The sequence below is a fragment of the Bacillus sp. AFS053548 genome, assembly GCF_002575105.1.
GTDB lineage: Bacteria > Bacillota > Bacilli > Bacillales > Bacillaceae_G > Gottfriedia.
In genome coordinates this window covers 57,672-173,014 of the sequence record NZ_NUHI01000023.1, presented here as the reverse complement: position 1 = coordinate 173,014, position 115,343 = coordinate 57,672, and the positions used below count along the sequence as shown (strand labels likewise).

The window sequence follows — 115,343 nt, the reverse complement described above, 5'->3', positions numbered from 1 at the left end:
AAGAATCTTCAACTGATAACATTACTTCTGGTGCATACCCATTCTATTCATATGAGTATATGATTACAAAAGGTGATGCAAAATCTCCAGTAAAAGAATATATTGAATTCATTAGTGGCGACGAGTTTGCTGACAAGTTAGTTGAAATGGGTTATATCCCAGCTTCACAAATGTCAGGTTTACAATAATAATTCCATTTAAGCTGACTCAAAAGGTTTATGACTTTTTGAGTCAGCTTTTTTTATTTCTTTTAGAATCCACTATGTGTTTTCAGTATTCCCCATTCGCCATAGATCAGCACCAGAAACTATTTAAAAGTTAAGCTGCCTTTAAGTAGTTTTCTTTTATTTAGCAAGTTTTAATAAGTAATTAGTATTTTATCGTTACAGTAAGTGTCCATAAATCAATTAAACATACTACCTCTTAAAAAGATTTACAATTTCTTTACGATTGATTAAAACTTGCTTAACCTAAAAACTTTAAAGTAGAGATTGTAAGAGATAACAAACAAAAATTAAATACAAAATTAAAAATAAAAACAAACATTTTAGGGGGATTAAAATGAAACGTGGATTAAAATTAACATTTGCAGCAATGGCTATTACAGGTATGTTAGCAGGATGTTCTAATAAAGATGAAAAAACAACTGGAAAGACTTCAGATGATAAAAAAGTAGAATTAACAGGAACAATTGGTGCTGCAGGATCAACAGCATTACAACCACTAGCTGATGAAGCGGCAACTGAATTTATGGCGAAGTTCCCACAAGTTTCAATTACAGTTCAAGGTGGCGGTAGTGGTACTGGTGTAAACCAAGTGTCTACAGGAGCAATTCAAATTGGTAACTCGGATGTACCTGCTGCTGAAAAATTAGAAGATAAAGCTTTAGCAAGTTCATTAGTAGAAGCTAAAGTTGCTGGTGTTGGTTACTCAATGGTAACAAATAAAGACGTTGGTGTAGATTCACTTACACTTCAACAAATTGAAGATATTTTCGCTGGTAAAGTGGCGAACTGGAAAGAAGTTGGCGGTAAAGATGAGAAAATCAATGTAATTAATCGTCCAGCATCATCTGGAACTCGTGCAGCATTTGAAAAGAAAATTATGAAAGACGTTAAGATTAATGATGGTGTAGGAACTGTTCAAGACTCAAACGGTGCAGTTGAGCAAGCTGTAAACTCTACTCCAGGAGCAATCTCGTACCTTGCTAACTCATATTTAATCGGCGATAAAAAAGATGCATTAAAAACAGTGAAAATTGATGGGAAAGAATCTACTACTGACAATATCGTTGCAGGTGATTACCCATTCTATTCATACGAGTACATGATTACAAAAGGCGATGCGAAATCTCCTGTAAAAGAATATATTGAATTCATTAGTGGTGACGAGTTTGCTAACAAGTTAGTTGAGATGGGTTATATCCCGGCTTCAAAAATGACAGGTTTAGAATAATATAAAAAATGGGAGTTGGTTTTATACCAACTCTCAAACTAATTTATTAATGGATGATAGGGGTTTATCATGAATTTCAAAAAAAGAAACTTTTTTCTAATTGAATACCTTGGAAGAACTCTTGTAACTATATGTGGTTTCTTAATGATTGGTATTACAATAGCAATAATAGGATTTATTGTTAGTAAAGGAATCCAATCATTTACAGTAAATGATATATCGTTAAGTGAAATTTTGTTTTCAAAACATTGGAGTCCAAATAATGCTTCAAACCCAACATATGGTGCTTTAATCTTTATTGTTGGATCAATTCTAGTATCTGTTGGTGCTGTAATAATAGCTGCACCAATTGCGATTGCATTAGCAATTTTCATGAATTTTATTTCACCGAAGTTTGGTGAAAAAGTATTAATTCCAGTATTGGAAATTCTAGTCGGTATTCCTTCAGTAGTTTATGGATTTCTAGGCGTAACAATATTAGTTCCTCTTATTAGAAATACAGTAGGTGGCGTAGGTTTTAGCTTAATTGCAGGGATTATTGTGCTAAGTATCATGATTTTACCTACAATTGCAAGTATAGCATCTGATGCTGTACGAGCTGTTCCTAGAACCTATTTAGAAGCATCATACGGACTAGGTTCAACTAGATGGCAAGCAATTAAGTTGGCAATTGTACCAGCTGCAAAAACAAACATTTTAACAGCAATCGTTTTAGGTCTTGCTCGTGCTTTTGGTGAAGCATTAGCAGTACAAATGGTAATCGGAAATACAGTTAAGTTCCCTAATGGTATTTTCGATCCAACGGCAACATTAACAGGAATTTTAACAATGGATATGGCAAATACATTAAACGGTACAGCTTGGAATAACACTTTATGGACTCTAGCAATGATCTTACTTCTAATATCCTTCCTCTTTATACTAGTCATTCGATTAATTGGAAGAAAAGGAGGATATGAATCATGATTGCAAGAAAAATGGATAAGATTTGGACGGGAATACTTTGTTTAATAGCTGGTTTAGTTGTAATATTATTATTATTTTTATTGAGTGAAATTATTTTTAAAGGTTGGGGATTCTGGGACTTTGATTTCTTGTTTGGAAAACCTAGTAATATTCAAGCAGGTGGTGGGATCGGACCACAACTTTTTAATTCATTTTATATCTTAGTGTTAACATTAATTATTTCAGTTCCGATTGGAGTAGGAGCTGGGATTTATATGGCAGAATATGCAAAACCAGGACGTTTTTTAAATTTCTTAAGACTATGTATTGAAACGTTAGCTTCATTACCTTCAATCGTAGTAGGTTTATTCGGTTTATTAGTATTTGTAACGATGACTGGATGGGGTTACACTTTAATTGGTGGTGCACTTGCGATTTCAATTTTAAATCTTCCAGGTTTAACAAGGGTAAGTGAAACAGCGTTATTAAATGTTCCTAAAACTAGTAAAGAGGGTAGTCTTGGATTAGGAGCTACAAAGTGGCAAACAATTACTAAAATTAGTATCCCAACAGCAATTCCACAATTAATTACGGGAATTATTTTAGCAGCTGGAAGAATTTTTGGTGAAGCAGCGGCATTAATCTATACTGCTGGACTTACAACGCCTATTTTAAATAATGCTGCTCCATTAAATACCCCGATGAATCCGTTTAATATTTTTAGACCAGCAGAAACATTAACAGTTCATATCTGGAAATTAAATTCAGAAGGTATAGTTCCAGATGCGCAAAGTATCGCTACAAAATCTGCGGCAGTTTTAATTGTAATGATCCTATTATTTAATTTATTTGCTAGATTGTTTGCTAAGTTTTTAAATAGACGCTTCACAGGGGCAAAAAGATAATAAAATATTTATTTATTAAAAATCTCTATGGAAGATTCCGTAGAGATTTTTTGTATTAGTTGGCCCTGTCCTTCATACATGTTTGGAGTGCTAATTTGAGTAAAAAAATTGCTGATACAGGAGGGAAAATCCTTTTTTTCGATAATGTTTTGTAACGATTAAAAGTTAAGCGTTTTTTATTTTATCAACCTCACTAAGTAATGTTTCTAAATGTTTTAAAATTGTCTTAGCTATTTGATGTTCTTTATTTTGTTCTAACTGTTCTTTAGCATCTTTAGATAATTCAGTATAATCGTGATGAGAATTTTGGTTATGGTTATCATTGGTTTCTGAGAAGTTGAAAGCATTGCTGAGCTTAAGACTTATTTCATTGTGTATACTTTTCAAACTTTCAATCATTTCATTCATTCTTGGCACTCTCCATTTTGTTTAGTAATTTTATTGATAGTTGGCATTTACAAGTGACCACTAAAAAATATTTTGAAACAAATATCGTTTGATTTATTTGGATTTTCAGGGCTAACGAAATTGAAAAATGAATGCTTCAATAAAAAGATTTTACGGATCTATTTAGCTACTGAACCAATAAGCTTATGATTTGTTTTTTGAAAATTATTATCCTAAAAAAACTGTTGACAAGTTTGCTTCACGTCCGTATAGTATTAGTTATTATAAAAAATATTCAGAAATATTTATCAAAACGCAAAGATCAGGAGTAGTAAAAGTTAATTATTAGGTTAAGAGAGCTGCGGGTTGGTGCAACGCAGTCCAATGATACTTTGAACTTGTCTGGGAGTGGTAAAGCGAAAGATTAGATTTAATCTTTTCTCTTGTTTTAACGATTGACCTTCGTTACAAGGTTTTTAAAGTAGGGTTCGAAAAGAGCCAATAAGAGTGGTACCGCGGTAAGCTAAGGCATGTCGTCTCTTTCTTCATTTGATTATGAAGAATGAGATGATATGCCTTTTTTGATTTTTGGGGAGGTTAGGATATGAAAACGGAAAAACGGAATTTACAAAGGACAATGACGTCGAGACATATTACAATGATGGCATTAGGAGGTGCCATTGGGGCAGGTTTATTTAAGGGAAGTAGTTCAGCAATTGATATGGCAGGTCCATCCATAATAATTGCTTACTTGCTAGGAGGTATCATCTTATTATTCATCTTGCAAGGTTTAGCTGAAATGGCGGTTCGCAATAGCGATGCAAGAACATTCAGGGATCTTGTCCAATCTCTTTTAGGAAAGTATCCTGCTTATTTCCTTGATTGGATCTATTGGAAAATGTGGGTATTGAACATCACGGCCGAATCAATCGTTGCTGCCATTTTCATTCAATATTGGTTGCCTGACTATCCAATCTGGTTACTGGCATTAGTTGTTTCGGTGTTAGTTACAACAATTAACTTGCTATCAGTAAAGGTTTTTGCTGAAACGGAATACTGGCTTGCTTTAATTAAAATTACTGTCATCATTGTGTTCATCATAGCTGGATTAGTGTTGTTACTAGTGAACTTTGGTGATCATAAAGCAGTTGGTTTCTCTAACTTGACAGACCATGGCGGTTTCTTTCCGAATGGATCAACAGGTTTAATCTCAGCTATGCTGGTGGTAATTTATTCATATGGTGGTACGGAAATTATCGGGGTTACATTAGCAGAGACGAAAAATCCCGAAAAAGTGGTTCCAAAAGCCGTTCGAAGTACATTAGTCAGAATCATTTCTTTCTATATCATTCCATTTTTCATCATCGTTAGTTTAATTCCTTGGAATAAAGTAAACGGGGTGCCTGAAAGTCCATTTGTGATGGTCTTTAAAATGATTGGGATTCCTGGTGCTGACCATATTATGAACGCCGTTGTTCTAATAGCGATTATTTCATCGATGAACTCTGGATTGTATGGTTCATCCCGTGTTCTGTATACGCAAGCTGCGGACGGTCGCATTCCGAAAATATTTTCAAGATTATCTAAGAGGAAAGTTCCTGTATACGCAATATTAATGTGTACTTCAACTTTACTTGGCGGTGTACTAATTTCCTTATTTGCAGGAAGCAAGACATTTGATTTCCTAATGGGATCGCTAGGATATACCGTATTATTCATCTGGTTGATTATTGCCTTTGCACATTTGAAATCACGTAAACAGTCATCTGGAAAAACAAGTGACTATTTAGTTAAATGGTTCCCATATACGACTTGGGCTGTGATCATCGCTTTAATGATGATTCTAATCGGAATCATTTTCACGACACCAATCATCGTAACGATTATTACACTTTGTATCTATATATTTATTACCTTAACGTATATATGGAAAAGTCGACTTAACAAAAACTTGTAGAAGAGATGATTAGGATAATTTAAATAGATAGTGATTATGGTTTACTTAAGGTAGTTCATGTAGCGACTACACTTATGCTATACTTGTTCATCATTTAATAGGTGCTTTACTCTAATGAGTAAAGCCCTTTTTTTCTGAATAGTAGAACAAAAATTTAATTTAACTGAACCTATCAGTTAATAGGTTTATCGATAACATTTTTCAATTTAATTGCCATAAATAGTGATCGTACACGGACAAGCATACAATCACCTAAGCCTCGTCTAAATATAATGATAGGAGTTTATTAGAGAGTGAAGTGAAAAGTGTGCCTCCAAAAATGAAAAAACAAAATGATTCCAATGAAGAGAATAAAGAGAATATGAATATTGCTTCAGCTTTTAGAGCTGTTAATAATGCAAATCAAACTGTTCCTGAAAACACTTTTGTAAAAGTAAATTATCAACTTAAACAATTTGATTTAGCAAATGAATATAATCCGTTTACCTCAACATTTAGACCCAAAAATAATGGGGTTTATTTAATTTCTGCTACGATTTCTTTTATCCCAAATAACAACAATGTCAACTATAGAGCACGGATCGAAATTCGTGTGAATGGACGACCCGCGATCGCAATCGATAACGATTTCTTTGGTCCAATAAACTTCGGAAATGCTGTAAATGTTTCGACGATACAGAAACTTAATGCTTTGGATAAGGTTGAGGTTTTTGCCCAAAGTAGCATTGCTGGTGTAATCGGTGCAAATGTTGATGGGGATTTTAGTACCCATTTTGAAGCTGCGAGATTTCCGTCTCCTTCATAATTAGATTAAATAAATAACGGTGTTTAAGAAGGCTCGCTTATTGCTAGCCTTTTTTAGGTCTGTTACTTCTCATGATAAACAAAGAAACCACCTTATAAGATAGCTTTAAACTGGTGAAAAATGAGTTCGTCAATTAGTGTTCTGCAAAAGTACATACCTATGAACCAGTTATGAGTAAGTATTTTTCAACATTTTGCTATTGTACTTCCTCATGATCCAGTTATGAGGAAGCAAATTACAATTTTATGCTATTGTACTTCCTCATGAACCAGTTATGAGGAAGCATATTTTAATTTTATGCTATTGTACTTCCTCATGAATCAGCTATGAGGAAGCAAATTACAATTTTATGCTATTGTACTTCCTCATGATCCAGTTATGAGGAAGCATATCAATTCCTTCTATAATACAGGTGCCTTTGGGGCAGAGGAAACAAATCACCGTTTTTTGGAGATGATTATGATACACCGAATGGTACTTGGATTCGTGACTATATTCATGTGGAAGATTTAGTTAATGCTCACACTTTAGCGCTAAGTTACTTAATAAGTGGTGGAGAAAGTAATGTTTTCAATTTAGGGAATAATAAAGGATTTTCGGTTAAAGAAATTATAGATGCAGTTTGCGAAGTTACAAACTAATCAATCTCTTTAAAAATAGGAGAAAGACGCCCAGGAGACCCGGATATATTAATCGCTTCATCCGAAAAAGCAAAAAAAGTTTTAGGTTGGTATCCAAAGCGGATCGATATTCTTCAAATTATAGCTGATTCATGGAACTGGCATAAGAGTCACCCAATTGGTTATGGAGATTGAATTTTCACATGTTGACTAAAATAATTAACATTAACAAAATGAATTTATTACGTAAATACGAAAAGCAAAGTTAATGATGATGATCTCCTATTATAGTAAGGGGGATCATTTTTTTTTGAAAAAATTCCAATATAACGATTTAAAAGTAGCTTAAAGACAGATATCGTGAAGATTTATTTATGAAACCATTCGTTCATTTAAATAAAAGGGAAAAAATTGTAAAGTTTAATAGTCTTGTAAACTGTATAATCAAAATGTACTATTTTAATATAGGACTGGAGGACGTTATGGAAGAGAAAAAATGGTCGATTATTTTAAGCGTACTTTTTTTATTGTTTGTTTATGTACTTATTCATTTTGAAATAAATGCTAGAAATATTGAAAATTCAGTTCAAAAATTACAGGATCGGGAAGTAGAAACGAAGAAAAAACTCCATTTTGTCCTTATTTCGCAGGAGTTTGATAATCCTTATTGGAGGAAAGTACAAGAAGGGGCAGATGTTGCTGCAGAAAAATATGGAGTAAATGTTGAATATATCGGCCCTTTACGTACAAGTCCGGAAGAACAAATTAAGTTATTAGAAAAAGCAATTGCTTCTCAAGTGGATGGTATCATCGTACAAAGTCTGGATGAGAATACTTTTTCGCCCGTAATTAATAAAGCGGTTACACAACATATTCCTGTTATTACAATTGATACAGATGCGCCAAAAAGTAAGCGTATTGCTTATGTTGGTACAAATAATTTTAGCGCGGGAGAGCAGTTAGGAAGAGTTGTTGTAGAGGAAACGAATGGTGTTGGAAAAATTGGCGTTATTATAGGGAGTGAAAAATCAGAGAGTCAGCAGGCTAGATTAAATGGATTTTTAAGTATCGTTAAAAAGCATTCAAAATTAGTAGTAAAGGATATTGAGTCCTCTAATATATCAATTATTCAAGCAAAGCTTCAAACTGAAAGTATGCTTCGTAATAATAAAGACATTTCAGTTATGGTTGGTACAAGTGCATTAGATGCAATAGGCATTTTGAATGCATCAAAAAATTTAAAGTTAAATCAAGTTGAGATATTTGGATTTGATAACATTGAAGGTACACTTCAAGCAGTTCAAGATGATGCGATTAAAGCAACTGTTATTCAGAAGCCATATGAAATGGGCTTTCAATCTGTAGGATTATTAATTGATTCGTTACATGGAAAAGTTATTAATAAAGAAAATTTTACACCAACCGAGGTGGTGACGAAAGAAACGTTGATCAGGAGGAGAAACGTTGAAAATTAGGACAAAGTTGTTTATTTTTATTCCTATTCTAGTTATTTTATTAAATTTAGTTTCATTTTTTATTTTTGAAAATGGTAAGAAAGTTCAAGAGAGTTATAATTTAATGATTAATAAAATATTTTTATATAAACAAATCTCTTCTGAAACTCAGGAAAACTTAAGTTTAGTTAGTAGTTATATTATTAATCCACAGCCAAAAAACTATCGATCGATTTTGCAGCATAAAAGCAATTTACAAAAATTAAAAAAGGAATTATTAACACATAATGCTACTAAAAATAATCAGCTTGTGTTAGAAAACTTTACCCATATGATTGATTCTTTTCTAGAGTTAGAATCATCGATTACAGATAATTTAGTCTCTCAAAATTTTTCAAGTTATACAGATCAATACCGGGATATAGAGAAAATATCAGGGTTTATTAGAGAGGACAGTCAAAACTTAGTTGATTTAGAGCTTAGTAATTACCAGCCTATTTTTCGAAAGATTATTGCGAATACTCAGTCTATGAATCAATTAGGTGTCCAGTTGTTCGTTATAACGACTATCATTAGTATTGTTTTTGCAATTTGGTTGTCTAGAAGTATCGTCATTCCAATTAATCGATTAGTTTATATGGCTAAACAAATTGGTAAAGGTAATTTTAATGTTGATCCACCCACATTGTATCGAAATAATGAAATCGGTATTCTTGGTAAAATCCTCAATGAAATGTCTAAGAACTTAAGCAATTTAATGATGAAAAATATTGAAATAGTAGAGAAGGATCGCCTTGTAAAGGAGCTGGAGTTAAAAGCTTTACAAAGTCAGATAAACCCACATTTCCTGTTCAATACGTTAAACGTTATATCTAAGTTAGCCTATATTGAAGGGGCTGAGCAAACAAGTGATCTGACTGTATCGACCTCGAATTTGCTACGTTATAATTTACGAAAATTAGACGAGCCTGTAACTCTTTTGGAAGAAGTTAGAAATGCCGAGGAATATTTTTCGATTCAAAAGGCGAGGTTTAGAGATCGTGTGCGCTTTGAATTAAATATAGACGAGTCTTGTTTAGGAAATAAAGTTCCTTGTTTAGCATTGCAACCGCTTCTTGAAAACGCATTTATACACGGTATCGAGGGGATGGAGCAAGGAGCAGTAATAGGAATTACAATCGAGAATCATGAAAAATATATTTTCATCGAAATTTATGATAATGGTGCTGGTATGAAAGAAGAGACTAGAGAGGCTCTTTTAACGTCGTCTATGCCGATCATCTCTCAAAAAAGCTCAACTGGATTAGGTACAACAAATGTGTTTAAACGCTGGCGCCTCTTTTATGAAGAAGAAGATATTGTTGATATCAAAAGTGAAATAAATATAGGGACAACTATTATATTAAAGCTTCCTGTCTCATCAAAATTTTAAAATTAAAGGAGGTACCCATGTATCGTTTATTAATTGTTGATGATGAACCATTAGAGCGCGAGGGACTTGAACTGATGATTAACCGTTCAATGCCTAATCAATTTCAATTTGAACAGGCTGAAAATGGACGAGTTGCGATTGAAAAATCAATAGAATACCAGCCTCATATTATCTTTATGGATATAAAAATGCCAGGTATTCAAGGGCTTGAAGCTGTTTCTGTTATAAAACAAAAACTACCTGATACAAAAATATTCATTGTCACTGCATATGACTATTTTACGTATGCACAAGAAGCCATTTCATTAGGTGTTAAAGATTATATTTTAAAGCCTGCTAAAAAGGATCATATTATCTCTTTACTTCAAAAGATGATCGATGAAATTGAAGATGATCATAAGAAAAGATTACAAGAGTTAGAGGCTATAGAAAATTTATCGATTATACGTCCTCTCACTGAAAATGAATATACATTAATGTTAATGTTTAATACTGTACAAGAACTAAACGTTTCTCAATGGTCTAGTATTCTCGGTTTTGAAATCGAGTTAGGTTATGCGAACGTCATTAAATTGCCTAAAGAAATTAGTCAAAATGACAAGGAGCAAAGGAGAATTTATGAATGTGTTAGGCATTTTATGAAATCTTCGAGGAATTGTTTAATTAGCCCTGTTGTAGATGGTCAATTAGCCATATTTATTCCAGTACAGCCTAATCAGGAAGATGATCTTCAAAAGCTTGTACTCTATCAAGATGCTCTAAAAACCAGTGAATACATAGAAAGTCAAACTGGTTATAAAACGGAGATTGGTATAGGGTCTTTAAAACAAGGAATTGAAGGATTAAGAAAATCATATAATGAGGCAGTGAATGCAAGTTTAGAGTGTGATGAATTAACAAGAGTTAGTGTTTATTCAGAGAATTTTTCTATTGGTATACTAGATGAAGAAAAACAGGTATTAATTGATTCTTTTAGAAAAGCTGATTTGGAAGATGTCATGAACCAATTCATTACTCTATATGAAAGATTTGTTAATTATGACGTTACAAAGGTTAGAACGGAATTAAATTCTCTATTTAATCAAATTTTCCAATCTCTCCGCAATTCATCGATCGAAGTTGAAAAATTTCATATTCCAGACATCGATGATCTCAGTCAATTGAAGATGAATGTAGAGCAACAAATCATTAATTTAATTACAAAGATCGATCGAGAAAAAGAAATCAAAACGAATCATATGATGATATTGGCTAGGGAATATATCGCTAATCACTTCATTGAGGATCTCTCACTTGAGCAAGTGGCCAATTATTTAAAATTAAATCCAGTTTACTTTAGCAAACTATTTAAAAAGCAAACAGGTGAGACTTTCAGTGATTATTTAATGAATTTGAGAATTAATAAAGCAAAACAATTAATGGAAAAAAGAGAATTGAATTTAAAAGAAATTTGTTACCAAGTGGGCTATAATGATCCAAATTATTTTAGCCGAGTATTTAAAAAATGTACGAATGAATCTCCTAAGGAATATCGAAAAAAGGTATTAATGAATATTTAAAGAGAATAAGAGGAGTATTTAAATACTTGAATTTGAACTAATAAACGATTACTTACTTTATTTGAATATTTATTGCTAAAAGAGTCTAACGACATACTTAATGATCGTATTTACGAATTGCTTTTTAATTTGTACATACTTTTATTGAGTTTTCTGTTTGACTCTTTTTTTGGTTTTAAACGAAATTAACTGCACTAATCTGTCCCAAAGTTAAGAAAATGCTAGTTTTAATATTCTGAATGTAAACGTTTTCTGCGACGAGGTAAATTAGTGCAGATAATAGACAAAAGAGTGAAGGAAATGGGTAAGCGTTTCCAATAAAAATCGTGATAACCTTATTTATGAAAGCGTAACCAGAAAAAAAGGGGGAAACACTTTGAAAAAGTTATCAAAGATTTTTGCAATAATTTCGGTATTTTTAGTAATGACTCTTGTTGCAGCTGGATGTGGATCTTCAGCAACATCAAGTGATAGCACTTCTGCTGGTAAGAAAAGTAAAAATGGTAAAGTTGATATTGGTATCGTTTTACCTACGAAAGATGAGCCACGTTGGACTCAAGATGAAACTCGCTTTAAAAATGCTTTAAAAGATACAGATTATTCAGTTGAAATTTTATTCTCGCAAGGTGACTCTGCTAAAGAAAAAGCAAACGTTGATTCTTTAATTGCAAAAGGCATCAAAGTTTTAATTATTTGTCCTCAAGACGGTGCTGCTGCTGCTGCTTCAGCTGAAGCTGCAAAAGCTGCTGGTGTTAAAGTAATTTCTTACGATCGTTTAATTACAGGTACTGACGCAGTTGATTACTATGTATCATTTGATAGCGTTGCTGTAGGTGCTGCACAAGCACAATATCTTGTAGACCATGCTTCAGGTAAAGCAGGTCAACCTTTATACCTATACGCAGGTGCTGCATCTGATAACAATGCATTCTTATTCTTCCAAGGTGCTTGGAAAGTTCTTCAACCTAAAATTGCTGATGGAACATTCAAAGTTGAAAATTCAGCTGCTGCAAATAGTTTAAAAGCTAAAGCTGATTTAACTCGTGATGAGCAAGCAAAAATTATCGGTCAAGTTTCAACTAACTGGGATTTCAACGTAGCTAAAAACTTAACTTCATCTAACTTAACAAAAGCTTCTAAATCTGACAAAGGTGATGTATTAGTTCTTGCTCCAAATGATGGAACAGCGCGTTCAATCGCTGATACATTCAAATCAGATAAAGACGTATCTTCATATGTAATTTCTGGTCAAGATGCTGAAAAAGCTTCTGTACAATACATTATCGATGGCAAACAATCTATGACTGTTTTCAAAGATGTTCGTACTTTAGTTAAAGATGCAATCGCTACTGCAACTTCAATCTTAAAAAATGAAACACCTGATGCTTCAGGCGTTACAAACAACGGTAAAGCTGATATCAAAACAAAACAAACAGATATTATTGTTGTTGATCAAAGCACAGTGAAGAAAGACTTAGTTGATTCTGGATACTATAGTGCTTCAGACTTCACTGGATTGAAGTAATTAATAGAAGAAATGAACTTGCAAAATAGTGATGGTCTAACCGTCACTATTTTGTTAATTATTCAATTTATCAATGACTCAAGTAGATGGCAAATTCGGGAGACGGATCATATGAGTGAATTTATTTTAGAGATGAGAAATATCTCAAAAGAGTTTCCAGGTGTGAAAGCATTAAGCGATGTTAACTTCAAGGTTAGAAAAGGGGAAATACATTGCTTAGTTGGTGAAAACGGTGCTGGAAAATCGACTTTAATGAAAGTATTAAGTGGTATTTATCCATTTGGAACCTATGCAGGTGATATTGTTTTTGGAGATGAAGTTCAAAAGTTTTCAAAAATCAGTGATAGTGAAAAAAAGGGTATTGGAATCATCTATCAGGAATTATCGCTTTTTCCTGAACTTTCCGTATTTGAAAATATTTTTATCGGACATGAAATTAAAAAGGGAATAACTGTTGATTTCAATGAAACGATTGTTAAAGCAATCGACATGCTAAAAAAAGTAAAACTAGATGTAAATCCGGAAGTACAGATTAAAGAGTTAGGTGTAGGTAAGCAGCAACTGGTTGAAATAGCAAAAGCACTTAGTAAAGATGTTAAATTGCTTATACTCGACGAGCCTACAGCTGCTTTAAATGAAGATGATAGTGAAAACCTACTTTTCTTGATGGAAGAGCTAAAGAATCAAGGAATTTCTTGTATTATGATTTCGCATAAACTTAAAGAAGTAATTGCTGTTGCAGATACGGTTACTGTACTTCGTGACGGGAAAACAATTTGCTCTTTAAATAAAGAAGAAATCACCGAAAACACAATTATCAAACATATGGTTGGTCGTGAAATTGACGATATTTATCCGAAGCGTCCAAATCAAAAGTTTGGTGAAGTTTCATTAGAATTAAAAGACTGGGATGTGTACGATCCAAAATTAGGTCGAAAAATTCTTCATCATATCAATCTAAATGTTCGAAAAGGTGAAATTATTGGTATTGCTGGATTGATGGGATCAGGCCGAACAGAACTAGCAAAAAGTATTTTTGGTAATCCAACAAATTTCAAACTTGATGGTTCCGTTTTAGTGCAAGGTAAGCAAAAGCGTTTTAAACATCCGAAAGATGCAATAAAAGCTGGTATAGCCTATGTAACAGAGGATCGAAAAGGCGACGGATTGATTCTTGAACAAGATATTAAAAATAATATTTCGATTACGAACTTATTTGAAATTTCCAAGTCAAGCGTAATTAATCAACATGAAGAAATTGTCGTTGCAAATGATTATTTAAATAAGTTAAACATAAAAGCTCCATCAATCACTTCAATTGTTGGAAAATTGAGTGGTGGTAATCAGCAAAAAGTATCGTTGAGTAAATGGTTATTTACAAATCCGAATGTACTTATATTAGATGAGCCAACACGTGGAATCGACGTAGGTGCAAAATTTGAAATCTATAGTTTTATGAATCTACTGGTTGAACAAGGCATGAGCATTATCATGATTTCCTCTGAACTTCCAGAAGTCCTTGGTATGAGTGATCGAATTTATGTTATGGCAGAAGGTAAAATAACCGGGGAATTATCAAGAGAAGAAGCAACTCAAGAGAGCGTTATGGCTCTAGCTACCGTTTAAGAGAGGTTGAATAAAATGAACTTTTTTCAAGAAGCAGGCATGTTATTAAGGAAAAACATCCGTGAATACGGAATGTATATTGCTCTTGCAGTAATAATGTTAGTATTTACTTTAAATACAGATGGACTATTTATGTCATCTCGTAACTTAAGTGATTTAATCAATATGACAGGTTATGTTGCAGTTCTTGCTGTAGGTATGACACTAGTAATTGTCATTCGACATATTGACCTTTCAGTTGGGTTTGTTGCAGGTTTTCTAGGAGCAGTAGTTGCTCTATTTCTAACACACGGTTTGCCAGTCTGGATTTCAATCATTGCAGTTCTAGTATTTGGCGCTATCATAGGTCTAATTAATGGATTCTTTGTTGCTAATTTAGGAATTCCATCATTCGTAGTTTCATTAGCAGGTATGTTAATATTCAAGGGATTATTACTAATGTCTCTTGTTAAAACTGGTACGATCATCGTTGCTAACGAAAGCTTTAAGGCAATTGGAAATGGCTATATTCCTAGTTTAGGAAATTTGAATGGTTTACACATATCAACACTATTAATTGGTGCGATCTCTATCATTCTATTTATCTGGAGTGATTTTAAAAAGAGAAGCGTAAACATAAAGTACGGTTTTGAAGTTCTTTCAATGCCAATGCAAATCATAAAATTATTGTTTATTTCCGGTATCATTGGTTACATTTGCTATATTCTTGCAGGCTATCAAGGAATTTCTTGGACTGCTGTGATCATGTTTATTGTAGTAGTAGTCTACCACTTCATTACAACTAGAACTCCTTTAGGGCGTCACATTTATGCAGTTGGTGGAAACCCTGAAGCAGCACAGTTAAGTGGAATTAGCGTAAAGAAAATCACTTATATTGTATTCGGTTCAATGAGTATGCTTGCAGCCCTTTCAGGCGTATTGTTTACAGCTCGACTTGCATCTGCTTCTCCCCAAGCAGGTACAATGTTTGAGTTAGATGCAATTGCTGCAGCTTATGTAGGTGGTGTTTCTGCTGCTGGTGGAGTTGGTAAAGTAACAGGTACAATTATCGGTGCATTCGTAATGGCTTCATTAACAAGTGGGATGAACTTAATGGGTATAGATATTTCATACCAATACATCATTCGAGGAGCAGTACTTGTTCTTGCAGTTGTATTTGACGTAATGACACGTAATAAAGGGAAATAATATTTAAAAACAGAAACAGTCGTTTGTGGTGGCTTGTTTCTGTTTTTTATTTTTTAGGATTTGAATTTGTTAGAGCGGATTGAGGTTAACTTATGCGACTAAATGACAGAATAGTTGAACAAGGATTTATATATGCCTTGCAGAATTGTAGAGTATAGGACAGATTGAGCTTCACCAGGTATTCAAATAGACAAAATAAGTTGAACATCGGATAACAATGATTTAATTGGGAAGTGTTCCAATCATTCATTATGCTAGGTTCTATCATAGAGTTTGAACAAACTCGACAATACCAAACAAGGACAAGGAGTGAAGTTATGAAATTTCTACTTACATCTGGAGGCATCAATAACAAAAGCATACACGACGCGCTAGTTGACATGCTAGGCAAGCCAATTGCTGACTCCAACGCCCTGTGCATCCCCACTGCGATGTATGGACACCCTTGGGTTGGCCCTGGCGTCAAAGCCTGGCAGTTCATCAGTGGGAAAGAAGAGAATCCCATGGTCAGCCTCGGTTGGAGGTCAGTCGGCATTTTGGAGCTCACAGCGCTACCAAGCATCGACGAAAACCGCTGGAAACCACTGGTTCAGGAGATAGATGTACTACTGGTGTCAGGCGGCGACGCCCTTTACCTGTGCCACTGGATGCGTCAATCCGGGCTGGCAGACCTTTTACCGTCACTGAACTCAGTCTATGTGGGAATGAGTGCTGGGAGCATGGTGATGGCTCCTAACATAGGGGAGTACTTCGTTGGCTGGACTCCACCAGACGGTGGTGATAAAACACTAAGACTGGTTGATTTTTCAATCTTTCCGCACCTGGATCACGAGATGCTACCGGGAAACACCATTACTGCCGCAGAGAGATGGGCAGCCGGGCTGCAGGGGCCGGCGTATGCGATTGACGATCAAACCGCCATCAAAGTAATCGACGGAGAGGTTGAAGTTGTCTCCGAAGGGCATTGGAAACTGTTTTCGCCCTGATACTACTCCTTAGGAAATGTTGCTAAATTAATATTGAAAGAGCCCAATTCTAACTTGAGTTAGGATGGGCTTTATTAAGATATTCTAATGCAACTAACTCACTGCAATAGTTGAAGATTAAGCTGCAAATATGTGACTTTTTTTATTGAAGTAAATGGCAGTTTAGTGGAATAAAAAGTGAATTAATCCATTATTATCTGTATTATGTTAACTGCATAAATCAGTTGTATAGAGATAATAAAGTTGTTTAATTTGCAATTATTTTGCGGTAATGAAATTAAATATCAAATAAAGGAAATATCCTCTTGACAGTCGAATATTAGCCTAGAACCATAATTAACTATTCCGATGAGGGGGATTCTTGTGCGTCCACGACCATTATCTATTGAAAATCCGGAGCATGCTAGGTATGTTAGTCTTGTGCCAGATGGAGATATTAAAGAAATACTTAGTAAGCAACGAACTAAGACCATTACCCTCTTAAGCAGCGTATCAGAGGAGTCATCAAGGAAGGCGTACGCACCAGGGAAATGGACTTTAAAAGAAGTGATTGGGCATATGACCGACTCGGAACGTGTGATGTCGTATCGAATGCTTGCCATTGCACGAAATGAAAGTGCACCACTCCCAGCAATGGATCAGAATCAATATGTTTCTGCGGCAAACTTCAACAAATTATCCTGGGAGCAGCTACTAGCTGGTTTAGACACGGTACGCTCCAACACGTTAAGCCTTTTTTCAACCATTGATGATGCAGCGTGGGATCGTAATGGAACTGTAATGAACAGCCCAGTTTCGATAGGTATCATTGCATATGGCATTGCCGGGCACGAGTTACACCATATGAAAGTGATTAGTGATAAATACTTATAAGTCTTTTTCTATTAATGAAAAAACCTAATTTCTCATTTAGGGTGCGTTAGTTGAAGAAGCAGCAAAAAAAGGATCTTTCCTGTTGAAAGTCCTTTTTTTATTGCCGATAACGGTGTTTATGTAAGCTAGATTGTATTAGATTTTCATGTGAAAACGAGGCGTACTTGTTTAACTAAATGGCAGTTTAGTTGTATAACGGCAGGGTTATTTGACTGATAAAAAGAATATGTAAATAGTAGTTAAATAAGAGAGATATATAATTGATGTTAAGTGATAATTTTTATTTAATATTACTAATAATCTCGTTCAGTATTACTTTTATATCAATATTTACTTCGTATAAAAATAAACAAAAGAAAAATTTCATAACTGGAATTATTATTTCTACTATAACGGGTGGATTTTTGATTTTAATTCTAATTTTATCTATATTTGACAAGTAAAAAGTTGAATTTAAGATTATTCCTCGTATAACCAATCAAATTCATCGTGAAGTATATATTCTTGATCGTCTAAAGTTAAGTAATAATTAGAACAAACAATATTTAATTCTTTATAATCTACACCATTATCAATACCTAAATAAATATGTTTATATCTTTATTTTTTCTCGCTTTAACAGGTATTCTGTCAATTACATTAGAGTTATCTAACACAGCTGAACGGTAAAATTCACTCCATTCATCCCATTCAAAACTATAAGGAATGTTTGCATAGATAACACTTTCAAACTTCAAAGTCCCCTTCTTTACACGATAGGTAAACCCACCTTCACTATCTATTCGAGATATAGGCTTTAAAATTTGGAAGCTAATACTTTTTACGCGATGCTTGATATTTAATTCTTCAATCCCGTATTATATATCTCTAGTCATCGTTATTTCTATAGTCTTCCATCAATCACACAACCATTTCTACTTTTTTATCTTTAATTCGTTATGAAAATTTATTATTCCTTCTGTTAGAAACATTAAAAAGACTGCAATTAGCAGCTCAAGGCTCTTCAACTTATACGAGTGTAAGTAGTTTGAACATTTGATTATCTACAAATATATTGTTAATATGATATAATTACAAAGTGTGTAACCCACACAAGGAGGCAATAAAAATGGAACATGGTAAAGTAAAATGGTTTAATGCAGATAAAGGTTTTGGATTCATCGAGCGTGAAAATGGAGATGATGTATTCGTACATTTCTCAGCTATTCAAACTGATGGTTTCAAATCATTAGATGAAGGCCAAGCTGTTACATTTAATGTAGAGCCAGGTCAACGTGGACCTCAAGCGACTAACGTTCAAAAAGCATAATAAATATAAAGAAAGACAGATCTTTTATAAGGTCTGTCTTTTTTTATACCCTAATTAAAGAAATGCATATAAAAAACCCTTATTCATATCGAATAAGGGTGTTCACAAAAGATATCTCAAATAAAGAAAATGGTTTAAGGTATTATAGCCCATATAAAATGAATGTACAAATTTACTAGTAAATTTGTATTTAAGTTTGGGGAGGGCCCCAGTGTCAATGGAGACTGTAATACTAACGGCATCAGTAGGAATAGTATAGTTTTTCATAATTATTGTTTCTTTTTTTAAAAAAATATATTAATCGCTAAATCAATAGTTAAAAAAAACATACCGATAATTAGTGAATATTTAAAAATACTAACTGTTGATATTTTAGTAACATACACTCCGTATAAAAGTAAAAAAAAGAAACCAATTATTGAAAAAATTTTATGATTTTTTAGCAAAACTATATCTCCTTAAAATTATTTAATTATAAAACCACTCTAATTTTACCATAAAATTCCATAATTCTTATGCAACTAATCTGCCATTTACTTAAATAAGAAAAAGGTTGTTCAACTAATGAATTGCGTTAGTTAAGCTCGAGCCACCCATGAAACAAGAGTTCACAAAAATGATGAAACCTACCAGTTCATCGGCTATATTACTGACTGAAAAAAACGCAAAAGTGAACAGTTTAAGTACATATCATACTCTTGGTTATTTGTTTAGAATAAAATAAAAATTGAAAAAAATGTTGACTTTCTCATTTTTATCTATAAAATAATCATTAATAAAATGTTTCAGAGATGTGACAACAAAACGACTGTGAAAGGACGAGTAGTAGTAGGACGTAGACAAAGCGAGTCAGGGGTGGTGTGAGCCTGATACGAAGCCTGTTATGAAGAACCTCCTGGAGTCGCTAACCGAAATCCTTTAGAGGAAAGTAGACTTAGCCGTGAACTTCGCCGTTAAAGAAGAACAGTATCGAGATCTCTCTAATCTCCGTACTGAATAAGTGAGCAACCTCTGTTGCTAATTTGGGTGGTACCGCGGAACCAAAGCCTTTCGTCCCAGTTTTTTGGGAAAGAAGGGCTTTTTTTGTTGGCTTTTTTCTACTACATCCAAACATTTTAGGAGGAAATAGGCATGTATCAATCATTAATGACAGTAAGAGAGACACAAATCGCAATTAAGGAAGTTAAAACATTTTTTGAGGATCAATTAGCAAAACGTCTTGGAATGTTCCGCGTATCTGCACCATTATTCGTAACGAAAAAATCGGGTTTAAACGATCACTTAAACGGTGTAGAACGTCCAATTGAATTTGATATGTTACATTCAGGAGAAGAGTTAGAAATTGTTCACTCACTAGCGAAATGGAAACGATTTGCACTGCATGAATATGGTTATGAAGCTGGTGAAGGTTTATATACAAACATGAACGCGATTCGCCGTGATGAGGAACTTGACGCAACTCATTCAATTTACGTTGACCAATGGGATTGGGAAAAAATTATTCAAAAAGAATGGCGTACAGTAGATTATTTACAAGAAACCGTACAAACAATTTATGGAATCTTCAAAGATTTAGAAAATCATTTATTTGAAAAATATCCGTACCTTGGAAAGTATTTACCAGAAGATATCGTATTTATTACAGCCCAAGAATTAGAAGATAAATACCCAGAATTAACACCGAAAGATCGTGAGCATGCGATTGCAAAAGAGCACGGTGCAGTTTTTATTATTGGAATTGGCGATGTACTTCGTTCTGGTGAAAAACATGATGGACGTGCAGCTGACTATGACGATTGGAAATTAAACGGAGACATCTTATTCTGGCATCCAGTATTGCAAACTTCATTTGAATTATCATCAATGGGTATTCGTGTTGATAGTAGATCACTTGATGAGCAATTAACGAAGACAGGTGAAGATTTCAAACGCGAGTATGATTTTCATAAAGGTATTTTAGAAGAAGTGCTTCCACTAACACTTGGTGGTGGTATTGGGCAATCAAGAATGTGCATGTTTTTCTTACGTAAAGCGCATATTGGTGAAGTTCAATCTTCTGTATGGCCAGATGAAATGAGAGAAGCATGTAAGAAGGAAAACATTCATTTGTTTTAAGAAAAATAAGACCTTTAAATAAAAACGAGTCTATATCATGAAGAAGAATGCAATATAAAAATTCAGAGGTCAAACAATCAGAATACGTCATAAGGCTATGATTCATTTTCTTGATGAACTTATGAAAATGGAAAACTAAAATAAACCATGCATTAGTTGTAAGAAAAATCGAATGTAAATTCGATTTTTTTTATTGCTCTGAATGGCAGTTTAGTCAAATATTGAAAGTATTAATTGGAAGAAAAAATAGAGTTAGCTTAGAGTTAGTATTCAAAAAATTACAGATAAAACCGAATTGCGAAAGTGTAATGAATAGCATATGACCTGTGTCAATTAATCTTATGACAATATGTAACTAGGAAATGTGATATTAAATAAATAACAATTGAATTAAGGCAATTGATTGATCCGTGCAAGTACATGAATCAATCTTGCTTTTGAAATAATTCAATTGAGGTGAGAAAATGAATAAGAAAAAGATGTATTGTGCAATGGTTAGTACAGCTATATTAGTCGCAGGATTTGGTGGAGAAGGAAAAGCTCAAACCGTAGCAGTCGAAAATTCAGTTCAACCAATCCAAAATAATATCGTTAATTCAATAGAATCACAGGCAAAGCAATTAAAAACGATAGAACCATCAAAACCATTTGACGATTTAAAACCACTTAAGAACATGATTGGGAGCGCACAATATGTAGGATTAGGAGAGAATACTCATGGAAGCTCTGAAATTTTCACCATGAAGTTTCGCCTTGTGAAGTACTTAGTTACTGAGATGGGATTTACGAATTTCGGAATGGAAGAAGATTGGGGAAACGGCTTAAAGCTAAATGAATATATCCAAACAGGAAAAGGAAATCCTAGGGAATTTTTAAAATTGTTATATCCTACTGATGAAATTATAGCCATGATTGAGTGGATGAAAGATTATAATGCTGATCCAACCAATAAAAAGAAGATTCAATTTATCGGGCTTGACTTAAAAACAATGGACCAAAGTGTCTTTAATAAAGTAACTGATTATGTAAAGCAGCATCGACCAGATATAAGGGCAGAAGTGGAAGAAAACTATAAAGAGCTTTCTTCTTACACTGGAAGTATACAGGAATATATGCAGCTTGCTCCTGAAATAAAAGAAAAATATAAGGCAAATGCTGAGAAAGTAGTCCAATTGCTTAATGATGAAAATGAACAAGCAAACACAGAGAGAGTTTCATCCGAGTTTATCTGGGTGAAAGAGACGGCAAATGCAATAGAGAAATTTACAACAATGCTGCTTCCTAATGATTATCCAAGTATAGTGAAGCTACATGATCAATATTTGGCTGATCATGCAATGTGGGCACAAGAGACATTTGGCGGTAAAACGATGGTATGGGCACACAATATTCACATAGCTAAAGGTATTATCGATGAGAAATTATACCCTAACGTTGCCGGACAGTTTTTGAAAGAACGTGTAGACAATAATTATGTCTCAATTGGTAGTACAACTACGGAGGGGAAATTCACCTTATATAGCGAATATAATCCTTCCACAGGAGGTAAGATTGCAACGGATGCTATTCCACAAGATGTGAATAGTTTCAATTATATCCTTGGAAAAGTCCCATATAATTTGTTTTTGTTGGATAACCGTCACCTTAATGGTCAAGCAAAGAAATGGGTTAGAGAAAAGAGGCCATTACTGAGTATAGGGGGACAACTCCTTCCAAACGTTTCGGTATATTATGATACTTCATTGCTTGAGCAGTTCGATATAATTTTTCATATCCGAAAAACAAGTCCATCTCATATTAATTAAGAGTACAAAACAATCCCTTCTTGCAGAGTCAAGAACGGGATTGTTTTGTGGTGGAAATTATCTTATTTTAAACAAGAGTAGGCTACTACTCACTTTTTAGCGTTGTGTAAAAATGTCATATGACATTTTTACACTAGTAGGTTTGACAAAGAAAGCAGTATGATGCTGGTATTAAACAGAGAGGAGTGATGAGCCTTATGAAATTAAGATTCATCCAGAATGGTTATTTTTTATTGCTAACTTTCGTTACAGGACTGTTTTATTTTTGTTTTTACCTGGTAGCCCTGCTATTGAGTTTCACCCTTTCATTTACCGTAGTCGGGATTCCACTAGTTATACGTGTACTTCAGACTACCACAGCCTTTATCCAATTCGAGCGCATACAAACGAAAATTTACACTGATATTTCGATAGACTCTTACAATAGAAGTGTAACAACGGATACATCAGACTGGGCTCAAGTGAAATTAGGGCTTACGAATCGTCGCACCTGGTCTGCTGTTTTTTGGTTAATGCGGAAATTTGTGATTGGAATTTTCAGTCTCATTAGTGCAGTCATTTTATATGTAATGCCACTTATGTTTCTATTGGCACCACTACTGTATCGATCCATCGACATGAATATTTTTTTTATGCAGATCGATACTTTTGCCAAGTCACTCCTTGTAATGTCTATGGGTATAGTGACTACCGCTATAAGTATTAAATTAGTAGATGGTTTGGCAAAAAAAATTGGAGGTTATACACGCAGTATGATTCGGCAGCTAAATCGATAGAAGTTTGCAGTCTAAACTTAAAAGTATAAAAATGCGATAAAGATTATTCTATAATATAGGAAATAAGAAGGAAGGCTACTTAGGGGGTAAATGACTTGTTGAATATGGTTAAGTATTGGTTTTGGTATGATTGGATTATGTTAGGAATCCGTCTACTTGTTAGTGTCTCGATCATCCTAACTACATTAAATTTTCAGGATGGTTTAACATTATCACTTTGGATTATAATTCCTTGGGAGGTTGTTGCCTTCTCTATTCCATGGGTAGCCTTACTGTTCAATTACAAATATTACTTGTTCACAGAAATATTGCTATATGGCGGACTATGTATCTATTTAACTTCTTTATTTCCAGAAGCTTACAACACATTTCTTATATCGGTGTTTCTTATCGCAGCAAATAGTAAGTATTTGTCCTATTATTGGACAGCTCCAACAACAATTTTTATAATAACTGGTATTTTCTATGCGGTTGCGCCAAGTAATAGCTATTGGATTATGGTTACATACTATGGATTCGCTTATGTAATGGGGTTCGCTTTTCATTTATTAATCGTCAATCATAAGCAAAATGAAGCGATTTGTAAACAAAACGCGGTACTTGAGCAATATATGTCCCAGATCGAACGCATTACACTTGCAGAGGAACGAAGCAGGCTGTCTAGTGAGCTTCATGATACGGTTGGCCACGCTTATACATCCATTATTTTGGGGATGGAAACGTTACGTACCGAGCTTGTTACCGAAAAGGGTATACAGAGGTTAGATTCTCTGCTTGAAATGGGGCGTAAAAGCATTGAGGACGTGAGAGGTTACCTACATCAAATGGATTCTCCGTGTCAATCGCTTTCCTTAATTCAATCTTTACAAAATCTTGGAGCTGAATTTCAAGAGTACGCTCGGGTGAATGTAAGCTTTCGAGCATTCGGAGAGGAATACGAACTGTCCCGGCAAGCGAGAATAGCGTTCATCCGTTGCTTACAGGAGTCCCTTACAAATGCAGTACGTCATGGTCAGGGGAATGAAATGATCGTTTCATTGCAGTTTGAACAACAATTTACGAGGTTAGAAGTGCAAGATAATGGAAAGGGAAATGTAGAATGGCAGGAAGGCTTCGGTATTAGAGCGATGAAAGAGCGGGCAATGAATTTGCAAGGTCAATTGTCTGTATATACAAAACCAGATGAAGGAATGCTTGTTACTTGTACTATACCGCGACAAACTGAAATAAAAGATGGACTTATTCGTTTGTTAATTGTCGACGATCAACCGTTTGTTCGGGAAAGTTTGAGGACACTACTCGAAAGATATGAAGATTTAAATATAGTCGATTTGGCTGAAGATGGCGATCAAGCCATCGAGATGTGCGGGCGCCTTCAACCCGATATTGTACTAATGGATTTAGATATGCACCACATGGATGGAGTCGAAGCAACCAAAAGGATTAAACAACAATGGCCACATATCCGGGTATTGATTTTTACAACGTTTCAGGATACGGAACAGGCGTTGGACTCCCTTCGTTGCGGTGCGGATGGTTTTTTACTTAAATCTATTGAAACGTTGGAGCTAGCTAATGCGATCCGACTTATACACAGAGGCGGGACCCTGATAGATCAGGAAATGTCTCACAAAATATTTGAAAAGTTAGATGCGCAAAACGAGACACCACAATCAAAAGCAACTGCTTATGAGCTAACAGCTAGAGAGATAGAAATATTGCAGCTAGTAGCAAAGGGACTACGATACAATACGATAGCTTCAAGGTTATATTTGTCAAATGGAACGGTAAGAAATTATGCTTCCACGGCTTACACAAAGTTAGGAGTGCGTAACAAGGAAGAAGCTGTCCAGATGGCTCAAGAAATAGGAATAATTGAATGAGAAAAATGTTTATTGTTTCTTTAGAGCTAAGCGGAACACGACTTAAGACAAAATTAAGAGGATTGAGCCCTGTACAATACAGGATTCAATCCTTTCAAGGTTTGTACCAATTTTTTCATCTTAACGTATCATAACTGAAATATTGTCTAAATTAGGCAGTCTTTTTTAGCTCTAAAAATAAATCTTAAAATACTAGTCTGCTAAATTTAAGTACAAGTATATCAAAATATAAAAAGCATTAGCCTCCTCCACTTCCTAATACAATAAGAGTATCCTATGATTAAATTTCCTGAAATGGAGTGATTTTAATGCTTGAAGTAAAAGGACTGGCTTCTTATTCACCTTTAGGGCATTTGAATGAGTTTCGGAAAGATCCAATATTTTTTTTAAGTGAACTTTATAGAAATCATGATAAGATTGTCTCATTTCGATTTGCTCATCGTAAAATGAACTTGCTATTGGAGCCTGATTTAATAAAAGAGGTATTAGTAACTAAGCAGCATTCTTTCCATAAATCAAAACCATTTCAAGAGATGAAAACCTTGCTCGGTGAGGGATTGTTAACGAGTGAAGATGAAGTACATATGAGGCAGCGGCGTTTGATTCAGCCATCTTTTACGAAGCAGCATATCCAATCCTATGCAAAGGATATGACATTGCTCACTGAAGAGTTTATTAGTTCATGGAAGGATGGTGAAGAGCGTCTCGTTAGTAGAGATATGATGGAGCTTACATTAGCTATTATTGCTAAAACTATGTTTAGTATGGATCTGAGTCAAGGACATGATCGTGTTGGGAAGCATTTTGACATTATTATGGATATTGCAACGAAGCGAATTCGATCTGTTTTAAAAGCTCCACTCAAACTGAATACACCTAAAAATAAAACTTTATCGGAGGCTATTAAGGCAATTGATAAGGTGTTATATGAAATTATTGAAAAAAGAAATAGCTCAGAAACAAAAGACGATTTACTAGGACTACTCATGCAAGCAAGGGATGAAGAGTCTAATGAAGGCATGACGAATCAACAATTAAGGGATGAAGCAATGACAATTTTCTTGGCAGGTCATGAAACGAATGCAAATGCATTATCTTGGTGCTTATATCTTTTATCTCAGCATCCCGAAAAAGCTAAATTATTATATGAAGAAGTAGATCGCGTTCTTGGCAAAAGACGAGCAGATTCTCATTCTATGAAAGATTTAATCTATACTCAGCAAACTATTTGGGAAAGTATACGTCTTTATCCACCTGCATGGCTTATTAGTAGAAAAGCAATAGAAGATGTTAGCATTGGGGATTACAGAATTCAAAAAGGTGAGACAGTCATGATGAGTTCTTATATCATGCAGCGTTCTGAAAAGTATTTCTCACATGCAGAAGAATTTCTTCCAGAGCGGTTTAAGAATGGAAAGGTTGAAAGTGTACCTGAATATGCGTATTTTCCTTTTGGTGGTGGGCCACGTGTTTGTATCGGAAATCATTTCGCAATTATGGAGGCTACTTTAGTATTAGCAACGATCGTTCAGCATTATACGATTGAACTAGCTCCTAATCATCATAAAGTGGAGACGGAACCACTTATCACACTTCGTCCGAAAGATGGATTGCGTATGATTGTAAAAAAGAGAAAATGAAGCGGATTTAGTGTACACACTTAGGTAAGTGTCTTTTCGGGAGTTTTTTCATAGAATATAGCATTCTCTTTACAGTATGTTTGAAGGGGGGGATATTTTTTGGAAAGAACAAAACTTACTGGACGGATTGTTACACCAAATGATGCGGATTATGAACAGGCTAGAACAAATAATACTTTAAATAATCCAAAATTCCCTAAAATAATTGTATTTTGTCAAAACAAACGAGATGTATTAAATGCTTTGAATTGGGTGAAGGAAAATAATATGCCATTTAGAGTAAGAAGTGGCAGGCATAACTATGAAAATTTTTCACTCGTAGATGGTGGTCTTGTGATCGATGTTAGTGAGATTAATACAGTTAGTGTAGATTGCAAAAGCATGACTGCAAAAATACAAGCCGGGGCTGATTTAGGGAAAGTATATAATATACTATGGGAAAATGGTACGACAATCCCAGCAGGTACTGAAAGTAGTGTTGGCCTTGTTGGTCTTACACTTGGCGGAGGTATCGGGATGCTGTCGCGCTTGTATGGTCTTACATGTGATAATCTGCTTGAAGTAGAAATAGTTGCATCGAATGGGCATGGGAAAGCTAAACTGATTAAAGCAAATAAGAACAAGAATAGTGATCTTTTTTGGGCTTGCTGTGGCGGTGGAGGCGGAAATTTTGGCATTGTCACGTCGCTTAAATTTAAAGTACACCCAATTTCAACTGTTTCGATCTTCTCGATTATTTGGGAGTGGGAAGACTTTGAAGACGCTTTTGATGCTTGGCAAAATTGGGCAATTAACACGGATATCAAGCTAACTTCAGAAATTGAACTAAAATCTAGGGAAGTAAATCAAATTATTGCGCAAGGGGAATTTGTAGGCCCAGTAACAAAATTGAACGAATTGTTACGTCCACTAACAGAAACTGGTTCACCCATAAAAGTAATGGTAAAGGAAGTACCTTATATAGAAGCTGTTCATTTTTTTGATGATCCAAGTGGTAATGTCCCAGCTTATAAAAAGAGGTCAGGGTCTTTTCTAAATAAAACTTTTCCAAAGAGAGCAATCTTAATCATGAAAAGTTTTCTAGAAAATACACCAAATGGAAAATCAAGCATTTGGCACCAATCTCTTGGAGGAGCAGTAAAGCGGATTAGGCCAGATGAAACTGCCTACTATTACAGGGATGCCATTATCGCTCAAGAGTATCTTGCTAATTGGAGTAAACCTGAAGAAGAACGAAAAAACAATCAATGGGTCGAAGAGTTAAGGAATGCCTTATCAAGATACACTACTGGTGACTACGTAAATTGGCCTGATCGGTTTATTAGAAATTGGCCAACCGCATACTATGGTGGGAATTTAAATTGCCTTAGAGTTGTGAAACGAGAATATGACCCATTCAATCTATTTAAATTTCCCCAAAGTATTCCTCCTTTTATTAGTTGGTTTTAAAGTGAAAAATTCAAAAAATAGTAGTGAAAAACCGATCGATTGAATTCCCAAATTGATCGGTTTTTCCATAACTGAAGTTACTAGAAAAAAGTTCTTATTGCTCCGATTTACTACTTTTATTGCCTCTTGTAAAGACAAAGTAATTACCGAGTATTGAAAATAATAGCAGTGCAAAACCGAAAATAACAATTTGGTAGTTTTTATCTAAGTAACCAAAATAAAAACACACTATAGTAACAGGTAAAATCATTATAATGATGCAAAACTTAAGTACAAAATTAGGAACATCCATCTAGTCTTCACCTTACTTAGTATTTTTTCATTTAGTTTTTCTCAGTTGAAATTCTTTATTCAAACTATTTTTATACAGTACTATTAAATTGATCATCCTATCCAAAAATGAAATTTGGATTTTTACTTATACTAGTTAAGAAATAGAACAATAAAATAGAAGGTGCAAACATGAATGAGAATGATAAGCAAATTGTAGGAGAAAAGGCAGCAGAATTTGTAAAAGATGGCATGGTTGTTGGATTAGGTACGGGATCTACAGTTTTATATACGATAAAAAAGCTTGGGCAATTAGTTCAGGAAGGACTGAATATAAAGGGTATTCCAACCTCTATACAAACTGAAAAGCTTGCTAAAGAGGTGGGTATCCAACTCGTAAACTTTAGTAAAATTGAGCAGATTGATATTGCAATTGATGGTGCCGATGAGATTAATCCAAATTTTGAGCTAATTAAAGGTGGGGGAGGCGCTCTATTAAGAGAGAAAATCATTGCGAAAGCAGCTAAAACATTTATAGTAGTTGCTGATCCGACTAAGATGGTAGAGAGATTAGGGAAGTTCCGACTGCCAGTAGAAGTTATTCCATTTGGCATGGAAATGACGATGAAACATATTAAAGCAATCGGTTTAAGTCCGGAACTTCGTTTAAATGGAGCGACTCCGTTTATTACGGATAACGGAAACTATATTTTTGATTGCAGTATACCTAATCATATTCAAACTCAAATAATAGAAAGAGAGCTCAATTTAATTCCGGGAGTGGTAGAAAACGGATTATTTGTTGGAATGACTGATTTAGTGATCACGCTAGATAAAAATGGAAATGTTGAAATATTAAGTAAATAGTGCGAAGTTAAGTTATTTACTAGATGTAATGAAGAGTACATACTTGCCCGTTCCTTCTATTTATTCAATAATAATAGTAAGAGATAAAGAGTTAATGGGAAGAGGGAGATTATATGCAATTAAGGGTTTCAGCCGTTCAATATCATCTTCACACAATAAACTCCTTTGAAGAGTTTGAAAAACAAGTAGAGCATTACATTAAGACAGCAGAGGAATTTGAAGCGGAATTTATCATTTTTCCTGAATTTTTTACAACTCAGCTTATGTCAATTGGTAATGAAAAAGGTGAGGCATTAACGATTCAAGATTTACCTAACTTTACTGAGCAATATCGTTCTTTATTTTTAAAGCTGGCAAAACAATATAATATGCACATTATTGGAGGAACGCATGTTATTAAAAAAGGCGATCGACTATATAATGTTGCACATTTGTTCTATCCAGATGGCCGAATTGGTGAGCAGGCGAAGCTGCATATTACACCAACAGAGATAAATGAGTGGAATATGAGTGCAGGTGACGGTCTAGAGGTTTTTGAAACAGATAAAGGAACAGTTGCAATGTTGACTTGCTATGACATTGAATTCCCAGAAATCGTTCGAATGGCAAAAGCTAAAGGAGCAGATGTTATTTTCTGTCCATCATGCACAGACGATCGTCATGGATTCCACCGAGTTCGTTATACATGTCATGCAAGAGCAATTGAAAATCAAGTATATGTTGTAAATACAGGTACGATTGGTTCACTTCCAACTGTTGATTTTATGCGTGCAAATTTCGGTCAAGCAGTTGTAATCACTCCTAACGACATCCCATTTCCTCCAAAAGGAATTATGGTAGAAGGTGAAATGAATCAGGATATGATTGTTACAGCCGATCTTAATTTAGATTTATTATACAAAGTTCGGGAAAAAGGATCCGTTACAACATGGCGCGACAGACGTACGGACCTTTATCCAGATTGGTAAACTTATTCTTAAATAGAAAAGAGAGTTTTAGCACATGTATCGAAAGGAATTTTTTGTTTTCGACCAGGACAAACCAGTCCAAGTGGTAATCCGTAATTATAATGAGAATGATTTTACTGATTTAATCCGTATTCAACAAGAAAGTTTTCCGCCACCATTCCCATCAGAACTATGGTGGAATGAGGAGCAACTTAAAAATCATGTAACTCTTTTTCCAGAGGGAGCGTTATGTATAGAAGTAAATGGTCAAATGGCGGGTTCTATGACAGGTCTACTTGTTCATTTTGATCCTAGTCATCCTGACCATTCATGGGAAGAGGTTACTGATCATGGGTATATTCGTAACCACAACCCAAACGGAAATACACTTTATGTCGTTGATATTGGCGTCAGACCGTCCTATCGAAAATTAGGTTTAGGCAAATGGTTAATGTTTTCTATGTATGATGTTGTTGTACATCTTGGTTTAGAAAGATTGCTTGGTGGAAGCAGGATGCCAGGATATCATAAAGAGGCAGATAACTTGTCACCAGATCTATACATAGATGCTGTTATAAAAGGGGAGCTAAAGGATCCAGTTATTAGTTTTCTACTTCGATGTGGTCGTACCCCGGTTAAAGTAGTGGCTAATTATTTAGAGGATGAAGAATCATGCAATTATGGGACTCTAATGGAATGGAAAAATCCATTTAAACATTCTAATTAAAGGGAGAGAAAGAAAATGGAATTTAAAAGAATTACAAATATCAATGACCCATTATTTAAACAAATGCATCAATTAATGCAAGATGTATTTCCTCCAGAAGAAGTATTAGAATTCGATCTTTGGAAAGAGCCTTTGGAGGATCCAGGAATTCGTGTTTTTGTTGCTGTCCATGAAGATAGAGTAGTAGGAGCTACAGAATACCGCTATTATGACGATTTTAATGTTGCCATGACTGACTTTACAATAATTGGCCAAGCTGGTTTGGGAATCGGCCCATATTTGGCACAAAATAGATTAGTAGATTTACAGACATTAGCAACTGAAAATAATAAAAAATTATCAGGTATGTTTGCTGAAATTTACGATCCATATCGAGTAGAACACCATGACTTTGGCGGTGTAAAACCAATGAATCCATATGTTCGTCGAGAAGTATTAGCTCACCTAGGTTATAAACGTCTGAATTTTGAATATATTCATCCATCATGGAACAATGACGCTGAAGCAGTAACAGGTCTAGATCTTTGTTTCCTTCCAATGGATGGGGAGATGACTGAGCTTCAAACAGACTTGATCGTAAAGTTTCTAAAGCGTTATTATACAGTGTTATCAAATAAACCAGAGTCTTGGTATTCAATGATTGAAAACTTAGAAGAGAAAGAAAAAGTCGCATTAGTCTACTTTTAAGTGAACATAAAAAAAGCTTTTCGATAAAGTCTAAGTATAGACTTCGAGAAGCTTTTTTTATATTCGATCTAATTAAACTAAAAAAGTTTTCGAAAAATCTCTTAATGGAGTATTTACCATATTTTTAGTCTGCTTGTTTTTGTTTTTCCTCTTTTTTATTGCTCACTGTAGTAGTATAGGATTTTGGCTTATCGGATCCATTTATAAGTTTATAAATATAGTCAGTTGTTAGTTTATAGCTGTCTTCAAGTTTTGTCGTGATATAGCTTGCTCGTTCAAAAATAATCGAGCGTAAATTATTTAGCTGGTGAGAGATTCTATCCATCATTGCTTCTTGAGTATCAAGACGATCTAAAACCCCATGTTGAAATTCCTCTTGCTGTAATAATCCATGAGCTACTTCATTTTGTTTTTCAATTAGCTTATCTAGTTGTAATGAGAGAGCTTGGTTATCAGTTTCACTTTTTTCCAATCGCTTTGCCAATTCTGTATAAGCTTCATTTAAACTAATCATTTGAGTAATTAACGTTTGTTTTTCCAAACTGTCATTTGCGTCTGATGTATTTAACCGTTGGATCATGATTCTTTCAAATTGTTCACGCTCACGGTTATTACCTATGAGACTACTTATTTGATTTTTAACATCATTCCACTGGTTTGTTTGCAATTCTTCTAATTGCTCATATCGTGGCTTCAATTCAGAGATTGATTTTTCCAGGCTCATGTTATTTTTTTGTTGTTCTTCCATTAGTTCAGCTAAGTAATTATGTCGAACATGCCCTTGATTCGGTGTTTGTATTGTTTCATTATTTTTAAAGACATCAGGATGTTCATTCTTATTAATAAATAATCCCACTACTATTTCTCCCTTTCTATAATTTTTTACTAATATTTTATGTTCAAGTACAGATGGGGGAACTTGGGTATGTTTAGTTGGGCTATTGTGTAGCTGGAATACGACGATTGGTTAGGAAATTTGAAGAGTGTAATGTTCTGTCCTTTCCATATAATAAATTTTAGTAAAAGAGTATTTTTAGTAAATATGAAGTGGGAACTTAGACTCATTTTAGCAATTAATCTCTTATTAAATTAATATGATAAACAAAAGGATAAAGAACAGAACAATGGTCTTTAAAAGGTTTAAAAAATATTATCTGAAAATTAAGTTAATTCATATCACCAGCCTATTTTCTTTGAATAGTATGATGTAAGGTGGTGATAACTATGGATTTAGGCTTCGGACTTGCGGATTGGATGCTATATACTATTTGGGCAGTAACTGGATTAATGATTCTTGATTTTGTAATAGCATTTATCCGTTCATTCTGGAAAGGTTCATTCGATACATCTTTTATACTAGGATATTTAAAGGATATTCTATACTTCATTTTTCCACTGAAGTTTTTAATAACAATGTTTGGACTTGATCCTACAGGATGGATTTTAATAACATTTTATTTCATCGGTGGAATCGCAATTGTTATTAAGTATTTGAAAGACATATTTAGTAAATTTCAATAATTATTGAAGCCCTCTTCTAAGGAGGGCTTTTTAGTTTGAAATCAAATTTTTTGGCCTTTGTAAACAAACTAAAATAACTATGTCAAAGAGGTTTTTTATTTTTTTTAACAAAACAAATTTATTTAGTTTTTGCATACATATATTTATAGGCACCAATGGGCTAATTTTTTCATAGAATATTCAAAAAATTCCCTAGAAGGAAGTAATGTTTATGACAAAATATCAATGGGTTAAATGGCGAAGAGTATTAATTTGGTTAGCTGTTATTGTTTTTATTGGTGTTGTGCTTATAAAAGGAGGGCCAACATACTGGAGTGTAGCAATATCGATTGTTAGTCTTTTATTTCAGTTCGCCGTTATGATTTTCATGGCGATCATCCAATTTGTAGCAATTTTCTGGTTTCTTGCCAGAGGTCGTACTTATTGGATTTTACCTGGTGAGACTGGATCGACGTGGGATGATTATCGTGGAAACCCTGAGATTGTTGAAAATGCAAAACGTATCGTAACATTACTAAAAGGTGTTAAAACGTTTAAAGAGATGGGAGGAGAGGCAATTCGTGGATTGCTGCTTTGTGGTCCTCCTGGTACAGGGAAATCTTATCTTGCACAGGTTATTGCGAATGAGGCCCAAGTACCTTTCGCTTATGCCTCTGCTCCAAGTTTTCAAAACATGTTTTTTGGTGTAGGGAATTTGAAGGTAATGGGAATTTACAAAAAGGCTAGAAAGTTAGCTAATATATACGGAGCGTGTATCATTTTTATCGATGAAGTCGACGCAATTGGTATGTCTCGTCAAGGAGGGGGAGCCGGTGGTGGTGGAATGTTCGGTATGGGAATGGGTTCTGGATTATTGAATGAGCTTTTACTACAAATGGATCCTCCAAACATTGATAGTTCTAAAATAGCAAAATTTCTTCGCTCACTCGGATTACGTAAAAAGAAAGCAGAGCGCCCCGCAGTTCTGACGATTGCAGCCACAAATTTACCTGATGTACTTGATCAAGCATTACTACGACCAGGGCGTTTTGACCGAAAACTCTGGGTAGATTCTCCAGATTATGATGGACGTATTGATGTTTTCCAATATTATCTAAAAAAGGTGAAAATCGATACAACTTTAACACCAGAGCGAGCTGCTCTTGATACGATTGGATATAGTCCAGCACAAATTAAACATATAGTGAATGAATCTGTCGTAATTGCTCATCAGCGAGGTGCAGATGTTGCAAATTACACTGACTTCCGAGATGCAATGGAAACGTATGAGTGGGGACTTAAGCAGCCACTTAGATCCATGAGTGAAGATGAGAAGAGAAATGTAGCGTATCATGAAGCAGGTCACGCCGTAGCTCAATATTTGTTAAAGCCACATGATCGAGTATGGAAGGTAACAATTATTCGTAGGGGTGACGCACTAGGTCTGGCTGCGACTAAGCCAACAACTGAAAGATATAATCGAAGCGACAGCGAAATACTTGCAGCAATCCAAGTTTGTTTAGCGGCTAGAGCAGTAGAAGAAGAGTTTCTCCACAAGAAATTAAACGGTGTCACATCTGATCTGCAACAAGCAACCCTACTTGCTGGTGCATATTTAGGTTTAGTCGGAATGGGCGATGAGTTATTCAGCTGGAATGCATTAGGCTCACAAGCAGAAGGCCTTAGAGCACTACGACCAAAAATTAACCTTCTTCTAAAGGACCAAATGAGCCAAGTAAAAAAACTTGTTACTGAACACGCCGATTTCGTACATTCAATCGCTCAAGAGCTGCTAAAAAGAGGCGACTTAACAGGCGAAGAAATAGAAGATATTTACGAAAGCATTTATGCACGTACGCGTCCTGAACCACCTATTGTAAAGATTGGTTCTATTTATGAGAAAAATATTCAAGGATTGCTTAAGGATTTTGATAAATTACCTGAAAGCGATCAGAGTTAGCGGAAACATTAGTACTTCATTGATTTTATATAAAGAAAATCTAAGTCTCAAAATAGAGATTTCAGATTCTATCAAAGTAGACCATTCCGTATTACAAATATGGTTACAAAATTATCGGCATCATGGTGAAATAGCATTCATTTCAAAAAAGGTTATTTGGTTACAAAATATTGGTCAAAAATAAATAAAAAGAGCAACTCATGATGAGTTGCTCTTTTTTGTTATTTAAGCAAAGTTCATGAAGTGTTCGCCATGCGAAGGAATTATCAAAAGAAGCACTGAATATCAAAAGATATCCCCACTATTAAAAGTATCTTTTTAAAACAAATAGCATATTGATTAAAAAATCTAATACAACGTACTTGTCACAAAAGTTAGGAGAGTGAGTAATGAAGAGTCTATCAAATCATATAGGAAGCGCAAATACAATTGATGATGTAATTGAACAGTTAGATGAAATTATTTCTATGAGCAATAAAACAAAAAGCAAACTAGGATATTTTGCTTCTTTATATCGATTGGTAACGATTAAAGTGAAAGTTGGAATTTTAACTAATCAGTTCGAAGACGGAGCAAGAATGGAAAGTCTGGATGTAAATTTTGCAAATTTCTATTTAAAAGCACTTAAAAATTATTTAAATGGAGAACCTTTAAGTCTCAGTTGGCAATTAGCGTTTCGACACACAAAAAACCGTCATTCTATTTTGTTACAGCATTTGTTGCTTGGTATTAATGCACATATTAATTTGGATCTAGGAGTAGCTGCTGCGAAGGTATGCCAAGGCTCAGATATTTTATCACTTTACAATGACTTTATGAAAATAAACAGTATTTTGGCATCATTAGTGGATGAGGTGAGGGATGACATGAATCGAATTTCACCTTGGATTGGTTTTTTAGATCATGTTGACCCAAAAGCTTCAAAGGCAATCATAAACTTTAGTCTAGAGAAGTCTCGAAATTATGCATGGGATTTTGCGAAAAAGCTGGCAACAGCTAATGATAGTGAGTGGGATGGGCTGATTAAAGTACATGATAGTGAGGTTGCATCGCTTGGAAACACGGTCGCACATCCAAGTAGTTGGATGCTGAAGGCTGGTTTATGGGCAATTCGTTTCCGTGAATCCAAAAATATTGGAAGAAACTTAGATCTTTTAAATCATAATCGATTTGAAAAAACATCAACTGGTAGTATTCAATTGTAAGTTCAAAGTGAGTAAGTAGATTGGATAATTAGGCAACACTCATTTAGTAGAGTGTTGTTTTTACTGTTTAAAAATCAAAACTTCTACTGTAGTATATTATATAATTGTAAAGATTCTGGATTAGAAGGTTAACGATAGGTGATAAAAAAATGATACATACATTTTTAAACGAAACGATTAGTTTTAATATAAAGTATAAAAAGCGGAAATCGATCGGTATTTATATAGATGCATATGGAAACGTTGAGGTTCAGGCTCCTAAAGATACACCTGTTAAAAGTGTCATTGAAGTTTTAGAGGCTAATTGGGAGTTGATTCTTCAAAAATCAAATGAAATGAAGGAGCGACTTCGTGGTCCAAAAGAACGGACTTATGAATTCGGAGAGACATTTCTTTATTTAGGTAATTCATATCCTATACAAATTTCACACGATGAAAGTATTCAGCAAGATCAGGTCGTTTTTGAAGGAAATAGGCTAAATATTATAGTAAAACAACTCGAGGATGAACGAATAAAACAAGCACTTAAAAGGTTTTATTATCAACAAATTAAAGCAATAGTTGAAAAGAGTATTCAGAAGTATCAAAGTAATTTTAAAGTAAAACCATCATCAATTCGTATAACTGATAGTAAAACAAACTGGGGGACTTGTGATTCAAAAAGGCAATTAACATTTAATTGGAAACTAGCAATGGCACCTCAAAAAGTGATTGACTATGTAGTTGTCCATGAAATGTGCCATATGGTTCATATGAATCACGACAGGTCATTTTGGCGACTTGTCGGTAAAATTATTCCAGAATATAAGGAAAGAGAAAATTGGTTAGCGTTATCTAGTTGGAAAATGACTGTTTAAAAAACTAAAATGGGAACGACATTAGTCGTCCCATTTTTATTTTTTATAAAAAAAGTCTGCTAATTCCTTACTTTTAAGTCTTCTATTTTTACGGATTTTAGCGCGTTCTTCTCCGCCTTGATATAAGAATTTTTCTTCCTCAGTTTCGGGAACGATTTGTGGAACTTTAATTAAGTTACCTCCCTCGTCCAGTGCAACAAAAGTTAAAAAAGCAGTAGCGGCGATTTTCTCTTCTCCAGTTCTTAAGTTTTCTGCAGTTACTTTCACAAAAACTTCAAATGATGAAGTGCCAGTCCAAGTTACATAACTTTCGAATGCGACCGAATCTTTCATCGTGATTGGATGAAGAAAATCTACTGAATCAGTTGATGCAGTTACAATTGAAGATCTACAGAATTTCATTGCAGAAATACTTCCGATAATATCTAAGTCATTCATAAGTTTTCCACCAAATAAAGTATTATGACTATTTACATCATTTGGTAAAACCAAATTTGTTCTGATGACTCTTGTTTCTTTACAAGTTACCATTTGTTTTTCTCCATTTCTTTAATTTCTATAAATTGTACACTATTTATTGGAGAAATTATCAAGCTTTATTTAAAAAAATACAATTATAATCTGTCTACTGAAGGATACTGATTAATCCGTAATTCTCAAAGTGGATATTTATCATTACTTAGTTAAAAGTAAATTTGTCAATGAAATTTGTGGGGAAATGTGCAAATTTAAATAAGTTTATTTGGGTCGTTTACATTGACTTTTACTTCTTAAGTCGGTATATTTATATCTTGTTGAGACGGGATAAATACTACATATGGGTGTTGAAAAGAAAGAGAACACCTATATATCGATATATGGTAAAATCGATATAATCTTTTGCGAGGAGGAACAGGTGATGATAAATACAATAATTGATGCTGAATTACCTGCGAATATACAGAAATTAAATCAAGACATAATGCATTTTCCAATGATTACACCTATTAATCCAAAGATGCATAAAACAACATTTAAAGGTGTATCTAGAACGGTTATGTTAGATCGATACGCATTTAAAGATATTAAGCTTGTTACATTAGGTGTAGGTGACCTAGTTGTACTAACATATAAGGATGATCCAAAGTTTCCTCGTCGTGGTTATGGTGAAGTAATTGCTATTGACAATAGTCAAGAAGAAGTAACTGTTCAATTAGATTCTCAGTTTGAAGACGGAGCAATCATCACTGTTGCATTTAATAAAGTAGACAAACCACTTGAAATCTTCTACGAACAAATTGCAGACCGTGTTGCACGTGGGCTTGCATCTGCAGAAACTCCAGAAAAATTCTCCGAAGTAAAAGAGATGTTTTATGAAATTTTAGCTAACAAAACTTTTGTACCAGCGGGACGTGTTTTGGCTGGTGCAGGTACAGGTGCTTCAACAACATTCTTTAACTGTTATGTAATGCCTCATATTCACGATTCTCGTGATGGGATTGGTGAACACCGTAAGAAGGTAATGGAAATTATGTCACGTGGTGGTGGCGTTGGAACAAACGGATCAACTTTACGTCCGCGCGATGCAATTGTTTATAGTGTGAATGGACGCTCAAGTGGATCAGTTTCTTGGTTACATGATTTATCTGAATTAACAAATTTAGTTATTCAAGGTGGTTCAAGACGTGGTGCGCAAATGATTATGATGAACGTCAATCACCCTGATATTGTAGAGTTCATCGTATCAAAGAACCAAAATCCAAAGGTTTTACGCTATATTGCGCAAACTACAAAATCGAAATTAATTCGTGAAGAAGTAGAGCGTAAATTAAAGTTCGAGCCAATTAGTGCAACTGAAAAAGCAGCATATGAAGCATTAATTCATATTGCAACAATTGAAGGGAAATTAGATACACCTGATATAGAACAGGCAAAAGAACTACTTAATGACGGTGGTAAGTATTCAGTTCACAACCCTGAGTTTTTAACAGGTGCAAATATATCTGTTTGTTTAACTGATGATTTCATGGAAGCAGTTGAAAATGATGGAGAATACAAACTTCAATTCCCGGATTTAGAAAACTATGACGATGAGATGCGTTTAATTTATGATCAAGAATGGCAGGAATGTGGAGATGTACGTGAATGGGCTGCACGTGGATATGGTGTACGAACGTACCACACAATAAAAGCAAAAGAACTTTGGGATTTAATCAATGTGTGTGCAACTTATTCTGCTGAGCCAGGAATCTTCTTCTTAGATAATGCAAACAAAATGACGAACGCTGTATCTTATGGTCAAAAAGTAGTGGCAACAAACCCTTGTGGAGAGCAACCACTTGCTCCATTCTCTGTTTGTAATTTAGCAGCGGTTAACTTAGCCGAAATGACGGAAAATGGTAAAGTTAACTGGGAAAAGTTAAAGCGAACTGTTCAAATCGGAACGAGAATGCAAGATAACGTAATTGATGCAACGCCGTATTTCTTAGAAGAGAACACCAAGCAAGCAAAAGGTGAACGCCGTATCGGATTAGGTGTAATGGGGTTACATGATTTATTAATCCGTTGTGACCTAGTATATGGATCAGAAGCTGGCAACAAACTAGTTGATCAAATTTTTGAAGTGATTGCAACTACTGCTTATAAAACTTCAATTGAATTAGCGGAAGAAAAGGGAGAATTCCCATTCTTATCGACTTTTGAAGATGGACGCGAACGTTTTATTAACTCGGGATATATGAAGAAAATGCCTGAAGAAATTCGTAAAGCTGTTTTAGAAAGTGGCATTCGTAATTCGCACTTATTAACAATTGCTCCTACAGGAAGTACTGGAACGATGATGAATGTCAGCACTGGACTTGAGCCTTATTTTAACTTCGTATACTTCCGTTCAGGACGTTTAGGTAAATTCATTCCAGTTGTAGCTGATATCGCACTAGAATGGTTAGAAGCAAATGGATATGAAGTAACTGAAGAAAATGTTTATGAGATGATTGAACATCTCCCAGAACAATTTGTTGGAACAATGGATCTTTCTCCAGAGGCGCATGCTGATGTTCAATGTATTATCCAAAGATGGATTGATTCTTCAATTAGTAAAACAGTTAATGCTCCTAAAGGTTATTCTGTTGAACAAGTAGCAAAAGTGTATGAAAGATTACACAAAGGTGGAGCAAAAGGCGGGACTGTTTATGTAGACGGTTCACGTGATGCCCAAGTACTATCGCTAACAAATGAAGAAAATGACTTTACAAATGTAGAGCTAGAAACAGTTGAAAATAGTAAAGATGCAACGAAAAACGATACTGATGAAACTGCTCAAGTTAAAACAGGTAACGTAGGTGTAGAAAACGGAGATACTTGTCCAATCTGCCTAGCTGGTACTGTAGTTGAACATGGCGGTTGTAATACATGTGATAATTGCCAAGTTCAGTTGAAGTGTGGAATATAAAAGTAAGTGAAGAAAGACCTCTTTAGATGTGATGATCTAAAGGGGTTTTTTTATGTCTAAAAGAACAAGGACATTTAAAATCGACAAATGGATTAAAGAAGGGCGTGGTTCTGGGTAGAGTTACATCTACTCTTGATAAAGAGGTACACCTTCCATTAGGTAGCAGTTTGAAGTCTTTTTTTGTTTACCTCAAAGAAACATAGAATAGCACTCAACTGAGTGCTATTGTTCCAGGATCCTTTATTATTAATAAAAAACTTTTGTTTGCAGAATATCCATTGCATGCTCAATATCTTGTAAATCTTCCTTCGAAGCATTTTTTATACGAGAGAGTAAAAGCGATTCCAAGCTCTTAAAGGATTCACTCATCATGGCTTCTCCTTCCACTGTAAGACGAATGAATTGTTTTCGTCGATCGGCAGGATCACTCATCTTTTCAATTAAATTTTTTTCACTTAACTTTTTCAATTCACGGCTGGTATTTGGCATCGATATATTCAGACAATCACTAATTTCACTAGGAGTTACGGGCTGACTAACCGTTATATATTCAAGAATTTTATATTGAATTGGTGTGATCGAACCGGATTTTGAGTTTTTGGTTAATTCATGCGTTACTCGATGAACCGAAGTTATGAATGATACACATTTAGAAAAAAGTACTGATTTGTCCATAAAAGTCACCTCTTTTGATAACATATCAAAAAAGTTGTCAAAATACAATTATCAATTGACAAGTAAAAAGAGTGAGTGTTATGATTTAGTTATCAAATGATAACTAAAAGAGGTGGCCTATGAAGACCCTAATTATTTACACACATCCTAATCACCAAAGTTTATGTTATTCTTTTTTACAAAACGTCATCAAAGGATGTAATGAAAACTCAAACATAAAGGAGTTGCAGGTGCTGGATTTATATGAAGAGGGCTTTAATCCTCTCCTGGTGTTTAATGAGAATAAAAGAAGACGTGATATGCATCGTGATCCTGACCTAGAAAAATACAGGAAACAAATATTATGGGCTGATCAACTAGTCCTTGTCTATCCAATTTGGTGGGGGCGACCTCCGGCAATGCTGCTGGGTTACATTGATCAGATGTTTGCATCAAGTTTTGCTTATAAAGATAAGAAGGGACTTTTGCCCATGGGGCTGTTAAAAGGAAAGTCAGTAGTATGTATCTCTACCATGAAGGGGCCAGCGAAATATCCTCTTCTTTGGTTAAATAATGCTCATAAAATATTAATGAAAAGAGCCTTATTTCAATTTGTAGGGATTAACAAGGTGAAGTTTTTTGAATTCGGTAAAATGGAGAGCCCCAATGGAAAACAGAAGAAAAAACTAGAAAAGGTTTACCAATATTTTAAAAAAATAGACTCAAAACAGGTTCTTTTAAGTTAACGGGTTTGTGAAATATTTTTGATCGAACTTTATTTTAAAGCTACAACCGTGAAAAAATACCTCTTTAGATGTAATGATCTAAAGGGGTGTTTTTTTATGTCTTAAAGAACCATTAGTTAGAAGAAATTTTTAAATTCAGCTTTATTCTCAAAATGGGCCATCTTCTTGAAGAATAAGAGGAAATAATAGAAAATAATATAGAGCCTAAAGTTTATTGGAAAACTAAAGCTAGCTGTAACTCGCAATTCTTAAATTTAGTCTTTGGGAGAAAATCATCGTTAAGATATTTAATTGGATAATCATCCACTGAATGTAACGATAAATAGGAGGAGTATAGTTGAAGCCTATATCTATTTTAATAGCGGATGATGAACAAGAGATTGCTGATCTCATAGCCTTACATCTAGAAAAAGAAGGGTATCATGTGATTAAAGTTTCGGATGGACATGAGGCTGTTCGTGTAGTTGAGACTCAAACAATTGATTTGTTGATATTGGATATTATGATGCCAAAAATGGATGGATATGAAGTAACTCGGCTCATTCGCGAGCGGCATAATATGCCAATCATATTTTTGAGTGCTAAAACATCTGATTTCGATAAAGTACAAGGATTAGTTATTGGAGCAGATGATTATATAACGAAACCATTTACCCCCATTGAATTGGTTGCACGTGTTAATGCTCAATTGCGACGCTTTATGAAGTTAAACCAACCGAAAGTAGATGATCATAAAGTTCTTTTGGAGTTTGGTGAAATAATGATATCCCCTGATCAACGGACAGTTTTGCATTATGGTAAAAACATTGAGCTAACACCGAAAGAGTTTGATATTTTGTATTTATTAGCCAGTCATCCAAAGAAAGTTTTTAGTGTAGAAAATATTTTTCAGCAGGTTTGGGGTGATGCATACTTTGAAGGTGGTAATACGGTAATGGTACATATTCGCACCTTGCGGAAAAAACTCGGAGAAGATAAGCGAAAAAACAAGTTAATCAAAACGGTTTGGGGAGTGGGGTATTCATTTAATGGATAAAGTTATACGCAGTTTTCGCTCCAAAATCATCGTATTATTTGCTTTAAGTATGACTCTGGCTGGTATGATAACTTACATAATTTTCAAAGGATTACAGCTTTATTATCACACGATGGTTCGTTTTGGTGATCCCTTAGCCCAGTTTCGTCGATTCATCCAGAGTATTGGAGACGTTAACTTCTTTTTATTTCTTTTTATCCCACTTTCGATATTGTTTTTCTATTTATTAACTAAGCCCTATTCTACTTATTTTAATGAAATATCAAACGGAATTCATTATCTTGCTAATGGCAATTTTAAACATCGGGTTTCGATCCAATCAAATGATGAGTTCGAAGATATTGCTCAAGCAATTAATCTAGCTAGTGAAAAATTAGAAGAAGCTGTACAAAGAGGCGATTTTTCAGAAAACAGTAAAGAACAATTAGTTGTAAATTTGGCACATGATTTGCGCACTCCGCTAACTTCTGTGTTAGGATATTTAGATTTAATTCTTAAGGATGAGAAGCTAACTAAGGAACAAGTCAAACATTTTTTAACGATTGCCTTTACTAAATCTCAGCGTTTAGAAAAATTGATTGATGAATTATTCGAAATAACTAGAATGAACTATGGCATGTTGCCTCTTGAAAAAAAGCAAATTAATTTAAGTGATCTACTTTTTCAATTAAAAGAAGAATTGTACCCTGTCTTCGAGAAAAATAATTTGATCGCTCGAATGAATCTTCTACCCAATTTACCTATTTTGGGTGATGGAGAGATGTTAGCTCGTGTGTTTGAAAATCTTTTAACCAATGCAAATCGTTATGGATATGATGGTCAGTTTGTAGATATTAACGGGTTTGTTGATGCGAATGAAGTGATAGTTCAGGTTGTTAATTATGGGGATTGTATTCCCTCGGAGGAACTTCCATATCTTTTTGATATGTTTTATACAGGTGACAAAGCAAGAACTCATCAAGAAGATAGCACAGGTCTTGGTTTATTTATTGCAAAGAATATTGTGGAGCAACATAATGGGACAATTACGGCTGAAAGTAGTATAATCCGAACTGTATTTGAAGTTCGATTACCGCAAAGTATTTCAATTGACCAAGTTTAAAAGTTTTATAAAATTTAAGAAAAATTTAAAGTTTACCCCACTTTTTATTTAAAAAGTTTTTCCTATTCTAAAATCAATCAGAATTAGGAGGAACGGGATAATGAAGAAGTGGGGATTATTAGTGTTTTTAGTAATTTGCCTGAGTTTTACATTCGTGAATAAAGAAATTTCTCTTCAAGATAAAGTAGAGATTCAAACATTAAAAAAAATTAACAATGACCAATTAGATAATACAGAGACTTCTGATCGTTTCCAAACGAAGGACATTACAAAAGAACAGGTCTATAAAGGAAACTTACTCTTAATAAATAAATAAAAAATATCCTGTACACCAGGAAAGTATAAAATCAGATGTTGTAAACTTATTCACTCACAAAGAATTGAAAAAGGGATACGAATTGCTAGATACGAAAATTGAATTGTCAGAGGATGTTACCCGTAAATTTTCGAAGATGATCGCTACTGCTAAAAAAGAAGGGGTTCGTAATTTTACAATTAATAGTGGCTTTCGTGACTTTAATGAGCAAAATGCACTCTTTCATGAAATGGGATCAGACTATGCCTTGCCTGCAGGCCGTAGTGAACATAATTTGGGTTTATCACTTGATGTAGGATCTACCAAAATGAAAATGAACGAGGCACCTGAAGGTAAGTGGCTAGAAAAAAATGCTTGGAAATACGGCTTTATAATACGCTATCCAAAGGATAAAACGGCAATTACAGGTATTCAGTATGAACCTTGGCATATTCGCTATGTTGGATTGCCACACAGTGTGATTCTGGAGGAAAAGAATTTTTCTTTAGAAGAGTATTTGGATTTCTTAAAAAAACAAAAGTCTATTTCTACTACTATAAATGGCCAAAAATACGAGATATCTTATTACCCTGTTACTAAAAATATGACCATTCATGTGCCTACGAATCTTCGTTATGAAATATCAGGCGACAATATGGATGGTGTGATTGTGACGGTATTTAATAGCTCAAAACATACTAATCTTAAGGAGGGTAGCTTAGCGGAATGAAAATAATAAAATTAATGAACAAAATTTTTGTTTCAGCACTATTTGTCTTTTATATGTATGCATTAATAAGAGTCATTCTATTTAAGTTCCGCTGGAGAGATCTATCCTTTCTTTGGTATCAACTGCAGACTAATCTTAGGAATCCTGTTAATCTCATAAACGAATTGAAAATGGGAAATCTTATCCCATTTAAAACTATATTCATTAATATTAAGAGTCTATCATCGTGGCCTGATTTTAGTAATTTGGTTGGGAATATCGTAGCATTCATCCCATTTGGAATGTTTCTTGTTCTCTTGTCTAAAAATAGAGGGATGTCATTCATAGGCGTATTTATTAGTTCTTTGAGTTTTAGTTTATGCATAGAAAGCTTTCAGGTTATTTTTTCTCTAGGGATTTTTGATGTAGATGATCTAATACTAAATACCTCTGGAGGATTACTTGGCTATTGTGCTATCAAGATTTGTGATAAGATTTATAATAAACTTATCGTAAATACATCAAGCAGTGTTCAAGACAGAGAAATTGTTGATAAACAAGAATTTTAAAATTTCGAGCAAGTTGAACCGTACTTTTAAACGGGAAACGATACTAGAAACGGCTACTGTAGAGTAGCCGTTTTTTCAGAGTGTTGAAATATAAAATGGTCAATAGGGAAAACGGACATTAAATGAACATTTATTAATGATGAAATTATCATTTTTTGGATGATCTATTAATGGTTTTAAATGTTAATATGTTTGAACTATTTTATGATTCTAATAACACTAGTAATTTTTTTTAGAAGTTAAAAATATTATGAGCTAATTTTTAGAAAAACAAATTCAATTGATTAGTTTAATTAATGTTCGATATTAATTGACTTACAAACTGATTAATAAACAACTGTTAGGTTACTCTAAGTAAAGGCTATTTGATTAGGATTTATTGCAGACTTTTTTTGATGAATAAGTTGATTGGAACGGAGGGGTGCTCGACTCCTATGGGATAAGCGGGAAGGCTGAGACCCCGCAGGNNCCATGGAAAGCGAGCATCCTGTAGTGGAAATCAACATCACACTACTCCTTTTACGAAAATTTGGTAATTTAATTGACAAGGTTGTTTTTCAACAGCGTGTAGAAACGGCTACTGTAGAGTAGCCGTTTTTTTGTTATATGAGTTAATTTGAAGTTATGCCTTTTTCATTCAATGTTGGAATATATTAAAGTTGTGGAGTAGACACTAACCTGAGGAATGGATCATGAAAACAAAATCATAGTAAATCTATGGTTTTTTTGTTATATGTAGAGAGTAAATAATTAAAAAGAAAAAAGTGGAAAAGGGGGATAAGATGACTCAGGGAAATATAAAAAATGATGCAGGATGGAATTTTGATAATAGTTATTCAAACTTACCGGAATTCTTCTTTGCTACACAAGACTTAAATCCGGTAAGTTCACCGAAATTGGTTGTTCTAAATAAACCAGTGGCCTTATCACTTGGTCTAGATGTTCAATCACTTCAAAGCGAAGAAAGTGTAAATGTTTTTGCCGGAAATCAAGTGCCAGAAGGTGGATTGCCACTTGCCCAAGCATATGCAGGGCATCAGTTTGCACACTTTAATATGCTAGGGGATGGGAGAGCAATATTACTCGGTGAACAGATCACTCCTAAAAACGAGCGATTTGATGTACAACTTAAAGGTTCAGGTAGAACACCTTATTCACGAGGTGGAGATGGTCGTGCAGCACTCGGCCCAATGCTTCGCGAATACATTATTAGTGAGGCGATGCATGCATTAAGGATACCAACTACACGAAGTCTTGCTGTTGTAACGACAGGTGAACAAATCCAGCGTGAAACTCGATTACCTGGGGCAGTTATGACCCGAATTGCTGCTAGTCATATTCGTGTTGGGACGTTTCAGTATGTTTCAAGATGGGGTAGTGTGAATGAACTTCAAGAACTTGCTGATTATACAATCCAAAGGCATTATCCGGAAATTGAATCAAATGATCCAAATCGATATCTATCACTACTCCAAGGGGTCATTAAGCGCCAAGCTTCCTTAATTATCAAATGGCAATTAGTTGGTTTTATACATGGTGTAATGAACACTGACAATATGACCATTAGTGGTGAAACAATCGACTATGGTCCATGTGCATTCATGGATGCGTACGATCCAGCAACTGTATTCAGCTCAATTGATCTCCGCGGTCGTTATGCATATGGAAATCAACCAAAAATGGCTGGCTGGAATCTTGCACGATTTGCTGAAACATTATTACCTTTATTGCATGATGATCAGGAAAAAGCCTTAGAAATAGCACAGAATGCAATTTCAGAATACCCTATTATTTATGTTGATAATTGGATCGCAGGCATGAGGAGAAAATTAGGAATATTTAATGAAGAAGAACAGGATAAGTCATTAATTGATGAGTTACTTGAAATAATGGAAAAGTATAAAGCAGACTATACGAATACGTTTAGAGCATTATCATATGGTAATCAAGATGAACTACCTTTGTTTACATCATCTGAATTTAAACAATGGGAGAAGCAGTGGCAGGAGAGATTAAGTAGACAATCAGAATCAAAAGAAGCATCTCTTCAATTGATGCGGGACAACAACCCGACCGTAATCCCAAGAAATCATCGCGTAGAAGAAGCTTTAGAAGCAGCGGTAGAGAACGGAGATTATAGCGTGATGGAGAAATTGCTTAAAGCACTTTCTAATCCTTTTACTGAATCGAAAGAACAGATAAATTATTGTACACTACCTCCTGATCCGGATCGTCCTTATCAGACTTTCTGTGGTACTTGATTATATTCTTATATTTTTTATAGTGCGAATACTACCTTTTTCTAGGGTAGTATTTTATTTTTAAGTAAAACAAGAAACATATTTTTAGTGAATCTGAGCATACACTTTGAATAAATCTCAAAAATTTACTATATTAGAAAAAGTAAATTAAAAGTTTTCTGAATAAAGAGGGGAACTAAAAACTTGATTGTCAGACTGATTGCAAGCGCTTGTCTTTCGAGGCGCGAAGCCTGGTGAGGAGCGGAGTTACCCTATACGGTAATGAGCACCGCAGACAGGCGAAGTAACGAAGAAAGCGAGCGTTTGTCAACAGTCTGAAGAGGGAAAATTTCCCTCTTTTTATATTTAGGCCAGTAGAAAGAAGTGGGGAAGTTGAAGAAGCAACAAATTTATATCATTTTATTTTGTATTATGGTGGTATGGGGATTTAATGTAATTGCAACAAAGGTTCTAGTAGAGAACTTTATGCCAGTTACGATGACAGCTATCCGTGTTTTCACTGCTGGAGTAAGTGTTTTTATTATTTTATTTTTAATAAAAAAAGTTCGGTTGCTTACTAAGAAAGAGTTTGGTTATGTATTTTTTGCGATGCTATTGAATGTAGTTGCACATCATTATTTTTTATCAATCGGTCTTTCTCAAACTTCAGCATCAAACGGGGGCCTAATTCTTGGAATGGGGCCGCTTTTAACAGCCTTATTGTCGGTTTTCTTTTTAGGTAGTGTAATGAATTTTGTTAGAATTTTAGGCGTTTTATTTGGTTTTGCAGGTGTTGCTTTTATTGTTTTCCAGAGCGGTGGAGGTTTTCATGGCGTTTCGCATGGAGATTTTTATGTGTTTTTAGCAATCTTAGCTCAAGCATCAAGCTTTGTTTTAATTAAAAAAGTTTCGAAAACATTAGATCCAAGATTAATGACTGGATATATGCTAGTTATGGGTTCAATTATATTATTCGGAATTAGTCAAATACTTGAGCCAGGTGGAATGGCTAGTATGGTGCATCATTCAGTAGGAATTTGGGCGGTATTTTTTGCATCAGCAGTTGTTGCAACAGCTATGGGGCATATGCTATATAATTTTGCTCTTGGCTCGGTTGGCACTACAGAAGCGGCTATATTTTTAAATTTAAATCCATTCTTTTCACTTATTGGTGCGGTATTATTTTTAGGTGAAAAAATTGTTTTAACTCAAGTAGTCGGATTTATTTTAATTTTAATAGGTGTGTTATTTGGTTCAGGAGTATATGAAGATGTAACTCGCAAATTTAAAAGGGAGAATCAAATCCAAATCTAATTGCAAAATAATATATGTACCATAAGACAATTTACCGATAAGGGGATTGTCTTTTTTTTATCTTAAGAAATGTTTTCTAATTCATCATTTCATGAAAAAAAACTGCTTTTTTAGGGCATATTATAAAGTATTCAAGCTATTAGGAAGGACTCATCAAGATGACAATCGATCCAAGAACTCATTCATTAAATGCAGAAACAATTGAGAATGAATTAGAAATACCTAGTTGGTTTATAAAATTAAACAAGTTTAAATCGAATTTAAATAATTTGGACATAGAGTCTCAGTTTTATGAACAGTTCTTAACCTTATTAATTAATGAAGAAACAGCGTTAGAGCTGCATTATAAAAATATAAAGTATATTGAAAAGCTAGAGAATGAAATTCAAATAATGGAAGACCGTTATCGAAAAGTAATGCACTCTAAGCTTGGCAGATTAATTCAGTTTTATTGGAAAGCTAAAAGATGGCTTTTTAGAAAGTTAAGAGGTTGGTGAGTAAGTTTTGAACAAATTTGAAATTCAGCAAAGATTAGAGGAAATTGAAAAAATTAAGATCGAAATTTACCAACGAATGAATAAGGAAATCCCGGAAGACTTAATATTTTCAGAATATCATTTTAAAAAATTAATAAACGGAATTAGCGTAATCATCCCGACATACAAAGGTGAAAAAGTGATAAAAAAATGTATTGAATCATTGAAAAATCAAACTTTATCACCAAAATATTTTGAAGTGATCTTTATTATCAATGGAGAAAAAGATCTTACCGAAGAGATATTGATGAATTTCATTAAGGAACATCATATTAATCATTTCAATATTCTTCATTCAGAAGAAGCTAGTGTTTCAGCTGCTAGAAATATGGGAATTCAACAAGCATCAAAAAAATACATTACATTCTTGGATGACGATGATTACATTTCACCTGACTTTCTTGAAAAACTATTCGACCATGCTGATGAAGAATCTGTTGTCATTTCACAAGTTGTGGACGTAGATCTAGAAGGGAATAGTAATCCTAATAATCCTGTTAACTCCCAAATTAAAAAAGCGTTAGAAACTAAAGTTTATACTTATACTGATTTAAATAGTGTTTTAACAATGAATGCCTGTAAATTAATACCAACAAAGAAAGTAAAAATCCAACGCTACGAACTCGGTTTAAAAAGTGGAGAAGATGTAGTGTTTTTTACTAAATTATTTGCTTTGCATCATTTTCACTTAAAGATTGTACCATTAGAAGAACAGGCAATTTATTATCGAGTTTTAAGAGATAATTCAGTTTCTAGACGTAAAAATTCATTTGAATTTAATGTGAAAGAACGTTTGGAAGTAATGAAACATCTTGATGTTTTACTAGGAGAAACGAATAGTCCTACTATTCAACAATTCATTAAAGGAAAAATTCACGCTCAATACGGATTTATAGACAGGTATATAAACAATAGCAATGATTTGAGAGACAAAGTAATTGAAGAAGTAAATAAACACTGTTTCGTCTATTTTCCTTATTTTAAGTTATACAATGGAGAGACGCGTTCTTTAATTATTTCTTATTGTTTTCCCCCATATGTTGATACAAGTGGAACTGTAATGGCTAAGCGTATTATCGAAAATAATGAAGTGGTAGATGTAATTTATAATAATATGTCGAAGGTAAGGGAAATTGATTATCGACAAAATGCAATGGTCGATGGTTTTATAAATAATCGGATGGAAATATCATCTGCTAGTAGTTTTAAACAATGGAAATCAATGAAAGACTTTATTAACAAATCTCTTAAGGAAATAAAGTTTAAAGAAAGAAAAAATGGTACATATCATAAAATTTATAGCCGTGCACTTTGGCCAGCTTCACACTTTTTAGCATTTGAATATAAATTAAAAAATCCAAAGGTTAAATGGGTTGCAGAATTCTCAGATCCAATCTTATTAGATATTCATGGAAAAGAGCGGAAGTCAGCAATTATTGATTTAGGGTTCTATAAAAAAGTAAATGCTCTTTTAAAGAAAAAAAAATTCCCACTAGCGTTTAATAATAATATGTTTTTTTGGTGTGAATACATCGCTTATGCATTTGCAGATGAAATTGTTTTTACAAATGAAAATCAGTTGAAATACATGTCAGAAATGTTCCCAATGCAAGAAATGAAAGAAGTCATATTAAATAAAGCTAGAATTTGTAATCAACCGACATTACCGAAGCAATATTATCACGTTAAGGCAAGTAAATATAGAATTGATGAGAATAAAGTAAATCTAGGTTACTTTGGAGCGTTTTATCAAACGAGGAAATTAAATGAAATAATTGAAGGACTTAAATTAACGAAACCTGAATTAAGGGATAAAATTAAACTTCATGTTTTCACTTCAGATCCAAAGTCACTTGCAAATGAACTTTCGGGAGAAGTGATTGAAAAGCATATAAAAGTAAACCCATATGTTAACTTTTTAGAGTTTTTAAATTTTACAACAAAATTCGATTGTCTAATTGTTAATGATGCGTTTACGAAGGATTATAAAAATATTAATCCATACTTACCTTCTAAGTTGAGCGATTACAAAGGTAGTGGGAATAATATATGGGGAATTTTTGAAGAAGGCAGTATTCTAAGTAGATTTGAAACGAAATACAAATCAGAGATTGGCGATATTGAAGGTGCTACTAAAGTGTTTGAATCTTTAGTTACGGAGAAATTAATTCAACAATTCAACCAACTTGACGAAGCATTACCAAATGAGAAATTAATGTAAAAACGACAATAAACAAAGTTAATGATAATAATTTTGTAAAGGGTAGATTCTTTATGATTAAAAAGAGTTTTAATTTGCTAGGACCAATTCTAATCGGATTGGTCTGTAGCTATTTACTTGTTGTTTGGTCACATAATTATTTGTGGAAGAACAATGTGAATCTTTATCAGAATTGGATTATCACGGATTTTTTTAAGTGGAACTTTATGATTGTGTCAGTTGTTGTTTCAATACTAGTAATTGGACTTTCTGTTCTAGGCTTTAATGTTTGGTGGATTTTAATCACGATTGTAGGTTCAATTGGGATTTTTTCATATGCACTATCAGAAAAAATAAAATATACTGGAGAGCCTTTTCATCCAAGTGACTTATTTTTCCTGCGTGATCCAATCGTTTTTTTACAATTTTCAAAACTTCCATTTCTTCTCAAATGGGGAGCGCTAATTGGAATCTTAACATTTCTTTTTTTAGGGACTTTCTTTGCCTATAAAAAATGGAGAAATGCTTCTGCAAGGAAAAATAGTCTACGTTTTTTACTAATCGTATTACTTGGGGTCTTTTTTACATTTGGATCTAAAGAAGGCTATGCTTATTTTGTAAAAAACTCAAATGTAAAATATATTCCTTGGAATTACGAGACTAGTGTTGAAAGATATGGTATGTATCCAGCATTTTTAGTAACTTATGTAAATAGCAAACGCGAAGAACCTAAAGTATCTAATAAAGTGAAAAATGAGGTCATTAAAGAAATCAATTCTTTAAAACCACTTTCTAAACCGAAACAATTACCAGATATTTTAGTGATTCAAAGTGAAGCATACAGTATGCTAGATGACATGAAATTAAAATGGAACACTGATCCAAACGCACCTCTTCGCTCTATAAATGAAGGTATTCATGGAACTCTAATAAGTAATACATTTGGAGGACGGACGGCTAACGAGGAGTTTGAAGTATTAACTAGTTTAAAATTAAAACGTAAATTCGAAGATCGGACACCGTACCAAGAAGGAAAAATGGGGAATAGACTTTCACCTAGTTTCATTCATGATGTTAGACACTTCGGTATGGATACAATAGCCCTTCATCCATTTAAAACATCATTTTTCAAACGAAAAGAAGTTTATCCTAACATAGGATTTAATCAGTTCTTGTCAGAGGCAGATTTATCTTCTTGCCAAAAATTTGGTTCCTATTTATCAGACGAGTGTAGCTCGAAAAAAGCATTATCATTAATTAATAAAAAAGGGAGTCAATTTGTATTTTTTGTGACAATGCAAAATCATTTTGACTGGCGAAAAGGCCATTTTCCTGAAGAGAACATGAAAGTTAGTGGAGTACCGATGGATGAAGAGTTAAAAGGAAAAGTGGAGAGTTATGCAAGTGGTATTTATAAAAGCGGCAATTCTCTTGTTTCAGTATGGCAAGAAATAAAAAAACGTAAGAATCCTACAATTGTCCTTTTTTATGGTGACCATCGTCCAACATTTGGCGATAAAAAGGCAACATACGAGCATTGGGGAGCACCAGTGGAGAAGATTGAAGGAGAAGATTGGTATAATGAAACACCGATGTGGATTTGGAGTAATGACAAAAATACAATGGATAAGATTAGAAACTATTCGAAGCCATTTTTAGAAAAAGGAAATCTTAAATTAGAATCCTACGAAATTGCACCTCTTCTAATGAAAGTTCTAACAAACGATCAGATTGAACATTCATGGTATGATTGGGTACTTCAAAATCATTCAAATGATATTTGGGATTGGGTAATCTATGATCGAGTATATGGTGAAGGTATAACCTTTAATAGAAAGTAAAAATGGGGCCAAAAGGTCCCTTTTTTATTGGATAAAAAACTGACTTATTTTTAGGCTTTGGGAAGAAATCTTATTGGATTTCAAAAGTATTTACATAAATTGGTGGTTCTTGAAAAAAATACAAAAAGGGATAATTATACTTTAGGAGGTTTGAGATGAGAAAACTAGTTTTCTTAAAAGGTCCTTTAATATTACTAATAGTATTTTTTAGTTTCTTTTGTAATGTTCAACTTAAAAATGTAAATGCGTTTACAAGCCAAGTACTTCAAATGGGTGCTACAGGAGAAGATGTTATTGAATTACAGACTCGGTTAAAATACAACGGTTATTACACTAGCAAGGTCGATGGGGTGTTTGGATACAACACATATTGGGCGGTTAGGAATTTCCAAAATAATTTCGGAATGCCTGTCGATGGGGTTGTTGGAGCTAAGACAAAAGCGATGCTCGTAAAAGCTACAAAATATGAAAAAGGTGAAAATGCAGGTGCTGGATCGAATGTTCCAAATGGTTATTCACAAAATGATATTCAGCTAATGGCTAATGCAGTTTATGGTGAATCACGTGGTGAACCTTATATTGGTCAAGTAGCAGTTGCTGCAGTAATTCTGAATCGCGTTAGCAATTCATCGTTTCCAAACACAGTATCAGGTGTTATTTTTGAGCCGGGTGCATTTACCGCTGTATCTGACGGACAAATCTATTTAACACCAAATGAGACGGCCAAAAAAGCTGTTTTAGACGCTGTAAATGGTTGGGATCCGAGTGAAAGTGCACTTTATTATTTTAATCCAGACACAGCGACAAGTGCTTGGATTTGGAGCAGACCACAAATAAAACAAATTGGTAGACATATATTTTGCCGATAAGAAAGGAGTGTTTTAAGTGATTAAGGAAGCTGCAATAGGCGTGTTAGCAATTGGACTTATCGGAACATCATATTGGGGTTATACAGAGCATAAGGCTAAAAACGAAATCAATATTCAGGCAGAAAACAACTATCAACGGGCATTTCATGAACTAACTTATGAATTAGATTTATTACATGATAAAATTGGCGATACTTTAGCAATGAAATCAAAGTCATCTCTCTCTCCAGCACTAGTTGAAGTATGGGGACTAACTTCTCAAGCTAGATCTAACGTAGGGCAACTTCCTTTGAGACTATTACCAGTTAATAAGACGGAAGAATTTCTAACAAATATTGGTGATTTTAGTTATCGAACTGCGGTAAGAGATTTAGATAAGGAACCATTGACCCAAAATGAATACGCAACACTGCAAAAGTTATATGATAACTCTGCTGAAATTCAAGGGGAGATTAGAAAAGTTCAGCATATGGTATTTGAGAATAAATTACGTTGGATGGATGTAGAGCTTGCTTATGCAAAAGATCAAAATCCGAAAAATAACGTCATTATTGATGGATTCAAGTCAGTGGAAAGGAATGTAATGACCTATTCCGATGCAAATGCAGACCCATCACTGACAAATTATAAAGTAAATCGTGCAAGCCTTTCGAATGTAAAAGGCAAAAAAATAACGACAGAACAAGCGAAGGACATTGCGAAAAAGTTTCTTGAATTAAATAGTACCGCACAAATAAAAGTTAGTCTTACAGGTGAAAAATTAGAAGATCGGTATTATAGCTTAGAAATTAGGGAACCAAAAACAAATAGTGAAGTTTATATGGATATTACTGAAAAGGGAGGATATCCAGTCTGGGTTATTGATAGTCGTGATATTAAAGCGCAAAATATCGATTTAAATCAGGCTTCAATTAATGGGCTTAAATTTTTAGAACGTAATAAATTCTCCAATATGGAACTAACAGAAAGCTCACAATATGATACCATTGGTGTATTTACATACGTAACAAAACAGGACGGTGTAAGAATCTATCCTGAATCTGTAACAATGAAGATTGCTCTTGATGACGGAAGTATTGTAGGATTTTCATCCAAAAATTACTTGGCAGCATATACAAAACGAACGATTCCAAAGCCGAAAATATCAGTTGAAGAAGCGAGAAATAGTATTAATTCAAATTTAAAAATAATGGAAGAGCGCCAAGCAATCATTTTAAATAAACTGAATCAAGAAGTACTTTGCTATGAATTTGTAGGAACACGAGGTAATGACACATATCAAATATTCGTGAATGCGGATACTGGTGTAGAAGAACAGATTAAAAAATTGAATGTCTTAGTCGAAAACTACGACTGAAGCTCATACTTTTTTAACGATGAGGACTTAAGTATGTAACTTAAGTCCTCTATTTAATTTTAAAGATTTTCCTAATAATATTGAAGATAAAAAAAGGAAATGGTTTGAGTTAGAACCATTTCCTTTTCATTTTTACTAGATTTAAAAATGGTAGGAACTAGCATTTTAGTTTAAAATACATGCATTATTTATTACAAATACGAGACTTTTTTCAGATAGTTTAAATGCAAAATCCTGCCAGTTAAGTCTGACAAGTTATCATACTTTAGGCTTGTACAAAGCTTTATTTTAAGCGACTTTAGGAGTAGGAATTTATAGAGTTCAATTAGTAAAAAAATATTTTTTATATTTGTCCTAATGTCCAAAATGGCGAATATATATTTCTTGAGATTAAAATTCTAGAGGGAGAGAGGTAAGGGGTAGAGTCTGCTTGTTAGTAGAAGTTTAATTGTATTGTAAGCGTTTCCTTTAGAGAGAAAGGGGGATTAAATGAACATATTATTATGTTGTGCTGCCGGTATGTCTACAAGTTTATTAGTTACAAAAATGGAAGCTGCTGCAAAATCTGAAGGAATCGATGCAAGGATTTGGGCAGTGAGTGCTAGTGATGTTAAAAATCATCTTGATCAAGCAGATGTATTACTTGTAGGTCCCCAAGTAAGGTATCTACTCCCACAATTAAAAAAAGAAGGTTTACAAAAAGGAATACCAGTTGATGCCATCAATCCGGTTCATTACGGGATGTGTAAAGGAGCAGAGGTCCTGAAATTTGCAATCGATTTAATAGGTTCATAATTTCATATAGGGGTGATTCGTGATGGCCAACTTTACTCAAATGTTAGAAGAGAAAGTAATGCCTGTTGCTGGTAAAATTGCAGGTCAAAAACACTTGCAAGCATTACGTGATGGAATTATTTTAACACTGCCTCTTATTATTGTCGGTTCGATTTTCTTAATCTTAGGCTTCTTACCGTTTGACGGATATCCAGATTTTATGGCAAAAACATTCGGTGCAGCTTGGCAAACAAAGCTGCTTTATCCTGTAAGTGCTTCATTTGATATAATGGCCCTCATTGCAGGATTTGGTATTGCATATCGACTCGCTGAACATTATAAAGTAGATGCATTGAATGCTGGTGCGATTTCGATTGCTTCATTTATTTTATCAACACCATACTTCACAATGTTTACGCCAGATGGAGCAACTGCTGCTATTAAAGTAGGCGGAGTACTCCCTATGGCATTTTTAGGAAGTAAGGGTCTGTTTGTTGCTATTATAATCGCGTTATTCTCAACTGAAATTTATAGATGGGTAATTCAAAGGAATTTTGTTATTAAGATGCCGGATGGTGTACCACCTAGTGTAAGTAAATCATTCGTTGCATTATTCCCTGCATTTCTAGTTATTCTTTTAGTATGGATTATTCGTTTATTAATTGAACATACACACTATGAAACTTTACACAATGTCGTTGGGGATCTATTACAAGATCCACTTAGTAGACTTGGTGGATCATTAGCTGGCGCGTTAATTGCTGTATTATTAATTCAATTATTGTGGTCAGTTGGTTTACACGGTGCGGCAATTGTTGGTGGTGTAATGGGGCCAGTATGGCTAGCAGCAACTGATGCAAACCGTTTAGCACTTCAAGCTCATCATGCAATGCCAAATGTCGTTACACAACAATTCTTTGATATCTTCATCTACATGGGTGGTTCTGGTGCAACATTTTGTTTTGCACTTATGATGCTATTATTTGCAAAGAGTCAGCATGCAAAACAACTAGGAAGGCTATCGATTGGACCTGGTATTTTCAATATTAATGAACCAATTACGTTCGGTGCGCCTGTAGTAATGAATCCATTGCTTTTAGTTCCATTTATTCTAACTCCATTAGTACTTGTTGTAACCACATATATAGGAATGAAAACGGGATTTGCTCCAAAAACACATGGTATTGCAATTCCTTGGACGACTCCACCAATTATCGGCGGTTGGCTAGCAACTGGGGGTAACTGGAGAGGTTCTGCAATGCAATTGATTAACCTTGTTGTAGCATTCTTAATTTACTTCCCATTCTTTAGAATGTGGGATAAACAAAATTTACAAACTGAACAAGGCTCACCAAAATAAGAAATGCAAAGAGGGGCTTGCCCAGACTACCCGCTAAGCGCTCGCTTCTTCGTTGCTTCGTTGCTTCGTCTGCTGAGGATGCTCATTACCGCTAATAGTAACTCCGCTCCTCATCAGACTTCGCGCCTCGAAAGACAAGCGCTTTCAATTAGTCTGGGTTCTCAGAGTTTTGATTTTGCGTAAACACACTGGAAGCTTGCCTATAGGCAGGCTCTTGGTATTGTTTTCTTAAATTCTTGTAAAGGGTGTGATTCTAGTGACAAAAGAAGAATTGTACAACCTTTCCTTTCAGTTAATCTTGCATAGTGGAAATGCTAGAAGTCTTTCAATGGAGGGAATCTATGCAGCAAAAGAAAAAAATTTTGAGCTAGCTTTTGAGAAGCTTGCAGAGGCAGATCGCGAGTTTAGTCAAGCACATCGCTTTCAAACTCAATTGATTCAGGCAGAGGCTGGTGGAGAAGATTTTGATACACCAATTCTATTAATTCATGCACAAGATCATTTAATGACAGCAATGACCCTTAAAGATTTAGCAAGGGAGATTATTGAACTGCGGCAAGAGGTAAGCAACCAATAAAGGGAGGGGTACATAGGATGGGAAAATCAATCAAAATTGCGACAATTGGTGGAGGCTCTAGTTATACTCCAGAGTTAGTAGAAGGTTTTATTAAGCGGTACAATGAGCTTCCATTACGAGAGCTATGGCTTGTAGATGTTGAGGAAGGCAAAGAGAAATTAGAGATAGTTGGTCAATTAGCAAAACGAATGTTTCAAAAGGCAGGTCTTCCTGTAGAAGTTCATTTGACACTTGATCGAAAAGAGGCACTTAAAGATGCTGACTTTGTTACTACTCAATTCCGCGTTGGTTTGTTAGATGCGAGGGCAAAGGATGAAAGAATACCTTTAAAATATGGTGTACTTGGTCAAGAAACAAATGGACCAGGAGGGTTATTTAAAGGTTTGCGAACAATTCCAGTAATTTTAGATATTGTAAAAGATATGAGGGATTTATGTCCAAACGCGTGGTTAGTTAATTTTACAAATCCTGCTGGTATGGTTACTGAGGCGGTACTTCGTTACACCGACCATCGAAAAGTAGTTGGTTTATGTAATGTCCCAATTGGAATGGAAATGGGAATTGCCAAATTATTAAATGTTGAGCATTCTCGTGTACGGATTGATTTTGCTGGATTAAATCATATGGTTTATGGGTTAGATGTGTTTGTTGACGGTGAAAGTGTAAAAGATCAAGTTATTGAATTATTAACGAATCCGGAAAACTCTAGTTTTGTTAAGAATATTCAAGGATATGGATGGGAACCTGAGTTTCTTCGTGCTTTAAACGCACTTCCTTGTCCATATCATAACTATTATTATAAAACTCGTGAGATGGTTGAAAAGGATATTAAAAATGCTGAAACTGTAGGGACTCGCGCAGAAGTTGTTAAAAAATTAGAGAATGATCTTTTTGAACTTTATAAAGATCCAAATCTATCAATCAAACCACCTCAGCTCGAAAAACGAGGCGGGGCTTATTATAGTGACGCAGCGGTTCGCTTAATTTCTTCTATTTATAATGATAAAGGTGATATTCAACCAGTTAATACAATGAATAATGGTTCGATTGCTAGTATTCCTAATGATTCAGCAGTAGAGGTTAGCTGTGTCATCACAAAGGATGGGCCAAAACCAATCGTAATGGGGGATCTACCGGTATCTGTAAGAGGCCTCGTTCAACAAATCAAATCATTTGAAAGAGTAGCTTGTGAAGCAGCGGTAACAGGTGATTATGATCTGGCCATTCTAGCGTTAACGATTAACCCGTTAGTTGCATCAGATAAAGTTGCTAAGGAAATTGTTGATGAAATGCTAGAAGCACATAAAAAATATTTACCTCAATTTTTTAAAGAGGTGAAAGTTAAATGATTAAATTAATTGTGAATGCAGACGATTTTGGTTATTCAAGAGGAATTAATTATGGAATAATTGATGCACATAAAAATGGAGTTGTTAACTCAGCTACGATGATGATGAATATGCCCGGCGTAAGTCACGCAGTAGAACTAGCAAAAGAAAATCCTAGCCTTCAAGTAGGAATCCATCTTGTTTTAACTTGTGGAAAGCCACTTTTAAATGATGTGCCAACACTTGTTAATGAAAATGGTAATTTTAAAAGTAGACATGAGTTCTTTGAAGATAAAAATATATCGCTAGAAGAATTAGAAAGAGAATGGACTGCACAAATAGAAAGATTCTTAGAATCGGGACTAAAACCAACCCATTTTGATAGCCACCACCATGTTCATACTGTACCTGAGTTTTTACCAGTCGTACAGAAGTTAGCTCAAAAATATAATTTAAGTGCGAGACGCATTTCTGAAAATGCTTTACAAGGAGTCGCTCCTTTTACGGATGTTTTTCTTCATGATTTCTACGGGGAAGGAGTAACGGATGACTATTTTGAAAAGATATTAACACGGGTTCAGGACGGTCAATCTGTTGAAGTCATGTGTCATCCTGGTTATCTTGATCACGAGATACTAAATAATTCTTCTTATGCTAAAGATCGAGTAAAGGAGACGCTAATTTTATCTACTGTTAAACTACCAAAAGAGGTTGTTTTATTATAGGATAATTTAATTAAAAGCATAGAGTCTGAATTAGACTCTATGCTTTTTTTGGTATATATATAATTAGAGTTTTATAATCATGGGAAAAAATGTAAGATGAAATAGGAGTAGTTTTACACTATAATGAATATTAACAATATTAAAATAATATTTAAGGAAAATACCTATGAAAATTGGAAAAATTATTAATTACCATCGAAAAAAACAACAGATGACACAAGAGCAACTATGTGATGGAATTTGTTCAATTTCTCATTTAAGTAAGATTGAGAACAACTCAAAAGAGGTTAATGTCGAAACTTTAAAGTTATTGTGTATGAAGTTAGGTATATCAGTTGAAGATGAAAAAAATAAAGTTAATCATATTAAAATAAAACTACAGGAGTTCTATGACGCAATTGAACGACTGCATCATAAAAAAGCAAATACACTCTATCAACACCTCACGGAATATAAGGAGTTCGTCCAGTATACGGAATTGCTTTATGTATATGAATTATACATGCTAAGGTATACTTTATTTTTAAATCAGGTCGATTTGGCAGAGCAATTAATTGAAAAAATAGGTCAAAATACGAAGATGTTTTCTGAGTTTGAACTATTTGTTTGGAATGTATTAAATGCAATTTTTAATCATAAAAGGAATAATTTTATTAAATCTTTAGACTTACTAGAAGAAGTAAAAGATTTAAGAAAATTGTACCGGGATGACATAACTGAATATTATTATTTAAAATCATTAATGCATTGTAGATTAGGACAATCTGCATTAGCAATCTATTTCGGTAATAAAGCTCTAGAAGTTTTCAAAAAAAGGAATAATATTATTAGAATGTTAGATGTGAAAACAATTTTATCAATCCATTTAACTGAAACAGGTGAATATGAAAGAGCAGAAAATTTATTAAAAGAAATACTAGATGATGCAGAATTAATTCAAAACACAACAATTGAAGAAATGGCATGGCATAATTTAGGTTTTTTATATGGTACTCAAAATTTTTCAGAAAAAGCGTTGGAGTGTTATTATAAATCACTTGCGTTAATAGAGAAATATACTGAGAGTTATTACCTTACATTAGGAAATATTGCTACTCATTTGCTAAAGCTACAAAAAAATGAACAAGTTGTGAATATGTTAGAAAATGAACTAGAGTCATTCGAAGATACAACAAGATTAGAATATGTGAAATTACGAGTATTATATTTTGAAGCAAAAAATGAAGAGAATGCACTAATTCGGTATTTAATGGCAGACGGCTTACCAATTATGGAGAAACACGGTAATCGAATGAAGGTTTATGAATACAGTGAACGAATTGCCGAGTATTACCAAAGACAAGGTGATCCACTTTTAGCTAATAAGTATTTACAAATCAGTTTACATCAAATGAAGAAGACACATAATACAGGAGTTCACAGATGAAAAAGAAAATTAAACTTATCGCACTTTCCCTAATTATCACTGTTCTGGTGAGTGTAGGAATAAATACTATTCAAAGTCATCATTCGTCAAACAATGAAATTTACGCATCCAATAAGAAGGAAGATGATCCAAAACCTCCAGGAAGTTGATGGGGAAAAAACAAGAAACACAAGGTTAATTCATTTTCCTTGTGTTTTTGTTTTTATTTGAATTAAGTTCGCAAAGTGTTTGTGACTCATTTCTAAACAAAAAAATGGGATATCTCAAAAACATCGAGATATCCCTTATTATTTACAAACTTACTGGCTTATTAGTATCTTGCTGTCTACGCTGCTTTCTAGATTTTCTAAAATAAAGTAACTCATAAATAACAGGGATGACAATTAGTGTTAATAATGTTGAAACAGTTAATCCTCCAATTACTACAACTGCAAGGCTTTGGGATACTAGGCTACCGGTTTCGGCTTTTTTGAATAGTAAAGGTAGCATTGCGCAAATTGTAGCAACAGCCGTCATGAGAATTGGTCGAATACGAGTTACTGCAGCATCGATAATTGCTTCACGAAGAATCATTTGTTTTTCTTTTTGTTTTACTCGATCTAGTAATACAATTGCGTTTGTCACGACAATCCCGATGAGCATCAGTGCTCCTAATAGTGCTGTTGGTTCAACGGATATACGACTTATAATTAATCCAAGCACAGCTCCAATCGCCGCTAAAGGTAAAGAACATAGTATAGCAATTGGTGCACGGAATGTTTTAAATGTAATAATCATGATTAGGAAAACTAATCCGATTGAGACAAGCATGATCATATATAGATCTGAGAAATCTTGTGATTGTTGTGCAAGGGCACCGCCAATGTATACATTTACACCATCGGCAATTTTCATGCCTTTTGATTTTTTATCTCCAAAAATAACTTTATTTAAATCTGCATTAATTTTTGAAAGTTTATCTGGTTTTACTTCGGCAGATATACTTAAATACGGATCGCCATCTTTATGATATAGATTAGTAGACTTTTCTTCTACCTTTAATGTAGCTACTGATGATACTGGAATCATTCCAGTTTTAGTCAGTATCGGTACTGATTTTATATCCTCAGGAGCTTTAGGTTCTAATATTGGTTCAAGATAAACATCAGTTGGTTGTTGATCAATTGTAACTGTTCCAAGTGGAGTTCGATTCAACATAACAAATAATTGTTGCGATAGTTGCTCAGCATTACCTTTTGAAGGGTCAACCTCTAATGAATAAACAGTTTTTTTATCTTCCTCATTTGTTGTTACCTTCTTAACTCCATCAATATTTTTAATCTTATTTTTAATTTCACTTGCGGTATTCTCTAAATCATTTAAATTATTTCCGACAACATCGATCGTAATTTGGGTTTTAGAACCCCCAAATAAACTAGATGCCATCGTACTTAATTCTGCATCCGCATAGTTAGATTTTTGCGTATTGATTTTTTTTACGACTTGATCAGTAAGTTTTTTATCATCTAATGTAATTAAATAGACTGTTTGGGTAGAAGAGCGGACATCCCCATATTTTGCAGCGTCAGCTGTACTACCTAATTGAGTGTAAACTCCTTTTATACCTTTTTGTTCAAGAATATACTTTTCTAATTTAAGTGTATTTTCTTTAACTTTTTCAACCGGTGTATCACTCGGATACGTTAAAGTTGTTTGAACAAAATCTGAAGAAGAATTATCTGTTGCACCTTTTGGCATAGCGAAATAAGTACCAATTGAGCCGACAAATAATAAAAATGAAACGACTACAATTACCCATTTATGATTCAATGACCAAGTAAGAACTTTTTTATATCGTATTGAAGGATTATGGGCTTTTAACTTAGCCTTTTTAAGGAAGAATGCACTTAATAATGGAACGACGGTCAGTGCGACAAATAGTGAAGCTAATAAAGAGTAAGTAATAGTTAAAGCAAATGGAAGCATGAAATCTTTAAGCCCTGTGCTAATAATTCCTATTGGCAGAAATACAGCAACAGTCGTCAGAGTAGAGGCTGTGATTGCACTACCGACTTCTTTTGTAGCGTCAATAATCATTTGGACTGAAAATTTCTCTGATTGAGTTTTTCTAAAAATATTCTCAATAACTACAATACTATCATCAACTAATCGTCCAACTGCTACAGCTACTCCACCGAGTGTTAAAACATTCAGTGTAATGCCAGACTCTGCAAGTAAAAATAATGTTAAACATAGCGATAGCGGAATTGAAACAATGGTAATTAGTGTTGAACGTACATTTCTTAAGAATAACATGATGACAATCGTAGCAAATAATGCACCAAGTAAAACTTCCTTAATCATTGCATGTACAGAAGTTTTAACCATATCTGATGTTGCGACCATGACATCTGAATTCATATTTTTATATTTTTTATTTAATTGTTTTGTAGCTTCTCTTACATCCTTAGTAATACTAACTGCATTAGAATTACTATCCTTCGTGACGATTAATAATAAACCGTCTTTTCCGTTGATTCTTGTTAAATTGTTTGCTGGCTTTTTCACTTCAACAGTTGCAATATCAGCTAATTTAACATGATCAGCGACCATAAGACTCTTTACTTTGTCTATATTGTCTAAATTCCCAACAACTTTAATATTACTAGTTTTATCATTTATAATACCTTCGCCAACTGAAACTGCAGAATTTTGGCCGCGAATAATACCCATTACAGTTTCTAGTGATACTTTATTCTCCGTGAGCTTCGCATTATCGATTTTTACAGAAACAAAAGATTTTTCTGTACCGTATGTTTGAACGTCAGCTACGCCTTTTATGTCTTTAAAATATGGAATAACTTTTTTGTTTGCAAAATCAATATTATTCGGACTTAAACCATCCTCGAAAGTGATTGCAACATCTGCGATAGGGATCATGGAAGTGTTTAATTGAACAATTGTAGGTTTACTAACATTTTGAGGTAGTGTGACTTTATTTAAAGATTCTTGGACTTCTTGTTTAGCGTCCTTCATATTTGTTCCTGATTCATAATATACATCAATTTTTGAAAAACCATTGCTTGTGCTTGAATAAATATGACTTTTACCCTTCACACCAGAGACAGCACTTTCAATCGGAGTAGTTACTTGATCCTCCATTGTTTTCGAATCAGTACCTTGGCCCATAACAATGACAGAAACAATTGGTTGGTCTGCAGCAGGTAGGAATTCCATTGGAAGCTTTTTGTAACTTAGTACTCCAATTAATAAAATGAGAACTGATAAAAAGGTAATGGCGGCTTTATTATTAAAGGCCCATTTTGTAAACCACGACATTCAAGTTATCCCCCTTTATGGTAAAAATATCCAGTAACGCACAAGTTGAATCGTAACACACTAATCTTGAAAATAAAATACATTTTATTTAGAATTTACAAAATATTTAAAAGCACAATTCGACATTTTAAAAGATAAATGAATTAGTACATACTTTATTAAAATATGAGACAATTTGTCTTTTATACTTGTTTATAGATATTCAGTTTTGCGATATTTTTGTTGTTAGTTGGAAAATTCTGAAATAATAGCACACTTAAATCACATGTGGTAAGGTATTAACATCTAACAAACTAGAAATTCAATAGAACTCGAGGTGCTGTATTTTGATTAAACGTTTTTTTAGTTATTATCGCCCGCACAAAAAGCTATTCTATATAGACTTTTTCTGTGCAATATTAGTAGGGCTAATGGAGCTTGGATTTCCTTTAGCAGTGTCTTGGTTTATTGATAAACTGCTACCGGAGGGGAATTGGAGTAAAATTATCTCGATCAGTATCGGCCTTTTACTACTTTATTTAGTAAGTTCTGGAATGCAATTTGTTGTAAATTATTGGGGCCATAAACTTGGTATTAATATTGAGACTGATATGCGTCGTGAGTTATTTAATCACGTACAACGTCAATCTTTTCGTTTCTTTGATAATACAAAGACTGGTCATATAATGAGCCGTATAACAAATGATTTAATGGATATTGGTGAATTAGCGCACCATGGTCCAGAGGATTTATTTATTGCAATTATGACCTTCATTGGGGCATTTTGGATTATGCTAGCAATTAATGTGAAGCTTGCATTAGTAGCAATCATAATCGTTCCATTTTTAATTTGGTTGATTTCCTACTCAAACATGAAAATGAATAATTCATGGAGTAAAATGTATGGAAATATTGCGAATGTAAATGCCCAAGTTGAAGATAGTGTTTCAGGCGTGAGGGTAGTTCAATCTTTTACGAATGAACAATATGAAATGAAACGATTTAATAAAAATAACCAATACTTCCGTAAAACGAAACTAAAAGCTTATAAAGTAATGAGCGTGAATTTACTAGGAATCTATGCATCTACTCGATTAATGACACTTGTTATTCTAGTTTTTGGAGCTTGGTTAAGTTTTACGAAAATTTTATCGTATGGAGAATTAGTAGCGTTTATTTTATATTTAAACATTTTATTTAAACCGATCGATAAGATAAGTGCATTACTTGAATTATATCCAAAGGGTATGGCGGGCTTTAAACGATTTACTGAATTGATTGATAATGAGCCGGATATTGTAAATACTCCTGATGCAATTGAAGTAATTAATCTAGTAGGGGATATTAAGTTCAAAAATGTTTCTTTTGGTTATGAAAACAAACGTAGAATCTTAAATGATCTTTCCTTCTCAATTGAGGCCGGTATAACAATTGCCTTTGTAGGCCCTTCAGGAGCTGGGAAAACAACAATCTGCTCATTAATTCCAAGATTTTATGATGTTTTAGACGGTGCGATCACAATTGATGGAATTGATATTCGAAACATGACAAAAGAATCATTGCGATCAAATATCGGAATCGTACAACAGGATGTCTTTTTATTTACAGGTACATTAAAAGAAAATATAGCTTACGGTAAGTTAAATGCAACTGATGAAGAAATAGAAGAAGCAGCTAGAAAAGCCCACTTAACTGATTTAATTGCTTCATTGCCTGATGGTTATGAAACTCAAATTGGTGAAAGAGGATTAAAGCTTTCTGGAGGACAAAAACAACGATTAGCAATTGCTAGAATGTTTTTGAAAAATCCACCAATCCTAATATTAGATGAGGCTACCTCAGCATTAGATACAGAGACAGAAGCAATTATTCAAGAGGCATTGAATGATTTATCAAAAGATCGAACAACATTAGTTATTGCCCATCGATTAGGCACAATTAAAAAAGCGGATCGAATTTTAGTAATCACTGAAGAAGGAATTGCTGAAGATGGTACTCATAAGGAACTACTATCACAGGAAGATGGAATTTTTGCTAGACTTCATGCCCATCAAATTTAACCCAAAAAACATTTTTAAGAAGGTGTTTTGTATTGATTCAAAACTTTTCTAGTAAGGCAGATCTATATTCGAAATTTCGTCCAAATATCCGAATGAATATATAAATTATTTACTCTCAGAAAATCATTTAAATGAGGGGAGTGTTATTGGTTCAGATACGGGTATTTTAACGAAGCTATTACTTGAAAAAAAGCTAAACGTTTTGGCAATTGAACCAAATGATGATATGCGAAGGATCGCAGAGAAGACTTGAAGGAATACGATCAATATAAGTCAATTAATGCAACAACAGAAAATACTTCTTTAAAAAATAATAGTGTTGAATTTATAACGGTAGCGCAAGCATTTCATTGGTTTGATAAAGAAAAGATTTAGGTTTTGTGTAGATTAGGCAACATAATTAGAAAGAGCATCTTAATCGATGCTCTTTTATTATTGGAAAAATAGAATTATTTTCCTACATATACAATTTTAGTTCCGTTTACGTGTTGATCCATTTCATACGTCTTAGTGGACTTTGGATAATTAACTTGTATTTTCTTATTATTTATCCAATTTATTTTAAATAAATCTTCTGAAACAAATGTATTTCCTGATTTATTCGTTAGCTTCTGATCTGAATCCATTATAGATAGATGATACGAATATCCAGTTGTAGCACCACAATTTCTTTCGAAAATATAAGCTACCTTATCACCTTTAGGAGAAACTTCTTTATGAGTAATTTCGTTTCCACACATATCTCTAAATAAATAATCTAGAGTATAATAACCAGCTAAAGATATAACTGTTAAAACCCCCGTAATGGTTGAAAATATTTTTATATTCTTTATCAATTTGTTTTTCATTATTTTCTCCGTCTTAAAATCTAAAAGTTATCTCTTAAAATCTTCTATAATCATTACTTTTTTATGAAAGTACTAAATCCCATCTTTCCTCAATTAACTCAGATCCAGTCCATTCGAAGTTAGGTTTCTCTTCAGTTAAAGTAAAGTTATATTTTTTATAAAGATAACGTGCGGTCTCTAATGTGCTTACAGTCCATAAAAATACATGTTCAAATTGATTTTCCTTACAGAAGTTGAGTGCTGTTTCGATTAGCTTTTTCCCGATACCTAATCCTTGGTATTTTTCATCTAATACAAACCATCTAAGCTGTGCTACTGACTCATTTGTCTTCGTAATAGCAATTGATCCGACGATTTCTCCATTTACTTCTGCGACCCAAAGTTCGCCCCCGTTAGAATTCAATAAAAATTCGCTTAACCCTTTCATTACATAATATTCAAATACACATCCAAATTGGTGGGTTGTACTATAAATCTTTCCATGAATATGTGCTACATACCCAACATCGCCAGGTTTAAATGGTCGAATTGATATTTCAGGAATAGGTGCTTGATTTAATGAGAAAATGGATTCAATTGTTTCCATTGATTTTACTAGCTCTTTTACTTCAGGAGTAGAAAGGCTTTGAATCATACTTTCTACTCCAATGTTCGCATCATTAACCAATTTATTATAGATTTCGTTTCCTTTTGCTGTTAAATGAAGAGTATATTGACGTTTATCTTCAGGAGATTGGATTTTTGAAATGATGTTTTCTTCATCGAATCGTTGAATAATGCGACTTAAATAACCACGATCAATACCGAGTTTTTCGATAATATCTGTGGCAGTACATCCGTGGTTTTCGTTGATTTCTGTAATGATTCTGGCTTCGGTTAATGGAAAAGGATGATTATAGATTTCTTGATCAATTTTTCCCAATACATTAGCATAATGTCTGTTAAATTTGCGTATTTTTTCAACATGATTCATATTTTTCCCACCTTTAATATTCTGAAATTTTAGATTACTAATAATATAAATGAAAAAAGTTGACTAAGTCAACTAATTTTAAGCTGATAAAAGTGTAAATGGTGAAAATTGTACTAGAATATTCAATAATTTGGATAAGTAATTTATAAAAAAGGGAATATAATTAAAAAGTGGTTAAAAATAAGTTAAAATTAAATTAAATAGGGGGAAAAAATGGAACTATCTTTGTTATTAGAGTACGGTTGGGTATTAATTATTCTAATTTTATTAGAGGGTTTATTATCGGCCGATAATGCACTAGTACTTGCTGTTATGGCAAAACATTTACCTGAGGAACAACAAAAGAAAGCGATAAATATTGGTTTACTTTTAGCTTTTATTTTTCGAATCGGTGCCATTTTTATTATTTCATTTCTTTTTAATGTATGGCAGGTTCAAGCAATCGGAGCGGCTTATTTAATTTTCATAGCATTAAAGCATTTATTTAAAAAGCATGATGATGATAAAGGAAAAAAAGGAAAAAGCTTTGGTATGACAGTTGCTCAAATATCATTAGCAGATATTGCATTTGCGATTGATTCTATTTTAGCAGCAGTAGCGCTAGTAATTGATCTGCCTAATTCAAAAATGGGTAATATAGGTGGCATGGATGGTGCTAAATTTATAATCATTGTTATTGGAGCTATTGCGGGTTTAATCGTTATTCGCTTTGCGGCAGGTATTTTTGTTAAATTACTGACAACACGTCCAAGATTAGAAACAGCAGCTATGCTTTTAGTTGGATGGGTAGGGGTTAAACTACTAATGCATACTTTGGCGCATCCTTCTCTACACATTATTTCACATCATTTCGTTGAAGGACCAATCTGGAATACGATTTTCTGGTCAGTCATGCTATTAATCGCTTTAGGTGGCTGGTTTCTATCTAAAAAGAAATCAACAGATACTAACGTAGAATAAATGATAAATAAAAGAAAAATCGCTTAGTTTTTAGCACTAAGCGATTTTTTAGCTTTTACTATTTAACCAACATTATAAAATCATACAGTTTATCTAGCGACATAATATTTTGATTACATACTTGGCTATCTTTGCAAATGTAATTTCCTCTTTGTGTAAAAGTACCTTCAATTTTTCCTTTTGTTTTTGTCATGAATAATCCTAAGTCACCGTATTTATTACATATTGTACAGTTGCCTCTTTTTTTCATAGGATTAAAAGTACCTTGTAAACCAATTAGTTTGTCATTTAAATATGTGACAATAAACTTTGAATTAGAGCCTAAGTCATCCCATCCAATATATGTTATCTCAACTAAATCGATATTTTCTAATAAGGGAAGCTTTAATTTTTTTGCTTTAGGAAATAGCTTTTTGATGGATTGTTCTGATACTTCTTTAAAAGGAATTATATAAGGCTTTAGTCTGTTCAGTAAAACATCTGCTTGATCAGAATTTTTAATTGTGCTAACTGGACTGAAGAGTATCTGTTGATCTTCAGTTAGTTCATGAAATAAACTTAGAATTTTATCATTAACTAGTGAATGTAAAGCATTTAACACAGTTTTATCATTTACTGTAGAATGTCCATTTGTTAAGACTTGAAGTTGATGTTTAATAAAATTATATTGTTCTGTTCTAATAAAAGGTTTCATTTATATCACTCCTAATTTGAGAGGAAAGTTCGATTGATAACTTAACATCTTTAATTTACATCAAAAAAGTGAATTTATATATGTTGAGTTTATGTAAGAAACAAAGTTGCCATAAAAAACAATCTTGTCAATAAATTATCAAATTTTCGTAAAAGGAGCCTGCGTGGTTGATTTCCACTACAGGGTGCTCGCTTTCCATGGGGCGAGACCTGAGCCTCCTCGTCACGTTCGTTCCTGTGGGGTCTCAGCCTTCCCGCATCTCCCATAGGAGTCGAGCACCCCTCCGCTCCAATCAACTTTTTCATCAAAAAATGTTAATGATAAAAAGCTAATTTAATATCCTTTACTCAGCGTAGAATAACAGTTTATTAATCTGTTTGTATATCAATTAAGTTTGAACTTCAACTTATAAACTAATCATTTGTTGGTTTAATAATATTGCTGAAACACATTAACATTTCAAATCATTATTAGATTATCAAAAAATGAATTTTAACAACAATAATGTTCACTTAATAGTATTTTCCAAATAGACCGTTTTATATTTCAACACTCTGAAAAAAAAACACTGATATTAATCAGTGTTTTTTGATTTATTTAGTATATACAATTTTTTTTATCGTTTCGATTGAGAGAAAATATTCTTTCGCTAATTGCTCAATTGTTTGACCATTTTTAAACGATTCTTTAATCGCTTTATTTCGATTATCAATTAGCTTTCTTGTACCTGAACGTGAGCCCCATTTTTTGTGAACTTTTTCAGATTTTGGAATATAAAGTGTTTCTCCCTGTACGTATTTTTGTATTTCCAATAATAACTTTTCAGGTAAAATAGCAGTTGCTTTTATATATGCCATCTTTGCCAGCCCCTTATTCTTATTTAGTAAATAAGGTGCAAAGCCGTTGAATCAGAACTGCTTACTTGGGCGATTAGTGAAACCTACCCATGCAAAGTATCGCCTTTCTAAATCTAGGCTTTGCATGGGATGTTGATTTATCTGACAAACTAACAGTATATGTCATAATAGATCACCTCCTAAAGAAATCATGAAAACTTTTTATTTATTATAAATTATATCTGTTCAGATTGCATTTGTTACTTATGAATAATATGAAAAAGGAATAGAAAGCCTTTAGATGGATTGTTCCTATTCCTTTTCATTATTTATTTAACTGAAATAATATGTGTTTAATAATCTCACTGGATGAACTTGATAATCCATGTTCTTGCGAATAAATAGCCCATATATCCTGATAGATGTAATTCGTTTCATCAGTATATGTAATCGGTATTACCTTGAGTTCATCATTACGAAATGTTGGGTAGTTTTTTACTGTAAACTCATGGATAAAAGAAAAACCAGCACTTTCCTTAACGACGTTTAATAATAGTCTAGGATTATTTGTAGTTAAGATAATATGATTAGAAATACATTTTGAAAACTTTTTTACTATGCCATTTTTTGTATTTTTTAATATTACTATTTTCTCATTATTTAAATCTGCAGGTGTTACATATTCATAATTGAATAATTTTGAATTCTTTCCAACTACTATACCTACTCTAGCTCTACTGATTAACTTTTTACCCAATTTTGGATATTTATCTAATTCTTCTTTCTCGATTGGTAGGAAACCAACATCGTAACGATCTGGATTAAAACTTTTTAGTAACTGCTCTTGGAGCATTTCCTCAACGTCAATGGAGATTTGAGGATTTTCTATATTGAAGTTTGTTACTGCTTCTTGAAAAATATCAAAAAATGCTGTTGCTGCAACGATTTTTAACTGTTTTTCTTTTTTAATATTTAAGTTAAAAAGTTCCTCATTTAATTGCTTAATATTCGATAATATATTCATTGCTTTCATTATTACAATATTTCCTTCAGGTGTAGGAGTAGTTCCTATCCTTGAACGATTAAATATTGTTATATTTAATTCTCTTTCTAGTTGTGAAATAGATTGGCTTATAGCTGATGTAGAGATATATAACCTTTCGGCAGCTTTAGATATTGATTTTTCATTTGCTACATAAACAATATACTCTAATTGTTCGAAATTCATAGTAATCTCCTAATAATAAAAAATTCTAATACATGTAGTAATTTAAGAACATAAAAACTTAAAAGAAAGTGGACATCGTTGGTTAAAATTTGTAATTTCATTAATTTGAGGAGCTAATAAAATTATATTGTGGATACAGTATGAAGGAACACTTAAGATATGAAAACAGTTCAATGATACACCTTTTTTACTGGAAAATCTTGTGCATAGTTAAATTTATATTATTAAAATAATTCTTGAATTTTGTAAGTAATCTCTTTTTACTAAAAAAGCAATAAGTTGAAACGGTGCAAAGTAAAATATTTCCTTGGGAAAATTATAGTAATAAAAAAATATCTGTACATAGATATCATAATATAAGACCGTAAGTTTTTAAATCCTTTATTTTAACGATTTAGTTTAAATTTTAATAACAATAATCTTTTGTTTAAGAAGTACTTAACTTTAATTTCAAAAATATTAAATTTATTTAATCAATTCAAATATGTACAATACAAATGTTGCTATAAAAAATTTGCAAATTGGAGGTGGCAGTAATGTTAGCAAAATTAGTTCCAAATCATCCAAGAAATAATAATACTGTTATTTTTGTTGAAAATTCGCTATTCGTTGCGGGTATTCGTACAATATTAGAATTTAATAGAATAAATGCTATTAAAATTAATTTAGAAGATAGTTTTTCTTTCCAGGAAGTAAGTAATTCAATTCTTATAACTCAAGTTTCGGGAGAAGAAATGGTAAAGTATGCAAGAAATATTATGTTACATGATGATTCTTCGAAAATTATTACCATTAAAAACTCTTTAGACTTTTATGAAATAGATCGTTTATTGAAAGTAGGAGTAAAAGGTATTTGTTTAACAGATGTTGACGAGGCATATTTAGTGAATACTGTTAAGCTAGTGCAGGGTGGACAATTCATGGTAGACAATCGCTTTACGAATGAATTGATAAAAGAATACAAGTTTCTTAAGGATAATTCAATCCATTTTATGCCGCCCAATGATTCATATATAAAAGAGCTACTTACAAATAGAGAATACGAAATACTTCACCTTTTAGTAAAGGGATTTTCGAATATTCAAATTGGTAAGGAATTATTTATTTCGAATAAAACAGTCAAAAATCACGTTGCCAATATTTTAATGAAATTAAACGTTCCAGATCGTTTAAATGCAGTCATAAAAGTAATTAAAAATAACTGGATTTCAATAAAACAATAGTTTAATTAAAGTAAAAGAGCACTCTATTTAACACATCATATTACGTGTTAAATAGAGTGCTTTATTTTTCATAAAATTAATTATTAATTGATGAAGATTCTTCTAATTTTTTTAAGAAATACATTTCTTCTCTGTACATATGATCTGCCATTAAAGCGGAAAAGTTACTCAACATTTGGCTTGAAATATCTAATTCTTCAATCTCTTTTAGAAATATTTGAAATAGCTGAATCTCTAATTTTACGTCTTGGTTCATTCTTTTTAATGCAGGAAATGTACTTAGTTTAGTACGTAAATATCCGGTGAGTTCTACTGCTTTAAGATAGAAGTGTTCAAAATGCTTTGTGAATTCATGACTTTTCTTTCTTAGCATTTTTTCTGTACCATCGAGATTCGTATAAATGGCATCAGCATGACCTGCCGCATCTAGCACCCATAATAAATGATGATGAAGTTCATTGAAGACAGGTGGGGTTTGACTTTGTTTTAAGTAGGATAGTACTAATAAATATTCTTCCAATTCATTAACCATATGATTTAAAAATGTAGGTGTTAAGTAAATCGTAAAATTAGCGTCAGTAATATGTTTCGTTAGCAGTGAAAGTTTAAAATCACGTAGCGCTAAAGCACTTTTTTCTGCTTGAATTGTAATCTCGCTCATATTTTCATTATTATTTACCCTAGTAAATAAATTATTAAAAATTACGTAAAATGATTGTGCAATCTTAATTTCTTCCTCTTGCTTAGACGGTAAAGCATCCAATATAAATTGAGAATGATCCCTTAACACATGTAACCAGAACGAATGCTCAAAATTGGCAGTTTGTACAAAATCTGGCATATAATCCCCCCTATAAACACTACAAGGTAATTATATTAATGAGTGTCCTAAAATATTGCAGGAAGTGTTGGAAAAGGTAGTGGGTAGATTGGAGTATCTTAAGTTTATTCCTTTGATTTTAATTGGTCTAAATGGCTGTATAGTCTTGATAAAAAAGGTTTATCCATCAATTAAATAGAATAATATACTAGCAATTTTAAGAGGGAGAAAGTTTTATGAAAAAACATTTAAAAGGAAAAATGACTATTTCTCAAGCTTTTTTTGGTTCTGCCTTTTCTGCAATTATCATTACAATATTAGAGGATTATATTCATTATGAAAATCGCTATATTGCCGGTATAGTTGCTGGTTTTATTACATTTATCGGATTCATTTTAGGTATGTTTATATTTAGGAAAAACGACTAATCCATTAGACCTATCTCATAGTTATTAAAAGCATCTAAGCCAATATATGAAAAACAAAAAAAGTGAAAACATTATTCAATCAATGATTTCACTTTTTTGTCAATTATTTATCAAGAGTTGTATCCGTTAATAGTTTTAATACTGATCGGGCCATTAGTTTTACACCAATTTTTATTGCGTCTTCATCGACCATAAATTTGGGGTGATGCCATCCATACGTTATATCTTTTTCTTTATTTCCAGAGCCTAACCAAATATAAGAACCAGGTACTTTTTGTTGATAGAATGAAAAGTCTTCTCCGCCCATTGTCGATTCTGCAGTCACAACATGTTCTACTCCGACTGTTGAGATTGCTGCTTCTCGTACTACTGATGTTACTTTCGTATCATTAAATACTGCGGGCAGTAATACTTGATAATCTATTTCTACCTCTCCTCCAAGTGAATGTACAAGATTTTGAACTAGTGTTTGAAATTTCTCTTGAATTTGCTTTCGAATTGTTTCATTTGAAGTTCGAACTGTGCCTTTTAAAACTGCAAATTCTGGGATTACATTATTTGTATTCCCAGCCTGAAACGATCCAACAGTTATGACAGCAGAATCTTTTGGAGAAATTGTTCTGCTAACTAGAGTTTGTAAAAGATTGACAACAGCACTGCCAATTACAATCGGATCAATTGCTTTTTCAGGAAGTGCTGCATGACCGCCTTTCCCTTTAATCTTAATTGCAAAATCATCTACACTTGCCATTAGGAAGCCTTCTTTAATTCCAATCATACCAACTGGAAGATCCGGCATATTATGAAGCCCAATAATAGCTTTTACATCGGTAAGTAAGCCTTCAGCAATCATTTGCTCAGCGCCACCTTCAGATTCCTCAGCAGGTTGAAAGATCAATCGAACTGTACCAGGAATCAGGTGTTTTAATTCCTGTAAAATAAATCCAACTCCGAGTGTAATAGTAGTATGAACATCATGTCCACACATATGGGCGATTCCATCAACAAGTGAACGAAATGGTAAATCAGATTCTTCTTGAATTGGAAGTGCATCAATATCAGCTCGGAGTGCAACAATCGGTCCTGAATTACCACTGATCTCGGCTGCAGTTCCTGTTTGACTATTCAACTGTATTTTTTTGATTTTAGCTTTTTCTAATTCTTGATTGATAAAATTCGTTGTTTGGAATTCTTGATTACTTAATTCAGGATACATATGCAAATGTCTACGGATCTCTACTAGTCTCGTAAAATATTGGTCTGCTAATACATCTATTTTTGTTTCTAAATGCTTCATCTTAGATTCTCCTTATTGTTAGATGGGATTTTTGTTTGATTATGTAAAGGATTGTATAATTATTCCGTTGTTCATTCAATACTTTTTTACTAGTTACTGATTTTTATAAGATAATTATGCCTATTTATTAAAGTGATGAGAGCGTTTTTAGAAAATATTTTATTTGGATTTTTTATTAAGTGTTATTTTTGTGGGAGAGGGTAAAATGAGTAATAATTCATTATGTGGTTCTGGATATGAAATGAAACGGTAGATGTTTAGCGACTAAATCAGTCTGTAAAAATCTCTTTCTATTAACTGATCTTTTAAAAAAATCAACGATTACTTTTTGAAAGATTCTAAATAAACTTTCACTCTTTTCTTTTACAAAATTGAAATTCTGTTTTAAGGTATTATTAATAAAAATATGAAGGAGTGAATGAATTGGGATATGCAGTTGGATTAATGTCGGGTACATCTTTAGATGGAATCGATGCAGCTTTAGTAGAAATCGCTGGATGTGGACCTGAGACAGAGGTAAGATTGATTGATTTTATGACAGTTCCTCTTGATGAAGGTTTATTAAAAGAAATTCAAGATGCGATTACACTTGTTTCTTCAAACGCTCAGCATTTATGTAGTTTAAACTTTAAGCTTGGCTACGCTTTTGCAGAAGCAGTAAAGCAAATTTGCGGTAAAAACGAATTTTCATTGGATCAACTTGATTTTATTGGGTCGCATGGTCAAACGATTTATCACCAGCCTGAAGCTCATGGGAAATTCATACAATCTACATTACAGTTAGGAGAGCCAGCGGTTATTGCATATGAAACAAAAACGAAAGTTGTTTCGAATTTTCGGGTGATGGATATGGCAGCTGGTGGGTATGGTGCGCCTTTAGTTCCACATTCTGAGTTATTACTTTATAAAAGTAAAACTAAAACTCGTTTACTACAGAATATTGGTGGAATCGGTAATGTTACGATCATTCCAAGGAATTCTACAATCGATGATTTGGCAGCCTTTGATACAGGTCCAGGGAATATGATTATTGATGAAATTTGTAAACGCTATTTTAATGTTCCATATGATGCTAATGGTGATTTAGCTGCTAAAGGTAATGTAAATGATAGATTACTAGAAAGATGCATGAGTATTCCTTATATTTTAGCTCCTATACCTAAAACAACAGGAAGAGAGTTATTTGGTACACAGTTTGTTGATGAAATATTGGAAGAGTTTAGTGATATTTCACCGATTGATCTAGTGACTACAATGACGATGTTTACTGCAAAATCAATCGCTGAAAATTATAAAAAGTTTATTTTACCAGACCATCCAATTGATGAGGTAATTGTAGGGGGCGGAGGTAGTCATAATAAAACGCTACTACGCATGCTTCAAGAATTATTAGGTGTGGATTCAAAAGTATTAGTTCAAGAAGATATTGGTTTTTCTTCGGACGCAAAAGAAGCAATTGCGTTTGCGATTTTAGCAAATGAAACTTTAAATGGTTTACCAAGTAATGTACCTGGGGCAACAAAGGCAAATCGTTTAGTTGTTTTAGGAAATATTACACCAATACCATACTAGGAGGATTCATCGTGAAAAAATTAGGAATTTCAATTTATCCAGAGCACTCAACTGTTGAAAAAGATAAGGCTTATATTAAATTGGCTCATCAATATGGATTTAAACGAATCTTTACATGTTTATTATCAGTTAATGGTGACAAGGAACAGATTCTAAAAGAGTTTAAAGAAATAATTGATTATGCAAATAGTTTAGAGATGGAAGTAATAGTTGATATTGCCCCTCGGGTATTTGGTACATTAAATATTTCATATAATGATTTATCATTTTTTGCTGATTTAGGAGCTTATGGGATTAGACTTGATATGGGATTTACTGGGAATGAAGAGTCCATTATGACTTATAATCCATATGGATTGAAAATTGAAATTAACATGAGTAATGCTACGAAATATCTAGAAAATATTTTAGCCTATAAACCAAATCAATCTAATTTAATCGGATCTCATAATTTTTATCCTCATCGTTATGCAGGTTTGAGTTATTCACATTTTGTTAAATGTAGTGAAGAGTTTAAAAAGCATGGTATTCGTACAGCAGCATTTATTAATTCACAAGCTGCAACATTCGGACCGTGGCCTGTATCAGAAGGTCTTTGTACTTTAGAGATGCACCGTAATTTATCAGTCGTAACCCAAGCGAAACATTTATTTTATTCAGACTTAATTGATGATGTTATTATCGCAAATGCTTATGCATCTGAAGAAGAGTTCAAACAACTAGCGGAGCTAAATCAGAACGGTAAAGACTTATTTACACTAAATATTGACTTACATGATTCAATTACAGATTTAGAGAAAAAGATTGTTTTAGATGAGTTCCATTTTTACCGCGGGGACGTATCAGATTACTTAATTCGTTCAACCCAGTCTCGCGTTAAATATAGAGATGAAGAGTTTAAACCTACTTATACTCCACATATTCATAGAGGCGATATTTTAATAGAAAATGAATTATATGGACAGTATAAAGGTGAATTGCAAATAGCACTGCAGGATATGGAGAATTCGGGGAAAACGAATGTAGTTGGACGCATTTCAGAGGAAGAAATCTTCCTATTAGATTTCTTGCATCCTTGGAGTAAGTTTCAGTTTAAGGAAAACTAAATAATCATTATGTAAGAAGATGTGAAATTTTTTTTACATCTTTTTAAAATTTTATTTCATTTTTTATTAAAAATAATTGAAATTTTATTTTATTAAGAATATAATTGCCTCATAGAAAACGTTTCCAGTTTTTCGAATCTTTTATATTATCAAACTCAAATTAGGAGGATAAGAGTATGAAGGTATTATTTGTATGTGCAGGCGGTATGTCAAGTGCGATTGTAGTAAACGCTCTAAAAAAAGAGGGAGAAAAGAACGGATTAAGTCTAGATGTTTTAGCTGTAGGGACTCAAGAGTTTGCTGAAGAAGTTAAGAATGGTTGGGATGTAGCGATGGTTGCACCACAAGTAAGACACCGATTTGATGGTTTTAAAGCTTCATCTGACGAGGCGAATGTACCTTGTGCTGTCATTCCACCTCAAGCATATAGCCCACTTGGAGGGCCAACGTTATTAAAATTAGTTCAAGAACTAATTAAGTAGTTTAATAATTTAATAATCAAAGGAGAAGAACAAATGGATAAGTTTATTTCATTTTTGGAAAACAATTTATCAACACCAATGGCAAAACTATCTGAGCAAAAACATTTACGCGCAATTCGTGATGGTGTAGTTTCAGCTTTACCTTTTATCATTTTTGGAAGCTTGTTCCTAATTATTGCCTTTCCACCAGTTCCTGCAGATTCTGCGGTTGGAGTGTGGGCAGCAAAACACGCTGCGGATATTTTAATTCCGTACCGACTTACAATGTACATAATGACATTGTATATTACTTTCGGAATTGGATATAGCTTGTCCCAAAGCTATAAACTAGATCCGCTTTCTGGCGCATTATTATCGGGCTCCGCGTTTTTATTTACAACTGGGGTTCAAATGATCGATAAAGTGGGATTTGTATTACCAATGGCAAACATGGGTGGCCATGGTCTTTTCGTAGGTATGATTACTTCAATTTTTGCAGTTGAAGTATTACGTTTTTGTAAAACGAAAAATATTACGATTAAAATGCCTGATTCAGTGCCGAGTTCTGTCGCACGTTCTTTTGAAGCACTTATTCCTGTAACGGTTGTTTTAACAGTAATGACTTTAATTACAGTTGTATTTAAGATTGATACACATTCACTTGTAGACAAAGCTGTAGCTCCACTAATTAGCGCGGGTGATTCATTACCTGGTGTACTAGTACCAGTTTTCTTAATCACATTTTTCTGGGCATTTGGTATTCATGGGGTATCAGTAGTAGGTGCAGTTGCACGACCTGTTTGGGAAGTTTATTTAGCTAATAACTCTGCAGCTGTTGCAGCTGGTAAAGTTGGAAGTCAGTTACCACACATTGCTCCTGAAACTTTCTTCCAGTGGTTCATTTGGATTGGTGGATCGGGTGCAACATTAGGTTTAGTAATTGCAATGTTAATTGCGGGAAAATCAAGTTATTCAAAGGCTCTTGGAAGAACAGCAATTATCCCAAGTATTTTTAACATTAATGAGCCAGTAATTTTCGGTATGCCGATTGTATTAAACCCTGTATTAATTATTCCATTTATGATCGTTCCAATAATTGGTGCAACAATTTCTTACCTTGCAACAGCAGGAGGATTAGTTAATCCAACATACGTAATGGTTCCGTGGACTTTACCTGCTCCAATAGGTGCATATTTATCAACTGGTGGAGATTGGAGAGCTATTATCCTAGTAGTAATCAATCTGGCAATATCTGTTGTTATTTATTTACCATTCTTCAAAATGTACGATAAAAAATTGTTAGCGCAAGAATCTACAGTTGAAGTGGATAATGGTGTAAAAGTATCTTTATAAATTCATAGTAAAGGGAGTTTGGGATCATTAATCCCAGCTTCCTTTATTTATTATCAAGTATTCAAGAAAGGAAGATAAACATGAACACTACAAAGAATCTCCATTTTTTTAGTTATAAAGGTGCATTTGCATTTTTTGTATTTATTCTTGCGTTTAATCTTATCTTTAATCCTGTTCTACTCCTTTTTGGAATGACTAGAGATCTTGCTGTATTTATTACAAATAGTATTGGTTTGAGTGTAGGACTTACAGGCGTGATTGTATTTATTGAAGGTAAGTTTAAGAATAAGAAACAAGCTTTAATTCTATTTATTACATTATTAGTTTTCTGCACAGTGACTTGTTATCTTGTTGTATTCAATTCATAAGAAAAAATATGAAATGAAGGTGTGTTTTAGATGAATAAAAAAAGAGGAATTAAAATCGTAACAATAGGCGGCGGCTCTAGCTATACTCCAGAATTAGTGGAAGGTTTTATTAAAAGATATGACGAGCTACCTGTAAGTGATTTATGGTTAGTTGATATAGAAGCAGGGAAGGAAAAGTTGGAGATCGTTGGTAATTTAGCTAAACGTATGGTAAAAGAAGCTGGAGTACCAATGGAAATTCATTTAACGTTAGACCGAAAATTAGCGCTAAAGGATGCTGATTTTGTAACCACTCAAATGCGAGTAGGCTTACTAGAGGCACGAATTAAAGATGAACGTATACCTTTACAATTCGGTATGATTGGTCAAGAAACAAACGGTGCAGGTGGTCTATTTAAAGGTCTAAGAACAATACCTGTATTACTTGAAATTGCTGAAGAAATGCAGCAACTATGCCCCGATGCATGGTTGATTAACTTTACAAATCCTGCTGGAATGGTTACAGAAGCATTACTTCGATATAGTAAACATAAAAAGGTAATTGGAGTTTGTAATGTACCAATTAATATGACAATGACGATTGCTAAATTATTAGAAGTTGATCTAAGTCGTGTACATATTGATTTTGCTGGATTAAACCATATGGTTTATGGACTTCATGTTTATGTTGATGGAAAAGAAGTGACTGAACATGTATTAGAGTTATTAGCGAATCCAGAAATACAAATGACAATGAAAAATATCGCACCATTACCATGGCAAAAAGAATTTCTTATGTCATTAGGTGTACTTCCTTGTCCATACCATCGTTACTATTACAAAACGAAACAGATATTAGATGAAGAATTAGAATCTTTTAAAACAGGTACTACCCGAGCAGAGGTCGTTAAGAAGCTGGAAGAAGATTTATTTGAATTATATAAAGATGACAATTTAGCTATTAAACCGCCTCAGCTTGAAAAACGAGGTGGAGCTTATTACAGTGATGCCGCTTGTAGCTTAATTACATCTATTTATAACGATAAAAAGGATATCCAAGTATTAAACGTTCAAAATAATGGTTCCATACAAGGGATTCCGAATGAATCAGCTGTAGAGGTAAATTGTATCGTTACAAAGCAAGGACCAATTCCGATATCAGTGGGTGAATTACCACCTCAAATAAATGGATTAGTTCAGCAGATTAAATCATTTGAACGAGTTGGAGCCATGGCGGCCGTTACTGGATCTTATGAGAAGGCATTACTGGCACTAACGATTAATCCTTTAGTTCCAAGTGATGAAGTTGCAAAGGAAGTACTAGATGCACTTTTAGATGCGCATAAAGAATACTTACCATTATTTTTTAAAGAAGAATTGGTAATTCAATAAGGATAAATAAAAAACAAAAGTTAAGGAGTATGAATATGATGATGACTAACGAACAAGAAATTTTTGAAATTATATCACACGGTGGAAATGCAAGATCACTAGCTTACGAGGCATTAGAGGCTGCAGAAAAAAATGATTTTGAAACAGCAGATCGCTTAATCGAAGAGTCTCATCAAGAAATTGGTCATGCACATAAAACACAAACGACTTTAATACAAGCTGAATTAAATGGTCAGCCATGTGAAAAGTCTCTATTAATGATTCATGCCCAAGATCATTTAATGACTGCAATGAGTGAACAAAAACTTATAGAGCATATCATTCGTTTACATAAAAAATTAGCCGAGAAATAATCGATTCATATAGTAATAGAATAGACGAAAGATGGTAGGGGGCAGTTTTAGTGAAATATGTTATAGGTCTTGATGGTGGAGGAACTAAGTCAGAGGCTATTGCTTATAATTTAGATGGAGAAATTATTAGTCAAGGTTATTCTGGTTTTAGTAATTTACTAATCAATGAAGAAGATGGAATTAATCACATTATAGAAGCAATTGAAAATTGCTTGAGCCCTTTATCAAAAGAGAATTGCTTGTTCTTATTTTTAGGAATTGCGGGAATTGGTGGAGTGAAAGATCGAGGTCCCTTGGAAAAGGCACTAAATGATGCTTTTCATATCCCTTTTAAAATTGTTAATGATGCACAAATTGCACATGCAGCATTACTAAATGGGCAAAGTGGTGTATTAACAATCGCTGGTACGGGTTCAATTTGTATCGGAATGCATAAAGAACGGACTGTTACGGCAGGCGGTTGGGGACATCTTCTAGGGGATGAGGGAAGCGGATATTGGATTTGCATGGATATCTTTAAAAAGATTACACAGGAATTTGATGAAGGTGTTCCATTAAGTTATTTATCTTTGAAAATGCTGGAAAAATTGCAGTTAAAAGAAGAAGATGAACTTAAAAAATATATTTATCACAGTACAAAAGCTGAGATTGCTTCACACGTTCCATTTATAGTTGAAATGGCCAACATAGGTGATTTAATGGCCTTATCAGTTCTAGAAAGAGCTGGTCAACTTCTTGGAAAAATGACCATCCAAGCCATAAAAAAATTAAATCTTAGAGAAGAGCCACGAGTTGCAATAAAAGGAAGTATTCTAAGTCGAATACCAGTCGTTCAAAAAACATTTATTCAAACAATTCATGAGCACTATCCAACAGTAGTATTTTACACAAACGAAATCTCTTCGACCTTCGGAGGATATCTATTAGCTATGAAAGAAGTTAATTCACGTAAGGAATAATTAAGTGCAGTAAAAACAGGGAGTAGGATAAAAAATCCTGACTTATGATTGAGGTGTAATTGTGTTAGAAAACTTAACAACCGAAATTAGAAACAATCGTACGAGTAACTTAGATCAACTAAGCGTCGATGAGTTTTTAAATATAATGAATGAAGAGGACCAAAAGGTGGCTCTAGCAGTTAGAGAACAAATTCCGATGATTTCAAATGTAGTTCAACTAGTTGTTGAAGCATTTCAAAATGGAGGACGTTTAATTTATACAGGTGCTGGTACAAGCGGACGAATTGGTCTGCTTGATTCAGTTGAATGTCCACCTACATTTGGAACGAACCCTAGTGAAGTCATTGGATTAATTGCAGGCGGTGAGAGAGCCTTTATTAAAGCTGTTGAAGGTGCCGAAGATAGCGAAGAACTAGGTAAGGAAGACTTATTACGAATATCCCTTACAAAAAATGATATCGTGATTGGTATTGCAGCATCAGGACGAACGCCTTATGTAATAGGTGCTTTAAAGTATGCAAACGAGATTGGAGCAAAAACTGTAGCGGTAGCGTGTAATAAAGATTCAAAAATTGGAGAGGTTGCCCTCCAAAAAATTGAAGTAGATAATGGTCCAGAGGTGTTAACAGGCTCTACACGATTAAAAGCTGGAACATCCCAAAAGTTAATTTGCAATATGATTTCAACAGCTTCAATGATTGGAATTGGAAAAGTATATAAAAATCTCATGGTAGATCTGCAATTAACGAATAGTAAACTAGTTGATCGAGCGAAAAGAATAATAGTTGAAGCTACTGGCTGTGATTATGAAACAGCAAGTAATTATTTACTGAAAGCAAATAATCAAACGAAAGTAGCAATCGTTATGATTTTAACCGGAATGAATTACGAAGAAGCAATGAACAGTTTAAATAAAGCTAGTGGTTTTATTAGCAAGGTAGTAAAAGATTAATTAGAGGGCGGCAACTAGTACTACTAGTCTGTCGCCTTCTATTTCATCTTAAAATATAATTCAGATTTTGATCTTAATATTTTATAATTTGTTTATAGTCGTATTTCGATTCCGATTAAAAGAGGGGAAAATGTCGGTTGGAAATTTCCAAATTCATCATTTTATACAAATAAAGGGAGAGTTGAGTAGATTAAATGAATGCATTAAATGGCGGTTTAATCATGTTAAACGAAATGCTGTATAAACTTCCACCATCTGAAAGAAGAGCAGCTAAATATATAATTGAAAATCCGGAAAAGTCAATTCAATATACAGTGTTTGAACTTGCAGAAAAAAGTCAAACAAGTAATTCTGCAATTATTAGATTATGTCGATCATTAGGTCTGAAAGGATTTCAAGAGCTTAAGCTACGAATTGCAGGTGATATCATCACGACAACAGAGGTAGGGTCAAGAGATATCAATTTAGGAGAATCAACTGCTTCCATCATTAAAAAGATGATGAATAACAATATTCAGGCCATCAAAGATACTAGCGATATTATTAATGTGAGTGATTTAGAGGAAGCAGTACAAGCTTTAACAAAAGCTAGAAATATTTATTTCTTTGGAGTAGGTGGCTCAATGGTAGTTGCCTTAGATGCACAACAAAAGTTCTTGCGCATAAAAAAATACACATCTGCCTTTACTGATTTGCATTTGTTAGCTGTTCAAATAGCAAACCATGAGGAGAATGATGTCTTAGTAGGAATTTCATTTTCTGGAGAAACGCTAGAAGTTCAGAAAGCCCTTCAAATAGCAAAGGAAAACGGCGTGAACACTATTAGTATCACAGGTTTTGGTTCCAATTCTGTATCAAACTTAGCAGACATTAAATTATTCAATTCCCCACATAGGGAAGCAACATTTCGAAGTGGAGCAACCTCATCAAGGATGGCTCAACTACATGTCATCGATATCTTATTTATGGCTGTCGCGACACAAGAGTACGACCAAACAATTCAATATATCGATCAAACAAGAACGGCTATTTCTTCATTAAAAAAGTAAATAGTAAAGGTTAAGGATAATACAGGGTTAGGTAATTTAAGAAAAAGCACAAGGAAACAAAGTTCCTTGTGTTTTTATTTTTAGGAACTGTTAAAGTAGATTGTTGAATTTTTTAATCAACTATATGGCAGTTTAGATTAACAAGGAATGATATAATTAAATGGATAAATTTAGTAAACCAATTAAATGATTGAATAGAATTAAAAGGTAATTCCTTTTTTAAACCAGATTATTGAGGAGGGTATTTTAATGGCAATTAAGCTCTGTCCCATGTGTGGTAATGAAAATAAGTGCTCAAGTGGGAAGACTTGTTGGTGTAATGATGAGTATTTTCCAAGAGAGATATTTAATCAGATATCATCAGAAGAGGTAAGAAAATCTTGTATATGTAAGTCGTGTTTAGATAAGTACAAAGAGGATAATAGAATAGAAGACTTAAAACCTTCTGATATCGGACCAATGGTCTTTGGTCGAAAGAATGCACCTAAACAGGACGATGAAGTATGTTACTGCTATGAGAAGTTTAAAGATCAACTTAAACCAGGAACAGTAACTAAGTGTTTCAAAGAGAAATGTGCTAATTACCTAAGATGCACAGAAGAACGTAATAATAATAGGAAATGTTAATAATGGAATTTGAACATGTACAACAAGACTCAATGGAAGACACTCCAATTACTTGTACCATTAACAAAAATAACTAATTACAAAGTTTAAAGTATAAAGTATTTGTAAAATTTAAGGACATTTTTTAATTCTAATCACTATTTGTAGAATACCTATCCATTATAGGGGATAGGCTTTTTCCTGTGTCTACTATAAGGCGATAATATCAGTTAAAACAGACTTTTTTTAGTAAGTAAAAATTAACGTTTTAGTTTAACAGATTTTATTTTTAAGAGAGTTGATACGATGTTAGTTGGGTATTCAAAAAAGTGAAAGGGTATGGAGGTAGAATATGATTAACATCAAAAATATTAAGGAGGATTGGGGAGCTGTTCAAGAAGGCAGAAAAAACGAACATGCTATTTTGGTTGGTGTAATCCATTCACTAGGGGAGGTGATATCAGAAATGAATTGGATAGATAAAACCACATCAAGTTTTGATACTACTAAAAGGGTGATTATGTGATCATATCAAGCCAAACTTAAGCATTGTTTAGCGGCATAAAGTTTTATTAGTATAAGACAAAATTTTTATTGCGCTTGGGTAATTATTAAAGGATACTTATAAGAGGTTCACTATAACGAACGAAATACAAAGGGGAAAGAATATATGAAAAAGGGAATTTTATCTTTAGTAACTTTAGGTTTATTAGCTTCACCATTATCTTTTACAACTGCTCATGCAGAAGGAAACAACTATGAACTTCTAAAGAAAACTAGTAGAAACCATATAGAAAAGCCATTATTGGCAAGTTCAAATGATTTTCATACGTTTAATACTTTGAGTTTAAAATCAAATAATCATTTTAATATAAAACCATCTAGTACTCTATCAAGCTACAGTACTAGTGAACCAGACGAGTTGGATGAGATGGAAGAAAATGATGATTTTGTCACAGCAAACAACTTACCACTAGGAGCTATAATGTATGGTCAGTTAGCTCCTAGATACGATCTAGATTATTACAAAATCGTCATACCTACTGATGGAGAAATTCTTTTAGGTGGAGCAGCTCTAGGGCCGGGAAATATCGAATTAGCAATGGGTGTGTATCAAAAAGATTATGTTGAAGATAGCCGATTAGTATATGAGGGTTATGACTATGATGAAGAAACTGGTGTTGAAGAACAATACTACCAAGCTAAGGCAGGTACATATTATGTAGGTGTATTAGATTATGACAATACTGATTATGATGATAATACAGAAGATGATTATTATGGAATCTACACACTATTCAATGACAATGTAGCACCAACTAAACCATCTATAAACAAAGTTGATAACAATGATGTAGTTGTAACTGGAAAGGCCGAAGCCAATTCTACTGTAACAGTTAAAAATGGTAGTACGGTATTAGGAACTCCTACAAAAGCAACATCAACTGGAACTTATTCGGTTAAGGTTCCTGTACAAAAAGCTGGAGTTACTTTAAGTGTTTATGCTAAAGATTCAACTGGTAATATTAGTGTGGCTGGAACAACAAAAGTTGTAGACGTAATTGCACCTGCAAAACCAATTGTTAACAGAGTTGATAATAACGATGTAGTGGTAAAAGGTAAAGCTGAAGCTGGTTCTACTATTGCGATTAAAAGAGGGACAACAACACTAGCGACTGTAAAAGCTACAACTACTGGAACATTTTCAGCGAAAATCGCAGTTCAAGCGGCTGGTACAAAATTAACGGTAACTGCTAAAGATGCTGCAGGAAATACAAGCGTAGCAACTACTGTAACTGTCGTTGATGTAATTCCTCCAGGCAAACCAACAATTAATAAAGTAGACGATAATGATTTAAAAGTTACTGGAAAAGCTGAAAAAGGTTCAATTGTGACGGTTAAGAAAGGTACTACGGTATTAGGATCTGCAACAACTAACTCTAGTGGAGTTTATTCAGTTAGTATCAAAGCACAGAAAAAAGGAACAGTTATTTCTGTAACTGCAAAAGATAAAGCAGGAAATACTAGTGCTGCTGCAACATATACAGTTGTAAAACATTAATATTTAGATGGGAGCCAAGGATTTATTCCTTGGCCCTTTGAATGTATAGTAGGGCAGTAAAAAAACACAAGGAAATTAATCTCCTTGTGTTTTTTAGAATTAATTTGCTTTATATTCAGCAGCTTTTAAAAGTAAATCAACTATGTGTACGACTTCTACATGTTCTGATTGATTCTCTCGATCTACACCTAGCTTCATTTGTAATAAGCATCCAGGGTTAGCAGTTACAATTGTAGTAGCTTGCGTTTTTGTTGCTTGCTTCATCTTATAATCTAGTATTTGCATCGACATTTCGGATTCGACGATATTATAAATACCAGCTGAGCCACAGCAACGATCTGCATCTTTCATTTCGTGATAGTATACATTTTGAATTGACTTCAGTAATGTTCTTGGAGCAGAGGCGGTTTTCATAACATTTCTTAAATGGCATGAATCCTGATACGTAATAATTTGTTCTGGTAAACTTAATTTTACTTTATTATGAAACTCAACTTCTACTAGAATTTCTGATATATCTTTTAGTTTATTTTTAAACGCTAGAGCTCGATCTTTCCAATTTGGATCGTCTTTTAGAAGATGATCATAGTCAATTAAGAAACCACCACATCCACCTGCGTTTGTAATGATATAATCTACTCCGAGATTTTCGAAGGCCTCGATGTTTTTCTTTGCCATATCTTTCGCAATCGACTTTTCACCACTATGACCATGTAATGCACCACAACAAGCTTGGTCTTTTGGAATGACAATTTCACAACCAGCTAATTGTAAAAGCTTCATCGTTGCATTGTTTGTTTCTAAGAACATTGTATCCATTAAACATCCAGAGAAAAATGCAACTTTTTTTACTTTTTCTTTTAATGGTGGCAAATAGTCAGGGCGTGACTTCATTTGTTTCATAGTTGGGACCTTTGGTAAAACCTTTTCCATTGCAGATAAATTGTTTGGGATCAACTTCATAATTCCAGCTTTTCTTGCTACGACTTGAAGGCCTGTTCGTTGATATAAACCTAATAAACCAACTGCAAGTCTCATACGTTTTTGATGCGGGAAAAGTTCTTTAAATACGACTTTACGAACAGCTCGTGCAGTAAGTGAATGTTTTTTGTGTTGAGCAATAATATCTCTAGCTTCTTCTAGTAGATGACCATATTTCACACCTGAAGGGCAAACAGGCTCACATGCACGACATCCAAGACAAAGTTCAAGTGTACGTTCCACATCTTCATCCGGTTCAATTAATCCATCCGTTACGGCTTTCATTAAAGCGATGCGACCACGTGGTGAGTGTGATTCTTTTTGACCTGATTCAATATAAGTTGGACAGCTCGGTAAACAAAAACCGCATCGCATACAGTTTAAAAGCTCGTCTTCGTTCATACGCTCTTTAAATTGTTGAGCGATAGCTTGTTGTTCTTGAAGTGTTGTCATTTTGACACCACCATTCTTTTACGACTGTCTTTTGCAAAGACCTTACCTGGATTCATAATATGATTCGGATCTAAAGCTGATTTGACAGCAAGCATTGCGTTAATGCCTTCTTTACCAAGTTTTAATTCAAGGTAAGGAGCTTTTACGATTCCAACACCGTGTTCACCTGTTATCGTGCCACCTAGTTCAATTGCTTTTTCAAATATCTCTGCAAATGCCATTTCTACGCGTTCCATTTCTTCGTGATCACGAGCATCGGTAGGACAAGTAGGGTGTAAATTTCCATCGCCTGCATGGCCGAATGTACAAATTTTTACATTATGTTTTTCAGCAATCACATTAATGGCAGAGACCATTTCAGCAATTTTAGAACGAGGGACAGTTGCATCCTCTAAAATTGTTGTTGGTCTTAATTGTGCAAGAGCTGAAAGAGCAGAGCGTCTAGCCGTACGTAATGCTACTGCTTCTTCTTCGGACTTAGCTACGCTTACTGAAGTACATTTTTCTTGCTGGCAAATTGATTTTATTAATTCGATATCTCTGTCTACAACTTCACTTGGACCATCTTGTTCAATTAATAAAACAGCTTTTACATCGGTTGGTAGCCCAATCTGCGCAAAGTTTTCTACTACTTCTAAAGTAGGTTGATCCATAAATTCAAGGGAAGTAGGAATAATTTTATTAGCGATAATTTTAGAAACAGTTTTGGCTGCATCTTCCAAGCTATCATATAATGCAAGCATTGTTTTTTTCGTTTCTGGCATTGGAATAAGCTTTAATGTAGCCTCTGTAATAATACCTAAAGTTCCTTCAGAACCAACAAATAAACGAGTAAAATCATATCCTGCAACATCTTTTGCTAGCTTTCCACCCGTTCGAATAATGTCTCCGTTTGCTAATACGATTTCAAGTGCGATGACATAATCGCGTGTTACACCATATTTTAATCCGCGTAAGCCACCTGAATTTTCATTAATATTTCCACCTATTGTAGAAATTTTCATTGAGCTTGGATCTGGTGGATAAAATAAACCTTTTTCTTCGATTGTATTGATCATATCAAGAGTAATTACGCCTGGCTGAACTGTAATTGTTAAGTTTTCTTCATCTATCTCGAGAATATTGTTTAAGTGTTTAAATAAGATAACGATACCGCCATCTGTTGGACAAGTACCACCGCATAAATTCGTTCCAGAGCCCCTAGGAACGATCGGAATATGGTTTTCGTTACAGATTTTAACGATTTCGGATACTTCTTTAGTAGAACGAGGACTAATGACTGCATCCGGAAGAGCTTGCAAATTTGGTGTAGCATCGTAAGAATATACGAGTCTCTCCACTTTTGAATCATCATAATTTTCTTTTCCAACAATTGCTATAAAACTTTGTGCAATGTCATTTGTAATCATAAATAAATTCCCCCCATTATCTTAATTCAAGTATAAAGAGTTAATAGATGAATTTACTATAGAGGAACATACAGAAAAAACACCATTTATCGGTGTTTTTTTGTAGAATCATCTAGTAGGTATGTTCCAATATACAATTTAACTAAATCTTGGATATCTTTCGGATTCAATTTCGTTAATTCAGTAATTTTACCTAGGCGATACAGAAGTGTATTTATATGAATATGTAAAGATTGTGCGGTATTTTTAAGAGATTGATTTTGATTTAAATACTCTTTAATTGTAATAAATAAATCCTCTTCACTTAATAAAGGTGAAATTGTCCGTTCTATAAATGTTTTCTTAATCTCTTGTGAAAGTTCCTGCAGTATTAAATCAATTGTTAAATCTTCATCAAAAATAATTGAACTTGTTTTAAATGCAACTTTTAATGCTCGATCCGCTTGATGATATGATTGGTGTAATTGTTTTGGAGTGATTTGTTGCCCAACGCCTGCAGCAATAGGTGAGTTTAATCGTTTTTTTATGATCTCATATAAATCATGTATTCTTTGTAGTTTATGAATATCTTTATTCATATCGTCAACTTTCATCAAAAATACAATTCGATTATTGCCCCAACGAACAAATACATCATCTTTATTTTGATTCGCTAAATCAATTATTAGTTGTCTTGTATCGATTGGGACCTTATTCGTATTTTCCCATTCAAAAATAATAACCTGCCTATTATAATTTAAATCAATATTTAGCATAGTAGAACGTTCATAAAAATAATCATCCCACTCAATATCTTGAATCCAATCAAATACAAATGCTTCTAACGTTCTTTGTTGCAAATCAATTTGATCTGTATAATAGTTTTCTCTAATTAGTAATTCTGTCATCCTACGAAGCATTTCTCCAAAAGGGGAAATCTGATCGGGATTTCCTGTAATGCCAATTACTCCGACTATTTCATTTTGAAAATAAATAGGAAGATTAATTCCAGCCTTCACACCATTTAAACGATTTTCATCATCAGATGTGATCGTAAACGTTTTTCTTTCATTAATTGCAATTAATGAGCCTTCATGAAATGTACCAGTTCGTGCTGGGTCTGTACTTGCTATAATGATGCCATCTGTATTAATAATAATGATATCTTCTTGTATTAACTTTCTAACTTCATTAATGATCTTTAATGCCAACTCATCAAGTACCATGTCAAACTCCCTCAAAATTGTTACTACTAGTATAATGTAAAATGTCTTATTTCTACTATATAGTCTTAAAGTAGTTTATGAAAAAGTGAAAAAAGTTATGAACTTAGCTTGAATGGGCTAAAAATAGGATATGTATTAAAAAAGTGGTAAAGTGTTAAGAGCAGGAAGTAGGAAAATAGTACATACATAGTGTTAGATAAAGGAGCAAAAGATGAACAATTATAAATTAGTCATTCAATATGATGGGGGCCGATATAAAGGCTGGCAAAGGCTTGGTAATGGTGAAAATACAATTCAAGGTAAAATCGAGAATGTAATTTCAGAAATGGTAGGAAGAGAAATTGAAATTATTGGAAGTAGTCGAACGGATGCAGGGGTACACGCATTTGAACAGGTTGCTAATTTTAAAATAAAAGAGAACATGCCTGAAATAGAAATTAAAAGTTATTTAAATCGTTATTTACCTAAAGATATTAGTATAAAGGAAGTTTCGATTGAATCTGACCGTTTCCATTCAAGATACAATACTAGTGCAAAAACGTATATATATAAAATTTGGAATGAGGAATATACGAATCCATTTATGCGCAAATATAGTATGCATGTAGAAGAGAAACTAGATCTTAAAAAAATGAAGGCTGCAGCCAAGTACTTTTTAGGTGAACATGATTTTACAGCATTCTCGAATGCCAAATCTAAAAAGAAGTCGATGGTACGAGAAATCTACTCGATTGATTTTGAAAAGATAGACGGATTTATTCAAATAAGAATAAGCGGAAATGGTTTCCTATACAATATGGTAAGAAAGGTCGTAGGAACATTAATTGAAGTTGGTGCAGGTAGATTACATGCTGAAAATATATCGAAAATAATTGAATTAAAGGATCGTGCTCAAGTGAGTAATCTTGCAGATCCAGGCGGGTTGTACTTGGAGAAGATAGAATTTAAGTCATAATTTTATAAAAAAAAAGCATTGGAATTTATGGGTTCCAATGCTTTTTTTTACTTTAGTTCGTTATCATTTTCTTTGTTATCAACTACCAAACAAGCTCTTTCTTTAAATAAAATCATAAGGAAAAATCCAATAAGCATTAAAATTAGTATGAAAAAAACTGAATGATTCCACGTTGACTGCTCACCTTTAATTAGCTGCATCGCTCCGATTATAATTACAGCTCCTAAATTCCCTGCCATTAAAAGTAATCCGGTAGCTTCACCGGAAACTTTTTCACCAACTAGCTCTTCCGTAGCAGACAATAATAAAGCAAAGGCTGGTAAAAATATGAATCCAAGGACACTGCCTATTACAATTAGAAAAGTAAAATTCCCTGAAGTACAAACAGGATAGATTAATAGTAGGGAGCCGATTATAGTGACTAATAAGAAGGGCTTTCTTTTACCAACTTTATCTGAAAACATCGGGATAACAATTGAACCAATAATACCTCCGACTATTAAAGTGCCTCCTATCATTCCGGCTTGTTCTGACGAAATTCCGTACGGTTTTAAGATTTGTTCAAGCCAGGATGTTAGTCCATTAAAGACTCCTAAGCCTAGAAAGGAAACAATGTTTAGTAGTAAAAGATTCTTGTTTTTCAATAATTTAAATGTAGTACTAAAACTTCCTGTAGTACTGGAATTTCGATTGAAATCTGAATTATGATGACCGATGAAGTAAAAGACGAGTGTTGCAAGAATTGTTAAAATTGCCATGATGACTAATGTGGGTTGGAATCCAAAAAGATCTACAAGAAGCGGTGTCCCTGCTAAGGCTACTGCCATCCCGACGAACATTCCGACTGTACCAATGCCAGTGGCAGTAGCTTGTTTATTTTTCGGAAACCAGTCTACTACTAAACTTGAAATTGCATTTAAAATATAAGGTTGACCAATCGCAATGCCTACTTGACCAATTAGTAAAAATGAGAAGCTTGAATCAAAAATTCTAATAGTAGAAAAAACGGACATGAAAATGCCACCTAGTAAAATACTAAATCGATATCCATCTCGATCAATTACTTTACCTGAATGAATAGAAAATACGATATAAATTAATGGAAATACAATTAATAACCAATTAATATCTGACTCTGAAACTTCATAATGCGATTTTAAATATGAAATTAGAGGTGCAAAATTTAACCAAAGCATTTGACTAATTCCTGCAAGTACACCAAACGACAGTAAGACATACCAGTTTGATGAGAATGGCTTAATAACTTTAGTGGATGTCATTCTAACACTTCCCTAATTTATATTCTAAAAACAGCGACTTAATAGAATATATGTTAATTCGCTAATTAATAACTACTTGTTCACAAAATTGAAGAAGTAATTTTAACTATTTTCTCAAATGAATAACCCTCTAAAAGTAGTTTACGGATCTTCTACCTTAGAGGGTTATTAAATTAACTATTTATTACTTAATAAGTAATCTATTGCTTTTTTTAGACGATTTAATCCTTCAATAATTTTAGATTTAGGACATCCAATATTCATACGGATAAATCCTTTCCCAGCCTCACCATATGTCTCTCCGGGCATGATGGCTACTTTTGCGTGATGAACAAGTGCATGTTGTAATTGTTCGCTAGAAAAAGGTAGCCCGGAAATATCAATCCATGCAAGGTATGTTGATTCTGGCACTGTAAATTTAAGATTTGGAAGATGTTCGTTAATAAAATTTTCTACTGTTTTTAAATTATCATGAATATATTCGGCCAATTCATCAACCCACTCTTCACAAGTTTTGTAGGATTCAGTTGTTGCTAACGTTCCAAAAATACTTGCGGATGAAAGGCCATCTCGATTTTTCAATGATAAAAGAAAGGCATGTTTTATCGTTTCGTTAGGTAAAATCATATATGATCCACCTAGTCCAGGAGTGTTAAACGTTTTACTCGCGGAAGTGCATATACACACATTCTTCAAGTCACTGCTAGTGTTTATAATCGGACTATGGGAATAAGGGTCATGTACAATATCCATATGAATTTCATCTGAAATAATAAATACATTATGTTTATTACATAAGCCTACAATTATTTCTAATTCATGTTTAGTCCAAACACGACCAGTAGGGTTATGCGGGCTACACAGTAGAAGAACCTTGGCACGCTCGTGAGATAGTTTTTGTTCTAAATCTTCAAAGTTGATTCGGTACTTACCATTTTCGTAGATTAATTGATTGTCAGAAATGAAGCGATTGTTATCTTGAATGACTTTAAAGAAAGCATCATACGCCGGAGTTTGGATAACGACATGATCACCAACATTTGTTAAGTATTCGATTAGTTTCGAAATTGAATAAATGACACTTGGGCTATAGACAATCCAATCCTCTTCTAATTCACAAGAGAATCGATTATGAAACCAATCTATAATTGATTCTTTAAATTCAGTATGATTCCATCGCGTATAGCCAAATATACCGTGTTTCATTCGCTTTTCTAACGCATGTATTATTTCCTCTGGACTTTGAAAGTCAGTATCTGAAATCGAGAATGGTAGTAAATCTGGCACTCCAAATCGATCTTCAATATAGTCCCACTGTGTACAATAAGTACCGGTCCGATCAACGATCTGATCAAATTTGTATTTCATTTCGTACAACCCCAATTTATTTAAGATGATAATTTTTCTAATTGTGTTTTAAGAATACCAACTTGTGGACCTATAACGACTTGTAAATTATGTTCGTCTAATTTTACAACGCCAAGTGCACCACAATCCTTTAGAACTTTTTCATTAACTATATTCATATTATCTACAACAAGTCTTAATCTTGTAATGCAGTTATCTAATGATTGAATGTTCTCTTTGCCACCTAAAGCAGTAAGAATTTTTAATGCTTGGGCATTTGTGCCTTTCACCAATGGTGCCTCACTTTGTTGATCATCAATTTTTTCTTCTCTACCAGGAGTTTTTAAATTAAATTTCAAAATTGCATATCTGAAAACTGAATAGTATACGGTAAACCAAATTGCTCCTACTACAGGTACAAGATACCATTTTGTTTTTACTCCTTGTAAAACGCCAAAGATAATAAAGTCTAATATTCCACCATCTGTATTACCAATTGTTAAATGTAATAGAGCCATTACCATAAAACCTAGTCCCGTTAAAATAACGTGGATGAAATATAAAGGTGGAGAAACGAACAAGAATAAGAATTCGATTGGCTCAGTGATACCGGTTACAAAAGTTGCAATAACACCAGAAATTAATAGCCCCTTAATTTTATTACGATTTTCTGGACGGGCAGTATGATAAATCGCAAGCGCTACTGCTGGTAAACCAAACATGAATGTAGGCATTTTTCCTTGAGATAAGAAAGCTGTTGCTGATGGACTGATCGGAGCACCGGCTTTTAATTGTGCATAGAAAATATTTAGAGCTCCTGAAACCGTTTGACCGTTAACGACTTCAGTACCACCAGCTTCTGTGAAACGAATCATTGCAACTAAAATATGGTGAAGACCGAATGGCAGTAGTAAACGTTCACCGGCACCGAATAAAAATGGTCCGAAAACGCCAGATTTTTGAATTAAACTTCCGATTCCTGTAATGGCAATTGCGAAAATTGGCCAGATCATCGGAATGATGATCCCAACAACTGATAATGCAAGTGTCGTTATGATTGGAACAAAGCGGGCACCACCAAAAAATGCAAATGCATCTGGAAGTTTAATACTATAAAAGCGGTTATGTAATAAATAGACAATTATACCGGCGATGATTCCGCCTAATACGCCCATTTCAATTGTTTGAATGCCCATAACCATACCTTGACCAGCTTGGCGCATTTTATCTGCCGCTACTAATTGATTTGTTTCTGTTAAATAAAAATTAATTGATAAGTGCATAATGACGTAGCCAACAAATCCAGAGAAAGCAGCGACACCTTTTTCATATCGTACAAGTCCAAACGGAATTGCCATTGCAAATAAAACGGGTAAATATGAAAATGCAAATCCACCAATAGTGGACATAAAGCTAAAAATAACTTGGAGTACGGAGTTTCCTAAAAATGGGAATGTCTCAATAGTTGTCGGACTAGTAAATGAGCTGCCGATCCCTAATATAAGACCCATAAAGGCTAATAATGCTACAGGCACCATAAAGGTTTTACCTAGCCCTTGAAAAAATTCCCAAAATTGTGATTTAACGGACTTCTTCTTTGCCATGTTTTTAGCTCCCTCGTTTTTTATTATGTATTAAGAATACTCACGGTAAAATTGTTTAACAACCGTTTGAGGCGTTTATGTAAGCGTGTACATTTTTTGTATATTGCTTACTTTCAGTAGATTAATAAGTTCATAAATAAAAAGAGTCAGTAGTGGTCTGGTAATAGACGACTTCTGTCTCTTTTGAATAACTAACATATTTTCATTTCGTTTAAATAGGCAATAATAATGAAATCTAGTACCATACTTAATGGAAACCTTGAAGTCATATCAAGCTCACCAAAGTATGTGCTTGTAATATAAGCTTGAAGAGATAAACTTACCTCTTTTTGTAAACGGTTTGAGTGGCTTCCAGTTATTGCGATCGTTTTAACGTTCCTATTCTTTAATATGTGGGCAAATTCTAACATATGTAAAGTCTCCCCACTATATGAAACTAGTATGGCCAAATCATTTTCTGTTAAACTATTTGCAGCACTACGTAGCTCGTCCCAATCAGTTCTCGCATTACATAACTTTCCAGCAAACATGAGTTTCCTAGAAGCGTCGACACAAGCGGGAAGTGAGTTACCAACTCCGAATATTTCAACATGTGTACTTTCATTTAGATAATTAGCAGCTAGCTTAATCTTTTCTTCATCAATATATTCCAATGTTTTTTCCATTTCTTCTTTCATTCTCTCAATATGCGTATTAAGGAGATAGGAGGTAGAGGAAACTGGACTTTGAACTTTATTTGTTTCCATTGAAAGAGTATATTTTAAATCTTGAAACCCACGAAAGCCTAATTGCTGGCATGTTCTACTAATTGTTGCTGTAGATACATAAAGCTCTTTTGATAATTCATCAAGATTCAGCTTCGTAATATAATCCGTATTTTGTAAAATATAATCCAATACTTGTTTTTCAAGCTGGCTAAGTTTTTCTCTATTTTGTGATAACCGTTTTAATAGTATTTGCATAAAATTTCACCTACTTTTAGAGAACTAAATATACCTTATTATATAGTAAATATTCTGAATGAAAAGAAATATAGATTGAGGAGTAAGATGAGAGATATCTCAAGTGAGGAAGTGTAGTAGAGACATGTAAAAAAAAGGAAATGAAACCTATTAATGAAGGGTTCATTTCCTTTTTTTTATTTATAAATTAAAATTCACCAGTACCGTGATTAAACATCCAATGAATGCCGAATTTATCTGTTAGGCTACCATAAGCCTTACTCCAAAATGTTTCTTGAAGTTCCATTTCTACCTTACCGCCATCACTTAATTTAGTAAAGACAGATCTAAGTTCTTCTAAATCCTCACTTAAAAAAGATAAATGAATATTATTACCTTGGTTAAAAGGGAAACCAGGGAAAGTATCAGAGAACATAACGTTGCTACCGCTAATGTTCAGTCTAGTATGCATAACTAAATTTTTCGCTTCTTCAGGTAGTGGATATTCTGGATTTGGGGGTGCTTCACCGAAAGTCATAATTTTTGGTGTTTCTGTGTTAAATACAGCCGCATAGAATTCAACTGCTTCACGTGTATTACCATTAAAATTTAAATAAACATCGATTGGCATTTTTTTCACTCCTAATGTTATGTATTAAGACTCTAAAAGCCTACAAATCCATTCTATCCAAAAAAAGGTGATTTAACAAACTAAGATTTGTGAATTGTATGAAAAATTCTGATTTTTTTGAGGTGGGATGGAATAATAGTGGAATTTTAATTAAGATGGGAAATTGTATTAATATCAGGGGGCAATTAAAAAAAGCGGAATCGCAATTAAAATTGGAAAACGGCAATTAAAATCGTAGAATCACGATTAAAAATGGGAAACAGCAANNTGGGAAACAGCAATTAAAATCTTGTAATCGCAATCAAAAATGGGAAACCGCAATTAAAATTGGAGAATCGCAAATAAACAGCAATTAAAACAAAGGCATAACCAATAAATACATCAAAACTATCAAATTGTATTTGATGCCATTAAAATACTTCCTATGTTGAAGTATTTTCTCTGTAATCTACTTCAATGATAGGCTAAAAACAATTTATAAACAAAAATACTCCATTTTAGATCAACTCACCAATCCTATAAATGTTCAGGTAAAAAATAAGTAGAAACTTGTCGTAAATATAGTAAAGACAGATTATCCAGACGACTGTTAATACCATATTTTTACCTATTTAAAAAATAATAGACCCGGTTGAAAATGACTAAATGCTTCTTTTATCTAATACAAACTAATATAACCCCAACATGCCTCAACCTAATTATTGCAATTTTCCTGAGTTAATAAATTTTTTTCGAACATCCTCGACTGAATATGCCAAAATCCACTTTTTTTCTACTTGAATTCTTTCAATTCTCTTCAAATTGAATATGCCAAAAGTCCGATTGAATAACCCAATATGATTATAGGGGCAACGTATTTAAAATTAATATAGTATCAAGTTTCTTAATAAATCATTAGCAATTAATTAAATCAGTTTTGCTTGAATCTATTTTTATTTTAATAGATTCAGAACATTAAAGTTTACTGTAGAGGAGATTAGAGATGAAAAAGAGAAAAAGCTTTCCTTACAAAGTCCTTGCAACAACAACATTAGCTTCAATGTTATTTACATCAACTGGATTTGCTGAAGGAACAAATGAAAATCAGGTGCCAGCTCCAAGTTTAGATGAGATTGCAAAGCAGGGTCAAAAGATTTTTGCTGATGAACAAAAACAAACTGGGAAAGAAGCTGTAGACCCATTTGGCTATAAAGATTTAAATGATGCTCATGCTTATAAACCAAATGAAAAAGTTCGTGTAATCGTTGAAGTAGAGCAACCAACAACTTCTGATGAATCTACTCAAACTAAAAAAGCACGCTTTAAAGAAAAGCAAGATCAAGTCATCTCAAAGATTTCAAAAACAAGATCTGTACCAAAAATAAATCAACGCTTTTATGAAGGCTTTAATGGTTTTAGTTTGGAGACAGAATATCGTAACTTAAAAGAAATTCAACAAACACCAGGCGTAACGAATGTACATATTGCAAGAAAGTTCCAACCTACAATGGGAGCAAGTAAAGAATTAGTACAAGCTCAAAAAGTTTGGCAAAGTTACGGATATCAAGGTGAGGGATTGTTAGTAGCGGTAGTCGATACTGGAGTTGACTATACGCATAAAGACATGACAATCACTGAAAAAGGAAAAGCAAAAGAAAAATGGAATCAAGAAAACATTAAAAGTAAACTAGCTGAAACAAGTGTAGGTGAAGTTTGGTATAGTGACAAAGTTCCAACTGGATATGACTGGGCGGATCATGATACAGATGTCATTCCACATGGTTCAGGAAATGAACATGGCATGCACGTATCAGGTACAATTGGTGCAAATGGTGATGATGCAAATGATGGGGTAGAAGGTATTGCTCCAGGCGTTCAGTTACTTGCAGAAAAGGTATTCTCTGATACAGCAAATGGGGCGTATGAAGACGACATCATTGCCGGGATTGAGCATGCGGTAACAATGGGAGCCGATGTCATTAATATGAGTTTAGGAACTGATTCAGGATTTGTTAGTGAAGTAGATGATCCGATTCAAAAAGTGATCCGTGAAGCGACTGAGCAAGGTACGCTTGTAGTTGTAGCGGGTGGAAACTCTGCTTATAGTACACAAAATAATTTACTACAATCTTCTTTAAAACCATATGCTGAAAATCCGGATATTGGTACAGTTGGGGAACCAGGAGTTAGTCCTTTTGCGTTATCTGTGGCTTCATATGAAAATTCAAGTATCCATATGAATACGTTAAAAGAAGAAAATGGATTGCAACTTCCATACCAAGATCAATCACAATATAACTTTAATCTATCAAAAGTATTATCACCGCTTGAATCTTATGAATTGGTTTATGTAGGAGAAGGTAAAACTGCCGATTTTAAAAATCTTCCTGATTTAACTGGTAAAATTGTAGTAGCCAAACCAAATGAAAGGTATGCTACCTACTCTTATATTCAATCAGAAGCGAAGAAGAAGAACGCAAAAGCGGTAATTCTTGTTCCTGCTGATAATGATATTGACTATCCATTAGTTTATTGGAGTCCTTATTTTAATGTAGAAGCAGCTACAACAAGTAAAGCGATTGGCAATGCATTAATTTCTAAGTTGAAAAGTGGTTATGTTGTAAAAATGAAACCATCTAAAGGGGTATATGTTGATAACCCAGATAAGAATACGATGTCATATTTTTCTTCATATGGAGCACCACATACATTAGATTTTAAACCTGAAATATCCGCACCAGGAGGAAATATTTACTCTACTGTACCAGGGAATGGCTATGAGGTTATGAGCGGTACATCAATGGCATCCCCACATGTTGCTGGTGGTTCAGCATTAGTTTTACAATCGCTTTATGAAAAAGGATTAAAACATTCAGAGAGTACAGCTTTAAAAGCGAAAATTGCTTTAATGAATACTTCTAAACTAATACAGGATCCTAGTTCGAATAATGAGGTACCGTATTCTCCACGTATTCAAGGATCTGGTTTAATGCAAATTCAAAATGCAATAAAAACACCTGTACTTGTGACAAGGGAGAAAACTTCACTTGAACAAGCTGGAGCAGTTGCACTAAAAGAAGTTAACAATAATATTCACTTCAAATTAAATGCAGAAGCTCTTCAAAATCTGAATGTAAAAGATTTGGAATATCAAGTTTATGTAGATGTATTTACAGATGGCAGAGAAATTAAAGAATTTGACCTAGACAGTGATGGAAAGTTAGATTCAAAAGAATACTTAACATTAAAAAGTGAGCGTATCAAAGGTGCTACGGCAACTGTTAATGGTGAAAAAGTAACAAGCACAGAAGGAAAGACATTAAAAATTAAACCAGGACAAGAGAAAAATCTTGATGTTCAGATTCAACTTCCATCAAGCTTAAAAGATGGTTCATTTGTTGAGGGATACGTACGTCTAGTTCCTTCTGGAAAAAATAGCGATTCAGCTGTACCGTTATCAGTTCCTTACATGGGGTATTACGGCAAATGGGATCAACCAAAAAATATTGATCCAGCAGCATATGAGAAAGATGCATTCTTAGGTTATACAACACTTTGGAATGATGAAATAGGAGCAGAAGGGGTATTCCCATTAGGTTATGATCCAAGCACAGGAAGATTTAATATGGATCGAATTGTAATGTCTCCAAATACTCCATTAAAAGAAGTATACCCATCATTTACAGTACTTCGTAACTTAGCTAAAACAGAAATGTACGTAGAAAATGATAATGGTGAATTACTTCAATACTTAGGTGATTTTAGTGAATATACTGGTAAGCCATGGAAATTCCGTAAAAACATTATGTCTTATAGAGACTATTTGAATACTGGATATGGATGGGATTTAAAAGATCAAAATGGACAAGTAGTGAAGGACGGCGTTTATAACTATGTAATCAAAACAACGCTTGATTATAATGGTGCTAAGCCACAAATCGTAAAACTTCCATTGCATATTGACTCAGTAGCTCCAGTTGTTTCAGATATAAAAGTAACACCAAAAGATGGCCAATACGAAATCTCATTCAAAGCGGATGATGCTGGAAGTGGTTATAATGGTGCAATCGTTTGGTATAACGGTAAATATAAATCACTACCACAAGGAGCAACATCTACTCTAGTAAAAGAAGAACCAAAGAGCGTTGTAGTATTAGGAGCAGACTATGCACTAAACCAAAGTTATACAGTTTGGGGAGATCCTTCTTATATTAACGAGGGAATGCTTGTTAGTTACTTCAGTGTATATCCAAATAAAAATGTAAATGCAAAAACACCTGCAGGAATTAATGGATTTGCAAATAATAATGTAAATTGGAAAATTTATATTAAGGATTCGAAAGGTAATGTAGTTGATTCAATGGATGTACAAGATAAAAATGAAATCCACTTAAAATGGACTCCAGAAGCAACTGTTCCAAATGGTACGTATACAATATCTGCGGATGTATCTAGTAAAGATGGTTTTAAAGTATCCGTAACACCACAAACAATTACAGTACAACAATAAATACTCAAAAACAAAAAGTGTAGGGAATATATTTTCCTACACTTTTTCATAGTGTTGAAATATAAAATGGTCAATAGGGAAAACGGACATTAAATGAACATTTATTAAAGATGAAATTATTTCCTTGGGTAATCTATTAATGGTTTTATATGTTAATATGTTTGAGCAATTTTATAATTCCAAAAACAAGTAATTTTTTTAGAATTTTATGACTTTTGGAAAAACAAATCCCATTGAATAGTTAGTTTATTAATTAATGTTCGATATTAATTGATTTACAAACTGATTAATAAACAACTGTTAGATTACTCTAAGTAAAGGCTATTTGATTAGGTTTTTATTGCAGATTTTTTTTGATGAATAAGTTGATTGGAGCGGAGGGGTGCTCGACTCCTATGGGATAAGCGGGAAGGCTGAGACCCCGCAGGCTCGCCGAGGCCACTGAAAAACAGTCAATTTTATTTACTGTAATCAATATGTGAAATAAAAAAAGCGATTTTTCGTTCAGAATTGAACGGAAAATCGCCTTTTCCTTTATACATTTTTATTTTTCTTCCTTCATTAAGGTCAGTATTCGTTTTAAATTAACTGCGAATATGGCCATTGCACCTTGCATTTCCATACCTAATAGACCCGAGGAATTTGCTACATTGTACCCGTGTCTGTGTTTTAATTCACTATTTTTTGCTTCAATTTTATAGCGTTCTTTCGATTTCTCTTTGAAATATTCGCTTTCTTGAAATTGTGCATGTTCTTTGTGTTCAGTTGATTTAATTGTTACAATATACGATTTACTTTTGGCACCTTCTTTATAACATCCATCTTTAAAGGGACACTTTTTACATTTTTCAATATCAAAGTAATACATATCACGCGGATTTTTTTTCTGATTTTTTCTTTCTTGTCTTCTTTTTCGAATTGCCATATGACCTGCCTTACAAACGTACATACCCGCATCCTTATTGTATTGAAATTCATCTTCTTTTTTACGTGTTCCATGTGTAATCGTGGGGTTTAATTTCGAAACTAATTGTAATTCATTTTCATTTACATATTGAAGATTATCAATCTCTGAATAAGCTGTATCACCAATGACTGTATCAATTTGCATTCCTGTTTCAAGACTTTTTTCAATCAATGTTTTTAGATATTTACCATCAGTATTTTCACCTGTTGAAATGACTGCAGCTGTAATGATTCGTTCTTCATTCATCGCTAAATGTGATTTATATCCAAAAAAAGAGGAATCAGCAGTTTTATGTCCAGTTCGTGCGTCAGGATCATTTGAAAATTTTAGATTGTCATGGTAATCTTCAACGATTTCTTTTAAATAGTTCAGTTTTTCTTTTACTTTTGGATATTCACGAATCGCTTCTTCTTTTTCCACAGCTTGAATGATTTTTTCATAATAGGCAAGTTCTTCGACTACGTCATCCGTTGTTGGCTTCTGAGGAAACTTTTCTTTCATTCCCTCATTGATTTGATAGACAGATTTTCTAAGGAGTTTAGATTTCTCCATTAAAAAATTCTTTTGGTGATTTTTGATTAAATCGCGCTCTTGTGTGAGTTGCGTCAACTATTATGGAGGTACTTTTAATTAGTTCTTTTTCTAGTGCGATATCAACTGTTTTTTGAATCAACATGTCCAATAATCCAACATCTTTTAAACGAAGCTTACGAAATTTCGTTAAAGAACTTGAATTGATCACTGATTCTTCTGGAGCCATATCTAGAAAATATTTAAAAGACATATCATATTTTGAACGTTCAACAACATCTACATCTGATAAATCAAAGATTGATTTAAGTAACAAATATTTGAACATACGAATAGGCGGCACTGCATTTCGGCCGTTATCAAGGCAATATTTATTCTTTAATTCTTCTAAAACAAACGTAAAATCAACTAATTCATTTATTTGACGAAGCATATTATCTTTCGGAACAATTAGATCATATAACGCCATGAAAGGGCTAAGAGTAAAAGATTCTTGATTTGAGATCATTCGGACACCACCATTACTTGATAAAATAATTATACAAGAAAAAAGTGAAGGCTTCCTCGATGAAATCGAGAAAGCCTTCACTTTTTCAAAACCCGTGGACTTTTTCAGTGGCCTCGGCTCGCCGAGGAGGCTAAAGAATCTCGCCCCATGGAAAGCGAGCATCCTGTAGCGGAAATCAACATCACTCTACCCCTTTTACGGAAATTTGGTAATTTAATTGATAAGGTTATTTTTCAGCTGCGTGTGTAGGGAATATTTTTTCCTACACTTTTTATTTTTAACAAATTTTTAAATGTAGAAAGAACTAAAAAACAACTTTAATTTGGTTATTAATATGATTTTCTAAACATTTGGTTCATAATAGAGAATAATAGTATTTTGTATGTTTTTTAGCAGAAAGGTGTTTAGTAAATGAAACATTTAACAATCTTATCAAAAATTGAAAATTATATGGATCGATTTACGCAAGCCGAAAAGAAAATCGCTGTATATATAATGGAGCATGCTGAAATTGTACCAAACCTAACGACTAAAGATATTTCGAACAATACTGGAGCTAGTGAAGCAAGTGTTGTTAGGTTTTGTAAAACAATAGGAATCGGTAGTTTTAAAGCCTTTAAAATAGCATTAGTTCGTGATTTGACTGTAGCTGAAATGAATATTAATGATTTTTCTGTAATGGATAAGAAAGATACACCGTATGATTTATTTAATAAAGTAACTTATGTAAATAAAGCCGCTATTGAAGCTACGGTATCAACTCTAGATAAAAGAGAATTAGAAAAAGCAACTGATGAAATTGTAAAAGCAAAGAAGATTATATTTTATGGAGTAGGCGGTTCTGCTGTGTCCGCTATGGACGGAGCATATAAATTTGGGAAAATTGGCTACCATGCCATCATGTCTCCTGACTTCCATATGGTCATCACTTTAGTAGGTCATATGGAAGAAGGCGATATTTTTGTTGCCGTTTCAAATTCAGGGAAAACAAAAGATGTATTAGAGCTTGCTCGTTTTGCTAAGAAAAAGGGAGCAACGATCATTGCGATTACTAAGCTTGCCAAGTCTCCGTTATTTAAGGAAGCTGATATCAAGCTATGCACACCTGACATGGAACAAGATATTCGAATAGGAAGTATAGCTTCTAAAATGGCACAACAAAATATAATCGATTCATTATATGTTATATGCTTTAACCGAATTGGAAACAAAGTATCTAGTAAACTTCATGAGTATAGTGAAGAAGCAGGTAAACTAAGAAGGTAATCAAAATTAAATAACTAGTAAAGGAAGATGAGCAAAGGTAAGTTTATGGCTTATCTTCTTTTTTAGTTAAATGAGGAAAAAAATGTCAAAATTTGAAGAGGCAAATTTATATAACTAGTTACAATTACATGTACTACATTATTAAATTTATTTTTAATGTTATTTTAATAATTCTAAAGTTCTAATTTTAAAAATTAGAATAAAAGAATAATATAAGACTAAAGAACGTAATGTCGAAAAAGCAAGTTATAAAAAATGACGAAATTCGTCATTTTTCTTTGATGTAATGTAAATTTTTTGTAAAAATTATGTGAAATTTGTTAGTATTTGATGAAAAAAACCCCCTGTGATTTAAAGAATTTTTAGAATATTATTAAAATGTACTTTGAAAATTATTAAGGGGGGCTTATTTTGAACAAGTTTGTAGTAACTAGTTTTGCATCAGTAATGGTTGCCGGAACTTTATTTTCTGGAATTCCATTAAAAACAGCATCATCTGAAAGCTTAAGTAAAGTACATAGTACATTAGCTAAGCATTCAAAAAGTACTTTAGATTTATCGTTAGTTAATGACGAAAAGTTATTAGATGCATTAATTAAACGTGGTGTGGTTTCTGCTAATGCTTCAGAAGCACAGAAACAAGCTGCATTACAAAGTTATTTAGCGGTTAAAGGTCAAGCGGATCCAGTAACAGATAAAGATCCAATTGCTAGCAAAGTAAAGAAAGCAGAAGCTGCTAAACATAATGAATTTAAAGATTTTAATAATGGCCTATTACACGGAAACGGTAAGAAAAATGGTCAATTAAAAGGTACTCCTGATCCAGTTAAAGAATCAGCTTCACCGGGTGTTCAAAAGAAGGGTAAACTTTTAACATTAATGGTAGAGTTTTCTGATCTTCCTCATAACAGTATTAAGAAGGGTGAAACAGATAATTGGTATCCAGATTATACTCCACAACACTATGAAGATATGATTTTTGGTAAAAATGGGGTGAAAGGTCCAAACGGCGAAACTTTCCTTTCACAAAAACAATATTATGAACAACAATCTGGTGGAACATATACAGTTGATGGTCAAGCATATGGCTGGTTAAAAGTACCAGGTACTGCAGCATATTATGGAAAAGATTCTGCAACAGGACATGATAATGTAAGACCGGGTGGATCAAAACAATTAGTAGCAGATGCTTACGCTGCAGCATTAGCTGCAGGAATACCTTTACAAGATTATGATTTAGAAGATCCACATGATTTAGATGGAGATGGAAACTACTGGGAGCCAGATGGTTTAGTTGATCACCTTCAAATCATTCACTCAGGTATGGGGCAAGAAGCTGGCGGTGGATCACAAGGAGACAATGCAATTTGGTCTCACCGTTCTGCTGCATTCGTTGATCCAGACGGACGTCTTAAAGGTAAACCAGGATTCTATGACTATACGATGATGCCTGAAGACGGTGCAACTGGTGTATTTGCACACGAATATGGTCATGATTTAGGATTACCAGATGAATACGATACAATTTACTCAGGTGCTGGTGAAGCTGTTGAATATTGGTCAATCATGTCAGCAGGTTCATGGGCAGGAACAGTTCCTGGAACAGAGCCAACTGGTTTCTCTCCATGGGCAAAATCATATTTCCAATCAACTTTAGGTGGAAAATGGACTAACCCAACTGTTGTAAATTGGGAAGATGTATCTACAAAAGGTACTCAATTCTTATTAGATCAGGCAAATTCACCACTTGGACAAAACAACCAAGCTATTCAAGTGAATTTACCGAAAAAAGTAACAGCTATTAATAAACCAGCTGCTGGCACTTATGAGTATTGGGGTGGACAAGCAGATGAAATGGATAACAGCATGGTTACTTCTGTAGATTTAACTGGTAAAGCTTCTGCAACATTATCGTTTGATGCTTGGTACGATATGGAAGAACAATGGGATTTCGCATTTGTTCAAGTTTCAACTGACAATGGAGCTACTTGGAAATCATTAGGTAACAGCCACACTAGAAGTGATGTTGTAGCTGAAGGATATCCAACAATCCTTGATTCAATGCCTGGTTTCACAGGAAAATCAAATGGATGGGAAGCACAAAGCTTTGATTTATCAGCTTACAAAGGTAAAAAGATTCAGCTTCGCTTACGTTCTGCAACTGACTGGGGTACTTCAAACGTTGGTTTCTTCGCAGATAATATCAAAGTAGTAGCAGACGGTGCTACAATTGTTGATGATGGTGCTGAAAATGCAACTTCTCCATTTACTTTAGATGGATTTTCTAAGTTTGACGGTAACAAATATTCAAATCATTACTACTTATTAGAATGGCGTAACCATAAAGGTGCTGACGAAGGTTTAGCTCATATCAAACGCGGAAACTCTCTATTAAGCTATGATGGCGGTTTAGTAGTATGGTATGTTGATGATACATTTACTGAAAACTGGACAGGTATTCACCCAGGTGATGGTTTCTTAGGTGTTGTTGATGCTCACGACGATACAAATTTAGTATGGAACTATGGCGCTGAAGCATCTTCTCGTTTCCATGTAGCGGATGCAGCATTCGGATTAAATCCAACATCAGGTTATAACATTTCTTATGCAACAGGAGAAGCATTTACATCTCCAAGTCAAGAAGCTGTCTCTTTATTTAACGATAGCAAAGACTACAATAATGCATTCTTACCAGATGCTGGTCGTAACATCGGACACTATGGTTTAAAAGTTCGTGTTAATGGTCAATCTACTGACAAATCAGTTGGATCAATCGTAGTTTATAAATAATAATGAGCTTAAGAAAGGCAACTTAATGTTGTCTTTCTTTTTTTGTTTTTAAGTGATTAATAGGAAACCACTAGATAGACTAAAAATATATTACATTGATACGAAATGTAATTTCATGTATTTCAAGCGCTATATTGACTTTTTATTTCGGAAGTTTAAAATGATAACCAAATAGTATAAATCTAATAGTAGGAAGAAGGAAAGAGACTATGCTAGGTATATCAATCTATTTATCTGAAAAAAATATTGAGAAAAATAAAAAATATATTGAAGTAGCAAAGCAAAATGGATTTCAATCAATTTTTACATCGTTACACATACCAGAAGATGACCCTTCAACCTATAAATCACTTCTTCAACTTGGTACATGGGCAATAGAAAATGAAATGGAGCTTATGGCAGATATTTCAGCAAAATCACTAACACATTTAGGGTTAGATTACTCATCCGTTAGCGAATTACAAAATTGGGGAGTTACTGGATTACGAGTAGATTACGGATTAAATGAAACACAAATAGCAGACCTTTCTAAAAAAATGAAGATTGCACTTAATGCTAGTACACTTACGCCTGCATTTTTAGACGAATTGCTTAAACATGGATTGCAAACTGAAAATGTAGAGGCTTGGCATAATTTTTATCCTCGTCCAGAAACCGGATTAGCAACAACTTATTTAATCGAAAAAAACAAATGGTTAAAAAGCTATGGAATTACAACAATGGCATTTATACCTGGAAATGATGAAATGAGAGGACCACTTTTTAAAGGACTACCAACATTAGAAAAACATCGTGGAATTAACCCTCTGCTAGCTTACTTAGACCTGACTCAAAACTGTTACATTGATAAAGTTTTAGTTGGTGATATTAGTATAAAAATAGAAACGATGGAGGCTCTTTCAAAAGCGGAGGACTATATGGAATTAAGATATAAACCATATTCACAAGAAGAAGAAATCCTTTCCATTGTTGAGCAAGTCCACACCAATCGAGAAGATCCCGCACGCGATTGTCTTCGATCAATGGAGTCTAGACTATATGGAAGCTTTGGTAAGAATAGTTTAAAGCCAATAAATACAATTACTCGCTCAGTTGGATCTGTCACAATTGATAATGAATTATATGGCAGATATGGAGGTGAGCTACAAATTATGCTTACTAATCTACCAAGCGATGAGAAAGTAAATGTAATAGGAATGATTATTGAAGACGATCTATCATTATTACAATATATTGGAGCGGGTAAGAAATTTAAGTTAAAGCGTGTTTAAATAACACGCTTCAGACTGTTGACAAACGCTCGCTTTCTTCGTTGCTTCGCCTTCAGGTTTCGCGCCTCGAAAGACAAGCGCTTGCAATCAGTCTGAAAATCAATTTTTTAGAACTTTGTCTACAAAAAAAGTGTGTTTAAATAACACACTTTTTTTGTAAGGTTAGACTGAACTATTTAGAAACGATATGATAAAGATACTTACAAAATATTAGTTCGAATGGTCGTGGAAAAATGGACGATAAGTATTATGATAACCTACTGAATATAAAAACAGAGGGAGAGCAAAAAGGATTTAACGAATCTTTTCATTATCATCGATATGAGCCAACACCTTATAGCGCTTTACAACAATTATTTAAGCAATACATACTTTCAAGCGATGATCGAATAGTTGATTTCGGATGCGGTAAAGGAAGATTAAATTTCTATATAAATAGCTTATTTAATGCCACTGTTGTTGGAATTGAAATGAATGAAAAATATTATAATGAAGCAATTGAAAATACAAAGAATTACATAAAAAAAACAAAGACGAGTGAAGACAAAATCCTGTTTTATTGTTGCTTGGCTGAAGATTATCAAATTAATCCATTAGATAATTGTTTCTATTTTTTTAATCCATTTTCAATCCAAATTTTTATGAATATCATAAATAACATTTTAATTTCGGTCGAGCAATCAAAAAGGAATGTTGAAATCATTTTGTATTATAGTTCTGATGATTATATTTATTTTTTGGAAAACCAGACTGCCTTTGAATTAAAACAAGAGATCCTATTAGCAGATGCTTATATGAAAAATCAAAATGAAAGATTTTTAGTCTATGGATTAACTTACTAATTTTATAAGATTCAAGGATTTATTGGTCGTAATGGAGAATTTTTTTAAGTGGGATAACAGTAAATTAAATAGTCGAAAGGAAGAGTTCAATTTGAATAACATTAATCCTTTTATAGAATCATTTAAAAATACAAACCAACAATTAGCGGGTAATGGATTTAGAAATATCCAAGTACTAAAGGATGCACTAAACGAATTCAATGGTAGTGAAGAAAGCGACCTTTATGGAGCAGGGAATTTTATTGAAGATTTTCAAAAAAAAATGACAGAGTTTTTAGGTAAGGAATCAGCAGTGTTTTTTCCGAGCGGTACGATGGCTCAGCAAATCGCATTAAGAATTTGGTGTGATCAAAAAGGAATCAATAAAGTTGCTTATCATCCTTTATCACATTTAGAAATTCATGAAGAAGATGGTTTGAAAAAACTACATAATATACAGCCTATTTTACTAGCAGATAAAAGTCGTGTTATTGAGTTAGAGGATGTTTTAGCAATGGATGAGGAAATCTCTTGTTTATTACTAGAATTACCACAACGAGAAATTGGTGGACAACTACCATCATATGAAACACTAGAATCAATTTCTTCATATTGCCGTGAAAAGGGAATTAAATTGCATTTAGATGGTGCTAGATTAATGGAAATTCTCCCATACTATAAGAAGACAGCTTCTGAATTATGTAGCTTATTTGATAGTGTATATATGTCATTTTATAAAGGCATTGGGGGAGTAGCGGGAGCCATTCTTGCTGGTGACAGAGATTTTATCGACGAATCAAAAGTTTGGAAAAGAAGACATGGAGGCGATTTAATTAGTCTTTATCCTTATATAATAAGTGCAAATTATTATTTTGATCAAAGAGCAAATAAGATGGGGCAATACTATGAAGATGCAGTAGAGTTAGCCAAATTTTTTAATAGTTGCCAAGCAATCAAAACTGTACCAGCTATTCCTGTTTCTAATATGTTTCATGTCCATTTTAATGCTCCGATCGAAAAGGTTAAACACATACTTCAATCTATTCATGAAGAAACAAAAATCGGTATTACCGGTAACTTAAGACCAGTTAATGAGGAAGTTTGTTATTGCGAGATTAGTATTGGGGATTTATATTCAACAATCTCTAAAGAGGATCTTCACAGTATTTTTAACAAATTAAACGAAGAAATGAAATCACTATAAGTCAAAATTGTTTAAGCAATGAATTTTTAATATAAATGAAAAAGGGAGTTGACTTAAATGCAAAAAATTACAACGTTTTTAATGTTTGAAGGACAAGCAGAAGAAGCAATGAATTTTTATATGTCACTATTTAACGATTCAGAGATTGTGAATATTACGCGTTATGGAGCAGATATGGGTGAATTTGAAGGGAAAGTAATACATGCTACTTTCACATTAAACAGCCAACAATTTATGTGCATTGATAGTACCGTTAAACATAAATTCACGTTTACACCAGCTGTTTCATTATATGTGACTTGTGAAACAAATGAAGAAATTGAAAATGCATACAAACAATTAAGTCAAGATGGTGAAGTATTAATGCCTTTGCAATCATATCCATTCAGTGAAAAATTTGTATGGGTGAATGATAAATATGGTGTATCTTGGCAATTAACTCTCGCAAAAAATTAATAAAGAACTGTAAGAAAAAATCGTGTTGGAAACAGTGACACGATTTTTTTTTTATTGTCAGTAATCCTATTTTTAAAAAATCAGCCAATATTTTTTTAATATCAAGTTTAAAATAAGAAGTTTTATTGCAAACTTTTACTATATGAATTTTTATAAAGGTGAGAATTTAACTATATGAATGAAGTAAATATGATTACTGAAAAAGAATTTGACGAGCAATTAATTAATAAATATGCAAGTTTAATGGCATTAGGTAATGGTTACTTAGGTTTGAGATCTTGTCATGAAGAAGACTATGAAGGACAAACTAGGGGGATGTATATAGCAGGTATCTATAATCAGTTATCTCCAAGTCAAACGACAAAGATTGTGAATCTTCCAGATCTAATTGGAATGGAAATTGAAATAAATGGTGATATTTTTTCGAATGCAACTGGTCAATTTACATTTTATGATCGAAAATTAAATATGCTGACCGGTGAATTAATAAGAGAGGTAATTTGGCAGAATAAAGACGGAAATCGATTCCACTTTTTGTTTCAGCGTTTTGTTTCAA

The 115,343-nt window shown here is 33.6% G+C and carries 95 protein-coding genes, 3 pseudogenes and 2 other annotated features (2 of these 100 cut by a window edge); of the genes and pseudogenes, 77 read left to right on the top strand and 21 right to left on the bottom strand.

Translation table 11 applies throughout. The features are described from left to right. The 4 genes from CN946_RS12290 to pstA all read left to right on the top strand — a co-directional run. On the top strand, positions 1 to 188 hold the 3' end of the coding sequence (locus CN946_RS12290; RefSeq protein ID WP_098861373.1) for a phosphate ABC transporter substrate-binding protein PstS family protein. The gene continues 709 nt to the left of window position 1, outside the view; the window shows 188 of its 897 coding nt (coding positions 710–897); the start codon falls outside the window, past its left edge; the stop codon is at positions 186 to 188. A 367-nt stretch (positions 189 to 555) separates the two neighbouring features. Beyond that, positions 556 to 1,455 carry a phosphate ABC transporter substrate-binding protein PstS family protein gene (locus CN946_RS12285; protein ID WP_141546904.1) on the top strand — a complete coding sequence of 300 codons (900 nt, stop codon included), beginning with the start codon at positions 556 to 558 and terminating at the stop codon, positions 1,453 to 1,455. A 69-nt stretch (positions 1,456 to 1,524) separates the two neighbouring features. Then, positions 1,525 to 2,421: a phosphate ABC transporter permease subunit PstC gene (gene pstC, locus CN946_RS12280; RefSeq protein WP_141546903.1), complete on the top strand. Its 897-nt coding sequence runs from the start codon at positions 1,525 to 1,527 to the stop codon at positions 2,419 to 2,421. Then, on the top strand, positions 2,418 to 3,305 hold the full coding sequence (pstA, locus tag CN946_RS12275; protein ID WP_097973410.1) for a phosphate ABC transporter permease PstA: 888 nt from the start codon (positions 2,418 to 2,420) through the stop codon (positions 3,303 to 3,305). The genes pstC and pstA overlap by 4 nt, the downstream gene beginning before the upstream one ends. A gap of 165 nt (positions 3,306 to 3,470) precedes the next feature. Here the strand turns inward: pstA and CN946_RS12270 are convergent, their stop codons facing one another. Continuing rightward, complete coding sequence (locus tag CN946_RS12270; RefSeq protein ID WP_098861371.1) at positions 3,471 to 3,713, bottom strand: hypothetical protein; 243 nt, start codon at positions 3,711 to 3,713, stop codon at positions 3,471 to 3,473. A gap of 288 nt (positions 3,714 to 4,001) precedes the next feature. Further along, positions 4,002 to 4,236 (top strand) — a binding site (T-box leader). 60 nt (positions 4,237 to 4,296) lie between these two features. Here CN946_RS12270 and CN946_RS12265 point away from each other — a divergent pair. The 22 genes and pseudogenes from CN946_RS12265 to CN946_RS12155 all read left to right on the top strand — a co-directional run bounded on the left by CN946_RS12265 (position 4,297) and on the right by CN946_RS12155 (position 32,192). After that, the gene (locus CN946_RS12265; protein WP_098861370.1) at positions 4,297 to 5,649 is read left to right on the top strand and encodes an amino acid permease; all 1,353 of its coding nucleotides are present in this window, start codon (positions 4,297 to 4,299) and stop codon (positions 5,647 to 5,649) included. A gap of 319 nt (positions 5,650 to 5,968) precedes the next feature. Next, positions 5,969 to 6,454 carry an ABC transporter permease gene (locus CN946_RS12260; protein ID WP_286133918.1) on the top strand — a complete coding sequence of 162 codons (486 nt, stop codon included), beginning with the start codon at positions 5,969 to 5,971 and terminating at the stop codon, positions 6,452 to 6,454. Between the two features lie 418 nt (positions 6,455 to 6,872). Further along, positions 6,873 to 7,269 (top strand): annotated as a pseudogene (locus tag CN946_RS23155) (GDP-mannose 4,6-dehydratase); the annotation flags it as partial. A gap of 287 nt (positions 7,270 to 7,556) precedes the next feature. Next, the gene (locus CN946_RS12255) at positions 7,557 to 8,549 is read left to right on the top strand and encodes a sugar-binding protein (protein WP_098861369.1); all 993 of its coding nucleotides are present in this window, start codon (positions 7,557 to 7,559) and stop codon (positions 8,547 to 8,549) included. Next, positions 8,539 to 9,960: a sensor histidine kinase gene (locus CN946_RS12250; protein ID WP_098861368.1), complete on the top strand. Its 1,422-nt coding sequence runs from the start codon at positions 8,539 to 8,541 to the stop codon at positions 9,958 to 9,960. The genes CN946_RS12255 and CN946_RS12250 overlap by 11 nt, the downstream gene beginning before the upstream one ends. A gap of 17 nt (positions 9,961 to 9,977) precedes the next feature. Continuing rightward, positions 9,978 to 11,519: a response regulator gene (locus CN946_RS12245; protein WP_098861367.1), complete on the top strand. Its 1,542-nt coding sequence runs from the start codon at positions 9,978 to 9,980 to the stop codon at positions 11,517 to 11,519. A gap of 376 nt (positions 11,520 to 11,895) precedes the next feature. After that, positions 11,896 to 13,044 carry a sugar ABC transporter substrate-binding protein gene (locus CN946_RS12240; RefSeq protein ID WP_286133917.1) on the top strand — a complete coding sequence of 383 codons (1,149 nt, stop codon included), beginning with the start codon at positions 11,896 to 11,898 and terminating at the stop codon, positions 13,042 to 13,044. A gap of 111 nt (positions 13,045 to 13,155) precedes the next feature. After that, entirely contained in the window at positions 13,156 to 14,670 is a 1,515-nt protein-coding gene (locus CN946_RS12235) for an ATP-binding cassette domain-containing protein (RefSeq protein ID WP_098861366.1), read from the top strand. Positions 14,671 to 14,685: 15 nt separating this feature from the next. Then, positions 14,686 to 15,858 carry a sugar ABC transporter permease gene (locus tag CN946_RS12230; protein WP_091023082.1) on the top strand — a complete coding sequence of 391 codons (1,173 nt, stop codon included), beginning with the start codon at positions 14,686 to 14,688 and terminating at the stop codon, positions 15,856 to 15,858. Positions 15,859 to 16,175: 317 nt separating this feature from the next. Next, on the top strand, positions 16,176 to 16,844 hold the full coding sequence (locus CN946_RS12225) for a Type 1 glutamine amidotransferase-like domain-containing protein (RefSeq protein WP_098861365.1): 669 nt from the start codon (positions 16,176 to 16,178) through the stop codon (positions 16,842 to 16,844). A gap of 363 nt (positions 16,845 to 17,207) precedes the next feature. Further along, positions 17,208 to 17,717, top strand: coding sequence for a DinB family protein (locus CN946_RS12220; protein ID WP_098861364.1), 510 nt, complete (start codon positions 17,208 to 17,210; stop codon positions 17,715 to 17,717). Positions 17,718 to 18,825: 1,108 nt separating this feature from the next. After that, positions 18,826 to 19,026 carry a cold-shock protein gene (locus CN946_RS12215; protein WP_098861363.1) on the top strand — a complete coding sequence of 67 codons (201 nt, stop codon included), beginning with the start codon at positions 18,826 to 18,828 and terminating at the stop codon, positions 19,024 to 19,026. Between the two features lie 801 nt (positions 19,027 to 19,827). Beyond that, positions 19,828 to 20,087, top strand: a binding site (T-box leader). A gap of 70 nt (positions 20,088 to 20,157) precedes the next feature. Beyond that, entirely contained in the window at positions 20,158 to 21,141 is a 984-nt protein-coding gene (gene asnA / locus CN946_RS12205) for an aspartate--ammonia ligase (RefSeq protein WP_098428078.1), read from the top strand. Positions 21,142 to 21,605: 464 nt separating this feature from the next. Beyond that, on the top strand, positions 21,606 to 22,946 hold the full coding sequence (locus CN946_RS12200; protein WP_098861362.1) for an erythromycin esterase family protein: 1,341 nt from the start codon (positions 21,606 to 21,608) through the stop codon (positions 22,944 to 22,946). 197 nt (positions 22,947 to 23,143) lie between these two features. Next, a complete protein-coding gene (locus tag CN946_RS12195; protein WP_098861361.1) occupies positions 23,144 to 23,722 on the top strand; it encodes a sensor domain-containing protein in 579 nt (192 codons plus the stop codon). Between the two features lie 95 nt (positions 23,723 to 23,817). After that, positions 23,818 to 25,605: a helix-turn-helix transcriptional regulator gene (locus CN946_RS12190; RefSeq protein ID WP_098861360.1), complete on the top strand. Its 1,788-nt coding sequence runs from the start codon at positions 23,818 to 23,820 to the stop codon at positions 25,603 to 25,605. A gap of 308 nt (positions 25,606 to 25,913) precedes the next feature. Then, positions 25,914 to 27,245, top strand: a complete 1,332-nt coding sequence (locus CN946_RS12185) for a cytochrome P450 (protein ID WP_098861359.1) — start codon at positions 25,914 to 25,916, stop codon at positions 27,243 to 27,245. A gap of 99 nt (positions 27,246 to 27,344) precedes the next feature. Next, positions 27,345 to 28,694 (top strand): FAD-binding oxidoreductase, encoded by a 1,350-nt coding sequence (locus CN946_RS12180; RefSeq protein ID WP_098861358.1) that lies wholly within the window; start codon positions 27,345 to 27,347, stop codon positions 28,692 to 28,694. Positions 28,695 to 29,156: 462 nt separating this feature from the next. Then, a complete protein-coding gene (gene rpiA, locus CN946_RS12170; RefSeq protein ID WP_098861356.1) occupies positions 29,157 to 29,831 on the top strand; it encodes a ribose-5-phosphate isomerase RpiA in 675 nt (224 codons plus the stop codon). A 113-nt stretch (positions 29,832 to 29,944) separates the two neighbouring features. Then, positions 29,945 to 30,799 (top strand): carbon-nitrogen hydrolase family protein, encoded by an 855-nt coding sequence (locus tag CN946_RS12165; protein WP_098861355.1) that lies wholly within the window; start codon positions 29,945 to 29,947, stop codon positions 30,797 to 30,799. Between the two features lie 34 nt (positions 30,800 to 30,833). Next, complete coding sequence (locus tag CN946_RS12160; RefSeq protein ID WP_098861354.1) at positions 30,834 to 31,505, top strand: GNAT family N-acetyltransferase; 672 nt, start codon at positions 30,834 to 30,836, stop codon at positions 31,503 to 31,505. A gap of 15 nt (positions 31,506 to 31,520) precedes the next feature. Then, positions 31,521 to 32,192, top strand: a complete 672-nt coding sequence (locus CN946_RS12155; protein WP_098861353.1) for a GNAT family acetyltransferase — start codon at positions 31,521 to 31,523, stop codon at positions 32,190 to 32,192. A gap of 124 nt (positions 32,193 to 32,316) precedes the next feature. On the opposite strand, the gene CN946_RS12150 is transcribed toward CN946_RS12155, so the two are convergent. Continuing rightward, the gene (locus CN946_RS12150; RefSeq protein WP_098861352.1) at positions 32,317 to 33,048 is read right to left on the bottom strand and encodes a hypothetical protein; all 732 of its coding nucleotides are present in this window, start codon (positions 33,046 to 33,048) and stop codon (positions 32,317 to 32,319) included. 368 nt (positions 33,049 to 33,416) lie between these two features. Here CN946_RS12150 and CN946_RS12145 point away from each other — a divergent pair, with 368 nt between their 5' ends. The 4 genes from CN946_RS12145 (at position 33,417) to CN946_RS12130 (ending at position 37,714) form a co-directional block, all read left to right on the top strand. Next, a complete protein-coding gene (locus CN946_RS12145; protein ID WP_088014129.1) occupies positions 33,417 to 33,713 on the top strand; it encodes a hypothetical protein in 297 nt (98 codons plus the stop codon). Between the two features lie 211 nt (positions 33,714 to 33,924). After that, on the top strand, positions 33,925 to 35,652 hold the full coding sequence (locus CN946_RS12140) for an AAA family ATPase (RefSeq protein ID WP_098861351.1): 1,728 nt from the start codon (positions 33,925 to 33,927) through the stop codon (positions 35,650 to 35,652). A 389-nt stretch (positions 35,653 to 36,041) separates the two neighbouring features. Then, entirely contained in the window at positions 36,042 to 36,857 is an 816-nt protein-coding gene (locus CN946_RS12135; protein WP_098861350.1) for a DUF5995 family protein, read from the top strand. A 149-nt stretch (positions 36,858 to 37,006) separates the two neighbouring features. Next, on the top strand, positions 37,007 to 37,714 hold the full coding sequence (locus tag CN946_RS12130) for a M48 family metallopeptidase (RefSeq protein WP_098861349.1): 708 nt from the start codon (positions 37,007 to 37,009) through the stop codon (positions 37,712 to 37,714). 36 nt (positions 37,715 to 37,750) lie between these two features. Here CN946_RS12130 and CN946_RS12125 read toward each other — a convergent pair whose 3' ends face one another. Beyond that, positions 37,751 to 38,245, bottom strand: coding sequence for an acyl-CoA thioesterase (locus CN946_RS12125; protein WP_098861348.1), 495 nt, complete (start codon positions 38,243 to 38,245; stop codon positions 37,751 to 37,753). Positions 38,246 to 38,612: 367 nt separating this feature from the next. Here CN946_RS12125 and CN946_RS12120 point away from each other — a divergent pair, with 367 nt between their 5' ends. Beyond that, on the top strand, positions 38,613 to 41,144 hold the full coding sequence (locus CN946_RS12120; RefSeq protein ID WP_098861347.1) for a vitamin B12-dependent ribonucleotide reductase: 2,532 nt from the start codon (positions 38,613 to 38,615) through the stop codon (positions 41,142 to 41,144). A gap of 246 nt (positions 41,145 to 41,390) precedes the next feature. Here the strand turns inward: CN946_RS12120 and CN946_RS12115 are convergent, their stop codons facing one another. After that, positions 41,391 to 41,819: a MarR family winged helix-turn-helix transcriptional regulator gene (locus CN946_RS12115; RefSeq protein WP_098861346.1), complete on the bottom strand. Its 429-nt coding sequence runs from the start codon at positions 41,817 to 41,819 to the stop codon at positions 41,391 to 41,393. A 119-nt stretch (positions 41,820 to 41,938) separates the two neighbouring features. Here CN946_RS12115 and CN946_RS12110 point away from each other — a divergent pair, with 119 nt between their 5' ends. The 19 genes and pseudogenes from CN946_RS12110 to CN946_RS23480 all read left to right on the top strand — a co-directional run bounded on the left by CN946_RS12110 (position 41,939) and on the right by CN946_RS23480 (position 62,951). Then, positions 41,939 to 42,544, top strand: a complete 606-nt coding sequence (locus CN946_RS12110; RefSeq protein WP_098861345.1) for an NAD(P)H-dependent oxidoreductase — start codon at positions 41,939 to 41,941, stop codon at positions 42,542 to 42,544. A gap of 337 nt (positions 42,545 to 42,881) precedes the next feature. Continuing rightward, positions 42,882 to 43,580 carry a vancomycin resistance response regulator transcription factor, VanR-F/VanR-M family gene (vanR, locus tag CN946_RS12105; RefSeq protein ID WP_098861344.1) on the top strand — a complete coding sequence of 233 codons (699 nt, stop codon included), beginning with the start codon at positions 42,882 to 42,884 and terminating at the stop codon, positions 43,578 to 43,580. Continuing rightward, entirely contained in the window at positions 43,573 to 44,682 is a 1,110-nt protein-coding gene (locus tag CN946_RS12100; RefSeq protein WP_098861343.1) for a HAMP domain-containing sensor histidine kinase, read from the top strand. Before vanR ends, CN946_RS12100 begins: the two co-directional genes overlap by 8 nt. A gap of 100 nt (positions 44,683 to 44,782) precedes the next feature. Continuing rightward, positions 44,783 to 45,707: pseudogene (vanY, locus tag CN946_RS12095) on the top strand (VanY-A/VanY-F/VanY-M family D-Ala-D-Ala carboxypeptidase). Beyond that, on the top strand, positions 45,704 to 46,255 hold the full coding sequence (locus tag CN946_RS12090) for a VanZ family protein (protein ID WP_098861342.1): 552 nt from the start codon (positions 45,704 to 45,706) through the stop codon (positions 46,253 to 46,255). The pseudogene vanY and the gene CN946_RS12090 overlap by 4 nt, the downstream one beginning before the upstream one ends. A gap of 782 nt (positions 46,256 to 47,037) precedes the next feature. Continuing rightward, on the top strand, positions 47,038 to 48,516 hold the full coding sequence (locus tag CN946_RS12085; RefSeq protein WP_098861341.1) for a protein adenylyltransferase SelO: 1,479 nt from the start codon (positions 47,038 to 47,040) through the stop codon (positions 48,514 to 48,516). Between the two features lie 372 nt (positions 48,517 to 48,888). Continuing rightward, positions 48,889 to 49,809, top strand: a complete 921-nt coding sequence (locus CN946_RS12080) for a DMT family transporter (protein WP_098861340.1) — start codon at positions 48,889 to 48,891, stop codon at positions 49,807 to 49,809. A 158-nt stretch (positions 49,810 to 49,967) separates the two neighbouring features. Further along, positions 49,968 to 50,306 (top strand): hypothetical protein, encoded by a 339-nt coding sequence (locus tag CN946_RS12075; RefSeq protein ID WP_069035320.1) that lies wholly within the window; start codon positions 49,968 to 49,970, stop codon positions 50,304 to 50,306. Between the two features lie 7 nt (positions 50,307 to 50,313). Beyond that, positions 50,314 to 52,566 (top strand): glycosyltransferase, encoded by a 2,253-nt coding sequence (locus CN946_RS12070; RefSeq protein WP_098861339.1) that lies wholly within the window; start codon positions 50,314 to 50,316, stop codon positions 52,564 to 52,566. A gap of 53 nt (positions 52,567 to 52,619) precedes the next feature. Beyond that, complete coding sequence (locus CN946_RS12065; RefSeq protein ID WP_098861338.1) at positions 52,620 to 54,386, top strand: LTA synthase family protein; 1,767 nt, start codon at positions 52,620 to 52,622, stop codon at positions 54,384 to 54,386. Positions 54,387 to 54,541: 155 nt separating this feature from the next. Continuing rightward, positions 54,542 to 55,255, top strand: coding sequence for a spore cortex-lytic enzyme (sleB, locus tag CN946_RS12060; RefSeq protein WP_098861337.1), 714 nt, complete (start codon positions 54,542 to 54,544; stop codon positions 55,253 to 55,255). A gap of 16 nt (positions 55,256 to 55,271) precedes the next feature. After that, on the top strand, positions 55,272 to 56,612 hold the full coding sequence (gene ypeB, locus CN946_RS12055) for a germination protein YpeB (protein WP_098861336.1): 1,341 nt from the start codon (positions 55,272 to 55,274) through the stop codon (positions 56,610 to 56,612). A 489-nt stretch (positions 56,613 to 57,101) separates the two neighbouring features. Continuing rightward, positions 57,102 to 57,407 (top strand): PTS sugar transporter subunit IIB, encoded by a 306-nt coding sequence (locus CN946_RS12050; protein WP_098861335.1) that lies wholly within the window; start codon positions 57,102 to 57,104, stop codon positions 57,405 to 57,407. Between the two features lie 22 nt (positions 57,408 to 57,429). After that, positions 57,430 to 58,746: a PTS cellobiose transporter subunit IIC gene (gene celB, locus CN946_RS12045; RefSeq protein ID WP_098861334.1), complete on the top strand. Its 1,317-nt coding sequence runs from the start codon at positions 57,430 to 57,432 to the stop codon at positions 58,744 to 58,746. A gap of 256 nt (positions 58,747 to 59,002) precedes the next feature. After that, entirely contained in the window at positions 59,003 to 59,323 is a 321-nt protein-coding gene (locus CN946_RS12040) for a PTS sugar transporter subunit IIA (RefSeq protein WP_098233187.1), read from the top strand. 17 nt (positions 59,324 to 59,340) lie between these two features. Next, the gene (locus CN946_RS12035; RefSeq protein WP_098861333.1) at positions 59,341 to 60,672 is read left to right on the top strand and encodes a 6-phospho-beta-glucosidase; all 1,332 of its coding nucleotides are present in this window, start codon (positions 59,341 to 59,343) and stop codon (positions 60,670 to 60,672) included. Beyond that, positions 60,669 to 61,376 (top strand): chitin disaccharide deacetylase, encoded by a 708-nt coding sequence (gene chbG / locus CN946_RS12030; RefSeq protein ID WP_098861332.1) that lies wholly within the window; start codon positions 60,669 to 60,671, stop codon positions 61,374 to 61,376. Before CN946_RS12035 ends, chbG begins: the two co-directional genes overlap by 4 nt. Positions 61,377 to 61,542: 166 nt before the next feature. Continuing rightward, complete coding sequence (locus CN946_RS12025) at positions 61,543 to 62,802, top strand: helix-turn-helix domain-containing protein (RefSeq protein ID WP_098861331.1); 1,260 nt, start codon at positions 61,543 to 61,545, stop codon at positions 62,800 to 62,802. Then, on the top strand, positions 62,799 to 62,951 hold the full coding sequence (locus CN946_RS23480) for a hypothetical protein (RefSeq protein WP_176547310.1): 153 nt from the start codon (positions 62,799 to 62,801) through the stop codon (positions 62,949 to 62,951). The genes CN946_RS12025 and CN946_RS23480 overlap by 4 nt, the downstream gene beginning before the upstream one ends. 142 nt (positions 62,952 to 63,093) lie before the next feature. Here CN946_RS23480 and CN946_RS12020 read toward each other — a convergent pair whose 3' ends face one another. After that, the gene (locus tag CN946_RS12020) at positions 63,094 to 66,120 is read right to left on the bottom strand and encodes an efflux RND transporter permease subunit (protein WP_098861330.1); all 3,027 of its coding nucleotides are present in this window, start codon (positions 66,118 to 66,120) and stop codon (positions 63,094 to 63,096) included. 326 nt (positions 66,121 to 66,446) lie between these two features. Here CN946_RS12020 and CN946_RS12015 point away from each other — a divergent pair, with 326 nt between their 5' ends. Both CN946_RS12015 and CN946_RS23820 read left to right on the top strand, forming a co-directional pair. Next, entirely contained in the window at positions 66,447 to 68,159 is a 1,713-nt protein-coding gene (locus CN946_RS12015; protein WP_098861329.1) for an ABC transporter ATP-binding protein, read from the top strand. A gap of 249 nt (positions 68,160 to 68,408) precedes the next feature. Further along, the gene (locus CN946_RS23820) at positions 68,409 to 68,534 is read left to right on the top strand and encodes a hypothetical protein (RefSeq protein WP_286133916.1); all 126 of its coding nucleotides are present in this window, start codon (positions 68,409 to 68,411) and stop codon (positions 68,532 to 68,534) included. Positions 68,535 to 68,608: 74 nt separating this feature from the next. On the opposite strand, the gene CN946_RS12010 is transcribed toward CN946_RS23820, so the two are convergent. Both CN946_RS12010 and CN946_RS12005 read right to left on the bottom strand, forming a co-directional pair. Further along, entirely contained in the window at positions 68,609 to 69,007 is a 399-nt protein-coding gene (locus tag CN946_RS12010) for a DUF5412 family protein (protein ID WP_098861328.1), read from the bottom strand. A gap of 61 nt (positions 69,008 to 69,068) precedes the next feature. After that, positions 69,069 to 69,980 carry a bifunctional helix-turn-helix transcriptional regulator/GNAT family N-acetyltransferase gene (locus CN946_RS12005; RefSeq protein WP_098861327.1) on the bottom strand — a complete coding sequence of 304 codons (912 nt, stop codon included), beginning with the start codon at positions 69,978 to 69,980 and terminating at the stop codon, positions 69,069 to 69,071. Between the two features lie 213 nt (positions 69,981 to 70,193). Between CN946_RS12005 and CN946_RS12000 the strand changes: the two genes are divergently transcribed. Continuing rightward, positions 70,194 to 70,940 carry a TerC family protein gene (locus tag CN946_RS12000; protein WP_098861326.1) on the top strand — a complete coding sequence of 249 codons (747 nt, stop codon included), beginning with the start codon at positions 70,194 to 70,196 and terminating at the stop codon, positions 70,938 to 70,940. Between the two features lie 58 nt (positions 70,941 to 70,998). Here CN946_RS12000 and CN946_RS11995 read toward each other — a convergent pair whose 3' ends face one another. The 3 genes from CN946_RS11995 to CN946_RS11985 form a co-directional block, all read right to left on the bottom strand. Then, the gene (locus CN946_RS11995) at positions 70,999 to 71,634 is read right to left on the bottom strand and encodes a FusB/FusC family EF-G-binding protein (RefSeq protein ID WP_098861325.1); all 636 of its coding nucleotides are present in this window, start codon (positions 71,632 to 71,634) and stop codon (positions 70,999 to 71,001) included. A gap of 593 nt (positions 71,635 to 72,227) precedes the next feature. Continuing rightward, positions 72,228 to 72,491, bottom strand: a complete 264-nt coding sequence (locus CN946_RS11990; RefSeq protein WP_098861324.1) for a CD3324 family protein — start codon at positions 72,489 to 72,491, stop codon at positions 72,228 to 72,230. A 304-nt stretch (positions 72,492 to 72,795) separates the two neighbouring features. Next, positions 72,796 to 73,698 carry a LysR family transcriptional regulator gene (locus CN946_RS11985; RefSeq protein WP_098861323.1) on the bottom strand — a complete coding sequence of 301 codons (903 nt, stop codon included), beginning with the start codon at positions 73,696 to 73,698 and terminating at the stop codon, positions 72,796 to 72,798. A 536-nt stretch (positions 73,699 to 74,234) separates the two neighbouring features. Here CN946_RS11985 and CN946_RS11980 point away from each other — a divergent pair. Further along, entirely contained in the window at positions 74,235 to 74,921 is a 687-nt protein-coding gene (locus tag CN946_RS11980) for a response regulator transcription factor (protein WP_098861322.1), read from the top strand. 76 nt (positions 74,922 to 74,997) lie between these two features. Here CN946_RS11980 and CN946_RS11975 read toward each other — a convergent pair whose 3' ends face one another. Beyond that, positions 74,998 to 75,762, bottom strand: a complete 765-nt coding sequence (locus CN946_RS11975; RefSeq protein ID WP_098861321.1) for a DUF2935 domain-containing protein — start codon at positions 75,760 to 75,762, stop codon at positions 74,998 to 75,000. Between the two features lie 215 nt (positions 75,763 to 75,977). Here CN946_RS11975 and CN946_RS11970 point away from each other — a divergent pair, with 215 nt between their 5' ends. Beyond that, complete coding sequence (locus tag CN946_RS11970; protein ID WP_098861320.1) at positions 75,978 to 76,169, top strand: hypothetical protein; 192 nt, start codon at positions 75,978 to 75,980, stop codon at positions 76,167 to 76,169. 103 nt (positions 76,170 to 76,272) lie between these two features. Here CN946_RS11970 and CN946_RS11965 read toward each other — a convergent pair whose 3' ends face one another. Beyond that, the gene (locus CN946_RS11965) at positions 76,273 to 77,466 is read right to left on the bottom strand and encodes a M20 metallopeptidase family protein (protein WP_098861319.1); all 1,194 of its coding nucleotides are present in this window, start codon (positions 77,464 to 77,466) and stop codon (positions 76,273 to 76,275) included. Positions 77,467 to 77,889: 423 nt separating this feature from the next. On the opposite strand from CN946_RS11965, the gene anmK reads away from it, so the two are divergent. The 13 genes from anmK to CN946_RS11905 all read left to right on the top strand — a co-directional run bounded on the left by anmK (position 77,890) and on the right by CN946_RS11905 (position 89,678). After that, positions 77,890 to 79,038 carry an anhydro-N-acetylmuramic acid kinase AnmK gene (gene anmK, locus CN946_RS11960; protein WP_098861318.1) on the top strand — a complete coding sequence of 383 codons (1,149 nt, stop codon included), beginning with the start codon at positions 77,890 to 77,892 and terminating at the stop codon, positions 79,036 to 79,038. 11 nt (positions 79,039 to 79,049) lie between these two features. Then, on the top strand, positions 79,050 to 80,144 hold the full coding sequence (locus CN946_RS11955) for a DUF871 domain-containing protein (protein ID WP_098861317.1): 1,095 nt from the start codon (positions 79,050 to 79,052) through the stop codon (positions 80,142 to 80,144). A gap of 176 nt (positions 80,145 to 80,320) precedes the next feature. Beyond that, positions 80,321 to 80,626: a PTS sugar transporter subunit IIB gene (locus tag CN946_RS11950; protein WP_098861316.1), complete on the top strand. Its 306-nt coding sequence runs from the start codon at positions 80,321 to 80,323 to the stop codon at positions 80,624 to 80,626. Positions 80,627 to 80,659: 33 nt separating this feature from the next. Beyond that, positions 80,660 to 81,958 carry a PTS sugar transporter subunit IIC gene (locus CN946_RS11945; RefSeq protein WP_098861315.1) on the top strand — a complete coding sequence of 433 codons (1,299 nt, stop codon included), beginning with the start codon at positions 80,660 to 80,662 and terminating at the stop codon, positions 81,956 to 81,958. A gap of 80 nt (positions 81,959 to 82,038) precedes the next feature. Next, positions 82,039 to 82,326, top strand: a complete 288-nt coding sequence (locus tag CN946_RS11940; RefSeq protein WP_098861314.1) for a hypothetical protein — start codon at positions 82,039 to 82,041, stop codon at positions 82,324 to 82,326. Positions 82,327 to 82,356: 30 nt separating this feature from the next. Continuing rightward, positions 82,357 to 83,697, top strand: a complete 1,341-nt coding sequence (locus tag CN946_RS11935) for a 6-phospho-beta-glucosidase (RefSeq protein WP_098861313.1) — start codon at positions 82,357 to 82,359, stop codon at positions 83,695 to 83,697. 35 nt (positions 83,698 to 83,732) lie between these two features. Further along, positions 83,733 to 84,050, top strand: a complete 318-nt coding sequence (locus CN946_RS11930; RefSeq protein WP_056468190.1) for a PTS lactose/cellobiose transporter subunit IIA — start codon at positions 83,733 to 83,735, stop codon at positions 84,048 to 84,050. 50 nt (positions 84,051 to 84,100) lie between these two features. Continuing rightward, positions 84,101 to 85,009: an N-acetylglucosamine kinase gene (locus CN946_RS11925; RefSeq protein ID WP_098861312.1), complete on the top strand. Its 909-nt coding sequence runs from the start codon at positions 84,101 to 84,103 to the stop codon at positions 85,007 to 85,009. Positions 85,010 to 85,070: 61 nt separating this feature from the next. After that, entirely contained in the window at positions 85,071 to 85,961 is an 891-nt protein-coding gene (gene murQ, locus CN946_RS11920; protein ID WP_098861311.1) for an N-acetylmuramic acid 6-phosphate etherase, read from the top strand. 194 nt (positions 85,962 to 86,155) lie between these two features. Then, positions 86,156 to 87,010: a MurR/RpiR family transcriptional regulator gene (locus CN946_RS11915; RefSeq protein ID WP_176547309.1), complete on the top strand. Its 855-nt coding sequence runs from the start codon at positions 86,156 to 86,158 to the stop codon at positions 87,008 to 87,010. Between the two features lie 249 nt (positions 87,011 to 87,259). Next, positions 87,260 to 87,637 (top strand): cysteine-rich CWC family protein, encoded by a 378-nt coding sequence (locus tag CN946_RS11910; protein WP_098861310.1) that lies wholly within the window; start codon positions 87,260 to 87,262, stop codon positions 87,635 to 87,637. A gap of 331 nt (positions 87,638 to 87,968) precedes the next feature. Next, complete coding sequence (locus tag CN946_RS23475) at positions 87,969 to 88,142, top strand: hypothetical protein (protein ID WP_176547308.1); 174 nt, start codon at positions 87,969 to 87,971, stop codon at positions 88,140 to 88,142. 144 nt (positions 88,143 to 88,286) lie between these two features. After that, entirely contained in the window at positions 88,287 to 89,678 is a 1,392-nt protein-coding gene (locus tag CN946_RS11905; protein ID WP_098861309.1) for an Ig-like domain-containing protein, read from the top strand. 99 nt (positions 89,679 to 89,777) lie between these two features. On the opposite strand, the gene CN946_RS11900 is transcribed toward CN946_RS11905, so the two are convergent. The 3 genes from CN946_RS11900 to CN946_RS11890 all read right to left on the bottom strand — a co-directional run bounded on the left by CN946_RS11900 (position 89,778) and on the right by CN946_RS11890 (position 93,726). Further along, positions 89,778 to 91,112, bottom strand: coding sequence for a (Fe-S)-binding protein (locus CN946_RS11900; protein ID WP_098861308.1), 1,335 nt, complete (start codon positions 91,110 to 91,112; stop codon positions 89,778 to 89,780). Then, the gene (gene glcD, locus CN946_RS11895) at positions 91,109 to 92,521 is read right to left on the bottom strand and encodes a glycolate oxidase subunit GlcD (RefSeq protein WP_098861307.1); all 1,413 of its coding nucleotides are present in this window, start codon (positions 92,519 to 92,521) and stop codon (positions 91,109 to 91,111) included. Before glcD ends, CN946_RS11900 begins: the two co-directional genes overlap by 4 nt. An 86-nt stretch (positions 92,522 to 92,607) precedes the next feature. Next, positions 92,608 to 93,726 (bottom strand): CdaR family transcriptional regulator, encoded by a 1,119-nt coding sequence (locus CN946_RS11890; protein WP_098861306.1) that lies wholly within the window; start codon positions 93,724 to 93,726, stop codon positions 92,608 to 92,610. 211 nt (positions 93,727 to 93,937) lie between these two features. On the opposite strand from CN946_RS11890, the gene truA reads away from it, so the two are divergent. Continuing rightward, positions 93,938 to 94,681: a tRNA pseudouridine(38-40) synthase TruA gene (gene truA, locus CN946_RS11885; protein WP_098861305.1), complete on the top strand. Its 744-nt coding sequence runs from the start codon at positions 93,938 to 93,940 to the stop codon at positions 94,679 to 94,681. A 47-nt stretch (positions 94,682 to 94,728) separates the two neighbouring features. Here truA and CN946_RS11880 read toward each other — a convergent pair whose 3' ends face one another. The 5 genes from CN946_RS11880 to CN946_RS11860 form a co-directional block, all read right to left on the bottom strand. Then, a complete protein-coding gene (locus CN946_RS11880) occupies positions 94,729 to 95,961 on the bottom strand; it encodes an MFS transporter (protein ID WP_098861304.1) in 1,233 nt (410 codons plus the stop codon). Between the two features lie 177 nt (positions 95,962 to 96,138). Beyond that, entirely contained in the window at positions 96,139 to 97,329 is a 1,191-nt protein-coding gene (locus tag CN946_RS11875) for a MalY/PatB family protein (protein ID WP_098861303.1), read from the bottom strand. Positions 97,330 to 97,349: 20 nt separating this feature from the next. Continuing rightward, complete coding sequence (malX, locus tag CN946_RS11870; protein WP_098861302.1) at positions 97,350 to 98,912, bottom strand: maltose/glucose-specific PTS transporter subunit IIBC; 1,563 nt, start codon at positions 98,910 to 98,912, stop codon at positions 97,350 to 97,352. 191 nt (positions 98,913 to 99,103) lie between these two features. Further along, entirely contained in the window at positions 99,104 to 99,874 is a 771-nt protein-coding gene (locus CN946_RS11865) for a MurR/RpiR family transcriptional regulator (protein WP_098861301.1), read from the bottom strand. 187 nt (positions 99,875 to 100,061) lie between these two features. Further along, positions 100,062 to 100,484 carry a VOC family protein gene (locus CN946_RS11860; RefSeq protein ID WP_097978269.1) on the bottom strand — a complete coding sequence of 141 codons (423 nt, stop codon included), beginning with the start codon at positions 100,482 to 100,484 and terminating at the stop codon, positions 100,062 to 100,064. 982 nt (positions 100,485 to 101,466) lie between these two features. On the opposite strand from CN946_RS11860, the gene CN946_RS11855 reads away from it, so the two are divergent. Next, positions 101,467 to 104,973, top strand: coding sequence for a S8 family serine peptidase (locus CN946_RS11855; protein WP_098861300.1), 3,507 nt, complete (start codon positions 101,467 to 101,469; stop codon positions 104,971 to 104,973). A 544-nt stretch (positions 104,974 to 105,517) separates the two neighbouring features. Here the strand turns inward: CN946_RS11855 and CN946_RS11850 are convergent. Further along, positions 105,518 to 106,979, bottom strand: a pseudogene (locus CN946_RS11850) (IS1182 family transposase). Between the two features lie 411 nt (positions 106,980 to 107,390). Here CN946_RS11850 and CN946_RS11845 point away from each other — a divergent pair. From CN946_RS11845 to CN946_RS11815, 7 genes are all read left to right on the top strand, one after another. Continuing rightward, positions 107,391 to 108,245: a MurR/RpiR family transcriptional regulator gene (locus tag CN946_RS11845; protein WP_098861299.1), complete on the top strand. Its 855-nt coding sequence runs from the start codon at positions 107,391 to 107,393 to the stop codon at positions 108,243 to 108,245. 411 nt (positions 108,246 to 108,656) lie between these two features. Beyond that, positions 108,657 to 111,035: an immune inhibitor A domain-containing protein gene (locus CN946_RS11840; protein WP_098861298.1), complete on the top strand. Its 2,379-nt coding sequence runs from the start codon at positions 108,657 to 108,659 to the stop codon at positions 111,033 to 111,035. Between the two features lie 209 nt (positions 111,036 to 111,244). Further along, positions 111,245 to 112,306: a DUF871 domain-containing protein gene (locus CN946_RS11835; RefSeq protein WP_098861297.1), complete on the top strand. Its 1,062-nt coding sequence runs from the start codon at positions 111,245 to 111,247 to the stop codon at positions 112,304 to 112,306. 233 nt (positions 112,307 to 112,539) lie between these two features. After that, positions 112,540 to 113,148 (top strand): methyltransferase domain-containing protein, encoded by a 609-nt coding sequence (locus CN946_RS11830; RefSeq protein WP_098861296.1) that lies wholly within the window; start codon positions 112,540 to 112,542, stop codon positions 113,146 to 113,148. A 91-nt stretch (positions 113,149 to 113,239) separates the two neighbouring features. Next, positions 113,240 to 114,331 (top strand): threonine aldolase family protein, encoded by a 1,092-nt coding sequence (locus CN946_RS11825; protein WP_286133915.1) that lies wholly within the window; start codon positions 113,240 to 113,242, stop codon positions 114,329 to 114,331. A 57-nt stretch (positions 114,332 to 114,388) separates the two neighbouring features. Next, positions 114,389 to 114,787 (top strand): VOC family protein, encoded by a 399-nt coding sequence (locus tag CN946_RS11820; RefSeq protein ID WP_098861294.1) that lies wholly within the window; start codon positions 114,389 to 114,391, stop codon positions 114,785 to 114,787. Positions 114,788 to 114,961: 174 nt separating this feature from the next. Then, positions 114,962 to 115,343, top strand: partial view of a glycoside hydrolase family 65 protein gene (locus tag CN946_RS11815; RefSeq protein WP_098861293.1) — the start only. 1,841 nt of this gene lie beyond the right edge of the window; 382 of the gene's 2,223 nt are visible here — the first part of the coding sequence; its start codon is at positions 114,962 to 114,964; the stop codon falls past the right edge of the window.

Bases quoted from the DNA above. Each gene is read 5' to 3' on its own strand.
- CN946_RS11830 (WP_098861296.1), top strand. From the start codon at position 112,540: ATGGACGATAAGTATTATGATAACCTACTGAATATAAAAACAGAGGGA.
- CN946_RS12035 (WP_098861333.1), top strand. From the start codon at position 59,341: ATGGGAAAATCAATCAAAATTGCGACAATTGGTGGAGGCTCTAGTTAT.
- glcD (WP_098861307.1), bottom strand. From the start codon at position 92,521: ATGATTACAAATGACATTGCACAAAGTTTTATAGCAATTGTTGGAAAA.
- malX (WP_098861302.1), bottom strand. From the start codon at position 98,912: ATGGCAAAGAAGAAGTCCGTTAAATCACAATTTTGGGAATTTTTTCAA.
- sleB (WP_098861337.1), top strand. From the start codon at position 54,542: ATGAGAAAACTAGTTTTCTTAAAAGGTCCTTTAATATTACTAATAGTA.
- CN946_RS11865 (WP_098861301.1), bottom strand. From the start codon at position 99,874: ATGCAAATACTATTAAAACGGTTATCACAAAATAGAGAAAAACTTAGC.
- CN946_RS12185 (WP_098861359.1), top strand. From the start codon at position 25,914: ATGCTTGAAGTAAAAGGACTGGCTTCTTATTCACCTTTAGGGCATTTG.
- CN946_RS12215 (WP_098861363.1), top strand. From the start codon at position 18,826: ATGGAACATGGTAAAGTAAAATGGTTTAATGCAGATAAAGGTTTTGGA.
- CN946_RS11950 (WP_098861316.1), top strand. From the start codon at position 80,321: ATGAAGGTATTATTTGTATGTGCAGGCGGTATGTCAAGTGCGATTGTA.
- CN946_RS12165 (WP_098861355.1), top strand. From the start codon at position 29,945: ATGCAATTAAGGGTTTCAGCCGTTCAATATCATCTTCACACAATAAAC.
- pstA (WP_097973410.1), top strand. From the start codon at position 2,418: ATGATTGCAAGAAAAATGGATAAGATTTGGACGGGAATACTTTGTTTA.
- CN946_RS12050 (WP_098861335.1), top strand. From the start codon at position 57,102: ATGAACATATTATTATGTTGTGCTGCCGGTATGTCTACAAGTTTATTA.
- CN946_RS11915 (WP_176547309.1), top strand. From the start codon at position 86,156: ATGAATGCATTAAATGGCGGTTTAATCATGTTAAACGAAATGCTGTAT.
- CN946_RS12090 (WP_098861342.1), top strand. From the start codon at position 45,704: ATGAAAATAATAAAATTAATGAACAAAATTTTTGTTTCAGCACTATTT.
- CN946_RS11995 (WP_098861325.1), bottom strand. From the start codon at position 71,634: ATGAAACCTTTTATTAGAACAGAACAATATAATTTTATTAAACATCAA.
- CN946_RS11935 (WP_098861313.1), top strand. From the start codon at position 82,357: ATGAATAAAAAAAGAGGAATTAAAATCGTAACAATAGGCGGCGGCTCT.
- CN946_RS11875 (WP_098861303.1), bottom strand. From the start codon at position 97,329: ATGAAATACAAATTTGATCAGATCGTTGATCGGACCGGTACTTATTGT.
- CN946_RS11820 (WP_098861294.1), top strand. From the start codon at position 114,389: ATGCAAAAAATTACAACGTTTTTAATGTTTGAAGGACAAGCAGAAGAA.
- celB (WP_098861334.1), top strand. From the start codon at position 57,430: ATGGCCAACTTTACTCAAATGTTAGAAGAGAAAGTAATGCCTGTTGCT.
- CN946_RS11880 (WP_098861304.1), bottom strand. From the start codon at position 95,961: ATGACATCCACTAAAGTTATTAAGCCATTCTCATCAAACTGGTATGTC.
- CN946_RS11905 (WP_098861309.1), top strand. From the start codon at position 88,287: ATGAAAAAGGGAATTTTATCTTTAGTAACTTTAGGTTTATTAGCTTCA.
- CN946_RS12270 (WP_098861371.1), bottom strand. From the start codon at position 3,713: ATGAATGAAATGATTGAAAGTTTGAAAAGTATACACAATGAAATAAGT.
- CN946_RS11900 (WP_098861308.1), bottom strand. From the start codon at position 91,112: ATGACAACACTTCAAGAACAACAAGCTATCGCTCAACAATTTAAAGAG.
- truA (WP_098861305.1), top strand. From the start codon at position 93,938: ATGAACAATTATAAATTAGTCATTCAATATGATGGGGGCCGATATAAA.
- CN946_RS11910 (WP_098861310.1), top strand. From the start codon at position 87,260: ATGGCAATTAAGCTCTGTCCCATGTGTGGTAATGAAAATAAGTGCTCA.
- CN946_RS12000 (WP_098861326.1), top strand. From the start codon at position 70,194: ATGGAACTATCTTTGTTATTAGAGTACGGTTGGGTATTAATTATTCTA.
- CN946_RS12130 (WP_098861349.1), top strand. From the start codon at position 37,007: ATGATACATACATTTTTAAACGAAACGATTAGTTTTAATATAAAGTAT.
- CN946_RS11860 (WP_097978269.1), bottom strand. From the start codon at position 100,484: ATGCCAATCGATGTTTATTTAAATTTTAATGGTAATACACGTGAAGCA.
- CN946_RS12065 (WP_098861338.1), top strand. From the start codon at position 52,620: ATGATTAAAAAGAGTTTTAATTTGCTAGGACCAATTCTAATCGGATTG.
- CN946_RS11970 (WP_098861320.1), top strand. From the start codon at position 75,978: ATGAAAAAACATTTAAAAGGAAAAATGACTATTTCTCAAGCTTTTTTT.
- CN946_RS12115 (WP_098861346.1), bottom strand. From the start codon at position 41,819: ATGGACAAATCAGTACTTTTTTCTAAATGTGTATCATTCATAACTTCG.
- CN946_RS12085 (WP_098861341.1), top strand. From the start codon at position 47,038: ATGACTCAGGGAAATATAAAAAATGATGCAGGATGGAATTTTGATAAT.
- CN946_RS12260 (WP_286133918.1), top strand. From the start codon at position 5,969: ATGAAAAAACAAAATGATTCCAATGAAGAGAATAAAGAGAATATGAAT.
- pstC (WP_141546903.1), top strand. From the start codon at position 1,525: ATGAATTTCAAAAAAAGAAACTTTTTTCTAATTGAATACCTTGGAAGA.
- CN946_RS11965 (WP_098861319.1), bottom strand. From the start codon at position 77,466: ATGAAGCATTTAGAAACAAAAATAGATGTATTAGCAGACCAATATTTT.
- CN946_RS12265 (WP_098861370.1), top strand. From the start codon at position 4,297: ATGAAAACGGAAAAACGGAATTTACAAAGGACAATGACGTCGAGACAT.
- CN946_RS12110 (WP_098861345.1), top strand. From the start codon at position 41,939: ATGAAGACCCTAATTATTTACACACATCCTAATCACCAAAGTTTATGT.
- CN946_RS12225 (WP_098861365.1), top strand. From the start codon at position 16,176: ATGAAATTTCTACTTACATCTGGAGGCATCAATAACAAAAGCATACAC.
- CN946_RS12140 (WP_098861351.1), top strand. From the start codon at position 33,925: ATGACAAAATATCAATGGGTTAAATGGCGAAGAGTATTAATTTGGTTA.
- CN946_RS11890 (WP_098861306.1), bottom strand. From the start codon at position 93,726: ATGGTACTTGATGAGTTGGCATTAAAGATCATTAATGAAGTTAGAAAG.
- CN946_RS12120 (WP_098861347.1), top strand. From the start codon at position 38,613: ATGATAAATACAATAATTGATGCTGAATTACCTGCGAATATACAGAAA.
- CN946_RS12160 (WP_098861354.1), top strand. From the start codon at position 30,834: ATGTATCGAAAGGAATTTTTTGTTTTCGACCAGGACAAACCAGTCCAA.
- CN946_RS12010 (WP_098861328.1), bottom strand. From the start codon at position 69,007: ATGAAAAACAAATTGATAAAGAATATAAAAATATTTTCAACCATTACG.
- CN946_RS12025 (WP_098861331.1), top strand. From the start codon at position 61,543: ATGAAAATTGGAAAAATTATTAATTACCATCGAAAAAAACAACAGATG.
- CN946_RS12145 (WP_088014129.1), top strand. From the start codon at position 33,417: ATGGATTTAGGCTTCGGACTTGCGGATTGGATGCTATATACTATTTGG.
- CN946_RS11985 (WP_098861323.1), bottom strand. From the start codon at position 73,698: ATGAATTTCGAACAATTAGAGTATATTGTTTATGTAGCAAATGAAAAA.
- CN946_RS11855 (WP_098861300.1), top strand. From the start codon at position 101,467: ATGAAAAAGAGAAAAAGCTTTCCTTACAAAGTCCTTGCAACAACAACA.
- CN946_RS12245 (WP_098861367.1), top strand. From the start codon at position 9,978: ATGTATCGTTTATTAATTGTTGATGATGAACCATTAGAGCGCGAGGGA.
- CN946_RS12075 (WP_069035320.1), top strand. From the start codon at position 49,968: ATGACAATCGATCCAAGAACTCATTCATTAAATGCAGAAACAATTGAG.
- CN946_RS23480 (WP_176547310.1), top strand. From the start codon at position 62,799: ATGAAAAAGAAAATTAAACTTATCGCACTTTCCCTAATTATCACTGTT.
- CN946_RS11990 (WP_098861324.1), bottom strand. From the start codon at position 72,491: ATGGCATATATAAAAGCAACTGCTATTTTACCTGAAAAGTTATTATTG.
- CN946_RS11980 (WP_098861322.1), top strand. From the start codon at position 74,235: ATGTTAGCAAAATTAGTTCCAAATCATCCAAGAAATAATAATACTGTT.
- rpiA (WP_098861356.1), top strand. From the start codon at position 29,157: ATGAATGAGAATGATAAGCAAATTGTAGGAGAAAAGGCAGCAGAATTT.
- CN946_RS11845 (WP_098861299.1), top strand. From the start codon at position 107,391: ATGAAACATTTAACAATCTTATCAAAAATTGAAAATTATATGGATCGA.
- CN946_RS11975 (WP_098861321.1), bottom strand. From the start codon at position 75,762: ATGCCAGATTTTGTACAAACTGCCAATTTTGAGCATTCGTTCTGGTTA.
- CN946_RS12100 (WP_098861343.1), top strand. From the start codon at position 43,573: ATGGATAAAGTTATACGCAGTTTTCGCTCCAAAATCATCGTATTATTT.
- asnA (WP_098428078.1), top strand. From the start codon at position 20,158: ATGTATCAATCATTAATGACAGTAAGAGAGACACAAATCGCAATTAAG.
- CN946_RS11940 (WP_098861314.1), top strand. From the start codon at position 82,039: ATGAACACTACAAAGAATCTCCATTTTTTTAGTTATAAAGGTGCATTT.
- CN946_RS23475 (WP_176547308.1), top strand. From the start codon at position 87,969: ATGATTAACATCAAAAATATTAAGGAGGATTGGGGAGCTGTTCAAGAA.
- CN946_RS12125 (WP_098861348.1), bottom strand. From the start codon at position 38,245: ATGGTAACTTGTAAAGAAACAAGAGTCATCAGAACAAATTTGGTTTTA.
- CN946_RS12155 (WP_098861353.1), top strand. From the start codon at position 31,521: ATGGAATTTAAAAGAATTACAAATATCAATGACCCATTATTTAAACAA.
- chbG (WP_098861332.1), top strand. From the start codon at position 60,669: ATGATTAAATTAATTGTGAATGCAGACGATTTTGGTTATTCAAGAGGA.
- CN946_RS12195 (WP_098861361.1), top strand. From the start codon at position 23,144: ATGAAATTAAGATTCATCCAGAATGGTTATTTTTTATTGCTAACTTTC.
- CN946_RS12135 (WP_098861350.1), top strand. From the start codon at position 36,042: ATGAAGAGTCTATCAAATCATATAGGAAGCGCAAATACAATTGATGAT.
- CN946_RS12255 (WP_098861369.1), top strand. From the start codon at position 7,557: ATGGAAGAGAAAAAATGGTCGATTATTTTAAGCGTACTTTTTTTATTG.
- CN946_RS11835 (WP_098861297.1), top strand. From the start codon at position 111,245: ATGCTAGGTATATCAATCTATTTATCTGAAAAAAATATTGAGAAAAAT.
- CN946_RS12200 (WP_098861362.1), top strand. From the start codon at position 21,606: ATGAATAAGAAAAAGATGTATTGTGCAATGGTTAGTACAGCTATATTA.
- CN946_RS12005 (WP_098861327.1), bottom strand. From the start codon at position 69,980: ATGAATCATGTTGAAAAAATACGCAAATTTAACAGACATTATGCTAAT.
- CN946_RS12235 (WP_098861366.1), top strand. From the start codon at position 13,156: ATGAGTGAATTTATTTTAGAGATGAGAAATATCTCAAAAGAGTTTCCA.
- CN946_RS12020 (WP_098861330.1), bottom strand. From the start codon at position 66,120: ATGTCGTGGTTTACAAAATGGGCCTTTAATAATAAAGCCGCCATTACC.
- CN946_RS11930 (WP_056468190.1), top strand. From the start codon at position 83,733: ATGATGATGACTAACGAACAAGAAATTTTTGAAATTATATCACACGGT.
- CN946_RS12230 (WP_091023082.1), top strand. From the start codon at position 14,686: ATGAACTTTTTTCAAGAAGCAGGCATGTTATTAAGGAAAAACATCCGT.
- CN946_RS11945 (WP_098861315.1), top strand. From the start codon at position 80,660: ATGGATAAGTTTATTTCATTTTTGGAAAACAATTTATCAACACCAATG.